At 55.7% G+C, this 115,343-nt stretch carries 96 protein-coding genes and 1 tRNA gene (2 of these 97 running past the window's edge); 40 read left to right on the top strand and 57 right to left on the bottom strand.

Going from position 1 to position 115,343, the window contains the following annotated elements; all coding sequences use genetic code 11:
• From SH573x_RS01265 to SH573x_RS01255, 3 genes are all read right to left on the bottom strand, one after another.
• Positions 1-741, bottom strand: partial view of an ABC transporter permease gene (locus tag SH573x_RS01265; protein WP_479356846.1) — the start only. 906 nt of this gene lie to the left of the window's left edge; the window shows 741 of its 1,647 coding nt (coding positions 1-741); it begins with the start codon at positions 739-741; its stop codon lies off the left edge, out of view.
• A 203-nt stretch (positions 742-944) separates the two neighbouring features.
• Complete coding sequence (locus SH573x_RS01260) at positions 945-2,750, bottom strand: sensor histidine kinase (RefSeq protein WP_479352476.1); 1,806 nt, start codon at positions 2,748-2,750, stop codon at positions 945-947.
• Positions 2,751-2,781: 31 nt separating this feature from the next.
• Positions 2,782-3,534, bottom strand: coding sequence for a response regulator transcription factor (locus tag SH573x_RS01255; protein WP_479352475.1), 753 nt, complete (start codon positions 3,532-3,534; stop codon positions 2,782-2,784).
• A gap of 217 nt (positions 3,535-3,751) precedes the next feature.
• On the opposite strand from SH573x_RS01255, the gene SH573x_RS01250 reads away from it, so the two are divergent.
• Entirely contained in the window at positions 3,752-4,483 is a 732-nt protein-coding gene (locus tag SH573x_RS01250) for a metallophosphoesterase (RefSeq protein WP_479352474.1), read from the top strand.
• Between the two features lie 6 nt (positions 4,484-4,489).
• Positions 4,490-5,110: a CDP-alcohol phosphatidyltransferase family protein gene (locus tag SH573x_RS01245; protein WP_479352473.1), complete on the top strand. Its 621-nt coding sequence runs from the start codon at positions 4,490-4,492 to the stop codon at positions 5,108-5,110.
• 3 nt (positions 5,111-5,113) lie between these two features.
• On the opposite strand, the gene SH573x_RS01240 is transcribed toward SH573x_RS01245, so the two are convergent.
• Positions 5,114-8,365, bottom strand: coding sequence for a bifunctional serine/threonine-protein kinase/formylglycine-generating enzyme family protein (locus SH573x_RS01240; RefSeq protein WP_479352472.1), 3,252 nt, complete (start codon positions 8,363-8,365; stop codon positions 5,114-5,116).
• Between the two features lie 261 nt (positions 8,366-8,626).
• Here SH573x_RS01240 and SH573x_RS01235 point away from each other — a divergent pair, with 261 nt between their 5' ends.
• The 5 genes from SH573x_RS01235 (at position 8,627) to SH573x_RS01215 (ending at position 14,175) form a co-directional block, all read left to right on the top strand.
• Complete coding sequence (locus SH573x_RS01235; protein WP_479352471.1) at positions 8,627-8,821, top strand: hypothetical protein; 195 nt, start codon at positions 8,627-8,629, stop codon at positions 8,819-8,821.
• Positions 8,822-9,675: 854 nt separating this feature from the next.
• A complete protein-coding gene (locus SH573x_RS01230) occupies positions 9,676-12,276 on the top strand; it encodes a WD40 repeat domain-containing serine/threonine protein kinase (protein ID WP_479352470.1) in 2,601 nt (866 codons plus the stop codon).
• Between the two features lie 4 nt (positions 12,277-12,280).
• The gene (locus SH573x_RS01225; RefSeq protein ID WP_479352469.1) at positions 12,281-13,072 is read left to right on the top strand and encodes an FHA domain-containing protein; all 792 of its coding nucleotides are present in this window, start codon (positions 12,281-12,283) and stop codon (positions 13,070-13,072) included.
• 27 nt (positions 13,073-13,099) lie between these two features.
• Positions 13,100-13,492, top strand: a complete 393-nt coding sequence (locus SH573x_RS01220) for a VOC family protein (RefSeq protein WP_479352468.1) — start codon at positions 13,100-13,102, stop codon at positions 13,490-13,492.
• Between the two features lie 197 nt (positions 13,493-13,689).
• Positions 13,690-14,175: a VOC family protein gene (locus SH573x_RS01215; RefSeq protein ID WP_479352467.1), complete on the top strand. Its 486-nt coding sequence runs from the start codon at positions 13,690-13,692 to the stop codon at positions 14,173-14,175.
• Between the two features lie 66 nt (positions 14,176-14,241).
• Here the strand turns inward: SH573x_RS01215 and SH573x_RS01210 are convergent, their stop codons facing one another.
• Together SH573x_RS01210 and SH573x_RS01205 are read right to left on the bottom strand one after the other, a co-directional pair.
• On the bottom strand, positions 14,242-15,609 hold the full coding sequence (locus SH573x_RS01210) for a hypothetical protein (protein ID WP_479352466.1): 1,368 nt from the start codon (positions 15,607-15,609) through the stop codon (positions 14,242-14,244).
• A 703-nt stretch (positions 15,610-16,312) separates the two neighbouring features.
• Positions 16,313-16,386: transfer RNA gene (locus SH573x_RS01205), tRNA-Ile, on the bottom strand.
• Between the two features lie 578 nt (positions 16,387-16,964).
• Between SH573x_RS01205 and SH573x_RS01200 the strand changes: the two genes are divergently transcribed.
• The 3 genes from SH573x_RS01200 (at position 16,965) to SH573x_RS01190 (ending at position 19,251) form a co-directional block, all read left to right on the top strand.
• Entirely contained in the window at positions 16,965-17,840 is an 876-nt protein-coding gene (locus SH573x_RS01200) for a transglutaminase-like domain-containing protein (protein WP_479352465.1), read from the top strand.
• Between the two features lie 153 nt (positions 17,841-17,993).
• Positions 17,994-18,365: a hypothetical protein gene (locus SH573x_RS01195; protein ID WP_479352464.1), complete on the top strand. Its 372-nt coding sequence runs from the start codon at positions 17,994-17,996 to the stop codon at positions 18,363-18,365.
• A 223-nt stretch (positions 18,366-18,588) separates the two neighbouring features.
• Positions 18,589-19,251, top strand: coding sequence for a transposase (locus tag SH573x_RS01190; protein WP_479352463.1), 663 nt, complete (start codon positions 18,589-18,591; stop codon positions 19,249-19,251).
• A 157-nt stretch (positions 19,252-19,408) separates the two neighbouring features.
• On the opposite strand, the gene SH573x_RS01185 is transcribed toward SH573x_RS01190, so the two are convergent.
• Positions 19,409-21,484 carry a S46 family peptidase gene (locus tag SH573x_RS01185; RefSeq protein WP_479352462.1) on the bottom strand — a complete coding sequence of 692 codons (2,076 nt, stop codon included), beginning with the start codon at positions 21,482-21,484 and terminating at the stop codon, positions 19,409-19,411.
• 251 nt (positions 21,485-21,735) lie between these two features.
• On the opposite strand from SH573x_RS01185, the gene SH573x_RS01180 reads away from it, so the two are divergent.
• Together SH573x_RS01180 and SH573x_RS01175 are read left to right on the top strand one after the other, a co-directional pair.
• Positions 21,736-22,653, top strand: a complete 918-nt coding sequence (locus SH573x_RS01180; protein WP_479352461.1) for a phosphatidylinositol-specific phospholipase C/glycerophosphodiester phosphodiesterase family protein — start codon at positions 21,736-21,738, stop codon at positions 22,651-22,653.
• Positions 22,654-22,658: 5 nt separating this feature from the next.
• The gene (locus tag SH573x_RS01175) at positions 22,659-25,778 is read left to right on the top strand and encodes a PVC-type heme-binding CxxCH protein (RefSeq protein WP_479352460.1); all 3,120 of its coding nucleotides are present in this window, start codon (positions 22,659-22,661) and stop codon (positions 25,776-25,778) included.
• A gap of 335 nt (positions 25,779-26,113) precedes the next feature.
• Here SH573x_RS01175 and SH573x_RS01170 read toward each other — a convergent pair whose 3' ends face one another.
• The 3 genes from SH573x_RS01170 to SH573x_RS01160 all read right to left on the bottom strand — a co-directional run bounded on the left by SH573x_RS01170 (position 26,114) and on the right by SH573x_RS01160 (position 29,961).
• A complete protein-coding gene (locus SH573x_RS01170; protein WP_479352459.1) occupies positions 26,114-26,626 on the bottom strand; it encodes an FmdB family zinc ribbon protein in 513 nt (170 codons plus the stop codon).
• Positions 26,627-26,642: 16 nt separating this feature from the next.
• Positions 26,643-28,304: an FAD-dependent oxidoreductase gene (locus tag SH573x_RS01165; RefSeq protein ID WP_479352458.1), complete on the bottom strand. Its 1,662-nt coding sequence runs from the start codon at positions 28,302-28,304 to the stop codon at positions 26,643-26,645.
• Between the two features lie 193 nt (positions 28,305-28,497).
• Entirely contained in the window at positions 28,498-29,961 is a 1,464-nt protein-coding gene (locus SH573x_RS01160) for a DUF8809 domain-containing protein (protein WP_479352457.1), read from the bottom strand.
• 401 nt (positions 29,962-30,362) lie between these two features.
• Here SH573x_RS01160 and SH573x_RS01155 point away from each other — a divergent pair, with 401 nt between their 5' ends.
• From SH573x_RS01155 to SH573x_RS01125, 7 genes are all read left to right on the top strand, one after another.
• Complete coding sequence (locus SH573x_RS01155; RefSeq protein WP_479352456.1) at positions 30,363-32,792, top strand: tetratricopeptide repeat protein; 2,430 nt, start codon at positions 30,363-30,365, stop codon at positions 32,790-32,792.
• A gap of 278 nt (positions 32,793-33,070) precedes the next feature.
• The gene (locus SH573x_RS01150) at positions 33,071-33,535 is read left to right on the top strand and encodes a hypothetical protein (RefSeq protein ID WP_479352455.1); all 465 of its coding nucleotides are present in this window, start codon (positions 33,071-33,073) and stop codon (positions 33,533-33,535) included.
• Positions 33,536-33,539: 4 nt separating this feature from the next.
• Complete coding sequence (locus SH573x_RS01145; protein ID WP_479352454.1) at positions 33,540-34,034, top strand: histidine kinase; 495 nt, start codon at positions 33,540-33,542, stop codon at positions 34,032-34,034.
• A 19-nt stretch (positions 34,035-34,053) separates the two neighbouring features.
• On the top strand, positions 34,054-34,518 hold the full coding sequence (locus SH573x_RS01140; RefSeq protein ID WP_479352453.1) for a flagellar basal body rod protein FlgB: 465 nt from the start codon (positions 34,054-34,056) through the stop codon (positions 34,516-34,518).
• A 146-nt stretch (positions 34,519-34,664) separates the two neighbouring features.
• Positions 34,665-35,087: a flagellar basal body rod protein FlgC gene (gene flgC / locus SH573x_RS01135; RefSeq protein ID WP_479352452.1), complete on the top strand. Its 423-nt coding sequence runs from the start codon at positions 34,665-34,667 to the stop codon at positions 35,085-35,087.
• Positions 35,088-35,151: 64 nt separating this feature from the next.
• The gene (gene fliE, locus SH573x_RS01130) at positions 35,152-35,487 is read left to right on the top strand and encodes a flagellar hook-basal body complex protein FliE (protein WP_479352451.1); all 336 of its coding nucleotides are present in this window, start codon (positions 35,152-35,154) and stop codon (positions 35,485-35,487) included.
• 30 nt (positions 35,488-35,517) lie between these two features.
• Positions 35,518-37,212 carry a hypothetical protein gene (locus SH573x_RS01125; protein WP_479352450.1) on the top strand — a complete coding sequence of 565 codons (1,695 nt, stop codon included), beginning with the start codon at positions 35,518-35,520 and terminating at the stop codon, positions 37,210-37,212.
• 4 nt (positions 37,213-37,216) lie between these two features.
• On the opposite strand, the gene SH573x_RS01120 is transcribed toward SH573x_RS01125, so the two are convergent.
• Entirely contained in the window at positions 37,217-37,723 is a 507-nt protein-coding gene (locus SH573x_RS01120) for an NYN domain-containing protein (protein ID WP_479352449.1), read from the bottom strand.
• Between the two features lie 297 nt (positions 37,724-38,020).
• Here SH573x_RS01120 and SH573x_RS01115 point away from each other — a divergent pair, with 297 nt between their 5' ends.
• From SH573x_RS01115 to SH573x_RS01100, 4 genes are all read left to right on the top strand, one after another.
• Positions 38,021-38,464, top strand: coding sequence for a hypothetical protein (locus SH573x_RS01115; RefSeq protein WP_479352448.1), 444 nt, complete (start codon positions 38,021-38,023; stop codon positions 38,462-38,464).
• Positions 38,465-38,470: 6 nt separating this feature from the next.
• Positions 38,471-39,985: a radical SAM protein gene (locus tag SH573x_RS01110; protein WP_479352447.1), complete on the top strand. Its 1,515-nt coding sequence runs from the start codon at positions 38,471-38,473 to the stop codon at positions 39,983-39,985.
• A gap of 239 nt (positions 39,986-40,224) precedes the next feature.
• A complete protein-coding gene (locus SH573x_RS01105) occupies positions 40,225-41,790 on the top strand; it encodes an IS110 family transposase (protein WP_479351570.1) in 1,566 nt (521 codons plus the stop codon).
• A gap of 398 nt (positions 41,791-42,188) precedes the next feature.
• Positions 42,189-43,757, top strand: a complete 1,569-nt coding sequence (locus tag SH573x_RS01100; RefSeq protein ID WP_479352446.1) for a hypothetical protein — start codon at positions 42,189-42,191, stop codon at positions 43,755-43,757.
• 1,113 nt (positions 43,758-44,870) lie between these two features.
• Here SH573x_RS01100 and SH573x_RS01095 read toward each other — a convergent pair.
• The 8 genes from SH573x_RS01095 to mnmA all read right to left on the bottom strand — a co-directional run bounded on the left by SH573x_RS01095 (position 44,871) and on the right by mnmA (position 56,003).
• Positions 44,871-47,210: a VWA domain-containing protein gene (locus SH573x_RS01095; protein ID WP_479352445.1), complete on the bottom strand. Its 2,340-nt coding sequence runs from the start codon at positions 47,208-47,210 to the stop codon at positions 44,871-44,873.
• A 28-nt stretch (positions 47,211-47,238) separates the two neighbouring features.
• Positions 47,239-49,488: a BatA domain-containing protein gene (locus SH573x_RS01090; RefSeq protein ID WP_479352444.1), complete on the bottom strand. Its 2,250-nt coding sequence runs from the start codon at positions 49,486-49,488 to the stop codon at positions 47,239-47,241.
• Complete coding sequence (locus SH573x_RS01085; RefSeq protein WP_479352443.1) at positions 49,488-50,393, bottom strand: DUF58 domain-containing protein; 906 nt, start codon at positions 50,391-50,393, stop codon at positions 49,488-49,490. The genes SH573x_RS01090 and SH573x_RS01085 overlap by 1 nt, the downstream gene beginning before the upstream one ends.
• Positions 50,362-51,417: an AAA family ATPase gene (locus SH573x_RS01080; RefSeq protein ID WP_479352442.1), complete on the bottom strand. Its 1,056-nt coding sequence runs from the start codon at positions 51,415-51,417 to the stop codon at positions 50,362-50,364. Before SH573x_RS01080 ends, SH573x_RS01085 begins: the two co-directional genes overlap by 32 nt.
• Positions 51,418-51,463: 46 nt before the next feature.
• Entirely contained in the window at positions 51,464-52,060 is a 597-nt protein-coding gene (gene hisB, locus SH573x_RS01075) for an imidazoleglycerol-phosphate dehydratase HisB (protein ID WP_479352441.1), read from the bottom strand.
• Positions 52,061-52,071: 11 nt separating this feature from the next.
• Positions 52,072-53,157 carry a histidinol-phosphate transaminase gene (gene hisC / locus SH573x_RS01070; protein ID WP_479352440.1) on the bottom strand — a complete coding sequence of 362 codons (1,086 nt, stop codon included), beginning with the start codon at positions 53,155-53,157 and terminating at the stop codon, positions 52,072-52,074.
• 131 nt (positions 53,158-53,288) lie between these two features.
• Positions 53,289-54,632: a histidinol dehydrogenase gene (gene hisD, locus SH573x_RS01065; protein WP_479352439.1), complete on the bottom strand. Its 1,344-nt coding sequence runs from the start codon at positions 54,630-54,632 to the stop codon at positions 53,289-53,291.
• Positions 54,633-54,887: 255 nt separating this feature from the next.
• Positions 54,888-56,003 carry a tRNA 2-thiouridine(34) synthase MnmA gene (gene mnmA, locus SH573x_RS01060; RefSeq protein WP_479352438.1) on the bottom strand — a complete coding sequence of 372 codons (1,116 nt, stop codon included), beginning with the start codon at positions 56,001-56,003 and terminating at the stop codon, positions 54,888-54,890.
• Between the two features lie 278 nt (positions 56,004-56,281).
• Here mnmA and SH573x_RS01055 point away from each other — a divergent pair, with 278 nt between their 5' ends.
• Complete coding sequence (locus SH573x_RS01055) at positions 56,282-58,318, top strand: YgiQ family radical SAM protein (protein ID WP_479352437.1); 2,037 nt, start codon at positions 56,282-56,284, stop codon at positions 58,316-58,318.
• A 59-nt stretch (positions 58,319-58,377) separates the two neighbouring features.
• Positions 58,378-58,908, top strand: coding sequence for a type 1 glutamine amidotransferase domain-containing protein (locus SH573x_RS01050; RefSeq protein WP_479352436.1), 531 nt, complete (start codon positions 58,378-58,380; stop codon positions 58,906-58,908).
• Between the two features lie 1,135 nt (positions 58,909-60,043).
• Here SH573x_RS01050 and SH573x_RS01045 read toward each other — a convergent pair.
• The 4 genes from SH573x_RS01045 to epmB form a co-directional block, all read right to left on the bottom strand.
• The gene (locus SH573x_RS01045; RefSeq protein WP_479352435.1) at positions 60,044-61,588 is read right to left on the bottom strand and encodes a hypothetical protein; all 1,545 of its coding nucleotides are present in this window, start codon (positions 61,586-61,588) and stop codon (positions 60,044-60,046) included.
• Positions 61,589-61,681: 93 nt separating this feature from the next.
• On the bottom strand, positions 61,682-62,173 hold the full coding sequence (gene ruvX / locus SH573x_RS01040) for a Holliday junction resolvase RuvX (RefSeq protein WP_479352434.1): 492 nt from the start codon (positions 62,171-62,173) through the stop codon (positions 61,682-61,684).
• A 47-nt stretch (positions 62,174-62,220) separates the two neighbouring features.
• Entirely contained in the window at positions 62,221-62,922 is a 702-nt protein-coding gene (locus tag SH573x_RS01035) for a hypothetical protein (protein ID WP_479352433.1), read from the bottom strand.
• Between the two features lie 656 nt (positions 62,923-63,578).
• On the bottom strand, positions 63,579-64,613 hold the full coding sequence (gene epmB, locus SH573x_RS01030) for an EF-P beta-lysylation protein EpmB (RefSeq protein ID WP_479352432.1): 1,035 nt from the start codon (positions 64,611-64,613) through the stop codon (positions 63,579-63,581).
• Between the two features lie 87 nt (positions 64,614-64,700).
• On the opposite strand from epmB, the gene efp reads away from it, so the two are divergent.
• The 8 genes from efp (at position 64,701) to SH573x_RS00990 (ending at position 74,647) form a co-directional block, all read left to right on the top strand.
• A complete protein-coding gene (efp, locus tag SH573x_RS01025) occupies positions 64,701-65,270 on the top strand; it encodes an elongation factor P (RefSeq protein WP_479352431.1) in 570 nt (189 codons plus the stop codon).
• A gap of 263 nt (positions 65,271-65,533) precedes the next feature.
• Complete coding sequence (locus tag SH573x_RS01020; protein ID WP_479352430.1) at positions 65,534-67,255, top strand: coiled-coil domain-containing protein; 1,722 nt, start codon at positions 65,534-65,536, stop codon at positions 67,253-67,255.
• Positions 67,256-67,475: 220 nt separating this feature from the next.
• Positions 67,476-68,720: a GTPase family protein gene (locus SH573x_RS01015; protein ID WP_479352429.1), complete on the top strand. Its 1,245-nt coding sequence runs from the start codon at positions 67,476-67,478 to the stop codon at positions 68,718-68,720.
• The gene (locus SH573x_RS01010) at positions 68,717-70,297 is read left to right on the top strand and encodes a dynamin family protein (protein ID WP_479352428.1); all 1,581 of its coding nucleotides are present in this window, start codon (positions 68,717-68,719) and stop codon (positions 70,295-70,297) included. Before SH573x_RS01015 ends, SH573x_RS01010 begins: the two co-directional genes overlap by 4 nt.
• A 53-nt stretch (positions 70,298-70,350) precedes the next feature.
• Entirely contained in the window at positions 70,351-71,667 is a 1,317-nt protein-coding gene (locus tag SH573x_RS01005) for a replication-associated recombination protein A (protein WP_479352427.1), read from the top strand.
• Positions 71,668-71,828: 161 nt separating this feature from the next.
• Positions 71,829-73,271, top strand: coding sequence for a hypothetical protein (locus SH573x_RS01000; RefSeq protein ID WP_479352426.1), 1,443 nt, complete (start codon positions 71,829-71,831; stop codon positions 73,269-73,271).
• 21 nt (positions 73,272-73,292) lie between these two features.
• On the top strand, positions 73,293-73,982 hold the full coding sequence (locus SH573x_RS00995) for a DUF3299 domain-containing protein (protein WP_479352425.1): 690 nt from the start codon (positions 73,293-73,295) through the stop codon (positions 73,980-73,982).
• Between the two features lie 101 nt (positions 73,983-74,083).
• Positions 74,084-74,647, top strand: coding sequence for a DUF3299 domain-containing protein (locus SH573x_RS00990; RefSeq protein ID WP_479352424.1), 564 nt, complete (start codon positions 74,084-74,086; stop codon positions 74,645-74,647).
• Positions 74,648-74,801: 154 nt separating this feature from the next.
• On the opposite strand, the gene trpA is transcribed toward SH573x_RS00990, so the two are convergent.
• The 10 genes from trpA to SH573x_RS00940 form a co-directional block, all read right to left on the bottom strand.
• A complete protein-coding gene (gene trpA / locus SH573x_RS00985; RefSeq protein WP_479352423.1) occupies positions 74,802-75,596 on the bottom strand; it encodes a tryptophan synthase subunit alpha in 795 nt (264 codons plus the stop codon).
• A gap of 159 nt (positions 75,597-75,755) precedes the next feature.
• On the bottom strand, positions 75,756-76,970 hold the full coding sequence (gene trpB, locus SH573x_RS00980) for a tryptophan synthase subunit beta (RefSeq protein WP_479352422.1): 1,215 nt from the start codon (positions 76,968-76,970) through the stop codon (positions 75,756-75,758).
• Positions 76,971-77,367: 397 nt separating this feature from the next.
• On the bottom strand, positions 77,368-78,447 hold the full coding sequence (locus SH573x_RS00975; protein ID WP_479352421.1) for a PA0069 family radical SAM protein: 1,080 nt from the start codon (positions 78,445-78,447) through the stop codon (positions 77,368-77,370).
• A 183-nt stretch (positions 78,448-78,630) separates the two neighbouring features.
• Entirely contained in the window at positions 78,631-79,311 is a 681-nt protein-coding gene (gene queC, locus SH573x_RS00970; RefSeq protein WP_479352420.1) for a 7-cyano-7-deazaguanine synthase QueC, read from the bottom strand.
• A complete protein-coding gene (locus tag SH573x_RS00965; RefSeq protein ID WP_479352419.1) occupies positions 79,308-79,745 on the bottom strand; it encodes a YraN family protein in 438 nt (145 codons plus the stop codon). Before SH573x_RS00965 ends, queC begins: the two co-directional genes overlap by 4 nt.
• Positions 79,746-79,980: 235 nt before the next feature.
• Complete coding sequence (gene rplS, locus SH573x_RS00960) at positions 79,981-80,331, bottom strand: 50S ribosomal protein L19 (RefSeq protein ID WP_479352418.1); 351 nt, start codon at positions 80,329-80,331, stop codon at positions 79,981-79,983.
• A 372-nt stretch (positions 80,332-80,703) separates the two neighbouring features.
• Positions 80,704-81,363: a tRNA (guanosine(37)-N1)-methyltransferase TrmD gene (gene trmD / locus SH573x_RS00955; RefSeq protein WP_479356843.1), complete on the bottom strand. Its 660-nt coding sequence runs from the start codon at positions 81,361-81,363 to the stop codon at positions 80,704-80,706.
• A gap of 78 nt (positions 81,364-81,441) precedes the next feature.
• Positions 81,442-81,795, bottom strand: coding sequence for a 30S ribosomal protein S16 (gene rpsP / locus SH573x_RS00950; RefSeq protein WP_479352417.1), 354 nt, complete (start codon positions 81,793-81,795; stop codon positions 81,442-81,444).
• 96 nt (positions 81,796-81,891) lie between these two features.
• Positions 81,892-83,364, bottom strand: coding sequence for a signal recognition particle protein (gene ffh, locus SH573x_RS00945; protein WP_479352416.1), 1,473 nt, complete (start codon positions 83,362-83,364; stop codon positions 81,892-81,894).
• A 118-nt stretch (positions 83,365-83,482) separates the two neighbouring features.
• Positions 83,483-83,809, bottom strand: coding sequence for a hypothetical protein (locus SH573x_RS00940; protein WP_479352415.1), 327 nt, complete (start codon positions 83,807-83,809; stop codon positions 83,483-83,485).
• 198 nt (positions 83,810-84,007) lie between these two features.
• On the opposite strand from SH573x_RS00940, the gene SH573x_RS00935 reads away from it, so the two are divergent.
• From SH573x_RS00935 to SH573x_RS00925, 3 genes are all read left to right on the top strand, one after another.
• A complete protein-coding gene (locus SH573x_RS00935) occupies positions 84,008-85,729 on the top strand; it encodes an alkaline phosphatase (RefSeq protein WP_479352414.1) in 1,722 nt (573 codons plus the stop codon).
• Positions 85,730-86,180: 451 nt separating this feature from the next.
• Positions 86,181-86,549: a hypothetical protein gene (locus SH573x_RS00930; protein ID WP_479352413.1), complete on the top strand. Its 369-nt coding sequence runs from the start codon at positions 86,181-86,183 to the stop codon at positions 86,547-86,549.
• Between the two features lie 368 nt (positions 86,550-86,917).
• Positions 86,918-87,490, top strand: coding sequence for an RNA polymerase sigma factor (locus SH573x_RS00925; RefSeq protein WP_479352412.1), 573 nt, complete (start codon positions 86,918-86,920; stop codon positions 87,488-87,490).
• A 153-nt stretch (positions 87,491-87,643) separates the two neighbouring features.
• Here the strand turns inward: SH573x_RS00925 and SH573x_RS00920 are convergent, their stop codons facing one another.
• The 3 genes from SH573x_RS00920 to SH573x_RS00910 all read right to left on the bottom strand — a co-directional run bounded on the left by SH573x_RS00920 (position 87,644) and on the right by SH573x_RS00910 (position 89,520).
• Positions 87,644-88,258 (bottom strand): hypothetical protein, encoded by a 615-nt coding sequence (locus SH573x_RS00920; RefSeq protein WP_479352411.1) that lies wholly within the window; start codon positions 88,256-88,258, stop codon positions 87,644-87,646.
• A 55-nt stretch (positions 88,259-88,313) separates the two neighbouring features.
• Positions 88,314-88,646, bottom strand: a complete 333-nt coding sequence (locus SH573x_RS00915) for an MmcQ/YjbR family DNA-binding protein (protein WP_479352410.1) — start codon at positions 88,644-88,646, stop codon at positions 88,314-88,316.
• 349 nt (positions 88,647-88,995) lie between these two features.
• Positions 88,996-89,520: an SMI1/KNR4 family protein gene (locus SH573x_RS00910; protein ID WP_479352409.1), complete on the bottom strand. Its 525-nt coding sequence runs from the start codon at positions 89,518-89,520 to the stop codon at positions 88,996-88,998.
• A gap of 305 nt (positions 89,521-89,825) precedes the next feature.
• On the opposite strand from SH573x_RS00910, the gene SH573x_RS00905 reads away from it, so the two are divergent.
• Together SH573x_RS00905 and SH573x_RS00900 are read left to right on the top strand one after the other, a co-directional pair.
• Complete coding sequence (locus tag SH573x_RS00905) at positions 89,826-90,197, top strand: hypothetical protein (protein ID WP_479352408.1); 372 nt, start codon at positions 89,826-89,828, stop codon at positions 90,195-90,197.
• 40 nt (positions 90,198-90,237) lie between these two features.
• Entirely contained in the window at positions 90,238-90,558 is a 321-nt protein-coding gene (locus tag SH573x_RS00900) for a hypothetical protein (protein WP_479352407.1), read from the top strand.
• 73 nt (positions 90,559-90,631) lie between these two features.
• On the opposite strand, the gene SH573x_RS00895 is transcribed toward SH573x_RS00900, so the two are convergent.
• The 5 genes from SH573x_RS00895 to SH573x_RS00875 are packed head-to-tail and all read right to left on the bottom strand — an operon-like array spanning position 90,632 to position 94,881.
• Positions 90,632-91,891, bottom strand: a complete 1,260-nt coding sequence (locus SH573x_RS00895; RefSeq protein ID WP_479352406.1) for a hypothetical protein — start codon at positions 91,889-91,891, stop codon at positions 90,632-90,634.
• 9 nt (positions 91,892-91,900) lie between these two features.
• Positions 91,901-92,107 (bottom strand): hypothetical protein, encoded by a 207-nt coding sequence (locus tag SH573x_RS00890; RefSeq protein WP_479352405.1) that lies wholly within the window; start codon positions 92,105-92,107, stop codon positions 91,901-91,903.
• 50 nt (positions 92,108-92,157) lie between these two features.
• Positions 92,158-94,371 (bottom strand): ferrous iron transport protein B, encoded by a 2,214-nt coding sequence (feoB, locus tag SH573x_RS00885; RefSeq protein ID WP_479352404.1) that lies wholly within the window; start codon positions 94,369-94,371, stop codon positions 92,158-92,160.
• Positions 94,368-94,619 carry a FeoA family protein gene (locus SH573x_RS00880; RefSeq protein WP_479352403.1) on the bottom strand — a complete coding sequence of 84 codons (252 nt, stop codon included), beginning with the start codon at positions 94,617-94,619 and terminating at the stop codon, positions 94,368-94,370. The genes feoB and SH573x_RS00880 overlap by 4 nt, the downstream gene beginning before the upstream one ends.
• 16 nt (positions 94,620-94,635) lie before the next feature.
• On the bottom strand, positions 94,636-94,881 hold the full coding sequence (locus SH573x_RS00875; protein WP_479352402.1) for a FeoA family protein: 246 nt from the start codon (positions 94,879-94,881) through the stop codon (positions 94,636-94,638).
• 432 nt (positions 94,882-95,313) lie between these two features.
• On the opposite strand from SH573x_RS00875, the gene SH573x_RS00870 reads away from it, so the two are divergent.
• Positions 95,314-96,354 carry a hypothetical protein gene (locus SH573x_RS00870; RefSeq protein ID WP_479352401.1) on the top strand — a complete coding sequence of 347 codons (1,041 nt, stop codon included), beginning with the start codon at positions 95,314-95,316 and terminating at the stop codon, positions 96,352-96,354.
• Positions 96,355-96,509: 155 nt separating this feature from the next.
• Here SH573x_RS00870 and SH573x_RS00865 read toward each other — a convergent pair whose 3' ends face one another.
• The 10 genes from SH573x_RS00865 to SH573x_RS00820 form a co-directional block, all read right to left on the bottom strand.
• Positions 96,510-97,760: a hypothetical protein gene (locus tag SH573x_RS00865; protein WP_479352400.1), complete on the bottom strand. Its 1,251-nt coding sequence runs from the start codon at positions 97,758-97,760 to the stop codon at positions 96,510-96,512.
• Positions 97,761-97,931: 171 nt separating this feature from the next.
• Entirely contained in the window at positions 97,932-99,488 is a 1,557-nt protein-coding gene (gene gltX / locus SH573x_RS00860) for a glutamate--tRNA ligase (RefSeq protein WP_479352399.1), read from the bottom strand.
• Between the two features lie 575 nt (positions 99,489-100,063).
• The gene (locus SH573x_RS00855) at positions 100,064-100,810 is read right to left on the bottom strand and encodes a YebC/PmpR family DNA-binding transcriptional regulator (RefSeq protein WP_479352398.1); all 747 of its coding nucleotides are present in this window, start codon (positions 100,808-100,810) and stop codon (positions 100,064-100,066) included.
• A gap of 48 nt (positions 100,811-100,858) precedes the next feature.
• Positions 100,859-101,848 carry a hypothetical protein gene (locus SH573x_RS00850; protein ID WP_479352397.1) on the bottom strand — a complete coding sequence of 330 codons (990 nt, stop codon included), beginning with the start codon at positions 101,846-101,848 and terminating at the stop codon, positions 100,859-100,861.
• A 66-nt stretch (positions 101,849-101,914) separates the two neighbouring features.
• Positions 101,915-102,352, bottom strand: a complete 438-nt coding sequence (rbfA, locus tag SH573x_RS00845) for a 30S ribosome-binding factor RbfA (RefSeq protein WP_479352396.1) — start codon at positions 102,350-102,352, stop codon at positions 101,915-101,917.
• Positions 102,353-102,402: 50 nt separating this feature from the next.
• Positions 102,403-105,366, bottom strand: a complete 2,964-nt coding sequence (gene infB / locus SH573x_RS00840; protein ID WP_479352395.1) for a translation initiation factor IF-2 — start codon at positions 105,364-105,366, stop codon at positions 102,403-102,405.
• Between the two features lie 187 nt (positions 105,367-105,553).
• Entirely contained in the window at positions 105,554-106,858 is a 1,305-nt protein-coding gene (gene nusA / locus SH573x_RS00835; protein WP_479352394.1) for a transcription termination factor NusA, read from the bottom strand.
• A gap of 107 nt (positions 106,859-106,965) precedes the next feature.
• Complete coding sequence (locus SH573x_RS00830) at positions 106,966-107,244, bottom strand: hypothetical protein (RefSeq protein WP_479352393.1); 279 nt, start codon at positions 107,242-107,244, stop codon at positions 106,966-106,968.
• Positions 107,245-107,310: 66 nt separating this feature from the next.
• Positions 107,311-108,615, bottom strand: coding sequence for a beta-ketoacyl-[acyl-carrier-protein] synthase family protein (locus SH573x_RS00825; protein ID WP_479352392.1), 1,305 nt, complete (start codon positions 108,613-108,615; stop codon positions 107,311-107,313).
• A gap of 120 nt (positions 108,616-108,735) precedes the next feature.
• Positions 108,736-109,986 (bottom strand): hypothetical protein, encoded by a 1,251-nt coding sequence (locus SH573x_RS00820; protein ID WP_479352391.1) that lies wholly within the window; start codon positions 109,984-109,986, stop codon positions 108,736-108,738.
• A 385-nt stretch (positions 109,987-110,371) separates the two neighbouring features.
• On the opposite strand from SH573x_RS00820, the gene SH573x_RS00815 reads away from it, so the two are divergent.
• On the top strand, positions 110,372-111,976 hold the full coding sequence (locus SH573x_RS00815; protein ID WP_479352390.1) for a vWA domain-containing protein: 1,605 nt from the start codon (positions 110,372-110,374) through the stop codon (positions 111,974-111,976).
• 130 nt (positions 111,977-112,106) lie between these two features.
• Here the strand turns inward: SH573x_RS00815 and SH573x_RS00810 are convergent, their stop codons facing one another.
• The 6 genes from SH573x_RS00810 to SH573x_RS00785 all read right to left on the bottom strand — a co-directional run.
• On the bottom strand, positions 112,107-112,319 hold the full coding sequence (locus tag SH573x_RS00810) for a hypothetical protein (protein WP_479352389.1): 213 nt from the start codon (positions 112,317-112,319) through the stop codon (positions 112,107-112,109).
• Positions 112,280-112,417, bottom strand: a complete 138-nt coding sequence (locus tag SH573x_RS00805; protein WP_479356841.1) for a DUF1559 family PulG-like putative transporter — start codon at positions 112,415-112,417, stop codon at positions 112,280-112,282. The genes SH573x_RS00810 and SH573x_RS00805 overlap by 40 nt, the downstream gene beginning before the upstream one ends.
• Positions 112,418-112,566: 149 nt before the next feature.
• Entirely contained in the window at positions 112,567-113,337 is a 771-nt protein-coding gene (locus tag SH573x_RS00800; protein ID WP_479352388.1) for an ExbD/TolR family protein, read from the bottom strand.
• A gap of 3 nt (positions 113,338-113,340) precedes the next feature.
• Complete coding sequence (locus tag SH573x_RS00795; RefSeq protein ID WP_479352387.1) at positions 113,341-113,832, bottom strand: ExbD/TolR family protein; 492 nt, start codon at positions 113,830-113,832, stop codon at positions 113,341-113,343.
• 64 nt (positions 113,833-113,896) lie between these two features.
• Entirely contained in the window at positions 113,897-114,556 is a 660-nt protein-coding gene (locus SH573x_RS00790) for a MotA/TolQ/ExbB proton channel family protein (RefSeq protein ID WP_479352386.1), read from the bottom strand.
• A 76-nt stretch (positions 114,557-114,632) separates the two neighbouring features.
• Positions 114,633-115,343 carry the 3' portion of a hypothetical protein gene (locus tag SH573x_RS00785; RefSeq protein WP_479352385.1) on the bottom strand. 177 nt of this gene lie beyond the right edge of the window, so the window shows 711 of its 888 coding nt (coding positions 178-888); its start codon lies off the right edge, out of view — the gene reads right to left on this strand; it ends in the stop codon at positions 114,633-114,635.

The following is a 115,343-nucleotide window of genomic DNA, read 5'->3' as shown; positions in this document are numbered from 1 at the left end:
TTGCTCCAAGTCGATCACGTCTTTACCTTCGCTGCCCACGTCGGGTGGATACAACAATCGATGCGCGGTCCAGCGACATAACAAGCCGCTTATGACTAAGAAGATCGGCGGCAAGATGAAGGCCGAAATCGTCAACCGCAAATCGCCTTGGGTGCTAAAGCCTCTCCAGAACAAAACGCCAATCATGACTAGCGGAAGAATTGCCAGGTACGAAACTACCAGCGAACTAGCTGTGCGTCTGAAGCCTCCACTACAGGCCAAGCCAATCGAACCGAACAGCACGACCGAGGCCATCAACCATAGATAGGCGGCCAACACTTCGTAGATACTGACGCCACCCAAGGGCAAAGCCAACATAACAATCGGCAGCGAGGCTACGATCAATACCGCCAGGTGAGTCAGCGAAGCCACCATCTTGCCAATGACAATGGCCCACGGATGCAAGGGGCTGGCCAACAACATCTCATAAGTCTTGCGTTCCTTCTCACCACTAATGGCTCCTGCAGCAAATGTAGGTGCCATCAGCGAAGCAATAATGTATTGCCCTAGAAAGAAGAAATCGACCAATTGCACCGCGGCCGATTGATCACTAGTCAAATCCACACGTTGGCCACTGGGATAAGCCGCCAAGAGGACTGCAGAGAGAGCCACTTGATAGATCAACATTAACCAAAATGATCGACTGGCTCGGAGGTTAGTTAGCAGCTCGCGTTGCAGGACGGGATTCTCAACGAGCAACATAGACAATGTTATTCAAGATAAAGGATAGTCTCCTTTCGCTCCGCGAAAGGCACTAGGGGCACATTCTACGAATCATGAGCTTAACAGAATCGTACGGCAAATTGTACTCGGGAGGGTACAGTCGATCGCCAGCTAGTTTGAGCCAGAGTCTCCTTTTGCTCCGCAAAAGGAACCCTTTCGCGGAGCGAAAGGAGACACTGGGGCTACGAGCTCTCCAATTTTTGCGTTTGCATAGGCAGAGTGACGATGACCGAGGTGCCGACTCCAGGCTGGCTTTCGACGGCAATAGTGCCACCGTGAGCTTCGGTGATCGCGCGACAGATACTCAATCCCAATCCGGTTCCACGGGTGGGCGTGTCGCGTCGCCGGGACTTGTCTCCACGATAAAAACGTTCGAACAAACGTTTCTGTTCATTCTCCGCTATACCCACGCCGGTGTCGCGGACGATCAAGCGTTGACCTTGACCGGTAGCCTGCAGACTGACAGTGACCGTTCCTTGTCCGGGTATAAACTTGATCGCGTTGTCGATGAGGTTATTCAGCAGTTGACGCAGATGCAAACGGCTGCCATCAACAATGATTCCTTCTGCGATATCGGTCTGAAGCTGGACGTCGCGACTCTCGGCCACTGCGCCAAACATATCGCAAGCTTCGCTGGTGATCTTGGAAAAGTCCACCGTCTCCCCGCGACTGTCATAGTGTGCCGATTCAGTTTCTGAGAGCAACAGTAGTTGGTTGACCAGCAGTTCCAAGTTGCCGCATTCCGATACGATCGACTCGAGCACTTCGCAGTATTGCTCGGGTGACCGCACCGAACTTAGCGCCAGTTCGGCCGAGGTACGCAGGGCGGCCAACGGTGTGCGCAGTTCATGCGCGGAGTTGGCCAAGAGGTCTTGGCGCTTGACGAGGTATTCCGCGATACGGTCGAGCAAGCGATTGAAAGCGCGCGACAACTGATCGATTTCGTCTTCGGTGTTACTGATCGGCAATCGTTCGTCCATCTGCTGTGGACGCAGGCGATCCGATGTACGAATCATGGCTTGCAGCGGACGCGTCGCTCGCAAGGCCAACCAATAACCGCCCATCGGTGCCACCACAATCGCAGCCAGAATATTCAGCAACATCATGCGGTCAGTAGTATCGGCCGAATGTTGGATCGATCGAATAGAGGCTCCAATCCTGACGCGCACGGGACCGCCTCGCGCGTTCTTGACTGTCCGCTCCATCACTCGAAATTGATCGACCGTCGTAGGCACACCGTCGGACAAGCGAAATCCATCAAACTCGGCAGGCACTTTTACTGACGTCCAGTCGGGCACATTAAATGTTTGCCAGATGATGCGCGGTCCTGTCTCTTTAAGTTCCGTGCTGCCGCTGGTGTCGACTTGAAGAACTGCTTCGTCCGTGGCTGGATCGCCGATGCTTTGGCTACTCATCAGCGTGACATTGATGGCCGGTCGTTGAGCGGCGGGGGCGGGACTGGGCTGGTCGTCAGCGATTGGGCTAGTCGGCGGGCTAGTCGCAGGCGTGATGGAATCGGCGGCAGGCTCAACGGCCGCTTCAACAGGTGAGTCTTCGGACGGTTGATTGGCTGGGGGCGAGTCGGTGTGGGGCGAGGCCGGCTCGGACTCTGAGGGCGGTCGATTTCTGGCTCGTCGACTGCGGCGGCTCTCATCGCGTCGTTGTTGTTCTTCGCGCCAGCGAGCCATCTCTTCGCGACGCCGCTGGTCTTGACTTGCCTTTTCGGCCTGCCGCTCTTCGGGGGTGCGCATGTCGGCTAGCTGCAAGAACCAGGAGCGTTGTTTGTGGCCGCGGGCTTTGCGATCCATACCGGCGTGAAAGAATGGGTTATCCGCTTCGAAGACATTGACCAGGGCAATTGATATCTCGCCGAAATCGTCCTGCAGATCGTCGTCAAGTTCGCTCAGCAGGGTATAGCGGACGCCCTCGCGCAGGCCCCATAAAACACCCAACGAAGCGATGAACATGATCACGGCATTCCAGACCATGAGTCGAAATCGTAGGGACCGCACAGCGCTCTTAAGTTGAGCGAAGAACATAACCGCTGCCTCGGACAGTATGGATCATCTGGGGTTCATCCCCCTTATTGATCTTACTCCGTAGCCGGTTAATGTGCACCTCGATTACGTTGGTGACGCCTTCCCAATCGGCTTCCCACAGATGTTCGCACAGCATGCGGCGGGTAACCACCTGGTCGCTGTTGCGCATTAGGTACTCGAGCAGACGGAACTCGGTGGGGGTCAATTCGATGTCCCGCCCCTCGCGTTCGACTTTGCGCGTGGTCAATTCCATGTGCAAATCAGCCACTCGCAGTGCCGTGGTCGTCCCGCGGGAAGCTCGCCGACGAATGGCGTCCAGGCGAGCTGATAATTCAGCAAACGCGAAGGGTTTGACCAGGTAATCGTCGGCTCCGGCGTTTAAACCGGTGACGCGATCATCGATAGAACCCATGGCTGTTAAAATGAGCACAGGCACATCGTTTTGTTCATTTCGCAGCTTTCGCAGCAAATCTAGCCCCGGCATGTCGGGCAGCATAAGATCAAGCACGATCGCATCAAAACGTTCCTGGGAAGCTTGTTGCAAGCCTTTCAGTCCATTGTCACTCCACTGGCAACGATCGCCCTGATCGGATAACCCTTGGGAAATCGCCCGCCCCAATACCGGATCATCCTCGATGACTAATACTCTCACTGGCTTGCCTTTCGTCCCATCATCAACTTGATATTGCCGGCTATCGACTGGCCCCCCTGAGCCAATATCAGAGTAGTACAAACCCCCATCACCTTACAAAGTACCGCTCTAACATGTTAAAAGCTGACAAATTTTACATTTGTCTCCTTTCGCTCCGCGAAAGGCAGTCTGCTCCGCGAATAACCGTCTCCGCAAATAACCGTCTCCGCGAACCGTAGCTGCCTTTTGCGGAGCAAAAGGAGACATGATACTGGTCGTCATCGCGAGCCCAACGACAAATTACAATCTTGCAATAATCATGCCCTCAGCCTGTTTTGTTTCTGATCTACATTTGCTTAGTCCGCGCAGCATGGCCTTGCGTTGCATGCCGGCTATACAAACGGCCTGCCGCGACAGCCAATTAATTGTGCTGGGTGGCGATATCTTTGATTTTCGTTGGGCTACCCTGGGCGGTCACCATGAGACAATGCAGGCGGTGGAAAACTGGTTGGTCAAGCTGGCTGATGACCATCCGCAGGCGACCATCGTTTACATCATGGGCAATCATGATTCACATCCCGACCTGGAGATGTTGCTGGAGAGGCTGAGCCAACAGCATGCTCATTTTCAGTGGCGGAGTGACTATTACCAAGTGGCCGATTGTTTCTTCTGCCACGGCGATGTACTGGATGCCGGCAGCCAAAGGCAGTTAGGCCACTATCGCAAGAAGTTTCAGCATGAGCGCCAGGCCAGCCGCACAGCTCATCGCATTTACGACGCAGCGGTTGCCATGCGACTGCATCGTACGATTCCAAAGTTGTTCCATCGACCGCGGGCTACTTGCCAACGACTGAATGAACTGATGTCGATCGATGCCTATGCGACCGCATCTACCGAGACACAGAACCAACTGGCTCGAGTGCGACGCGTTTTCTTTGGCCACACGCACGTTCCCATCTATGAACTGCCCATTGGTCACATCCATTATTTCAATCCCGGGGCTGCACTCCGCCACATGAACTTTGCGCCAATCACTTTCGACATTGAGTAGAGACTTATGCCAACACCTGACGGCAACGACTGTTACTCAGCCGGAGAGCGAGGCTGGATGGAATATGGCCAGCAAGTGCGTGGCTGGTGGTTGGCACCCAGCCTGCGGATGCTCACGCGTCTGAGTATTACGCCCGATATGCTGACGGTGTTATCAGGTTTATGCGGTGTGGCCTTTGCGCCCTTGTGGCTCATGGATCAAGCCTGGTTAGCCTTGGGAATGCTAGTCCTGCATGTGCTGCTCGATGGCTTGGATGGACCGCTGGCGCGACATCAGAATGTCGCTTCGCCACGCGGCAGTTTCACCGATACCTTTACCGATCAAATTGTAGTCACAGCTGTCACCGTTGCTTGGATGGTCAAACAAGCCACGCCTTGGGTGATTATGTTCGGCGCTAGCTATATATTCCTGTACACACTGGTAGTGGCGCTAGCGATGGTGCGCAATGCGATGGCAGTACCCTATTCGTGGTTGGTGCGCCCAAGATTCTTCGTGTTTGCGGCTTTGGTCTTTGAATGCTTGGGCTTGCCTCTGGTCATGTTGGTGACCATGCCCGTGTGCTGCGGGCTGTTGGCGGTGAAAGCCGTCACTGGCTTTGTGATTGTGCGAGCCAATTTAAAGTCTTGAGCTTTAATCAGTCAGGCTTCGCGCCAAACGCATTCCGACCATCGGCAGTCGTTCGCAAGGTGAGGCCGACTTGCTCACATCGCTCCCTAGTTCCTCAGCTGTGCAATCAAAGGACCCGCCGCGATGGATGCGCGGTACGCGATCATCGAGCGTCAACGAATCGCCCAGGCCGTCGGAGACTTCCATGGTCCATTCGCTGGCGTTGCCTAGAGTATCAAACAAACCAAGTGGATTGGGACGCGTGTATCCGACCGGTTGAGTTTGTCCTTTGGAGAGCGGATGCAAGCAAGCGTACTTGAAAATGGATAGTTCGCTGTCACCGAAAAAGTATTTCGTAGTCGAGCCAGCCCGACAGGCAAGCAGCCATTCGTCCCGAGTTGGCAAGCGATAGCCGCTGAGCTGGAGAAAATTCGGTTTAACTTGCATGCCATGTGCGAACTGGCCTTCGGCGTTCGGAATATAAACTTCGTCTAGACCTTCCTGTCGGCTAAGCCAATTGCACAAGGCGGCGCAGTCGTACCAGGTCACATCGACTACGGGTTGTGCGAGCAGTTCCGCTGCGTTGCTGAGGGCAGGATTGACCGGCGCGCCCGGCCAGTGGTATCCCGAAGCTTTAACGAACGCTTCAAACTGCTGGCAGGATACTTCGTGGCTGGCAATTGCAAAGCAATAGGGCACAGCCTCAGTGGCTTCCAGATGCACCAACATTTCGCCGACCGAATTCAATGACCAGTTTCTGTCGGCCGCTGTCGCAGGCTTTCGCACCACCAGGGGCAACGGTGTATGCGTGGTATGCAAGACGTATTCCGCTACTGCGCGTACGCCCGAGTCGACGTCGCATTGGTACAGCTGGCTGGCGCCATCTAACAATTCGTCTAGATCCTTGTGAGGCGTGTGGCTCATGTCAGACTTGGCCAATCCCATCAACAAGTAGCGTCGCTGGACTAATTCCTGGTCATACAAACGCTGGTGAAAGTCAGCGGGTTTGGCGGTAGCCGGTCGCAACCAACCTGAGTCGCTCAAATGCTGTTGCACTAGCGTACCGGTTAGCGGCCCAAAACCCAGGATGCTCAATTGAACATTCAAATGCGTGGGATCTTCGGCGTATTCCCATAACTTCCAATATTCATCCGCATAACCTAACATCATCAGTCCAATGCCGGCCAGGTGCCGCTGTTGCAACTTGCTGAGCCATTGTTCGCTTTGTTTATCGACCTGGCGTTTGATCACCGCACGCAGGTACTCCCTGGTCGTTTCATCATCCTTCAATCGTTCAACGATCGAGGTAAAGATCCAAGGCGGGCCGCTTAACATCAGGTCAAGGGATTGGATGGTGTCGTCTTTGACCAACAAATCCCAAATCGTATAGATCTTGGCGCGTTGATCGCCAGCAAAAGCGGGAGTCGCATCACCCAACCCTAGTTCCAATGCCGCTATGAGATGCGTCCGAATGTTCTGCAAGAGACGCATGCGAGTTGGCAAGCCATTCAAGTCTTCGACTACCAATGACATCACCAAGTTCAACTGGATGTCGTGGCTGGACCAGTGCGGATCGGTTGGATAGCAGTTGGCCAAGAAGCTTATGGCGTTCAGCTTGCGCACCAATTTGGCGGTTGGCCGCATCGAGATTACACCCCACAGCTTGGCTTGCAATTGGTCGGCAAACGGCTTTAGAGCATCGATCATTATCTCGGCTTGCTGAGCTTCGCTGTCGAGCATGATTTCGGTCAGCTCTGGAAGTAGTTCGGGCACTTCGCCGACCAAGGCCAGCTTGGCTCTGAGACTACGTTGCTGGGAATCCGAATACACTTCACGATCGAGCTGACTCCGCAGCTGACCAACATGCGGCATGAGTTTTTGCAAGGCTCGATCCACGTTGGGCGGCGTGGTCGTCAGCAACTCCTCGAGCAAGTTCATGCGCACATAGTGCTGATAAGTTGTGGAAGCCCATAGTCCGCTCAGAATAGCGCACAAGCCAATCACAGCCATCCAGGCCAGCGTCGGCCGACGAATCTGAATCGGCACTTTCGCAGGCGAACATGTTAACTCCGGTTGGCTCTCCGCCCCGCCGGCTGGCTCGAGCTTGGGAATCTCTAAGGTCTGCAAGTAATCGCGCAGCTCAGCGGCCATTTCCGCAGCGCTGCTGTAACGCTTGTCGACATCAATGTAAGTCGCCCGCAAGCAAATATTGCGCAGCGGTTTCGGGACGTCGACTCTTTTCAGGTCGACATCGTCATGCAGCGTCACCATGGAACTGCTGAATTCGACTTGGGTATCCCCAGAGTTGCCGGGCGCCAAACGCGCATGCACATCCGAGACATTGGATTCTGTATCGTGCAGAGGCGAACTGAAACCGGTCAGCAGCTCCCAGAGCATCTTGCCCAAACTATAGATGTCGCTGCGATGGTCGATATGCTCATTGTGCGCGCTCAACTGTTCAGGGCTCATGTAAGCCGGTGTGCCAGCCCGCGGATAGTGACGCGATCCGCCCACAGCCCGCCAGGCTAAACCAAAGTCAGTCAAATAGACCTGACCGCTAGAGTCGATCAAAATGTTCTGAGGTTTAAGGTCGCGATGAATGACACCGTGTTGATGCGCGTAGTGGAGTGCATCGGCAATATCGATGATCTGGCGAACAATCAGCGGTATGTCGCAGCTGGTAAGCTTGCGGCCTGGCTGCGCCAGGGTGCGACCTTCGATCAGCTTGCTGACCAAGAACAGCGGTTGTTGTTCGGTACTGCCAATGTCATAGATGGGGGCGATGCCTGGATGATCCAAAGCGGCCACCGTTTGGGCTTCAGCCAAGAGCAGTTCCAGTTGAGTCGCCGCTTGGATGACGCTGGAGTGAGGAATCTTGAGAGCGACGTTGCGTTTGAGCTTTTCATCGAATGCCAGGTAGACGCGTCCGAAACCGCCTTGTCCCAGCATCTGCACCAAACGATAACGGCCGATGGCCTGCGGAATATCATCGTTGGCGGCCGCAGCCGCTTTGGCTGCGCCGGGCCGTTGACGCCAAAGTTGATGAGCGACCGCAGGGCCGCTGCCCTCCCCTTCTGCGTCACCCGGCTCACGCAATTGAAGCCATTCGGGATCGGCGCCAGAATCGAAGATCTCAGCTAATAGCCGCTGACAAACTTCGCATTTGGCTAAATGCAATTCGCAGACGGTCGCTTGGCGCAGTCCCAGTTTGCCACTGGTATAGCTTTCCAGCTCTACTCGACGCCAGCAACGATTGGCCAGCTCGTCAATCGGCATTCGCACTACCCCAAGGTAACCCACGGATTCCAAGTGAGTGCGATTATAGTTGACTAGTGAATATTAGCCACCAGCCGCCAACCACCTTACATTCGCCCGGGATAACGCAAAGGGCTGACGGACTGGCGGCGTGAATCGGTATCTGAACCCTACGTCAAAAAGCCAGTGAGTTCAAATTTGAATTTCAAATTTCCAATCGCCCACTGACTCATTACAATGGCTCGCAGTGCAGAATGTTTATCCAAACTTGAGATCAATTCCATGAATGAAACAGCGCCGGCGAAACGTTCCAATCACCGTTTGATGTACTTGCTGTGTATCGGCTTGGGGATCGGCATCGGCTGGTTTGTTGCCAAAGCCCCCGAGATCATCCAGGGCAAGCCACCCGAAGTCTTACCGACCAACGATCCGGTTGATAATAAATCTGGCCTGGCCGCACCCATCAGTCCGTTCTAGTTGATAGCGATGGCCGCCAAGAGTGCGGCTCATTGCCAAAGACACCCCGGGCTGTCGTAACGACCCGCCGAATTAGTCAAGTCAAAGCAGCGCCGGCGGGACAGCCAGAGGAACGGTTTGTGGAAAACCGTGAGGAATTTTCCTTGCAAACAAGGCCCCGAAGGTAATAATTGCAAGACCTGGACATGAGGGGCCCACATGCCTAAACAGCATGTGAGCAGTCTGGGTCGGTCGCCGGCTGCTGCTTTCACGGGCGTTTCAGTAGCGCACGGCGACCATCTTCGTACTCATAAATTTTCCGAAGTTTATTGCCTCGCTTCGTTTCTGCCCCGCAAACCCTCTGCCTGCTTTGCGCAAAACGCCCAATCTCTTCTCTTGGCTGCCATCTCTCGCCTGCGATCTTTACCCGAGACGGGTAAGTAAAAAAGTGTTGCACGCCGAATCCACCGCAAGGATCGGGCGTGCAACATGAGCCTGAGGGGCTTTTCACTGTTGCGCAAGATAAGCGTTCCGCCATTTTCAATCAATGGAAATAACGCTCAAGCCCGGCACCAAAACTCCCCGTAGCCGAAGTCGCCAGAGTTTGGATGAACTACCATAATCTCTTCTGGGTGGCACCAAAATATCTTCCAATCTCCCCCGTAGCCGAAGTCGCCAGACTTTGGATGAACTACCATAATCTTTTCCAATCTCTGGCGAGATCGGCTACACCAGACACCAATAATCTCTTCCAATCTCCCCCGTAGCCGAAGTCGCCAGACTTTGGATGAACTACCATAATCTCTTCCAATCTCTGGCGAGATCGGCTACACCAGACTCCTCCAATCTCTGGCGAGGTCGGCTACGAGAAACCCATGCCACCGAAGCGAAAATCTGATTCCACCGACACGCTGATTGAGCAACTGCGTGAGTACGAAGTGCTGAAGGTGTTAGGCAAAGGTGGAATGGGTATTGTCTATCTGGTCAGGCACTCACTGACCAAACGCATCGAAGTACTCAAAGTCTTGCGCCCCTCGCTGGCCTCACGGACCAAGCTCAAAGAGCGGTTTCTAAGAGAAGTACAAGTCGCTGCTAAGTTGGATCATCCCCATGTCGTAAAAACACTTACGGCCATTCAGACGGATAAGGTCGTTGGCTTGGTAATGGAGTATGTGGACGGCCAAGACCTCGACTCATGGGTGCGCCACTCTGGACCACTGCCAGTCTGGATAGCGACCACAGTCATTCGCCAAGCGGCTCTGGGTCTGCATCACGCCCACCAGCATGGACTGATCCATCGCGACATCAAGCCGTCGAACATTCTCATTTCCCAAACGAGCGACAGTCCGATTGCCAAGCTTTCGGACTTCGGGCTCTCCAAACTCGACGACGAAGCGCCCACCAACAATCTGACTATGGACGGTCGCTTTTTGGGCACGCCCGATTTCATGGCTCCGGAACAATGTCTGGATGCAGCTAGTGCCACGGTGGCTGCGGATATTTATGGTTTGGGTTGCACCCTGTATTACGCGCTAGTTGGTCGGCCTCCTTACGCGGGCGCCAACGCGATGGCCGTCTTGAACATGCACATCAACGCACCCATTCCCCATGCAGCAGCGCTGAGACCTGACTTGCCCGAGGGACTGAGCAACATCTTGCTCACGATGTTGCAAAAAGACCCGCGCACACGTTGCGGGAGCGCTGCCGATGTGGCTCAAGCTCTCCTACCCTATACTGGTCACAGTCAACCATCACTGACCAACACTTCGAACACAACAACTAGTAGCCACACGACCGATAACCATACAACTAGCGACAGTGTGGTCGTGGCCCCAGTCTCGCTGGCATCCAATTCACAGGCGGAATCAGACACGGGCAACCAGTGGAATTCGGCGCTAGTATCAAACAGACCACTTCGCAAACGCCCAACCCAAAAGTCCAAGCCCATTTGGCCAGTGCTGCTGCAAGTGGCCATGCCCATTGGCTTTTTGTTCGCGGCGATCTACCTGATTCGCCCATGGTTGGGTTCGACCGATGGCACGCTAAGGATTCTGAATTTACCGGTGGGTCATACCGTCTTGATCGACGGCACGATTCAGATTGCCGCTGCTCCCGATCGCCCCTTCACGGAAATCCGCTTGCCTGCCGGTGAGCATAAAATACTAGTCTCCGACGGCGCTGGAATCCATTTGAATCGAACCGTAGATATCAAAGCCAATGGTTCGCTAGAGCTGAGCCTGGCGAAAAATGGCCAGTCTCAGAGCTCACCACCTACTCCACCTCCCAAACCACCTAAAATCCCACCGAACCCCAAGCGTAGCAATCAAGCAATTGACAGAGCTCCGGAAGTGGTCGAGGCTCGCCAGCCCGAGCTTCCAATGCCACTCGTCGAACCTCAACCTATTCCCAAGGACTCCAACGCTTCAGCCACTAACAGCCCGACTCGCACTCCCGTAACCATTCCCAAAACAAGCTTGGAACATCCAGCCTTCACCATTGAATTGGAGCGTCAGCTCTCGGGTCTTAGCTGGCGGCCATCGGGACTTACTCTGCTACCTCGCGGTTTGACCAGTGAAGGCAACGAAATCGTGGTGGCGACTGGCTCTCAGCCTAAAGCCTGGGATGCCAAGACTGGCTTTCCGCAAGAGTTCTCCACACCCTTTACATTGTCTGGCTTGACAATCGCCAGCAACGAAAAGTCGGTTTTGTACTTTGACGATTACAAGTGCGAAGTCTGGGTCTTTCGCAAACCTCAACCCACCAAGTGGTTTTGGACTCCCCAAAATCTCGACGTCAAACGTGTCTTTGCAATCTCATCGGATTCGAAATACCTGGCATGCGTTGATCACAACGAGTCCTTTATACGCTGGGAGCTATCGTCGAAGAAAGCCGCTGAAACCGTAACGGCCCGGCATCCACTTTCGAGTGCCAAAGTTGTTAGCGTCCAGCTGACCGGAAAACTGGACAAGGTACTAACGGTCGGTAACGATGATACCATCACTTGCTGGAATACCGCCGATGGACAAGAACTGGGCCTGGTACGCGGGGCCGAGGCTACTGCCAACCAGCGCATTGTCGATCTGCATGTTAATAGCGCTGCTCGGCGCACCTTTGTTGTCCGCGCAGAGGGATCGGTAGAAGCCAGAACGATACCCAAGTTAGAATTGGAATCTAAATTCGAAGTTGCGACCGACGAGGTTGTCTCTTCAGCCCTGGGCGGACAAACTCTGGCCGTCGTTTCCACTGCGCACGTTGTCCGTCTATTCGATGTCAACGACGAACTGGCCATCGGCCAAATCGAACCGCCCGACGATGTATCGGTTACTTGCCTGACGGTTTCGGCTGACGGCAAGAGCATTGCGATCGGATATTCCAATGGCCAGGTCCAATTTGTGCGACTGCGCCGAGTTCAGATGCAGCCTGCCAAACCCTCGAGTGCCGGGACCGATATTTCTGAAGCTTCGACCACGAAGTAATACCATGGACAACAATTTTTCTGATGTCGACCGAGTCCTCCAAGATTCGCAAGGGCGCGCGATACCGCCGGCGGATCCAGGTGCATTGAAAAAGACGCACAAGTATCGCCCCAGCCATCGGCCCTCGATGGCCATACTGCAAGTGTTTGACGACGGCAGTGACACGTGTGAAACCATTCGCCTTCGCAATGCCTCCACCACCATCGGTCGCTTCGACTGTGATGTGTGCATTCCCCACGACTGCTTGATCTCATCAAAACATCTAATCGTTGAACGCCAAGAATGCGGAAGTGGACATCAGTGGCACATCCGCGATGTGTCGATCAACGGCATGGGTTTATTTGTCCGCGTCCGACGTGCGCGACTTCGACATCGCTCGGAGTTCTTGGTCGGCGCCCAGCGCCTGCGCTTTAGCTGCGCCAGTTCCACCACCTTTGATGCACAACAAAAACTCTCGACGCGACTTGACCGCGGCAGTTTGCCGGGCGATCAGTCGCAGGCCGATGGAATTGCTTGCTCTTCAATTGAGATCCTCTCCCAGTCGAAATTGCCGACGCTGTGGCTGTTGGGAAGTGAATATTGGATTGGAAGAGCGCCCGACTGCGCGCTGTCGATTCCTGAGGACCGCTTTCTTGCCCCGCAGCATGTCAAGCTCTTAAAGCAAAGCAACGGCGACTGGCATGCGGTAACCGATCGCGTGCCCAATGGCATGTGGATACGCGTGCCCACTATCCACGTCAAAAGTAGCTGCACCTTCCAGATCGGCGAACAGCGTCTGAGACTGACCATACTTTAAATGCAACAGGAGTTCGTTAACCAGCTTATGTTTAAGCCCCAACCTGCGCCGTGCGCTGTGCTGTTTGCCAAAGACTTGTTGCTACTGGCCACGTTTTACAGAATGACCTTTGACATGCAAGAAATCCACCAAGACAACGCTCACGTTGTCTTGGAATTGTCGGGGTTCCAACTGATCATTCATGCCATTCCACCTCATGTAGCTGCGGAGATTAACATCACCGTACCACCAGAGGTGCGCGAGGATAGTCCGCTCAAACTTTGCCTGCCTGTCCAGTCGATCGAAGTGGCACGCCAGCAGGCAATGGCTGGCGGTGGAACAATTTTTCCTCCCGAGCGCCAGTGGAGCTCAGGCGATTTCTGTGCTTGCGACGGCTACGATTGCGAAGGCAACGTTCTGCAAGCTCGCCAAGCCGTATGACGTCGATGTTTCGACGAGTGGGCGCGACCTGAGCACGTGGATCGCTTTGGTATCAAAATGCTGCCTGGAATGCTTTCCCGCGGTTTGATGTTGCAAACATCGGTGGGATATTGATTAAAAGTTGCTTTGTGTTTGTCGATGCGCAGGGTTGGCATTCGACTGACTGACAAAGTAACTCATCTCAATGGAGCAGCGCAATGACCAAGCCAGCCAAGAACACTATTTGTCTGTGGTACGACCGCGACGCTGAAGAGGCGGCGCGGTTTTATGCACAGACTTTTCCCAATTCATCGATCGACGCGATTCATCACGCTCCTGGAGATTTTCCAGACGGCCAACAGGGGCAAGTGTTGACGGTCGAGTTCACAGTGCTGGGGATTCCCTGCCTGGGTCTCAACGGCGGGCCGACGTTCAAGCACAGCGAAGCGTTCTCGTTTCAGGTCGCAACCGAGGACCAGGCGGAAACCGATCGTTACTGGAACGCAATCGTCGGTAACGGTGGCCAAGAGAGTCAATGCGGTTGGTGCCGCGACAAATGGGGAGTGTCCTGGCAAATCACGCCGATTGTGCTCACCAAAGCCTATACCCATGCCGACCGCGAAGTCGCCAAACGCGCTTTCGATGCAATGATGACGATGACCAAAATCGACGTCGCCGCCATCGAAGCAGCCGTTCGCGGTTGAGCTGTAAGCGTCAGTTAGCCTCACGTTGCGGCAAGTCGAACGAAGCACGTGGATACGTCCACGTGCTTAGGAAGCGGGCAGCCGCCGGTTGACGTGTTGGATCAGGTTCCAGCCATGGTGGACCATTAGCAACATACCTGCCAGCACTCCTACGCCAGCATTTGATTTGAGGTGACTGCCAGATTGAATGGCCAGGCCGAGCAACATGCTTGATACGCCACACACCAGTACTCCCAGCCAGAAACCGCGGCGGTGGTGCTGCCATTGGGATGGGCGAGGATTTAGCACTAACTCTAGTACGGCCGTGATCAGGACAACTACTCCAGGCACAAGCAGCGGCGCAAACCACCATGGATTCTCAACATCCAAGCGCAGCCAGCCGGTAAGTAGCCAAGGAACCCCGATCAGTCCCAGCAGGCTCATGAAGATAGCTGCCATCACACTGGTTTCGCAGAATGTCCAGAGCCCCAGTCCGATGGCCATCAGATAGAACACAAATAGCACCGAGTGGCATTGGTAGAAGGTCGACAATGTTGCTAGTGCGCTTTCGTTGAGAAATGCCAGCTTCTTGTCCCATGGAAGTTCCAAGTACGCGTACTCCGCTGGCAGTCCGGGTTCTAGACGCAGCGAAATATAGCGATTGAGCGGAAAGAACCATGTGGTCGTTGACGGAATTGTCTGATTGGCCCATTGCTGAATCAGTGAAGCTTGCTCGGATGGTGGTAAGTCCTCGCGCAGAACGATGGGTTCAAATATCTTGGGCGCGGTGACGTAGCTGTAACTCAGAAACGATAGCCCCACCAGCGCGCCCACAACATAGAGCGTCGTGGCGGCTTTGACAGCCAGTCGCAGCAGACTGCCTGGCTGACTGGCGTGGGTGCTCGATTGCGCCGATGCGGGCGCTGGTAATGCGCAGGATGCTGGTGATGCTACCTTCGCTGGCGCTTGCGTCGGCAGGGTTGTCGCGTTTGTTCGTTGGAACTGGTCAATGACCTGGTGGGCCACTTCTCTGTCTGCCCCGGTCTGCCGCATGAATCCCCGAACCGCTTTATCATGAGCCAAAGCGATGGCGCGTTCATTGACTTCGTATTGAGCTGCCGGCAACTCTGGATCAGCCAGTATCGATCGCTCTATGGCTGATGGATCCAGAGTGTGATCGACTTGCTCGGCGATGCGTAACGTGGCCCTGATAGCATCACTTGGCGACATCAGGTGATAGACGCACAAGCTGGCCGCGGCGCTGGTATATTCGTGCGACTCGAGAAAGGTCAAGAACGCGACCAGAGCCTCGTTATCCGCTGATGGCAGACCAGATTGTAGAGCAGCCACCAAGTTCTTAGATTCCAGAAGCGGAGCACAAGCGACTTCGTGGTAGTAGCGAATCGCTTCAACCGGCTTCCCTGCGCTCAAGAGCTGTTGGATTCGAGCGTACACCCTCTCAAGCAATTGGCACGTTTGATTTGTCATTTTTCAGCTTGAAGCCCTATTGGCCAAAGATGTCAACGAGCGATATTTGCATCTTTCCGCCCCGCAGAATGCCTTTCTCCCAACGCGGTTGGCCCCCTTGGGCGATGAACATCGCACTGCCAACTGGTAGTCTGCGACCAGGTGAATTCTTTCATTGTCGGTGACAAAAATGTTTCACAATTTGCGTATCGTTCGCAGACTTGCCCCGCTGTCAACTACTTTACGCATCAGCTAACTTGTCGTCCGCGGGTTTCGTTGACGGCCACGAACCTATCGACCAAATTTCGCAAGATCGTATCGAGGGCAAAGCTTAGGATTTGGCCTAAGGCTTGGCAGAACCTTCGCGCGACATGCGGAACGGAATTGCTGATTGCGGGATTCACGCAGAAAGAGGTAAGTGAGTGGTTGGGTAACTCGGAAGCGGTATTGCACGAGCACTACGCCATGGCAACTCGCGAGTCATTTAAACGCGCAGCCGGAGTATCGGAGAATCTCGGGCAGTTTCTCGGGCAGAACGACCCAAATTCGGGCAGTTTGAGGCAGTCCAAGGCAGGGACCAACAAAGAAAGGCGAGGAACCCAAGCGGTCGAAACCCTTACAAAACCCAACGTTTTTCCTAATCTGTCGCCTGCTGGCATCGCCAGTCTACTGCTGACAAAATTGTGTCAAATAGGCCCGGAGGGACTCGAACCCCCGACCAAGGGATTATGAGTCCCCTGCTCTAACCGACTGAGCTACAGGCCCTTGGTTGAAGTGCCTCTAATATAGCCGCGATTGGACTTGATTAAAGGGCCGTCCGGGAGCCATTCAGGGACCGTCCTGGGGCCATTGGAGGGCTGATATCGCCGGGTTGCAGTCAAAAGGCTGGCCAGGCACGGAAACTATCGAAATTCAAAGGACTTCGGGTGGCACTGGCAATGCGCAGCATAGCCAGTGCCTGGATCGAAGTGGTGCAGTTAGCCGGGCCGCGTTACTGGTCTAGTGGAAGCGAAGTTTTGGACACTGCCTGCCAGGGTGCTGCCTGTGACGGGTTGGTTCGTTGGTCAATGAGCCATCTCAGGACGCTTTGAAACTTCGGTTTCATTGGCCCTGTCAAATGCAGCCCTAATATCAATCGCTTCGTTTTGAGCACTGGCTAGGCTGCGCATTGCCAGTGCCACCCAAAACCCATAGGCCAACCCGAATACTTTATATATAAAGTAATTTATCTGCGTGCATGCCTCAGGCCCCCTATCGAAACGCCGGCTGCCGGCTTATGGTGAACTGCTCTGCCGTGCAGTAGGTTTCGGTGCGTCAGGCTCTGAAGAGGGAATTGGCTGGGCATGATTCGGATGCAATTGGAGTTGGCGCTGAGCTACCATGTAGCTGAGCCGGGATGCGATTTCGTCTTTAATCTGCATGCCGCCAGAACTTCGCGACAACGCGTCGTAGCGGAGAAGTTTTCCATCAGCCAGGCAGCTCCCAGCGAAGTTTTCCAGCAAGCGTCAACCGGCAATAGATACGCTCGACTGCGCTCCGCCGCCGGACCGCTAACCGTGCAGTACGCGGCCACAATAGAGATGCAGCATTATATGGCTGCGCCGGAAAGCATCGGTGAAGTGCCGGTCGCCAAACTGCCAGTATCGGTGCTCCATTACTTGTATCCCAGCCGCTACTGCCAGTCCGATCGGCTATCGAAATTGGCTATCCGCGAATTCGGCAGCATGTGGCAAGGCTATGGACGGGTGCAAGCAATTCGCGACTGGGTCCAGCATCATATCACTTTCACTTCCAACACAACCAACTCGAGCACCTCGGCCGTCGATACGCTGATCGAACAAGTCGGAGTGTGTCGCGATTTTGCGCATCTGATGATCGCGCTCTGTCGCGCGCTGAGCATTCCAGCGCGATTCGTTACCGGCACCGACTACGGTTCCGACCCCGCACTCGGTCCGCCCGATTTCCATGCGTATGTCGAAGTCTTCCTGGGCGATCGCTGGTATCTGTTCGATCCATCCGGTACCGCCATTCCCATGGGACTGGTGCGATTTGGAACCGGACGCGATGCCGCCGATGTCGCCTTTGCCACCATCTTCGGCAGCGTCACTAGCTCTGCACCTCACATCATGATGCGGGCCGTCACCGATGGCTCAGCCTCGCTCGTCATGCCTCACCACTGCCAACAAGCACTATCGACCGACGATCCAGCCACGGCTTAATGCAAAAGCATGTTCGCGACCTTACATCAGTATGCGGCAGCAGCTTTAAGTGACTTGTTCCACCAACTGCGCCAGCAATCTAACTGCGATGTGGTACAACTTATGCAACTTGAAGACATTAGTGCTATTGGAACTTTAGTAAGGAGAGCTAACGTGAAGAAAAAGGCTGCGAAGAAGATCGCCACCAAGAAGACCACCGGAACCAAGAAAGCTGGTAAGAAGAAAGTAGCTGCCAAGACGGCTGTCGCCAAGAAGACGGCGACTAAGACGACAGCGACTAAGACGACGGCCACCAAGAAAAAGGGGGCCAAGAAAAAGGTTGGTACCAAGAAGAAAGCCCAGGCGCGTGAACTGATCGATACGGGTACCGATAAGCGATTCGTACGCCGCGACGAACAGGGACAATTCGATGAAGTTGTCGACGTCGGCAAATCGCTAGCGATGGATCGCAAACGAACCGCCAAGACCGTGGCCAAGCCTGGACATGGCGATAAAGGCGATCGACCTACCAAGTCGAAAAAGTAGAAGTCACGTAGCGGCGTCTCTCCGAGACGCAGATGGATTTCAGAACCAAGATTTAGGGCTATAGTAAACCGAGTCTCGGAGAGACTCGGCTACGTGAATCACGTAGCGGCGTCTCTCCGAGACGCCGATGGATTTCTAAGGCAAAGTTTAGGATCGCAGTAATCCGAGCCTCGGAGAGACTCGGCTACGTGGTGGTTTCCGCTGAAGTTGGGAGCGTCCTAACGTGGAAAGAGCCGACATCTCCTTCTTTGATCCGCAAGCCGACTGGATTGTGGTGGAGCGAGGTTTGCCACATTGGTCGCAAGCGGGTTGTGTTTGCTTTGTCACATGGCGACTCAATGATTCACTGCCGGCCGATGTACTGGAACTCATCGACCGGCAAATCGAATTGCTTCTACGGCATGAGGGTTTTGATCCCAATGGCGATTGGAAACAGCAACTCGCTCAGCAACCTTCGAAACGTCGCGGAGAGATCCAGTGGAAACTCTTTACGACTCGTGACAAGTTTCTGGATCAAGGAAGTGGTGCTTGCCATCTGTCCGACCCACGTTGTTCAACCGTGGTGTTAGATAGCCTCAAGAAATTCGATATGGAACGTTACTTCTTGACCGATGCCGTAGTGATGCCCAATCACGTCCACTTCCTTTGCGCGTTCGCCAACGAGGAGCGATTTCTGCGACAGTGTACGGACTGGAAGCGGTATACCGCTCGCCAAATCAATCAAATACTTGGACAGATGGGCGAGTTCTGGCAAGTAGATCAATTCGATCATTTGATTCGCAGCCCCGAACAGTTTGAACACTACCGGCGCTACATAGCGAAGAATCCATTAGAAGCCAAGCTGCCGCCAGGCTCGTTTCGGCATTTCCAAAAGCAACTCACGTAGCGGCGTCTCTCCGAGACGCCGATGAACTTCAGAACCAAGATTTAGGATTATGGTAATCCGAGTCTCGGAGAGACTCGGCTACGTGCACGTAGCGGCGTCTCTCCGAGACGCCGTTTGCCAGTCTCGGAGAGACTGGCCTACTTGGTCGGCTACGTGGTTACTTGCCGATTTCGTTGGCTAGGGCTTCGGCGCCGTAGATCTTGCGCAAGGCTTCCAAAACTGCGGCGATGTGGACCGAGACGCTGCGGGATTGGTCTTCAGTGTAGTTAAAGTCGGCAGTCAAGCTTTGAATGTTGCCGTCGAAGATGATCCCCACCATCTTGCCATCGCGATCAACCACAGGTGAACCTGAGTTGCCACCGATGATGTCAGCGGTCGACACAAAGTTGAAGGGGGTGGAGCCATCGATTTTATCTTTGGCTTTCTTCCAACTCTCTGGCAGGATCCAAGGATCTTTAGCTCCGTGTGCCTTCTCGTGCTCATAGGCGCCGGACATCTTCGTGTGCGCTGGAATCTTCTCGCCGTCTTCCTGATAACCTTTGACCAATCCGTAGGCCAGGCGTAGCGTGAAGGTGGCATCGGGATAGTTCGATTCACCTTCGGTGGCGAACTTCACTTCGGTGATCTTGGCGTAGGCTTGACGTTCGAGTTCGTCGAGCTCTTCTTTCTGCAGACGCAGCTTGCGATACTCAGGCTCCAGTGCCAGCGCCATCTTGATCAACGGATCATTGCTGCCCTTGATGGCTGAGGCACCGCCTTTGGCGAGCGACTTGCGAACTTCGACGTCCATCAACTTGGTACCTGCAATAATCTCGGCAGCTCGGTCGCGGGGATTCTTGCCGGCCAGCAGTTCGAGCACCAGCGGTGAATCGCCACCACGCTCTTCAGCCATGCGCCCAAGTTCATCGGCCAACTGTACGCGTTCGAGATCCTCATAGATCGGAGCCGGTGAAAACAAACCCTGCTCGAGCGAACTTCGATTGGAATCGCGAAATTCTCGCAAACGTTCTTTGCTTTCCTTGGCGTCTTCCACGCTCATCAGCACCAAAGTTTCCGCGATACCATACAACTGGCTGCGGAGACTGCCGTCCTGGCCCAGCATTTGACGGCGTTTCTCTTGCACTTCGGTGATCGTCTTCCAAGCATCCATGGCACCTTGGATCTTGCCATCGCTGCTGGAGGCGGCGGTCTTTAGCCGGGCTTCAGCGGCGCGCTTTTCTTTCATGAAGGTGGGATCTTGCAAGCCGCCCAACATGCCCATGTAAGCTTTGCGCGAGTTCTGAATGCCAAACAGATCATCTTGACCACGACGAGCTTGCTCGGGGCCACCCAGCGCGTATTGCTGAATGAGATTCTCTTTGCGGCGCAGCAGATCCAGCGTCTTAGGCAAGCGGTGATCGCGCTGATAAGCCATCGCATCTGCCGTCAGAATGCGACGGGTTGTACCTGGATTGCCAGAGACAAATACCAAGTCGCCCTCTTTGGCGCCCTCAGGATTAACAGCCAGGAAGTTATCAATCTTGGCCGGCTTGTCGTTTTCATAGACACGAAAGATGGTGACATCCAAACAGTAGCGTGGATATTCAAAGTTGTCGGCATCACCACCAAAGAAAGCTGTCCCCGATTCGGGCGCCCACACCAATCGCACATCGGTGTATTGCTTGTAACAGTACAGGTGATATCGCGCACCGCCATAAAGCGTAACGATGTCGCTACGCAGACCGGTCTTGTCCTTCGACGCTTGTTCGATTTCAGACATCGCCTTCTGGCGCTCTTTGTTCGCCTCAGCTGCCGCCAATCCCGGCTTGATGGCCGCGTTGACCTTGTCGGTCACATCTTCGATCGACACGAGTTGATTGAGCTCCAAGTCCGGCGCACGCAGTTCATCAGCTTGCGTCTTGGCATAATAGCCATCGGAGTTGATATTGCGCTCAGGCGTCGATAGCTTGTAAAGCGTATCGGAGGCAACGTGATGATTAGTCAGCACCAAACCCGTGCTGGAGATGAACGATGAAGAACCACCGGAGTTGACGCGCACGCTGGAGAGCATCAAGTGCTGGGCCCATTGATCGGTCGGCGTAAACTTGTGCTTCTCGGCCAGTTGCTTTTTGGGCAGCGCGTTGAACAACCACATGCCTTCGTCGGCTTTGGCCGAAGATGTCAGGTCACCTGTAGCCACCAAGCCAGCCAGCAGCGTTAAACCGACTCGAGCCCATTTCGCAGTACGCTTCATTTCTTTTTCCCTTATTGATTGCTGAATGAACGGTCGAGGTTCCTGGCGGTGTTAGCTCCGAATTATACTGTCGATCGCCCAAGTGCTAAAGTGTGGCATGGGCAGGCATGTGGCATAGGCTTCCACCTGTGTCCAATGTGGCATAGGCTTCCAGCCCGTGTGTGGCATAGGCTTCCAGCCTGTGTCTGTTTTTCCAAGAGGTCTAAACTTTGATGATTCCATGGAAACTAATCACGAGTAGGAAAAAACGCATGCTGCTGGCCCCCGACTCGTCTTGTAATCGACACAGGCTAGAAGCCTATGCCACATGCAGGCTGGAAGCCTATGCCACATGCAGGCTAGCGGCCGACGATACACACAGGCTGGAAGCCTATGCCACATTCAGGCTAGAAGCTTATGTCACATTTTTGTTGCTGCTGCTGGTGACACCCCTTTGGGGTCAGGAGCCCGTGCAGGTGACCCAGCGAGCTCATGCGCACAACGACTACTTGCACGCTCGACCGCTGCTGGATGCGCTGCAGCATGGGTTCAATAGCGTCGAAGCGGACATCTTTCTGGTCGATGGAAAACTGCTGGTCGCGCATACTCAATTGGAGCTGCGCAGTGAGCGCACGCTGCAGGCGCTCTACCTGGATCCACTCAAGGACCGCATCGCTGCCAATGGTGGCCGCGTCTTTCGCGATGGCCCCGCCTTCGGCCTGTTGATCGATCTGAAGACCGAAGCGGAAGCGACCTATAAGGCACTGCACGAAGCCCTTAGCCAATACGCATCAATATTGACCCGAGTCGAAGATGGACAACAGAAACCCGGGGCGGTCAATATCACGATCAGTGGTAATCGGCCGCAACCATTCATTGCTGGGCAAAAGGTCCGCTACTGCGGCATCGATGGTCGGCTGAGCGATCTCGATTCGGATTGGCCCGCGCATTTGCTGCCGATGATTAGCGATAACTGGACCAATCACTTCAAGTGGCGAGGCCGAGGCGAGCTGCCGCCTGCAGAGTTGACCAAGCTAAAAGACATCGTCGCGCGCGCCCATGCCAGAGGTCGCAGCGTTCGATTCTGGGCCACGCCCGAAGAGCAAGCACTGTGGCGCGTGCTGGTAGATGCTGATGTGGATTTGATCAATACCGATCGATTGTCGGAACTCGAATCGTTTTTGAGATAAATGCAATGACTACTAGAGTACTGACTGTGCTGCTTCTTCTGGTCGCCGCTGTAGCTCATGCCCAGCGCCCAGAGGATCAACCTGAGGGCCCTGCCCTGTCGCCCGGCGAAGCGCTCCAATCGTTTACCGTCTCCGGCGGGCTCCAGTGGCAACAACTTTTGGCAGAACCCACCCTTCGTCAGCCGCTGTTTGCCACCTTTGACCCACGCGGAAGGTTATGGGTGGTGCAGTATCTACAGTATCCCGAGCCGGCTGGTATCAAAGCGCTCAGTCGCGATAACTTCTGGCGCATCGTTTACGATCGTTTGCCCAAGCCACCCGGACAAGACGTACCCGGTGCGGATCGACTGACGATCTTCGACGATAGCGACGGCGATGGAAAATACAGCGAAGTGGGTGACTTTGTCAGCGGGCTGAATATCGCAACTAGCGTTTATCCAACAGTCGATGGAGCCTGGGTACTCAATCCACCGCATTTGCTCTTCTATCCTGATGCCAACGGCGATTTGAAAGCCGACGGTCCACCCGAAGTGCACCTCGAAGGTTTTGGCCTGGAGGATACACACTCGGTGGTGAACAGTTTATGTATGGGACCCGACGGCTGGCTGTATGCTGCGCAAGGCAGCACAGTCACTGCCGCGGTGAAGCCTTACGGATCGTCCGAGAAACCACACAAGAGTTTGGGCCAATTGATTTGGCGTTACCATCCGCAGCGTCGCCTCTACGAGATCTTCGCCGAAGGTGGTGGCAATGCGTTTGGTGTGGCCTTCGACAATGAGGGTCGAGTTTACTCGGGTCACAATGGCGGCGATACGCGCGGCTTTCATTACGTGCAGGGCGGTTACTTTCGCAAGGGCTTTAACAAGCACGGCGATCTATCGAATCCATATTCGCTCGGTTATCTCTTGCCGATGCCACACGATCCCGTGCAACGTTTTTCACATACGATGTTACTGACCGACGGCACAGCGCTGGCAGCAGCCATGCCCGGTGCCATGCTGTGTGTCGATCCGCTGCACGGGACGCTGGTCCACACGCGGTTGATTGCCACGGGCAGCACATTCAAAACGGAAGATGTTGAGCTGGGTGTCAAGTCCAGTGACAAGTGGTTTCGACCAGTCGCCATCGCCGATGGCCCAGATGGTGCGGCCTACGTCAGCGATTGGTACGACAGTCAAGTGGCCCATATCTACGCGCACGTAGGCAAGCTCGATAAAGATCACGGTCGCTTGTATCGCCTGGCCCCGCCGGGCACAGCCGGTCCTCAAGCTGCATGGGATGCGACGCTGGCGACCGCCACCGATGCAGCCTCGGTTGATACGCTGGTTGCCAAGCTGCGGCATCCGGTTCGCTGGCAACGCCAGCAAGCGCGACAACTGCTCGCGCGGCATCCTCTGCGGGCTCGCGCGCTGCCGATGTTGGTCGAGATGCTGGCTAGTAAAGCAGATGATGCCGGCGACAAAGTAGACCAACACAGGCTGGAAGCCTATGCCACAGACGGGCTGGAAGCCTATGCCACAGAAGCGTTGTGGGCGCTGCATGCGTGTGGTTGGTTGGGCGATGCGTTAACCACTGACCCCACAGTTGAAGAGCTGATTGAACCTGCCCAGCTCATGCAACATCGCTCGCCGCAAGTACGACAATGGGCAGTGCGTTTGGCAGCTGACGATTTGGATGTCAGTGCAAATACATTGTCCGCCATGGTTAAACTGGCGGGCCAAGAGCAGGACGCAGCGGTGTTAGTACAGATCGCGGCCTCTGCCAAACGTTTGCCGCCCGATAAGTGTTTACAAGTTTGCAGTCGGTTGCTCGACCGCCCGTTGCCCGAGGATGATCCCTATTTGTCGCTGATGATCTGGTGGGCCATCGAAAAGCAGTGTGACAAACACACTGAAGTGGAAGCGGCGTTGGTGAACCGCAGCGGTCTCTATCACCACCAGGTTTTTCAACAACAAATTGCGCCACGCATTGTCGAACGCGCTGGCATGATCGGTGGTGATCGAAACTTGCAAACCATCGCAGCAGTTTTTAGCGCGATCGAACAATTGCCGGCTGACGTTCGCAGCGAAGCGGCTATGGCCTGCGTGGCTGGATTCGAACGCGCGTTTGCCGGTCGCTCGTTGGCTGGCGTGCCCAATAGCGTGCTGGATGGACTGGCTCGACTAGGACAACCATCGTTGGCTTTGCAATTACGCCGAGGCGATGCTGCAGCGCAAACGCAAGCTGCCAAGCTACTGCTGGACGACAAGGCCGATGTAAACGCGCGCATTCAAGTGGCCCGCATTCTGGGTGAAGTGCCCGGACCAGCAGCCCTGCAACCACTGTTGCAACTATGCAATGACGAGCAAGCCAAGCTGCCACTGCGCATGGCAGCAGCCAGTTCGCTGGCCGCCTACAACGATCCACAAATCGCCCAGACTGCGATTACTAATTGGGCCAAGTGGCCCGGCGATCTGCGCTCCAGCGCCGGTGCTATGCTGATCGCTAAACCTGCTGGTGCCAGCCAATGGCTCGATGCCCTCGATGCCAGAACCGTGCAATCGAACGATCTGCCGCTGGAAGTGGTGCGCATGTTGCGATTGCATACGCAACCAGAATTACTCAAACGTATCGACCACTACTATCCGGCCATTGGAAAAGTGGACCTAATCACCGCTCAAAAGCGAACCGCGGAATATTCGCAGACCATCTTGGCTGGCAATGGTGATCCGTATCGCGGCAAGAAGTTGTACAAGGAGTCGTGCGGTCGCTGTCATGTGCTGTTCGATTCCGGTGGGCAAGTGGGCCCGAACTTGACCGGATATCAACGCGATCAATTGAACACGCTGCTGCTAAACGTCATCGCGCCCAATTTAGAAGTGCGCGAAGGCTATCAGGCCATGGTGGCGTTGACTAGCGATGGTCAACTGCGTACAGGATTTATCGAACGCGAGAATCCCGATCAAGTTGTACTGCGAGCCATCGATGGCCAGGCACACATTATCGACCGCGATGAAATTGAATCGCTCAAGCCGCAGGCCACCTCGCTAATGCCCGAAGGGCTGCTCGACCAATTAACCAACGAGCAACTGTGCGATTTATTTGCGTATCTACGCAGCTCGCAGCCACTAAGCGATGGAACCTAGAACACCTTTGGAGTGCGGTGCCATCTGGCACCGCTTTGATGTAAGTAAAGTCTCTAGCCGCAGCCTGAGTCGCTCTGGAAGTTTGGAGTCACTTGGTTCGTCCAGGCTGCGGTACAGTCCAGTTAGGACATCAAAGCTACGGCTACGCTGCAGCACTCCAAGGAGTCACCTTTGGAGTGCGGTGCCATCTGGCACCGCTTTGATGTAAGTAAAGTCTCTAGCCGCAGCCTGAGTCGCTCTGGAAGTTTGGAGTCACTTGGTTCGTACAGGCTGCGGTACCGTTTGGTTATCACATCAAAGCTACGGCTAGCGCCGCAGCACTCCAAAGGTGCGCATTACATGTCGTAGACTTCTGGGTCGACGTTGGGGGCTTCGGTCAAGCGGCGTTGGATTCCTTTCAGGCGGCCTTCGCTGCCGGAAGCGCCGAAGGGGTCTTCGGCGTCCAGGACGTCGCCCATTTCTTCTTCGACTTTATCGGGATCTTCGCCAGCTTCCATGCGGCGGATGGCTTCTTCCATACCTTCGCCCATGTTCATGCCGGTGGTATCCATCAGCTTGCGCATCATGCGGGCCATGGATTGCGGATCGTCTTCGTTCATGCCTTCGGCTTCGCTAGCCAACTGCATCATGGCGCGTTCCATCTTTTCGTCATCCATATCTGGCGGCATGCCAGGTTCCGGTTCGGACGATTCGCTGCGACCTTTGGAGATCGCAAAACGCGACATCTGTCGTTGCAGCTTGTGAGCTCCATGTTTGGGGCAACGCGGTACGGTCGCCGTGTCGACTCGCCGCGCAAAGAAGCTGTAAATCGTATGGCAATTGCGACAATAAAATTCATAGATTGGCATCTTGTTCCGTTCCGCATCAAACCAATTTGCGTATTGACATACCACCGTTTAAATTCTGCACTTGTTGGAAGCCTTGTCCAGAGAGCAGACAAGCGCCCACGTGGGCGCGTTTGCCGCTGTGACAGACCACAACCGTGGGTTTCTGAGCATCCAGTTCCGTCCAGCGCGTGCCCAGTTCGTCGATCGGAATATGCCTGGCACCAGGCACGGGCGGCAACTTAGCCAGTTCAGCGGCGCTGCGTACATCGACAACTTGCAGCGTCGATAGATCAGCTGCAGTGTCCAACAACTGAGGATAATGCTGAAGATCATTTTCAGCCACAAAGGCGGCCATGTGCACCGGGTCTTTCGCCGAGCCAAAGGGCGGCGCATAGGCCAGATCCAGTTGGGCCAGGTCATGCACAGTGCCACGAAATTGCATAGCTGTGGCAATCACATCGATGCGTTTATCAACGCCAGGGCCACCCACTACCTGAGCACCCAAGATGCGACCATCGTTGGGCGCGTAGATCAGTTTAATCGTTAGCTCTTTGGCACCTGGATAGTAGCCAGCGTGATCATTAGCTTGAATCGTCGCGACGCGATGCGCGATGTTCTGTGCCAGGCATGTGCGCTGATTGAGGCCCGTGGAGGCAGCCACGAGTTCGAACACGCGCACGATGGCCGTACCCAATACTTTACCGACAGGGTTTGCCCGACCAGTGGCGGCATGCGCGCCTGCGATGCGCCCGGCCCGATTGGCTGGACCAGCCAGCGGCACACGCTGAGGAGTCGGCAAGACACCATGCGGAACTTCGGTCATATCACCCACGGCGTAGATCAGTGGATCACTGGTTTGCATGAACTGGTTGACCGACACGCCACCACTGGCACCAATCGTCAACCCAGCTGCTCGAGCCAGTTCGATGCGCGGTCGCACACCTGCGCCTACAATCACCAAGTCGCAGGGCAACTCCCGACCATCGGCCAACACCACACTCGTCGCGCGACCCGCACTGGTTTCAAAGCGGGTAACGCCCACCCCCAGCGCCATTCGTACGCCATGACGTGTCAATTCTTGCTCGACCATCTTAGCCATTTCGTCATCGAGCGGTCGCAAGACGTGCGGGGCCAGCTCGATCAGCGTAACTTCGATGCCCAGTCGCACAAGTTGTTCGACGACTTCTAAACCGACAAAGCCGGCTCCCACCACCACCGCTTTCTTGGGTGAGCTTTGATGGATGCACTGCAGTACGCCATCCATATCGGGCAGCGTCCACAGCTGAAAGACATTGGCCAATGGCGCAGCCATAAAGGGTGGCTTCAACGGTTCCGAACCGGTCGCCAGAATCAATCGATCGTAGGGCAGCGTAAACGATTCTTGAGTCTGGTGATTAGTGCCTGAGACCGTTTGGCCGACGCGATCGATGGCTACAACTTCGCAGCCCGTCTGTACATCCACTTGAAAGCGCCCGCGGAACAGTTCCGGCGTCGCAACTAACAATTTCTTGCGGTCGGCGATTTCACCACCGATGTGATAGGGCAGCCCGCAGTTCGCAAACGATACGGCTGGACCTTTCTCCAGCATCGTAATCTGAGCTTGGGCATTGGTCCGCCGCGCTCGGGCGGCTGCTGTCGCACCGCCCGCCACACCGCCCACAATCACAATCCGGAGCGCCTGCTCTGATTGGCTCATCATTTGAATCCTTCACACGTACTGAGTCTGGGGTGAAGGTATAGAGAGTAGTGCGCGGGCGGAGAATTGAGTAGTGGTGGTCGTGGCGTTGACGGTAGCGGTTTTCTTACTCGTACTCAAAATGCCTACGAGTACGAGTACGAGTACGAGTCGAGTAGGAGTAGGAGTAGGAGTAGGAGTAGGAGTAGGAGAAGCTTTACTCTTCGCTGGAGGGGCGGATCGATTCGAAGTACTTGCGGACGGTTTCGCGATGGCCCAGCGGCAAGGGCTCGGAGTCTAACACTTCTTCCATTTGCTTGCGAAACTCGGTGTACTTCTGGGAGTAAGTGCGTGCGGCATCTTGTTCTCCTTCGGGCGAATTGCTGACCTCGCGTTCCGAAGGACCATCACCTTGGACGCCAGTGATGTCTTGTCGCTGACGATTGGAATCAAGTTTCGTCTTCTCTTCGCCTAGCGGTTGGTTGGATATACCCTTGCCGGCTTTGTTACTAGGTGAGTTTGACTTGGCAACTTTGTCACTGGCACATTGGCCAGCGTTCTGACAGTTACTCTTGCATTGGGAAAGGCGATTGAGTTGGCAGCTGAGGCATTGCGAGATGTTCTTCTTGAGACCCTGCTTCTTGCAGACACCAGCTGCTTTGCATTGGCCATTCTTGCACTGCGACTCGTTCTCGTTTTCGAGCCCTTCTTCCATTTGTTGGGCGGCTTCGGAGAGTTCGCCCTGCTGACCTTCGCCCAAATCCTTTTTGAACTTCTTCAAATTCTGGGCAACTGCATCGCGTTGTTTGCGATCGAGATCCTTGGGATCGATCTTCTCTAATTGTTCGGCAGCTTTGTCGTATTTGCCCGCTTTCAGCGACTCGGCGATCGACTTCATGGCTTCCGCTGGTTCGAGAGCTGCGGCAAACTCTTGCAATTGAGCATCGGTCTTTTGCAAGTCAAGTTTCTCAAGTGCAGCGGCTAAGGCTTGCTGCATTTCAGAGAGCTTGGCCAGGGCTTCGCGTTGGTCAACTTCGGGAGCCTTCATCTCTTCGACCAGTTCAGCCAGCTCTTCGGTGAGTTCTTTTAATTCAGGCTCCGGGTGCTTTTCGGTCAGCTCTAGCAAATCCTCTAACATCGTCTCTTCGAGTGCTTGAGCCTGATCGTTGACGACTTGCTGTAGTTGAGCGGCGGCGGGATCGATGATCTCCTGGGCACGCGGTACACAGGCGACACCGATTAATAAAGCCAGGGCCACGGCCATCACGCCAGCGGATTTAGGGAGGCGATAGGGCACTGCTTCATTGGGCACGACTTTCTGCAAACGCTGAAGAGCATCGGCAATCTGCAACTGTTTGAGCGCATCGGGTGATTCGTTTTGGGCGAAGGCCAGAGCCGTAGTGGTGCGGTCTTGCAGCTTGTAATGGCGATCGACTTGTCGTGCCGCAGATGCCCAGCTAACCGGTGCCAGCACACCAGCCAGTCCCGCCAGTAGCGTGGTCGCGCCGAGGACGATCCAACTGGCCAGCGGTCCATAAGGTTGACCAAACATCCGCGCCACTTCCACGATCAATCCCAGAATTGCGCCGGCGACGAGACCTGCAATCACACAGTCAATTGTCCGAGCCATGCGCTGACGAAATCGAACTTCAGAAAGAGCCTGATGCAGATCGCGCAACATACTGAAAGCTCCTGGCAAAGATCCAGCCGGTATAACCCATCGAAAGTGGTACCCGATATGGTAGCCGACTGGGGGAGGTGTGGCAAACTGTTTTTTTCAAGGTGTTATCGTCAAAAACCGCAAAGTCATTTGGGTTTCGGCGAGCACTAGGCTGCTTTTGATTAATGCTAGCGAAGGCGGACGCTAGGGTGTCCGAAGATGAAGATGGTCACCTCTCCCAGCGAAGCTGGGGGAGGTCGCAGACGAGCGCTAGCTCCGATTCGTGAGGGGGAACATTGCGCTGCGAACTCGTTCGCTGCGGCAAGCCGCCCCCTCCCGGAGCCTGGCTTAACGCCGGCTCCGACCTCCCCCAAGCAAAGCCTTGGGGAGGTGACTAGAACCCTAAAGAACTGTGGCCAACTATGAATAAAACTAAACTGATGCTGATTGGGGGCGGCGCCTTGGGTGCTTTGCTGCTCTTTGGAGCATTGTTTGCTTGGATGGCCACTGGGGATGCTTACGGGCCGGATCGGCAATTGGATCTGGCGATGAAACTATTAGAAGAAGGCCGCTGGGACCTGGCCGATCGCATCGCCCGCGACATAGAAGCAGATGGCGAACTGACCGAGGCTCGAGAACCAGTTTGGAATTATGTGCGCGGCGTGGCGGGAGTTCTTTCGACTGAAGGCAAGCTCGATTCGCCCTTGTATCGCAAGTTCTTGTGGGATGCGAGCGCCTTTCTGGAGAAGTCGCGCGAAGCGACCTTTCCGCTGGGCTATCGCGGACAAGGCGCGTATTACTTGGGCTTCTGTTATTTCAACACTTACGATTGGGATAAGGCCATCGAGTACTTGTCGCAAGCGGTCGACATCTGGCCGCAACGGCGAAGTGATGCCCTGTCGATGATTGTCGAAGCATGTTTGCGGGCTCAACCGCCCGAGCGCGAACAGGCCGATGAGTATTTGGACAAATGGAACAAGATCCCAGGTCTATCGGTCAGCGAGCGCAATCGTATTACGCTATCTCGAGCCCATCTGGCGTTTCTCGATGGCAACTGGGAAGAAGTCGAGAAGCTGCTACAGACGATCAGCCCCGAAACGATTGAATACTATTCGGCCAAAATTGGCCGTGGGCGCTGGAAGCTAGAATCGGGCCGACGCATGAAGGCCAAAGATCCGCAACGTCAACAACTGCTCGAACAAGCCTTAGCCGACTTCCGCGAAGTGTTAGTCGCTCCGCCCACGCCAGCCGATGTGCGCCGGCAAGCTTCTTACTTGACCGGTGAAGCGCTGCGCTGGCTGGAGCGCATGCAGGAAGCCGTCAGTACGCTCAGCGGCGTGCGGCAACGCAATCCTCAATCAGCTGAAGCGATTGCGGCGGGCGTCTCCGAAGCGGAGATTCAATTGGAAGCCAAGAAGACCAGCGATGCCTTAGAAACAGCGCGGCACGTGGTCAACGATATCGGAGATGTGCGGTTGTACGACGAACGCTGGCTGGCGATCCCAGAGCTGCGCAAGCGCTTGATGCAGTTGGGCCGCGACATGCGGCAAGATGGTGACTTCGAAGCCGCCAATCGCCTCGCCTCATACTTGCCGCCGGTCTTTCCAGCTTCGGATTCCGTTCGCCTCGAAGCAGAAAACTTCGAAGCCTGGGGACAACAACTGGAGAGTGAACCAGCCTCGGCCACCACAGCCAAAGCTCGCGATCAATGGCGACGCGCGGTTGAAAACAAATACATGATGGCAGGCGATAAGTATCGACAGCTGGCGCAACTGGAACTGCGGAGCACAGAGTATCCCGCCATCTTGTGGCGCGCCATCGAAAGTTATCAGAATGCCAGCCAGCTCGATAAGGCCAACGAGTTGCTCAAAGAATACTTGCAGTACGAGGATCGCGCCAAACGACCGCGCGGCCTGTTGGCTTTAGGTCAAAACTACTTGAACGCTGGTCGCTGGGACGATGTGATTCCGCCCTTGCAACGCTGCTTGATGGAATACCCAGAGCACCCCACCAACTACAACGTGCGTTTGATCATGGCCCGCGCGTTGACCGAAAAGCAGAAGCTCGAAGAAGCTACTGAGATGCTGTTGAACAACTTGTACGATGGCAATCTCAAACCCGATAGCCAACTGTGGCGAGACTCGCTGTTTGAACTCGGCAACGTGATCTATCGCCGTGGTGATCAACTGTTCCTGGAAGGCGAACTGACCTCGACCGATGACTGGACGGCCAAGCTGGCCAAGTTAGAAGCCAGCCATAAAGAACTGATCGCAGCCACGGATCGACTGAGCGAAGCGGTCGCGCGATTCGATCGCGATCGCCGGGCGCTGGATGCGCGTTACGCGATTGGTCGAGCCTATCGATCGGCGGCCCGCTTTCCCAAACAGATGCTCGATTCGGGCCGCGTGACCATCGACAGCGTTCGCCGAAAACTATTGGTCGAGCGTCGACAACTGCTTGAATCCGCATTGGCTGGCTACCGCGACTTGCGTCAATCCATCGGTGATTCGCAAGATATCAGCAACTCGACCGATGGTACGCAGGTTTTGTTGCGCAATTGTTTCTTTGGCGAAGCCGACGTCCTATTCGAAATGGGCCAATACGAAGAAGCGATCGCCGCCTATCGCAACGTCGGCAACCGCTTCATGAACGAACCCGAAGCGCTCGAAGCCTTGGTGCAGATCTCCGAGTGTTTCCGCCAGTTGGGCCAAGACGAACAAGCTCGCCGCACGTTGACTCAAGCCGAACAATTGCTGGCCCGCATCCCTCCCGAAGCCGACGCACGTTTCACAACCGTCACCCGCGCCGACCGAGCCAAATGGCAACAGTTGTTAGTCTGGCTAAAGAAGTAAGCCGTCACCTCTCCATGCGCAGCATGGGGAGGTCGAATCGAGGCTCTGCGAGTTTGGGGGGGGCGAGTCCTGAATGAATCATGTTAGTGCATGAGTCCAATGTAACGCACTGCCCCCTCCCGCCGACGACGGCTAAACGCCGCGTCGGCGACCTCCCCCAGCTGCGCCGGTGGAGGTGACCGTCACCTCTGCAGCGTTAAGGTTTTTTGCTCTTCCCAAACCAACGCTAGTTTTGCTAGAAGCCCTGGTGGTGGTCGTGGTTTGCTGGGAGAGGGTCAATGTCGATGGACGTGGCAGTTCAATATACAGATCAGTTGTGCGAGCTCATGGTAGCGAAGGTGGAAACACTTGAGCAGCTGTGCCAATTGGCTCGGCAACAATCGTCGATCACGCAAACTGGCGATGCTACAATTCTGCTAAGTTTCTTGGCCCGCAAGCAGCCGCTGATGGATCGTTTGACGGAGTTGCAGACGGAGCTATCGGTATATGGGCAGGATGACCCAGAGGCCCGCACGTGGCGTTCGCCCAGCTTGCGGCAAGCGTGTCGAGCGGCGTCGGAGCGCTGTCAGCATTTACTGGCCGAAATTGTCCTGCTGGAAAAACAATCGCTCGACGAGATGAACGATCGTCGCGATGCCCTGGCCGCTCAGCTGCAAGATGGCCGCGATGGCAGCCTGGCTGGTCAAGCTTATCAAGCCGCTGGCGCCTTGGAAGATAGTACCTTCGATTTGAGTAACGGTTGAGCCCATGCTACGAGTATATTACGACGAAGATGTCGAAGAGATCTCGCACACTGCTAACGATCTGCGCATCGTCATCCGCAAATGCATTCAGAACTGGCAAAACACGCTTGCACAAAAGAAGTGCCAACTGACGATCGACCTGGGTGTGTCGATGCCCGTGCTGTGCCAGGCAGAAGATACCTACTCGCTGGTCAATGGTCTCTTCGAATTGACTGTCGGCCGTTTGAGCGAGCAAGGCGAACTATCGATCATCAGCTGCCGTGGTACAGGTGTGGTGGAACTGGAGATTGCCGATACCGGCGCTCCGGTGGCCTGCGAAGCTCGCTTCGATCGCTTTACGTTTCCACCGCGAGCCCTCGTGCACGATCGACAACTTGTTTTGTTGCAGACTTTGGCTGCTTCTTTCGGTGGTCGCATCTGGGCGGCACCTTGCCCACAAGGTGGCATGGCCTGGACTCTGCGATTACCGGGCCGTATGGCCAATAAACGCGCTGCCTAGTAGGACGGCGAGGTTAGCCATGTCCACCGTCTGGCGACGGTGGCTACCATCGGGCCAGGACTTACACACCATGTTAGCGTCCATCCTTAACAACACGGCCTTACCCGCACTGGAGCAAACAGTTAGCTTTGCATCCAAGCGGCACCTGTTGTTGGCGAGCAACCTGGCCAATATGGACACGCCTGACTATCAGACTCGCGACATCTCGGTCGACGATTTTCAGACGACGCTCAAGGCAGCCGTCGAAGGAGCCAAGACTCCGACCTCGCGCTACGACGCTCCCTCGGCAACCAAGCAAGCCAGCTATGCCAAGGTGCGCGATATAAGTTCGCAAATCATGTATCACGACGGTAGCGACGTTAGCTTGGAACACCAGGTTACCGAGATTGCCAAGAACCAGTCGATGCATAACACAGCGGTAGCGCTGATGCGCTCGCAATTCTCTACGCTCAAAGCTGCAATCACCGAATCGGCGAATGTTTGATCTTTCGCCAGATTTATTAAAGTTGTAGTGTCTACTGAGAAATCCGCACTTGTTTCGCAGCTCTATTGAAGCCAAAGGCTTCAACCGGAGCTCGTTACGAAACAAAGTGGAAATGCTTCGTCTCTGGTTTACGAAAGGATGCGTAGATGTTCAGTGCGCTAGACGTCAGCACCAGTGCTTTGGTGGCTCAGCGAATTCGACTCAATACCATCTCGGGCAATATTGCCAACATGTCCAGCGTGCGCAATGAGAATGGTGAATTGAAACCTTTTCAAGCTCGCTACCCAGTCTTTCAAACCGACGAAAACATGATCGGTCCCGATGGCATGGCAGGTGTCAAAGTAGCCAGCGTCGAGACCGAGCAAGCCGAACCAATTTATCGCTATCAACCCGATCACCCCTTGGCGATCAAAGATGGCAAGTGGAAAGGGTATGTTGCGATGCCCAACATCAACTTGAATCAACAGTTCGTCGACGCACTGGAATCCACCCGGGCCTACGAAGCCAACTTGGGCGTTATGGAAGTCTCCAAGAACATGGGCCGCCAATCGCTGTCGATCCTGGCGTAGTGCCGCCGGTTAACGCCATCGGCCGAGACATTGCGTGATGTTTGTGAATTGAGAATTGAATAGCATGCCCGGTATTGATCGATTTACACATAACCTTTCATTGCCGCTGACCGAGCGGATGTTGGGTGGTCGTAAAGGCGAACAGTTTCTGGCTAGCCAAGCGCCAGGGCAAGCATCTCAAGTCGACTTTGCCAGCCTGATTAGCGGCAGCTTGTCCGAAGTCAACTCGCTGCAGAATGAATCGACACAGTCGGTCCAAGAGTTATTGACCGGTGGCGACGTACAGCCGGCCGAGGTATTTGCTTCGGTACAAAAAGCCGACATGGCTTTTCGCATGTTGCTGCAGGTGCGCAACAAACTGATGCAAGCCTACGAAGAAGTTAACGCGATTCGAATCTGAAACGCCATAGCCACAAACGGATAAGCGACGATGGGTGCTTTCGAAGGTTTTGTCAAACAGATTCGCGAACTGCTCAATACGATGACGCCGTCAGCTCGCATCATGGCCGGCTTGATGGCAGGCTTGATCGTGATCAGCCTGGGCTGGATCGTATCGACTCAGCAATCAAGCCGTGGTGAATACATCTTGGGTGGGCAATCCTTTAGCGATGCTGAGCTGAACAAGATGGAAAGTGCGCTCGGCGAGGCTAGCTTGCGGGCTTATGAACGCGTAGGCCATCGGTTGCGAATTCCATCCGCCGAAAAAGATGTCTACTTGAAGGCCTTGGCCGAAGGTCAAGCGCTTCCCAAGGGCGGATGGAATGACAAACTATACGAAGCGCTCAACGATGCCAATCCACTAACATCTCCCGATCTGATCAAGCAGCGGGTCAACCAGGCTAAACTGGATGCCCTAGCCTCCATTCTCGAGAATCTCCCGGGCGTTGAAAAGGCTAGCGTGTCGCATGACACGAAACGCACAGGCTTTGGCCGCCACGACGATCAAACAGCTACGGTCAGTTTAAAAGGCAGCGGCAATGAACGTATTCGACAAGAGGTGCTCCGGCAAGTCGCGCTGCATGTGACTAAACACTTTCCCGGACTCAAGGCTGAAAATGTTAGTGTAATGGATACCAACGCCGGTACGACTTACCAACCCTCAGGTAATCCCTTGGAGTCCGAACAACAACTATATTTTCAAGCACAGCAACAATGGGAACAGTACTACCGCGACAAGGTTCAACCTGAACTGCAGATCTACGGCGACGTAAAATTGGGTGTAATGGTTGAGCTGGACCCAGTCCTAAAAAAGGAAATGGAGCAACTGAAGTACGATCCAGTTGGTTCGACCACTAAGCAGACCAATCAACGCAAAGATACCAAGAGCGCCAAAGCCGCTCCTGGCGGCCGACCTGGGGCCGATCCCAACGGCGCCGGCGGCGCCAATCGCAGTCAAACGCTCAGCACCGTTGCCGATCAAACGGCTGAATCGAAAGAATCGCAGGAAGATCTGGAGAGCGTCATCGGTCATTCGGCTACGCTGACGAAAGAAGCTGGGTTGATACCTCAGCGCGTGTCATTCACCATCGGCATTCCCGAAACCTACTACGACAAAGTCCATCGTCAACGCGAACTGGCCAAAGACAGTACGCTGAAGGAGATTCCGCCGCTGGATGATGTGAATCGTACCAAGCTGAAAAAGGAAATCGAAGACAATGTGCGCGCGGCTATCGAAGGTCAATTACCGCAGGTGCGGCAAGGCGATGATCGTTTTCAACTAGTGAAGGTCTTCAGCTACATGCCCATGCCGGTGCCCGAACCCATCAAGCCCACCTTTGCCGAAACCTCGCTGGCCTGGCTGAGCCAGTCGTGGCAAACCATCGGCTTGTTCATGCTGGTTGGTATGGCGCTGCTGATGATGTTCAGCTTTGTCCGCTCGCAATCGACACCCGAAACCGATCGCGAATTTGCTCAAGGCTTTGGGTTAGAAGTCCCCGAGACGATGGGCGATTCGTTGGACTTGGGTGATTCTGGCGCTCCGGCTGCCAGCAGTGAAGAAGAGGAAGATGAAAACAAGTTCAAAGTCACCGGCGGCGAAATCAAAGAAGAACTATCCAGCTTGATCAAGCAGAATCCAGACGCGGCCGTCAATCTGTTGCGCAGTTGGATCGGAGAAGCAGCGTGAGAATTTAGATTCCGAATTCTTTCATCCACTTTTCAACTTCTTCGGCCGACAGGTGTGGATTCTCGACTTCTGACTCTGGTTCATCAGGCGGCTCGGGCGGTTGCTGAGGGCCGTCCATGATGTGCATCAGCCAGGCATCGCTGCCGACAAAGCTTGCCCGGCGTGCGCTGGCACTGCGTTGAACTCGGCTGTCGCTGGTGACGACGGTCAGCGTTCGCGGATGCGGATGTTTGCGGATGATCTCTTCCAACAGGTCATCCGCTTCGGCATAACCCACGGCGTAGGTCACGGTTATCGAACGAAAGACGGTTTCTGTCTCGCCACCTTTGCCGCTGCGACTGGCATCGAAGACGACCTGCGTTGTCAAGCGTTGCTGTTCAGTCAAGCCAGTGGCAATTTGCCCCAACATGCGTTGCCGAGCCTTCGCCAGTCCAGCCGGTCCGCGCACCTGCGCCACCGCGCCGGTTGCATGCAGCAAGTTGTAGCCATCGATTAGTAGGGATATGGCCATCGCTTTAGCGCGTCTTTGGCAGCCGAGATCGAAATTGGAACAGCTTCACTACTGCATCTTAGCTCAATAGCCTGTAAACCTGAAGGGTTACGACTGGCTATAGAGCCGCTCGAACCGCCTAACGAATGTTTTAAAACGCAGAGTACGCAGAGTCCGCAGAGAAGGTGCAGTGAAGATGCAGAGAGGGTGCCGATCCGTATATGTGGACTTCTCTGCGATTCTCTGCGTCTCAGCGTTTTTTGAGAGGAGACAAATCGTGGTCCTCGGACGACACGAAAATTGGTTACGATAGGTGTTATGGAAAATCCTTATCAACCGCCGCTGGCTGATGAATCGGCCACCTTGCCCAAGGCTAAGGTGACGAACATGCTGCCGACCAATTTTTGGCCGGTGGTGCTGGGCTTGTCTGGGCTGTTGATTTTGCTGGGCTTTCTATTCTTCTTTCCGTTTGCGCTGGCTTTTGCAGTGTTTATGGGTGGAGTGCGAACGACGCTCGTTTTTTATCGCTGCACGCGAGCCGGCGTGGTCGCACCGACGGCGTTTAACTTGCTGGCCACTTCATCGCTGTTGGTGCTCGCGTTGCAAGTCGCTTCGGTGGTGGCCTTCATGGCAATGTGCACCGTGATCTTGATAGTCGGAGGCCAAGAAGCGATACCGCTGATCCTGAGCGCCACCACGAGCCTGGTGGGATTCTTCTTCCTGTTTAGTATTTCGATTCCCATGGCGGTTCCCAAGCGATAACACATCATGAATGTTCCTCAAACGCCATCGGTGAAACATCGCGACTATACGTTCTTAGGGCTGACGCAGAGTTTGTGTCCCGAATGTCGCGAAGTCATCCCGGCAAAAATCGTGTCGCGGGCGGGCCGCGTCTACTTTCGCAAGCAATGTCCGACGCATGGCCCGCGCGAAGACTTCATTTGCAGCGATGTATCGCGCTACGATTTGACCAGCACCAGCTTGCCAGCCAAGTTGCCCAGACAAACCTTTACAACTGCGGACAAAGGTTGCCCGCTCGATTGCGGATTGTGTGAAGAGCATGAGCAGCATACCTGTATCGGTGTGATCGAGATCACCGACGGCTGCAATCTGACATGCCCCATGTGTTATGCCGCCAGCGCTCCAGGCCAGGCGCATAAGCCGGTTGAAGATGTCAAACGAGCACTCGATCGACTGGTCGCGGCCGAAGGTCGCGCGGAAGTGGCTCAACTCTCCGGTGGTGAACCCACCATTCACCCTCAACTCTTAGAGATTCTCGACTACGCTTTGTCGCTGCCCATCGATTATGTGATGATCAATACTAATGGCATTCGGCTAGCGCACGACCAGCAGCTCATTGATACGCTTGCCCAGCGGCGCGAGCGCGTGGAAATCTATTTTCAGCTGGACGATCTGGACGATGCATCGATTGCTAAATTGCGCGGTCAGCCTGGACTGCTGGACAAAAAGCTAACGGCTCTCGAACGCTTGGGACAGTCAGGCCTCAATGTAACTTTAGTGGCAACCTTGCAAGGCGGCGTCAATCCTGATGCGCCCGCACGCCTGCTGGAGTTCGCCAGGTCGCGACCTTTTATTACGGGACTTAGTTTTCAACCAGCCACGTACAGCGGTCGGCATGTCTTGCCAGCAGAGCTCGAACAGCGAGTTACTTTTCCCGATGTGATCGATGCGTTGTGCCAGGCCCCAGGCAGTGAATTCAACGCAGCTGATTTTATGCCGCTGCCCTGTGCCCATCCGAATTGCCACTGGATCTCGTTGGCCGCCCGGCACTCCGGCAAGCTCTGGCCGCTCAGCCAAGTGGTCGATGCCGAGACCAATCGTGACTTGTTAGCCAATGGCATCAGTTTTACACGCACCGGTAGTCAAGGCCTGGTAGCCCAGCTCATGTCGCGTTTGGCTTGCGGTGAATCGGGATGTTGTACGCCGATCACTAGTGACAAACTAAGCTCGGCTTGTAGCAGCAGCTACACGACGACTCGCACCGGGCTGCCTGTGCTGAGCAGCGATGCCTGCGCAAGCGAGCCGACACCTGGCGGCGTAGTGTTGGGTTTGTTAGCCGATGCGCTCGAAGGCAAAGCCAGCGCCCGCGACCTCCTGCGGATAACGATTACATCTTTTTTGGACATGTACAACTTCGACGTACGTCGGGTCATGAAGTGTTGTACACACCATGTTTTACCCAGCGGGCACATCATCCCCTTCTGCGCTTACAACGTCCTGTATCGCGACGGCAAAGTTCCGTTGCCACCACTAGCCCGCTGAGCGCTTTGGAGTGCGGTGCCCGCGGCACCGCTTTGATGTAAGCGTGGACTATTCCGCAGCCTGAACGCACGTTTGACGCGAATGGCCATTGGTTTGTCAGGCTGCGGTACGGCTTGGTTATTACATCAAAGCTACGGCTGCGCCGCAGCACTGGTATGTTGGTCAGAAATCCCAATAACATACGGGAACTGCTATCTGGACAATTGAGTAGAGGTTTTCCCTACTTAAGGAGTAGTCAGATGTCGGTTAAGAATTCTGTAGCCTCGAAGCGTCGTTCCAAGAATCGTCAATCTCTTCACAAGCCCAGCGGGGTCATCGCCCCACGCGTCAAGGCTGTCGGCGCAGAGCACTTTGCGATCGTCTGTATTGATCCGGCCAAGCTGCGGTCGGAGTTGATGATGGCCGACTATATGGGCAACATCCTGATCGATTCCACGACGGTAGAGCATCAACCCAATTCGATCGGAAATGCAATTCAACTGGTCAAGGATCAAGCGGAAAAGCATCGTATCAAGGATCTGATCGTAACAGTCGAGCGGACCGGGAACTACCATCTCATTCTGAAGCATGCCTTTGATCGTGCGGGTTTTGAAGTACGGATAATTCATCCGCTGGCAACCAAGCAATACAGAGTACCAGCCGATCCAGAGAACAAGACGGATCAGACCGATCTCGCAGCACATCATCGAGCAGCCATAGCTGGTTTCGGTTTATGCGAACTTAAGCTCCCCGATGTCTACGAGCAGTTGAGACTGCGTGTCCGTCATCGACGCGACTTGGTGGAAAAGTCGACAGCCATAGCTTGCCAGATTCGCGAGCACTTACACTTAAGCATGCCTGGTTACGCAGGTGTCTTTAGTGACTTCTTTAGTCATCCGCCAGCGATAGAAATTGCAAGGAAAGCCGATTCGGCCCAAGCGGTTTTAGCACTCGGTCTCAAAGGCCTGGGCGAGCACTTGGCCAAACAGAAAATTCGTTTTCAGCAATCAACGATCGATAAGGTCATTGGCTGGGCACAGCAAGCAGTCAAGCTGGAAGTTGAATCACCAACTCTGCATCATTCTATGTGGACAGAACTACATGACTTGTATCAGATGCTTGAAAAGCAGATTGCGCGTTTGGAAGTGGAAATTGCAGGGAATCTTGTGAAAACTCCTTACGTGCGACTGTTGGCAATTCCTGCAATCAACGTCGTTTCGGCCGCTGATTTTGCAGGAGAGATGGGCCCCATCTCTCATTACGCTAATGCCAATGCAATTACGGGCCGTAGCGGAATCTTTCCCTCACGTTACCAGAGTGACCAAACCGACAACTCTGGTTCAATCGTCAAAAACGCCAATCGTCGTCTGCGAGCGTCCCTAATGCGCATCGCTGATAATCTTGCCAAGCTCAATGGCCACTTCAGAGTGGTTGCTGCAAGCGATGCGATACAGAATATCGACAAGCGCGCAACTCGAGTCAAAATCGCTAAGCGTTTCAGCAGAATTGCATTCGCTTGCGTGGCTGGCGACGCTCCGCTAAAGCACGAGTGTTGCCGTGATCCCAATTCGATTCTTGTTAAACTCCGGATATTCCATGACGATCATGCAACTCCTCTCGATCAAACCTTGATCGACATGGAAAACGCTGTAGCGCAACTTCCACTAAAGACGCGTGGGTGTGAAGCGGAACTCGTTGCTCAATCGCTCGAGCAGGGAAGTACCCGACGCGGTCCTAAGCGAATAGGAGAATTACTGACAACGATTCTCGCACGACTAAAAGCTGAGAGTACACTTACAAACGAGGAACAGACGGCTTCAAGCTGATTCTCATTCAGGTGAGTCAAATCCACACCGCCTTCGAGCACTATGGCACTCGCTGCCTTCTTGGAGCTTGGCGCTCTGTCGGATCACCACCGCCTGATAAGGCAGTTTGAGGCCGTCCCTCTTATGATTACCAGTATGGCGATACCTGATCAAAGAACGACCGAGAACGATTTGGCTCACCAATTTTGAGAAGCAAACCGTCTCTACTCAAAAATTTTTTTCCTGCCAGCGGCGGGACCGCTAGAATTACGTACTCGCCTAAAATCCCCTCTGCGCAATCGCTCCTACATAGCAGCTCCAAAAGTGAAATTTGTATTTGGCAGTCTGTTCTGCTATTATGAAGCCGCCCCATTCTGATCGCCGCGGTTTCACACCTTGTCTTCACAGGAGAATCGACTATGCAGTCGTTTCGCGGTCCGTGGCTGGTTGGTGCTTGGCAGCTTTCTATTTGTGGCTGCTTGTGGATGTGTTCGGTAGTGGTCTTGGCCCAAGAATCGCCGCCGCAAACCTCTAAACCGTATTGGATGACTGCCGACCTGGAATGCTTGCTACGGGCCGACCAAACCGAATCGAAACTCAATCAACGCGTAACCTTCGACTTCAAAGATACGCCACTGTCCGAAGTCGTAAAGGTTTTGGCTAAGCAGGTTGAGACTGCGTTTAACATTAACGAAGTCGAATTGGATAGCTTGGGTCTGAGCGTCGACCAGCCCATTACAGCGGCCAATCGGGCAGTCACGCTGCAAGAGGCACTGAAACAGATTCTCAATCCGCTCGACTTAGATATCACAATTCACGAATCGGATATTGAAATCTCCAGTAAAGACAGCATCAATGCTGAACCGGTCACCAAGGTATATGACTTGGCGCACGTCATCCGGGACCAAATCAATGTCGATGAACTTGCGATGAAGCTTTCGCAGATTGTTGATCCTGATGAATGGCGAGATTACGGCGGTAGTGGCGACAGCGTACTCATTCCATTTGGTTCAGCCCTGGTTGTCTCGGCTCCGACAACGACGCATCGAGGATTGGTCAAGGTCTTAGCCAATGTTGCCCAGACACCTTCTTACGTCGAAGCGACCGCTGGCGCGGATGGCACTTGGAAAACGGGCAAATCCCTGACGCTCTCCGGCAGTGCCATGCTCGGCAACTCAACCAAGCAGACCCAGGGTTCAATCGCGCTGCCCGAAGGCGCGAATTATGATCTGTTGCAAATCACACAGCAACCTGCAAATCCACCGCCAGCCAACGGCGATTCCCAGTGGACTAAACCCGAAGTTCCCGCACCCGCGTGGTTGCAAGCGGATCCTTTAGATAATGACGATAGCGAAGTGCTGCGTCAGAAACTGCGCCAAGTAATTAACGCAGACTGCAATGGTGTCCCACTGACCGCTGCACTGACAACTATCTTCAAACCACTAGACGTTACCTATTGGATCGACGAAGCCGAACTCGACAGCCTGGGGATCACTTCCGATGTGCTCGTGCACTTACAATTGCAAAACAGCTCAGCCCATTCGGTGCTGAAGCGCTTGCTGCATCCATTGGATCTGACCTACAGTATCCAGGGCAACAGTGTGAAAATCACTTCCACCGATGGTGCCAACAATTCGCCGACCACACGTTTCTACGACATGTCGGCTCTGAGCAGTAAACCGTTCGATATGCGCACCGTCATGTTCACCATTGCTTCAACCGTCACGCCCGACGAGTGGCGCGATTGGGGTGGAACCGGCAATTCATCGCTGATTCCTTTTGGTTCCAAGCTCTGCGTAACCGCTCCCGAAGCCACGCTGACGGCACTGGATGGCTTGCTGTGCCAGATCGCCACCATTCATCCCGATAACTTGCCGAAGGTCGAGGCGCGACAAAACATCAAAATCGAAACCGTTATCAGCGGTATCCCCGGTGGCTCGACCATCCAAATACCAGAAAACGGCATCTATCAGCTCCGCAGAAACTGACTTGAGCATCCAAGTGCGGTGGTCAGTGCGTCATCGTTTAACCCGTAGCCGACAGGCGAGGTGCACCCTCTAACCAAGTCTGCGTTTACCTGAGCATCCAAGTGCAGTGGTCAGTGCTTCATCGTTTAACCCGTAGCCGACAGGCGAGGTGCACCTGCTAACCAAGTCTGCGTTTACCTGAGCATCCAAGTGCAGTGGTCAGTGCTTCATCGTTTAACCCGTAGCCGACAGGCGAGGTGCACCCGCTAACCAAGCGCTGCGTTTACCTGAGCATCCACTTGCTCAAGGCGGCGATTTGCCACTCGAGAATCAACCGCTGCGGTCGCCTCGCCTTCGGCTACGGGTTAAACGAGATCGCCGTCAGGCGAGGTGCACCTGCTAACCAAGTCTGCGTTTACCTGAGCATCCACTTGCTCAAGGCGGCGATTTGCCACTCGAGAATCAACCGCTGCGGTCGCCTCGCCTAACGGCTACGGGTTAAACGAGATCGCCGTCAGGCGAGGCGCACCTGCTAACCAAGTCTGCGTTTACCTGAGCATCCACTTGCTCAAGGCGGCGATTTGCCACTCGAGAATCAACCGCTGCGGTCGCCTCGCCTTCGGCTACGGGTTAAACGAGATCGCCGTCAGGTGAGGTGCACCCGCTAACCAAATGCTGCGTTTACCTGAGCATCCACTTGCTCAAGGCGGCGATTTGCCACTCGAGAATCAACCGCTGCGGTCGCCTCGCCTAACGGCTACGGGTTAAACGAGATCGCCGTCAGGCGAGGTGCACCCGCTAACCAAGCGCTGCGTTTACCTGAGCATCCACTTGCTCAAGGCGGCGATTTGCCACTCGAGAATCAACCGCTGCGGTCGCCTCGCCTTCGGCTACGGGTTAAACGAGATCGCCGTCAGGCGAGGTGCACCTGCTAACCAAGCGCTGCGTTTACCTGAGCATCCACTTGCTCAAGGCGGCGATTTGCCACTCGAGAATCAACCGCTTCGGTCGCCTCGCCTTCGGCTACGGGTTAAACGAGATCGCGCCAAGGCGAGGTGCACCTGCTAACCAAGCGCTGCGTTTGCCTCGCCTAACGGCTACGGGTTAAACGATTGAGGTCAGCTAATACATGTTTTACAGCATGTTGGCGGTTCGGCGTAGGATCCATTCCAGGGTGATAACGATGACGAAGGCCAGCGCTACCCACGAGGTGTTCCAAATGGGAATCGGAGGTAGCGCGCCGCGGCGGACGGGGTTGCCTTTGGGTAGTTGACGCAGCAGCGCATCAGCCTGGCTGGCTGGTGCAAAGCCGCCGCGAGTTTGTTCGGCCAAGGACTGCATCGAGCGCCAGTCGCTGCGCAGATTCGCTTGTTCACCCGGTGGAGCAGAAACGGTAAAAGTAACACTGCCCAAGGTACTGTCCGCTGGACGCGACAAGGTTGCGCGATAACTACCGGCCGGCAATTGACTCTCAGTAGTTTTGAACTCCGAGGCAGCACCACCGGTGCGGGCTAAGGTCAGTGTGCGAGCTTGACCACCGATGCGCTGCAGGGTGACTTCGCAATCCCCGGATTCCAGCCCGGCTGCCATCTCGGGACTTAACCGCACCAGGAACTGAAGCGACTGCCCCAGTTGTGCCCGTCGCGGCTCGACAACCAACTCTGTTTGGTTCTGCCGATTCAACTTACCGCGGGCTAACCAGCGCAGCATTTGAATCCAGTAGCGTTCGTAAATCAATTCGCTGCCACGGAAACCTTGCCAGCGATAGGTCTCGTCATTGGTCTGCAAAACAACTCGGCCCGCACCAACGAACTGACTAATCAGTAGCGGTGACTGACCAGGCGCAGTATTGGCACCCACGGCTTCTGCGCTGGCCAAGATCTGCGCGCCGGGCTTGAGGGCGAGCGGGCGATAGTACCACTCTGGACCCGGCAACGAGTTCCATAATACTTCGCGCCCGCCACTATCCGCCAACTGCAGCGGCAAAGCCGATTGACCAAGCGTGGTCGGTCGCCAACGTCGAGGCACTCCATCATATTGCCATGTGCGTGGCGTGCTGCGGGCTACATTGTTCTGCTCGACTGGCAACAGCTTGTGCAGTGGCCAGCCAACCAACTGTGCAGCCTCAAAGTCCGGATGACAAATAAAGATCACGCCGCTACCGGCATTGGTAACCTGGTCAACGATCATCTGCTGCGTGCTGCTGGCTACCAGCGTCGGATCGATTTGCCCGATGACGATCACGTCATAGGCGGCGATGGTCTCGGCATCGCCAGGCACCAAGCGCAGCGCGTTGGCATCTTGTGAAACGTGCGCTGCATCGGCATCCTGCAATATCGCGTCAACTTCAAAAGCTCGCTTGTCAGGATCCGCCAAGTTCGATGTGCGTTCCAGCAAGGTCTTCAGAAATCGATACTCAAAACTAGGCGTGCGTTGAATGAGGAGCACTTTCAAAGTCTGATCGCGCACTTCGATCACGCGTTCCAGATCGTTGTTCTCCAAGTTCTTCTCGCCCGGCGCCGGCTGCACCTCTAGCTTGATCACTGAATTGCCAGGCGCTTTCGGTACGTAGCTCAACTGAGCGCTGGCCGAACTGCGTTTAGCATCAAAATCGACGGACACTGAATCGACCACCTGGCCGGATTGCATGTCACGCAAATTGATAGTGGCCTGATGTTTATCTACATCCGAAGCCGATACGGTTACTTGCACGTTCACGCGATCACCCAAATAGACCACGTCATCGGCCAGTAAATCCAACAGCGCCAAATCGGGCTGCGGCAGTTGCTCGCCGGTGGCGATGCAATAGATCGGAATGTTGGCCAGGCGAGCCTGCGCAATCGCTTCGCTCAGCGGCGCACCATCGGTAACGATACCATCACTCAGCAAGACCACCGCGGCAGTTGGCCTGCCCGACTGTCGCTGTAGTACCTGGCCAAGTCCGTCACCCAAGCGACTATGCTGGCCCTCAGGCGTTCGTTCCGAAATGGCTTGCAAAAGCTGATCGAGAGTCGAACCCACTTCAGTCTTGAGGGCCAGCCCCTCAGCCCGGTCCGATACGCTGAAGAGTTTGACACGGTAGCGATCCAGCGTCTGACTGCCACTGCCCGACCATGCGCTGCGCAATAGTTTGTTGACGCTCTCCCATCGCGAACCGCGCGCGTCGGCACCTGTCGATGCGCCACTCAGACCATCGCTAGTTTGCATGCTGGCTGAGTTATCGACCAGCAGGACCAGGTCGGGCAAGTCGGTTTGATAACGTTCGATACTCCAACCGGCCAACATCCAACCCACCAAGAAAATGGCCGCGACGCGCAAGGCGGTCAGCACTGCGCGCCGCCAGCGCGTGGCGCTACCACGCTCGCTGAAGTACAGCAGCGTCACCCCGGTCAGCACCAGCAGGACGACGACAATCGTCAACCAGGCGGACCAAGGCCAGGCGCGGTTCCATACTTCTTCTACGTTGCCATTCACGCAGGCATTATCCTGTTCTGCAGTTCGCTCATGCCAGACGCCTTCCCAAATGCCAGGCCAGCAGTGACTCCATTGCCAGTACGCACAGCAGCAACCACAAACTCGCCTTGGTCAAGAACTCGCTGGGACGAACATCGGAAGTGCTGCTGCGAGCGGTTGATGATGGCTGCGAACCAACGGGCTTGCCAACTGGCAAACTCTCGACATTCACTGCCTGCATTGCGCTCTGATTGGGTTCGATGTTGACGGCAAAGAGTTGTTGATCGGATTGCGCACCGGGCTCACTTGGGTTGGCTGCAGTTGTAACATCATAGACCCCTGCCCTATCGACTTGAGTATATACCCAAGCAGGTCGACTATTGCCGTCGGCTGCTGGCACCGTTAATCGGCTCTGCGATTTGTCAGGCCTATGAATGATCAACTCGGTCGATTGCGAACTATGCGCGAGCCAACCGCGCAAGGGTTGGCCAACTAGCAGGTTGTTCTGCGCATCACCGCCACCAATCAACGTTTCGATTAGCTTCTGCATGATGGGCACAAAGCTGGGCCAGGTAGCTATTGCATTCCAACTTGGTTCCGACCGATCCAAGGCGCCACCTGATTCTGGTGCGCTGAGCATCACGGCCATCCAACCGGCACCTATTGCGCGCCGCACGATCCATGGATCACCGCTACTGAGCGCCAGATCGACCACCACTCGTCCACCAGTCGTGCCAGAATTCGTGTCTGGTTTGGCGGGATCACTGGATGGTTCCGGCGACTTGATTTTCCAATATCGAAAAATAGGTGTGGTCAGCAGTCCCGCATCCAAATAATTGGCAAAGGGTTTGGCCAGCGGGCTTTCATAACCCAGCGGGTCCACTTGCCAATCGCCCGGTGCCGATGGTGAATCCAACTGGATACCCAACAATTGTCCCAACGAATCGGTCGCACGATTCCAAGCCACTGCGTCAGCGCGTGGTCCGACCAGGGCTAAAACAGATCCACCACCTGCGACATATTCACGCAACTTAATCAAGCTGGCCGGATCCAACTGCGGCACATCGACCAGGATGACCGCATCCACCTGGTTCAAATTGCGAGTAGATAGCTGAGAGGTGCTCCAGGTTTCCACGGTCGCCGCACGACGTTTGAGGTTACTGGCTAACTCTGCGCTACTGGCCGGTGCCAGGCTCAAGTTGACCATGCGCGCCGCGCCGGCCGTCGGTTCGATCGTAACCACGCGCACTTGTGGGCGCACCGAGATAATCAAATCACGTCGATTGTCCGGCAGCAAAGCATCATCGGGCAGCAGCGCACTGATGTGCCAGGTGCGATCACTCGGTGGCTGCATTTGTGTTGATACCGTGCGTGCCTGGCCCGCGGGACAATCCACAAACTCGGTTTGAATCGTAGAACCTTCGGATAAGAATTGCACTGGCATGCGCAGCACAGGTTCGGAACCAAAGTTACGAATCGTCGCGGAACATTGCAGCGATCGACCTTCGAGAATCAACGGTGCATCCGCTTCGAAGGCCGTGATGGCTACGTTGACAGGTTGCTCGACGGCCAGCGATTGATAACGCACCGCATAACGACTCGACAATTGTTGAAGCGTCGAGCGCGCATCGCCTTCGATGGCCGCTTGCCAGGTATCGCGTCCCATATCGCTGAAGAAGACGATTTCCACTGTTGATTCGTCAGCCAGCGACTGCTGCGCATCTTCAAGCGTTTGTTGCACCAGTTCGAGCGAACTGCTCAAGCGTGCGCCTGCATCGGTGCATTTCAAGCGGCTGATTTCACTGATCACTCGAGCGGCATCAAAGACAGGCTGGCCAATAACGGCTTGTGGTGGATCACTCATTTGTATGAGCACAAAAGCATCGCGCGGGGAAGCTTGACGCACTAGATCCGTCGCCTGGCTTTGCGCCCGCTGCCACAATGTCTGGCGACCCGCCGAGTAATTCATGGAATACGAAGCATCCAAGACAATGGCCCACAAACGCGGCGGCTCCGTTAGCGTGGCATCGACATTCGTGTTGCCACTTAACAGTGGTCGCGCCAGGGCAATTGCCAACAGGATAAGGGCCAGCGTGCGAAGTAACAGTAGCAACCAACCTTCGATGCGCACGGTGCGCGAGTTCTGCTGGATGGCTTGCATCAGCAGTTCCATGGCCGCCCAGGGGATCTCTTGTTGTCGGCGGCGGTGCAGTAAATGCAGAGCCAGAGGGATCCCAGCGGCAGCCAGCCAGCCCAACATCCAGATGCTGCCCAGTTCGATTGCAGCTAATGGAAACATTACACTGTTATCCTTCGCCGCTCAGCCAAAACTTGCGACAGCGCCAGCGCCAGCGATTGATCCGTAATGAGCAAGCGATAGTCCATCGCCAGTTGTTCGCAACCGATTCGCAAGGAATCAATGAAGCCCTGCATGGCTTGGCGATAAGCCGCTCCGATAAAACGCGGATCAGCTGCGATGCTAGGCAAACCTTCCAAACCAACAAATCGCGTGGCACGATCGAACTTGAAATCCACTTCGCTGCGATCGAGCGTATGCAGCACCAACACATCGTGACGCTGGAACTTCAAGAGTTTTAACGCCGCATTGATTTGCCCTGCATCACCTAACAGATCGCTTATGATCACCACCAGGCCGCGACGTTTCATACGCGCAGCCAGTAGTGAAACTGCTTGCGGAATATTGGAGCGCACCGGCGAGACTACATCGCCCTCCAACGCGTGCAGGATGTCTTCCCAGCGCGTGGGACTGGCGCTGGGTACGAGCCAGGCATGCAGGTCATCGGTAAAGGTAGCCAGGCCCACAGCGTCCTGCTGAGCTAAGACCAGGTAAGCCATCGAGGCCGTGATCAACTGGGCATATTCGAGTTTCGAGAGCGAGCTGCTTGGGCCTTTGAACTGCATGCTCTCACTGATGTCCAACAGCACCGTGCATTGCAAGTTGGTTTCATCTTCGAACTGTTTGAGATAGATCTTGTCGGTGCGAGCGTACACCTTCCAGTCGACTTGGCGTGTATCGTCGCCGGGTGTGTATTCGCGATGCTGGGCGAATTCGATCGAGCGTCCTTTGAGCGGACTGCGATGCATGCCTGCGATCAAGCCTTCGACCAGGCAACGAGCGCGCAGACCCAGCGGCTGGATGCGAGCCAGCGTTTCAGGATCGAAGTACTTTGCTGATGCGTTCACGCGAGGCGCTCAACTCGGAAGATTGGTCGACGCTCTTAAGCACTTCTTTGATGATATCGTCCGCAGCCACACCTTGGGCTTCGGCTTGAAAATTCAAACGCAGCCGATGGCGTAAAACCGCCGGTGCGATCGCTTCGATGTCTTCGCGGCGCACATTGGGGCTGCCACACAGCGCGGCCCGCGCTTTGGCTCCGAGCACCAGGTACTGACTGGCCCGCGGACCGGCTCCCCAGCGCACACATTTACGCACCAGTTCGCTGGCATGCTCGTCCGTTGGTCGCGTAGCCCGGGCGATTTGCGTGGCCAACAACGCCAGGTGGGGCGTAATCACAATCCTACGCACGAGATGTGTCAGCGTCAGCAACTCGGCCCCGCTGAGCTGCGTCACGAGCTCGACTTGCTCGTCGCTGGTCGTACGCAGCACGATCTCCAGTTCGTCTTCTTGACTGGGATAGTCAACTAGCACGTTGAGCATGAAGCGATCCAACTGCGCTTCCGGTAATGGGTAAGTACCTTCTTGCTCGATGGGGTTCTGCGTGGCCAGGACAAAGAACGGGTTGGGCAGCGCATGACGCTGGCCACCGACGGTGACTTGGTGCTCTTGCATGGCCTCCAGCAGCGCGGCCTGCGTCTTGGGCGGTGTGCGGTTGATTTCATCGGCCAAAATGATGTTGGCAAAAATTGGACCGCGCAGAAAACGGAACTCGCGAATACCTTGCTCGCGATTCTCTTGAATCACTTCCGTACCGGTGATGTCGGCGGGCATCAGATCGGGAGTGAATTGAATGCGATTGAAATCTAAATGCAATGACTTGGCCAGGCTGGAAATCATCAGGGTCTTGGCCAGGCCGGGCACACCAATCAGCAAGCAATGACCACCGGCTAACATGGCGACCAGCAGTTGCTCGATCACGCGATCTTGCCCGACGATGACGCGGGCTAATTCACGACGAATCGACGCACACGCAGCGCTCAATCGCTGGAGCGCTTCAACATCGCCAAGCTCTGATGGTTCGGTAGACATGCCGATATTATAGCCGATCTATAATCTCAAATTTGAGATGGGATATTTACAAAGTGCCTTTTGTGCTGGGCACTCCGGTTTGCCTGGGATCGATGGTGACTGCCTGCCGCAGCGCGCGAGCGGCCGCTTTGAAGATAGCCTCAGCGATATGGTGACTATTTCGACCGTAATGCAATTGTACGTGGAAGTTGCATAAGGCATGGCTGGCAAATGCGTACCAAAAATCTTCGACCAGTTCGCTATCAAACTCGCCGATCTTGGGCGATGGCATCGGGGCATTGAAGACCACATAAATCCGCCCGCTCAAATCGACCGCCAGCGTTACCAGCGTCTCTTCCATAGGCAACACGATATGTCCATAACGACCGATTCCCTGCTTGTTGCCCAGCGCCTGCTTGAAGGCCAGGCCCAGGCAGATACCGATGTCTTCGGTGGTGTGATGCGCGTCGACTTGGACATCGCCTTGGCAAGCGACCGACAGATCGAACAGCCCATGTTTGGCAAACAAGGTCAACATGTGGTCGAGAAAGCCGACGCCGGTTTGAATCTGACTGGAACCTGTGCCATCGAGATTCAACTTGAGCGAGATTTTGGTTTCAGCGGTTTGACGATCGATCGTCGCAGTGCGATTGGCAGTGCTCATAGCGGGCTCTCTCACAGCAGGCTTTCCAGGAGGCTTAAGGCAGCGCGAGCGCCTTCGTCGGTACCCACGCTAATGCGCAGGCCGTCGCCCCAGCCTTGATAGTTCATATATCGCACGAGTACTTTCTGAGCCTTGAGCCCTTCGTACAGTCGCTGCGCGGAATGTTCTTTCGAGGTGGCCCAAACGAAATTGGCATGTGAATCCGTAACGGTAAATCCGAGCGCGCGTAGCCGCTCGGTCATCCACGTGCGGGTGGCGATGATGCGTGCACGATTCTCGGCTAACCACTTTTGACTAGAGATGGCGGCCGTGGCCCCGGCCAGGCTGATGGCGTCGCAGTTGTAACTGTCCTTCACTTTGCGGAACATGCGAATCATGGCAGGCTGGGCCACCAGGAAACCGAACCGCAAACCGGCCAGCGCATAGGATTTACTCAGCGTCCGCGAGACCATGATACGCGGATTGCGTTTGACCAGTTCGATACAGTTGGTATCGGCGAAATCGACATAGGCTTCGTCGATCAATAGCGGACAAGTCAAGCGATCCGCCAGGCTGGCAAGTTCCTCTGGCGAGATCAATGTTCCGCTGGGACTGTTGGGATTGGGCAAGAAGACCAGCTTCAGCCGTGGATGGTTGGCAGCAAAGGCATCGTCCAGTTGGAAGTTGGAGGTGAAGTGGACTTCCTCCCAAGCCGCGCCTTGTAGCTGCGCTAACGTGCGATAGAGGATGTAACTGGGATACGGCAAGCGCAGCGTATCCCCTTCGCCCACCAGGGCTCGAGTAACGATGGTCAGAATGTCATCGCTGCCATTGCCGCATAGAATCCAATCGGGCTCGACACCCAGCACTTCAGCCGCTTGCATGCGAAACGCGGTCCCCAGTGGATCTGGGTAACGCTCCAAGCGTCCCTGGGCGGCTTCGGTAATGGCCGTAATCACCGCCGCTGGTGGCGAGTAGGGATTTTCGTTGGTATTGAGCTTCAGGAACTTGCCCGCTTGAGGTTGCTCACCGGGCACGTAGGCTTGCATGGCCTGCACGGCGGGTCGAAAGAAGCCGGCGACTTCTTCGTCAGTCGATGTGTTCGAAAGGGAATTCACTTTTTCGCAGCTTGATTGGAAGGTTTGTGTGCCGGGCCGAAGCCCGAATCGATATTTGATTTATGCGTAAATTATTTTACTTTATATATAAAGTATTTTACCAACCCGTATGCTACGCGAGCAACTCGCGTTTACTGCCGGATGGTCATACTACGTTTGTGCGCCGTCAGCCCCTCGCAGTCGGCGATATGGCAAGCGTGGGGGGCAATGTCGTTTAGGGCTGCCGATGAAAACTCGATCAGGCTGCCGCTACGCAAGAACGAGTTGGCCGACAGGCCGGCTGCCCAGCGCGCCGTACCACCGGTGGGCAAGACGTGCGATGGTCCAGCGGCGTAATCGCCCACGGCCACGGGACTGAAATCGCCCAAGAATGTCGCGCCTGCATGTTTGATCTGTATGGCAACTTCACGCGGCTGTTGACAGGCGATATGCAAATGTTCGGGCGCGATCAAGTCGGTCACTTCACAGGCTTGTTGCTGGTCTCGCACCAAGATAAAACCACCAAAGGACTGCAGACTTTGACGCGTCAGTTCACAACGTTCCAACTCCGCGATTTGTCTTTCCAGCTCCGCTTCGACTTTGGGCAGCAGGCTGGCATCCCAAGTGACCAGCAGACTGGCTCCCGGCGAATGTTCTGCTTGGGCTAACATATCGGCCGCCACAAAGTCGGCCCGCGTGATTTGATCGGCGATGACAACCACTTCACTAGGACCGGCGATCGAATCGATGTCGACGTGACCATAGACCGTCTTCTTGGCCAAAGCAACAAACAGATTTCCCGGGCCGACAATCTTGTCGACTCTAGGCAAACCCTCGATACCAAAAGCCATGGCCGCCACGGCTTGCGCGCCGCCGATGGGATAAACTTCACGAATGCCTAATTCGTAGCAAGTGGCGAGCACATCGGGGTTGTAGGCGCCATAAGCCGTGGGTGGCGCGACCACTGCGATCTCTTTGACTCCGGCGACTTGGGCAGGCACCACGGTCATCATCACCGTCGACGGATACGCAGCGGCGCCGCCGGGTACACACACGCCCACTCGATCCAAGGGCACATAACGTTGATCCAATCGCACGCCCGCGCGCGGTTCGAAACGCACATCATGATGCAGAATGGCTTGTTGAAACGCGCGGATGTTTTGGGTGATCGCGCGCACGGCGGCCAGCAATTGCGGTGACGCTTGCGCGTGAGCAGATTTAAGTGTGTCTTCAGGCACGCACAGCTGGCCTGTGGGTATTTCAATGTTATCGAGGGCTTGTACATAACGAGCCACTGCGGCTCGGCCTTGCGCTTGAACATCCTGGCAGATGCGCTCGACAACTTGAGCCGGCGTCAAGTCGGCGCCGAAGACGCGCTGAGTTAAAGCCCGGCCACGCTCGCTGACCACGTTGCCCGATGGGCTCAGTTGCTGTCGCAAGGCATCTAGCTGCGATTGGTAGCCCGGTTGGCGGGCATCGATAATAGGTAATTTCATTGTCGGTTATGTAGCCGATCTCGCCAGAGATTGGAGGTGTTATGTAGCCGATCTCGCCAGAGATTGGAGGTGTTATGGTAGCTCATCCAAAGTCTGGCGACTTCGGCTACGTAGACGGTTATGGTTATTCATCCAAAGTCTGGCGACTTCGGCTATGGGGTCACCTCTCCAAACTTTAGTTTGGGGAGGTCGAATCGAGCGTAGCAAGATTCGGGAGGGGCGCGTCCAAAGTCTGGCGACTTCGGCTACGGCAGATTACATGATCCAACCGCCTCCCAGAACGCGTGGACCGTCGTAGAGGACGCAGAGTTGTCCAGGAGCAACACCTAAGGCGGGCTGCTGGAATTCAACTTCGACGGTTGTACCATCGGACGATGGAGTAGCGGTGCAGGCGATGCCGCGACTGTTGTAGCGGATCTGTGCAGCAATCTGCAGCGGTTGAGTAGGTGGTTCGATTAACCAATTGAAGCGCTGCGCCGTTAACGTGGGACGCGCTAAAGCTTCTTTGGGACCGATGATGACGTTGTTGGTCTGGCTATCGATGCGGACCACAAAGTGCGGCTGGCCCAAGGCGATGCCGAGTCCTTTGCGTTGGCCGATCGTAAAGCCTTCGATGCCTGGATGCTCGCCGACGGTGCGACCATCGGTAGTAAGGATATGACCTGCCGTCGATACCTTCGAACGCTCGCGGACGAATTGGTCATGCTGGCCACTGGCAACAAAGCAGATCTCTTGGCTGTCCTTCTTTTCCGCGACGCGTAAACCGACTTGGGCCGCCATCTGCCGAATCTCTGGCTTTTCATAACCACCCACCGGCAACAACATGCGATGCAAGTAGCGTCGATCGATACCGGCCAAGGCATACGATTGATCTTTGTGATCATCCACGCCACGAATCAAGGCCGGTTGGCCATCGATCGCTTCCATGCGGGCATAGTGCCCGGTGGCTACGAAGTGGGCATCGACGCTGTCGGCGTAGTCGAACAGGCGGCCAAACTTGATCCAGTTATTGCACTGCACGCACGGGTTGGGCGTGCGACCTTTTGAGTATTCATCGACAAAGTAATGCACGATGCGGCTGAAATCGGCCTTGAGGTCGAGAGCATAAAACGGAATCTGCAGTCGGTCGGCCACGCGGCGGGCGTCCAGAGCATCCGAAGCGCTGCAACATCCTTGCTTGTGATCCGAGCGGCCCTGCAGAATGGGCAAGAGCGGATTGTGACCAGTGCTTTCCACTTTACAGCTGGCCGCAGATTCTTCTCCGTGCCGCATAAAGACCCCAATCACTTCGTAACCGGCGCGCAGCAACAAATGGGCAGCTACCGAGCTGTCCACTCCGCCACTCATCGCCAGTACTACGCGCTTGTCCAACTATTTTCTCCGATTGCCGGTGGTTGTTGATTGGCGGTTGTTGGAACCGGGGCTAACGCCCTCGGCTTAGTTGTGGGAACCTTTGGCTAACGCCCGACGGTTTACTTGTTAATGATAGCCTCAAAACGCGTTTTTTTAAGGCCAAACTAGGCTTCGACAATTTTCAGACACTTATCTACAATGGGAGGCTCGCTGGAAAGCGAATAATTAACCAGAGGGTTTCGGCCAAGCGCTGTGGGCGTCCAATCGAAGCTTTCACAACAATAAATGACGAACAAATGCAGCTACCTGTGCTTAACGAGGCCCGCACGGCCGATCGTTTCTTAACCAGTCTGCCCGCCACTCCCTCTGCTGCCGGCGGCCGAAAACCGACTGGACCACTGGCTTCTACGCCCCTGCCCATGACGGCCGCCGAAGCTCGCGCCCGGGGATGGGATGAAATCGATATCGTGTTCGTCACCGGCGATGCGTATATCGACCACCCCAGTTTTGCGATGGCCATTCTGGGCCGAGTGCTGGAGGCGGCTGGGTTTCGCGTCGGGATCGTCTCGCAACCCGATTGGCATTCCTGCACCGATTGGCAACGCTTTGGCCGACCGCGTCTGTGTTTTGCGATCAGCGCCGGCAATATGGACTCGATGATCAACCATTACACGGCCAATAAAAAAGTCCGCAACGATGATGCCTATTCGCCCGGCGGCAAGATTGGCCTGCGACCGGATCGAGCCACGTTGAGCTACTGCCAGCGGGCGCGCGAAGCCTATAAAGGCGTGCCGGTGATCGCTGGTGGTGTGGAAGCTTCGCTGCGGCGCTTGGCGCACTATGACTATTGGTCCGACAAAGTTCGACGCAGTATTCTGCTGGACAGCAAAGCGGACCTGGTGGTCTTCGGTATGGGCGAAAACGCAGTGGTCGAGATCGCGCAGCGTTTGGCGGCCGGTCAAACGGTGAAGGACCTGCGCGATATGCGCGGTCTCGCGTACGCGCTAGGTGCCTCGGAGACTCCGCCCGAGGATGCGCTGACTCTGCCTAGTTACAATCATGTGATGGCTGACAAGCTGCAATTTGCGGAAGCCACGCGCATCATTCACTCGGAAACCAATCCCTACAACGCGCGGCGTTTGGTTCAGTGGCATGGCACTCAGGCCGTCGTAGTCAATCCGCCTCAGTTTCCCATTTCGGAAACGGCCATGGACCGCATCTATGGTCTGCCCTACACGCGTCGACCGCATTCGAGCTACACCGAACCGATTCCGGCCTACGAGATGATCAAAGATTCGGTCACGATCATGCGCGGCTGCTTTGGCGGTTGCACCTTCTGTTCCATCACCGCCCATCAAGGCCGAGCCATTCAATCGCGCAGCCAAGAAAGCGTGCTGGGCGAAATTCAGAAATTGGCTCAGAGTAAAACCTTCAAAGGCACGGTCAGCGATATTGGTGGACCAACGGCGAACATGTATCACATGAAGTGCACCAAGCCCGAGGTCGAAGCGATCTGTCGCCGCCAGTCATGTGTGCATCCCAAGATCTGCAAATTACTGGGCGTCGATCATCAACCCGTGATCGACCTCATGCGCGCGGCCCGCAAAGTTCCCGGGGTCAAGAAAGTGCTAGTCGCTAGCGGCGTGCGCATGGATTTGGCGCGCCAGTCGCCCGAGTACATTCGCGAACTGACCGAACATCATGTGGGCGGGCACTTGAAGGTCGCGCCTGAACATGTCGATCCCGATGTGCTGTTCAAGATGCGCAAGCCCTCCAACGATGACTTCGAAAACTTTACGGATGTCTTCAACGAACATTCCAAAGCCGTCGGCAAGAAGCAGTACCTGGTACCGTACTTCATCGCCAGCCATCCTGGTAGCGACCTCGATGCCATGATCAACCTGGCCGTGTTCTTGAAACGCAATGGCTACAAACCCGATCAAGTGCAGGACTTTATTCCGGCACCATTGGATGTAGCCACCACGATGTACTACACCGGCATCGATCCATTCACCAAGAAACCAGTGCATATCGCCAAAGGGCTGCGAGATCGCAAGATGCAACGCGCGCTGATGCAGTTCTTCAAACCCGAGAACTACTTCGAAGTCCGCGAAGCCTTGCGCCAAGCGGGCCGTACCGACTTGATTGGCAACGACTGCGATGCGCTGATCCCCTCGCAACCACCCCTGGAAGCGCTAAATCGTCGTCGCGAAGATGCCAACACGCGCTTCCGCGGCGAATACGTTCACAAAATCCCGGGCCAAGGCAGCAAGAAAGAACGTCGCACCCGCAATACCAAAGGCTACCGCCCAGGACGCAAAGGAGCCAATTGAAGTTGGAAGTGTGAAAAACGAATCAAACACAATCTCAAATCGCAAATCGCAAATCTCAAATGACTCAACTTTCTGGCAAACGAATCCTGGCGTTTATTGGCGACATCTATGAAGATCTCGAACTGTGTTATCCGCGGCTGCGCATGATCGAAGCTGGGGCGGAGTTCGTGATGGTCGGACAGGAAGCTGGTGGCACGCGATACTTGGGCAAACATGGTTATCCGTTAACCTCGGATCGATCGATCGCCGACGTTACCGCTCAGGACTTTGATGGCTTGATCGTGCCAGGTGGATTTATGCCTGACAAATTGCGGCGTGATCCGCAAGTGCTGCAACTGGTGCGCGACTTTGATGCCGCGGGTAAATGCGTGGCTGCGATTTGCCACGGAGGTTGGATTCCGATCTCCGCTGGAGTTTACCGCGGCGTGCGCGTGACCGGTTCGCCCGGTATCAAAGACGACTTGATTAACGCCGGTGCCATTTGGGAAGACGCCGAAGTGGTCGTCGATCGACACTTTATCAGCAGCCGCAAACCCGATGACCTGCCCGCGTTCTGTCGCGAAGTGATAACGTGCTTGAGCCTCGTTTAACTTAACCCGTAGCCGTTAGGCGAGGCGAACGAAGCGGTTGATTCTCAGGGCCAAGTCACTCACCTTGAGCAAGTAGATGCTCAGGTAAACGCAGCGATTGGTTAGCAGGTGCGCCTCGCCTGGCGGCGATCTCGTTTAACCCGTAGCCGAAGGCGAGGCAAACGAAGCGGTTGATTCTCAGGGCCAAGTCACTCACCTTGAGCAAGTTGATGCTCAGGTAAACGCAGCGTTTGGTTAGCAGGTGCGCCTCGCCTGGCGGCGATCTCGTTTAACCCGTAGCCGAAGGCGAGGCAAACGAAGCGGTTGATTCTCAGGGCCAAGTCACTCACCTTGAGCAAGTTGATGCTCAGGTAAACGCAGCGTTTGGTTAGCAGGTGCGCCTCGCCTGGCGGCGATCTCGTTTAACCCGTAGCCGAAGGCGAGGCAAACGAAGCGGTTGATTCTCAGGGCCAAGTCACTCACCTTGAGCAAGTTGATGCTCAGGTAAACGCAGCGTTTGGTTAGCAGGTGCGCCTCGCCTGGCGGCTACGGGTTAAACGATGACGCACTCACCAAGGCATATGGATGCTCAGGTAAACGCAGCGTTTGGTTAGCAGGTGCGCCTCGCCTGGCGGCGATCTCGTTTAACCCGTAGCCGAAGGCGAGGCGAACGAAGCGGTTGATTCTCAGGGCCAAGTCACTCACCTTGAGCAAGTTGATGCTCAGGTAAACGCAACGTTTGGTTAGCGGGTGCACCTCGCCTGGCGGCGATCTCGTTTAACCCGTAGCCGAAGGCGAGGCAAACGAAGCGGTTGATTCTCAGGGCCAAGTCACTCACCTTGAGCAAGTTGATGCTCAGGTAATCGCAACGTTTGGTTAGCGGGTGCGCCTCGCCTGGCGGCGATCTCGTTTAACCCGTAGCCGAAGGCGAGGCAAACGAAGCGGTTGATTCTCAGGGCCAAGTCACTCACCTTGAGCAAGTTGATGCTCAGGTAAACGCAACGTTTGGTTAGCAGGTGCACCTCGCCTGGCGGCTACGGGTTAAACGATGACGCACTCACCAAGGCATATGGATGCTTAGGTAAACGCAACGTTTGGTTAGCAGGTGCGCCTCGCCTAGCGGCTACGGGTTAAACGATGACGCCTCGCCTGGCGGCTACGGGTTAAACGAGTCATACAGGGGCATGTGTCGGTAGTAGACTTCCAAGCAGTAGAGCGCCATGCAAGTGGCGTACAGGCGACCGGCGCTGTGGTCGATGCCGCTGGTGGCCAGTGGCCAACTACCTACTTCCGGACCTTCTTGCACTTGAAGCGCGGGCAATTGTTCGCGCATCATGCTATTCCATTTCTTCCAATGGTCGTGACCAGCGTGATGCATGACTTGAGTGGCGTAGTACCAATAGTAGTAACGCAGTTCTTCACCATTGAACGGTGCGTTTTCATCTAGCCAAGCGGCGCACTTCTCGATCGCCGGATGTGTGCGGGACCAGCCCAAATACATGCGGCAGAGCATGCCTTCTGCGGTCATCGACGCCGTAGGTCGACTGTCTTTGCGATAGCCGTATTGAGAGTGCTCTTCAGCGTCGACAGAGTTCAAGTAGGAATGAATACTTCGCAGCTGGTTCTCGGGTACCGTAATGCCAGCCGACTTGGCGCTGACCAGCGCCATCATGCACCAACCTGTTACTGATGTATCAGAGTCTCCGCGGAACGAGTAGCGCCAGCCACCGGCGGTTCCTTGGGCGCGAAGCGTATATTTAACGGCTTTCTCGACGTATTGTTTCAGCCAGGTATCGCCGGTCATAGCGTACGCTTCGCTCAGCGCCAGCGTACAGATGCCTTGTGTATAGATCGCGTGATGCAGCGGTGTGTCGTGAATGAAACTTCCATTGGGCTGTTGTTCTTTCACCAACCACTCGAGTGCTTTGTGGAGCTGCTCGCGATATTCACCCGATTGATGTGTGTGGCCCGCTCCGAGAAAGGCAATCAGGGCCATGCCCGTGGCCGCCTTGCTGTTTTCACCGAACTGGGCACCTTGTGCATAGGGACCGAGAAAGCTCCACCAGCCATCGCTTTGTTGTTGACGTATCAACCATTCCAATCCAAGCTTCACAGCCGCTTCGGTCTGGGCAGTACCGCCATACTTGGAGAGCAAGGAGAGCTTCGCCGTGCCGGAACGGCCAACCACCATCGATTTTTCAGGCAGGGCTGCTAAAGCTTGATCGGCGATCGCGGAGTTGATGGAAGACGGGCCTTCGAACTCTAGTTGTGTTTCAGGCAAGGTGGCTGACAGGGAACTGGACTGATCCAGCTGTGCAATGACCGAGTCGAAACTAAGCGCATCGATTTCTAAATCGCTAGCGACGCTGGAAAGTTGCGAGGCCAGTTCAGGACCCTCGGACTCTGATTGGGCGACCAGCAATACGCTCGTGGGCAACGCTTGGCTACTAATTCCGATGAATGCCAAGGTGATCAGCAAAGCAGCGTGCACAATGAAACTGATCAACCAGTCCGTCCGCGGCATAAGTTTCTGGAACTGGATCGCGTGCCACCACCGCCTTCGACGCTGGCTGGGAGCGGCCGCCATCGCAGTCCAAGCTGATGTCGAAGGCACAGTCGACGGCACAGTCGACGGCAGCACGTTATCAAAGTCGAACGCCGGATCGGAGAAATCAAGTTCCGTGAATTGATCTGCGGACATAATAGTCCACTGTACTAAAAAAAAGGGGTCAGGTCTATTTTCGGCTGCTTCTCACTACCAGGTGGCCGTCTGAAAATAGACCTGACCCCTTTTTCAATCTTCGATTGGGGCGAGATGGGTTGCACGATGTCGGCGGGATTCGAGAAAATGCTCCAAGATCAGATGGGCGGCCAGGCGATCCACTCGTTTCTTGCGTTGGAGATGATTTAATCCAGCTTCGCGCAACAAGCGGCGAGCTTCGGCAGTTGTGAACCGTTCATCTTGAAAAATGCAAGGCACATCGGTGAACCGCGCCATCCACATTTGAAAGTCACGCACTTCTCGCGACTTTTGACTCTCGGTGCCATCACTATGAATAGGTAGTCCGAGAACGATGCCTTGAATCTGTTGCTTGGCCAGCAGTTCGCCGAGAAACTTTTCGTCCAAACGTTCATTGCGCCGCAGATACGTATCCAGCGGTGTCACCCAGCGTTGGCTTTCATCGCACATCGCCAGCCCCATCCGGACTGTGCCGTAGTCGATGCCCAGCAAACGACCCGCCTCGGGCAACTGGTCAGAGATCGGCGAAGGCTGTGGATTGATCATAGACCAATCATTTTAGCAACAAAGCCAGCGGCGCTCGACGGATTATCTTACGAATCCTTACGGGCGGGCAGATCAGTTGTGCTGGGCGGAGCTTGACCGAGCAGTGGAGCAAATCCCGTTTGCGGTTCAGCGGATTTCTTTTCTATGCGCGGATAACGAGCCACCACTTGTCGTTCATAAGTTCGATTGGAAGAACTTTGGCTGTACTTCAAATTCGCTTGAGGCACCGCTGTTTCCAGCACCGCCAGTTCGGCCATCGATAGCGACATATTGCCCAGCGTGAGCTGCCGCAAGTTCGGGAGTTTTCTAAGTTCCAGCAGACCTTCAAAACTGAATTGTTTACCTACCAGAGTCAAACTGCGCAGCTGTCGAAGCTGAGCGATATTTTCAATGGTCTTGTCGGTAGCTGCGTTGCTTTCCACACTCAACTTAAGCACTGCTCGCAAGCCGGGTAATTTGCCCAGCGAACTATCTTCGAGATTACCCTTCAAGTGGACTGTATGCAAGTCCGATACCGAGGCTGGTCCGAGCGTGGCGGCAATATCACCCTGCATGCCTTGCCACATGGGTCGAAAAACATGCGGTACTTGATAATGCCATTCATATTCAGCACGACAATCATCCAACCACTTCTGGTTAGCGTACACGCGTTGATAACGATAACCCATCACGGCAGCCGTTGTGACTAGGCCCAACAACAGAACGATAACTGCGATCTGGGCTGTCCATAAGCACGAATGTAGAGACACCGAGCGGCCGCCAGAGCGGGACACTTGGTTGGATTGGCGAGGGGTACGTCCCTGATAAAACAAGCTATACACAATGATCTTTCTTTGGCAAAGACGAGCCATCAACTGAACAAGGTTCAGCCGCCCTGGAACCTGACTCGTCCTTGAGTCAAGTACTTGTTATTCGTTACCTGGACGCAAACTTTGTTGCCGCGTGAGAGTTTTTTGGTTGAAAAAGTGGGCTGTACTGAGTCGCTAGAGTGACAATCACGTCCGCAGACAGTTCGTTCACTCTCTAATACACCTTGGGCCGCCTCATTTCTTGCACGTCACAGAGAAATATTTCATGCAAGCAATGTGATAGACCGCTAAGCACGTGTACACATCCAATTCGGGTACCATCGAAATTCAAAGGACTTCGGGTGGCACTGGCAATGCGCAGCATAGCCAGTGCATGGGACGAAGTGGTGCAGTTGGCCGGGCCCTGTGTCTGGTCCAATGGCAGCGAAGTTTTGGATACAGCCTGCCAGGATGCTGCCTGGGACGGGTTGGTTCGTTGGCCAATGAACCCTCTCAGGGACCAGTGCCACCCAAAAACCCTAAACACAATACAACTGCTCGACCTAAAGGCTGGGCACTATTTGTGCCCTAATCCCGAATTGGACGTGTCCACATGCTTACAAGGGCACTTTATTGGGGTATCCAGGTTGTTCAGACACATATTGAGGCACGCCATAGCCAGAGAATTGGGCGCGCAGATCGGCGACTATTTTTTGGCCCTCAGCCACTGGCACTTCAAAATGCGCTGCTCCTTGCACCCGATCGAGTTGATGCAAGTAATAAGGCAGTACACCGGCGGCAATCAACCGCCCGCTGAGCTCTCGCTGAACTGCTACGTTATCATTGATACCTCGCAATAAGACGGATTGATTTAGTAGCAATGCGCCAGAAGTTCGCAAATTGGCTAGTGCCCGCGACAAGCACTGATCGATCTCGCGCGGATGGTTGATGTGCGTCACCAATACCACTTGCATGCGCGAGCGACCGAGCCACTGCAGCATTTCTGCGCATACGCGTTGGGGAATCACCACCGGCAGACGCGTATGAATGCGCAGCCGCTGGATGTGCGGAATGTCGTTCAAGCGTTCGACCAACCAACCGAGGCTATGATCGCTCAGCATGAGCGGGTCGCCGCCTGAGAGAATCACTTCTTCCAGGCTGTCATCGCCAGCGATATAGTCGATGGCCACCTGCCAAGTTGCAGGACTTTTGGGGACTTCGGCATACGGGTATTCGCGCCGAAAACAGTAGCGGCAGTGTACGGCGCAGGCACCTGTGGTTACCAGCAGCGCTCGCGAAATATATTTTTGGAGCAGTCCGGGCAGTAAGGTGGCGGCGCGGTCATCGACTGGATCGGCGACAAATCCCGGCTCGGCCGCACCCTCCTGGTTGCTGATCAGAACTTGGAGCAGGAGCGGGTCGTGTGGGTCTCCAGGCTGCATGCGAGCCACAAATTCCCAGGGTACCAGCAGCGGAAATTGTTCACCAGCCGCGTGCGACCGCTCCAACGCACCGGCGGTCTCCGGTGGTAAACTCAAGGCCGATAGCAGCATTCGAGGGTCGCGGATCGCCCGGCGAACGGCCTCCTGCCAGCTGACCGAGGCGGAAGTGGCTTCGACAAGTTGGGGGTTGGTAGCTAAAATCGTCGCCATTTGGGGATCAGAGCCTGGTAAACATTGGTCCGGTTTTGGGCAGGGCGATCAGGATAATGATCAGTCAGTATAAGGTGAAGGGACAAAGTGGGTACCTACAAGACGAGTGATTTCCGCAAAGGGCTGAAGGTTCAAATCGACGGTGAACCCTATTTGATGGTCGAGATGAACTTCGTCAAACCGGGTAAAGGCAATGCCCTCTACAAGTGCAAGATGAAGAACCTCGTACGCGGTACGGTTCTGGACCGCACCTACAAAGGTGGCGATGAACTGGAATCGGCCGATGTCGAAGAAATCGAAACTCAGTTCCTGTACCGCCAGGCCGAAGCCTACTTCTTTATGGACAACCAGTCCTTCGAGCAGTACGAACTGACCGGCGATCAAGTCGATGACGCTTGGAAGTATCTCAAAGACGGCATGACCTGCACCATGATGCTGTTCAATGGCGTGCCCATCACCATGTCTCCGCCCAACCATGTCGAGTTGAAGGTGACCGAATGCGAACCGGGTGCCAAGGGCGACACCGCCACCAACGTAACTAAGCCCGCTAAGGTGGAGACCGGGGCCGAGTTCATCGTGCCTGGATTTATCAAAGAAGGCAACGTGATCAAAATCGATACACGAACCGGCGAATACATCGAACGCGTCAACAACTGAACTCGCGGCCACTGTTTATGTGGCGCAATCGTCACGTTCGGCATGGCAGCGCACATTGCTGGGGCAGGGTTCACCAGGTTCTACCTGACCCGAGCCCCAGAAAAATCTATGGTTGAGTGCCGCCCCCGGTTTGGACTCTACGCTATCCAAACTATTGCACGGCTGGCACTTTTCAACCACACGCACTGGATCTCGGGTCGGTTCCCGTGACCGTACTTGCGAATCGCCCATGGGGTGGTGAGACGCAATCGAAGAGCCGGACAATGAGCAATCGTCAGCTCGAGCAGCTTCGTGAAACGCTCGACTCGATCGTAGAAGACCTTTGCAACCGTGAGCAGGCGGTTGACAAAGAGCAAGCTCATTTGCTACAGCGGCTCAATGAACTCGATCAGCGACAATCGGACCTCAAGTCGCTCGATGGTATCGTCTCGGCACATCAAGCCACGGAATTGGAACTGGCCGAGCAACTGCAAACGCTGGTCGGCACGCTGGAACAGCGGGCAACATCCCAGCCCAGTTGGATCACCACGGCGCTCGAGCAACTCGAAGAGCGCATGATCAATCGCCTACTGGCTCAGTGGCCCAAGTCAGACGCACCTACGCTAGAAGAAACCGTTGAGGCCTTAGACAAGGCGCACTCACGTTCGATCAATGGACTAGTCGAACAGTTGACCAGCAGTTTACAAACGGCCATCGCAGTGCAACTAGCGCCGCTGAGCGATGACCTGCCTGAGCGTTTGCAGTCTGCCTTGTCGGCTGCGGTTCCCACCGCCGCGACATCGCTACCGATCGCCATGCCGGAACTGGCTAAAGAGATTGAGAAGTTTGAATCGCGATCCATGGCCAGCATGGCTGCGCGCATGACCGCCGGTTTGCAGACGGCTCTTGGTCAACAATGGACCACGCTGACAGCCGAATTGCCGGGCCTGATTGAACAGTCTCTTAAGAAAATCGAATTGCCCCAGGTTGCAGCCGCATCCATCGCGACAACCACTGCAGCTAGTGAAAGCAATGAAGCCGGTGACGACCGCTATGAAAAGCAAATTGCCGAACTGACTAAACAGCTCGAGCAAGCTCGACGATCGTTAGGCGAAACCGAAGCCTTGTTGTCGGAGGCGTTGGAACATGATCACTCGAGCTCCACGGCTGCCGAAGCGATCAAGCAAAGCGATGACGAGTTGGTGGCTGCGCTGCGTGCCGAAGTAGCCGACCTGCGCAGTTTGCTGAGCGTCAAAGAACGCGACTCGGGAATCGTCGACGAACTGCGCGATGAGATCGGTCGCTTGCGCGGCGGCTCGACCGCTGAGGCTGACGCGGTGATCGCCGATGCCGAACTGCGTCAACGACTGGAACTGGCGACTTGCCAAATCATCGACTTGCGCAGTCAGAATGAAGAATTGAACGAGCGAGTTGCCAAGTTACAGATCAACTTCGCGCCGCATGGTCACATGCCACACTTGGGTCAAGAAGGGCTCAGCTGGGAAGAGCGCAAGAAGTTGCTACTTGAGCAACTGAACGCTGAGACCGATGACGAACAAGCCGGTACCGACGAGCAAGGCAAACGTTTGAAGATCACCGAAGTCATCAAGGCGACGGATGCCGAACTGGCGCGTCGCGATCGCGAGATCGCCGAGTTGCGATCGCTACTGGAGCAACAGGCCGATGCTCGTGAGGGTATGGCAGTGGGTGCAGCCGCGGTGGCGCAGCTAATCGAATCGGACGAACTGGTGCAGGAAGAACGCGAGAAACTGCGCGGCATGCAAAAGTCCTGGGATGAAAAGTTGCGTCAGGCTGAAATCGATCTCTCGATGGAGCGGGCCAAGATAGCTCGCGAACGCCTGCAGCTGGAGGAACAAAAGCAGGAACTTCAGGCTGCTCTGCAAGCCATGCAAGCCAGCCAGGCAGGCGGCGACTCCAAAGACAAAGCCGCCGTCGAAAAAGGCCGCAAATGGCTCAGCCGCTTGGGATTGAAGGAAGAGAAGTGATCGTAGAGCAGCTGTCCTCAGCTGCTCAGAACCCTCTAACCACGGTTTCTTCCGACCAGCGTTCAGGCAAGCGACTTGCCGGGTGCTGAGCGGCTGGGGACAGCCGCTCTACAATGCCGATTAGGATCGAAACTTGCAACATGGTTTCGAAATCTGCGCGCAGATCGTGTGCCGACGCAGCCACACCGCGGCCGTATGTGAGATACTGAGGAACTCGTTTATGTCTGCTCAAGTCCTTGGGTTTCCTGGCACAATGACAAAGTTCTGGCAACGATGGACCAAGCCGACATCCAGTGAAGGTGACTACACAGCCGAGGTCGCCCAGCTGCGTAGTCGAGCTCCCATTCCCACGCTGTGGCTGTTCGGTAAGACGGGCAGCGGCAAAAGTTCGATCGTGCGCTATCTGACTGGTGCCGAAGCAGCCACCATCGGCGAAGGCTTTCGACCCGAGACCAAAACGTCGCGGCGTTTCGATTTTCCCGATGCCACCGAACCACTGCTCACCTTCCTCGACACGCGCGGCCTGGGTGAAGCAGCTTACAATCCCGACGACGATATCGCGCAGTTCAGCGCTGCGACTCAATTATTGATCGTTACGGTGCGAGTTACCGATCATGCGCTGGACAACGTCATCGGCCCGATGCGCAAGATTCGCAAAGCCAACCCTGAACGGCCAGTCTTGCTCGTACTGACTTGTCTGCATCAAGCCCCCGAGTCGCTGGATATCGCTAGTGGCCCCGATCCCTTCGAGGTCCAGACTCAGCACACGCAAGCCAGCCACAAAGATATTCAGGCAGGCAGTACTGGCGAGCCAGGCACTACCAGCATACCGGCACCTCTGCAGAGTTTGATCGATGCCAAGACCAAGCAGTTCGAGGGTTTGTTTGAAAAGGTGATCGCGGTCGATTTAACTCAGCCGGCCGATGGTTTCGCCAATCCAAACTTCGGCGGCCAACGCTTGAAAACTGCGATCCTCGACTACTTGCCTCATGCTTATCGACAAGCCTTGCTGGTGCTGAACACGCATGATCAAGGTCTCTCATCGCGACAGAAGAAGGCACACTGGCAAGTGCTCGCATCCAGCGCGCTGGCTGGTACAGCCGGCGCGGTGCCCTTGCCCTGGCTAGATATTCCAGTGGTGCTCGCCGTGCAAACACATTTGGCCATGCGCATTGCGGATATCTACCAGCAAGAGATCAAACCTGCCGATTGGGCCATGCTCAGCAGCGCCACCGGTTCGCGCATTGCCCTGCGCATGGCTCTGACCGAAGCACTGAAGTTTATTCCCTATTGGGGCATGGCCGCCGGGGCAGCCAGCTCGTTTGCCTTCACCTATGCGCTAGGCATGTCGTGGGATTGGTACTTTGCCAGCCTGCGCGGTGGCAGAGTTCCTAGTCCTGAAGAATTGAAATCGATCTTCCAACAACAACTGCAGCGCGGTCGTCAACTCTGGAGAGCTGAATGAAGCCCTGGGGAATTGTTTCGCTGCGCACCTGGGTACTCATCGCCCTGTGGGTATTGCCTCTGATCGTCTATCTCTGCGTGGGCATCGCTGCCCTCTATCAAACGGGCTGGCTAATCTTCATCGCCTGGTCATTGCCGATCGTATGGCTAGTCGCATGGGTAGTGGGACGAACATGGCGGCCGCCCGCCCTGCCCCATAGCGGCTTGATTCAACCCATCACGCCCCGCGAATTCTGGACGCCACAAGACACCGCTGCCTTAACGGTGGTCAACCAGTTTCGCACCAGCTTGCCAGATATCGATCGGCATTCGATCGCCGATCCCAACCGCTATACGGCTGACGCCCAAGCTCTCAGTCTCAAGTTGGCCGAACATTATTACCCACAACATGGCGGGCAAGCCTATCGACCACTCACGGTGATCGAGATTTTGTCGGTCATCCACTTATCTATCGAAGACCTGGAAAAGTGGATGCTGGAAAACGTTCCAGGCAGCGATCTGATCACGGTCGGTCAAATGGAACGTGTACCCGGAATCGTCAATGCGATCGACGTCGGTCAGAAGATATTCTTTCTAGCTACTTCGCTGACCAACCCAGTCAAATTGCTCGGTTATCCTCTGTGGCGCAGCGCCGGCCGCGTGAGCGTGGAGTTGCAGAACGAAGCGATTCGCGCGTTCTATCAACACTACTTGCAACAAGTCAGTTTCTACTTGATCGAAATGTATAGCGGGCGACTGCGCGGTGGATCTCAGAAGTATCGCTCACGGTTTGCGCATCTGAGCAACGCAGCCCATACGGCAGGCGGCGACTTAGAACAATTCGCAAATTCCGAATCGATCGATACTGCCATCGCCGTCATGGGTCAGGTCAAAGCAGGCAAGAGCAGCCTTATCAACGCGCTCGTTGGCGATGCCGTGGCTGCCATCAGTGTGTTACCCGAAACCCGGGCTGTGCAACGTTATGAACTGAAACTAGCCGGTAAGTCTGGAGCCTCTGGCGACGCGCCAGCTCACCAGTTAACCTTGCTCGACACGCCCGGCTACAGCGAAGCGGATATCACAGCCGCTCAACGCCGCGAGATCAAACACGCAGTCGAACTGGCCGATATCGTACTGCTGGTCATCTCGGCCACCTCGCCTGCCAAACAATCGGATGTGGCGATGGTGCGCGAACTGGCGGCGCATTATCGCCAGCAGCGGCATCTCAAGCCGCCACCCATCATCGCGGTGATCACGCACATCGATCAGCTCAAACCCGTGCGCCAATGGTCACCACCGTACGATTGGCGCAGCCCACAATCGCCCAAAGAACTATCGATCGCGGCGGCTGTGGCCTATGCGCGCGAACTGTTCGGCGAGCATATCGTAGGCTACACGTGCGTCTACACTGGCACCGAGCATTCCGATAGCCAGTGCGTCGCCGACGAAATTGTGCCGCTGCTGATGAGCCACCTATCCAGCGGACATGCCGCTGCAGTCTTGAAAGCGTTTTATCGCGGACTCAGTCGACAACGCTTCCAACAGCTAACGCAACAACTAGCCGGGCTGGTACGATCTGTGTTAGATTTGAAATTCTGATTCTGTATTTCAAACTTCAAACTTCAAACTTCAAACTTCAATCTTCAATCTTCATGGATCTGTTTGCTGAATCGGAAAGCGAAAACTTTGACCGCGCCAAACCGCTGGCGGCGCGCCTGCGTCCGCGGCGACTGAGCGAGTTCGTAGGTCAGCAGCATATCCTGGGTGAGGGCAAACTGCTGCGGCGATTGATCGACGCGCGACGTTTGGGTTCGGTGCTGTTGTACGGACCACCGGGCACGGGCAAAACGACGCTGGCCCATTTGCTGGCCGTGGAAACCGGCGGCAAGTTGCAGCAACTGAGCGCGGTAACCAGTGGCGTCAAAGAATTGCGCGAGGTGCTGGCTTGGGCGCGCGATGAAGTCGCCACCGGTCAGCCTCGTCCTCTGCTGTTCATCGACGAGATCCATCGCTTCAATCGTTCGCAACAAGATGCACTGCTGCCCGATGTCGAAGGGGGCATCGTCTCCTTGATCGGTGCCACCACTAGCAATCCATACTTTGCCATCAACGGCGCTCTGCTCAGTCGCAGTACGGTCTTTCAGCTGCAACCGCTGACCGATGATGACTTGCTGACGTTGCTCAAGCGGGCGCTCAGCGATCGCCAGGCGGGCATCGGGAACATCAAAACGGAAGTCTTGCCCGGCGCTCTGGAAACTCTGGCCCGACTAAGCGAAGGTGATGCGCGGCGGGCGCTCGGTGCGCTGGAAGTCGCCGTGCTCTCCAGTCCCCAGCGACCTGTAAAACTAACGGCCGAGCTGATCACGGAGTCGATGCAACAAAAGACCATTCAATACGATCCCACCGGTGATGAGCACTACGATGTCTCCAGTGCACTGATCAAGAGCATTCGTGGCAGCGATCCCGATGCGGCCTTGTATTGGCTGGCCCGCATGCTCGAAGCCGGTGAAGACATCCGATTTATCTGTAGGCGACTGGTTATTCTGGCGAGCGAAGATATCGGTAACGCGGATCCCCAAGCCTTGCCGCTGGCTGTGGCTGCGTTTCAAGCTTGTGAACTGGTAGGCTTGCCAGAGTGTCAGCTGACGCTGTCTCAGACGGTCATTTATCTGGCCTGCGCTCTCAAGAGCAACTCAGCCACCGCCGCCATCGGGGCGGCTCGCCATGATGTGCAAAGTGGACAGTTAATTCCAGTTCCCATTCATCTGCGCGACAAACATTACGCGGGTGCTGAGAAACTTGGACATGGAGCCGGCTACATCTACGCGCACGACGCGGAGGATGCCGTTGCGGATCAAGATTACTTGGGAGTCGATCGAACCTACTACCAACCCACTCCCCGCGGTTGGGAAGCCGCCATGACCGAGCGTCTGGAGGAGATCCGTCGACGACGTGGCACTGTCCAATGAACGCCGTCGCTGACCAGCCGATTAAAACACCAAATAACCCTCAAAAGGGGGCCGAGTTGGCAGAAAAATCTTGATTTGACGTGGTCGACCTCACCCATATTCACCTAAACTATGTAGTGCAGAACTTGAGGGGTTTCGTTCCGATTCCGGAGGTGAGGATAATGCAAAGCAAACTGTGGAAGGTGGTCGGCCTGAGCCTGGTTGCGACCTTCTGGGCCCTGGGAACTGGCGGGGCTGTCGCTTCTTGCCCGTTTTGCTCTGCGGTCTCGCAGACGCTGCGCCAAGAGATGAAGTCGATGGATGCAGTTGTCCTAGCCGAAGTTGTCGGTGGCGGAGATACCGAGACCGACGCTCAGTTCAAGGTGCTCGAGGTGCTCAAGGGCGAGCAGCACATCAAAGCGGATGACACCATCCAAGCCGCCTACTTCGGTACCGCTCCCAAAGGTTCCAAGTTCTTGATCATGGCGGTTGATCCACCCGAACTGCTCTGGTCTTCCCCTCTGCCCGTTTCAGCCAAGGCCATCGATTACGTTAAAGCCATCGGCAAATTACCCGAGAACCAAGTTCAGCAACTCGAGTTCTTCCTCGAATACCTGGAGAATACCGAGTCGCTGTTGTCCCGCGATGCTTACGATGAGTTCGCTCAAGCTCCCTACGCAGACGTAGTGGCGCTGAAGGCCAAGCTGGACCGCGAAAAACTGCTAACCTGGATCCAAGATCCCAACATGCCTGCCGATCACAAGCGTCTGTACCTGGTGATGCTGGGCATCTGCGGCCAGGCCAAAGACGCTGACCTGATTGAAAAACTGCTACGTAGCGAAGACCCTAACCAGCGTGCGGGCCTGGACGCGATGATCGCTTGTTACGTGACCCTGCGCGGTGGTGAGGGCCTAGCGTTGATCGACGAACTGTTCCTATCTAACAAGAAGAGCCCGTATGCCGATACTTACTCAGCGATCATGGCCCTGCGCTTCCACGGTACCGATGGCAACGTCGTTGAGAAGTCCCGCGTGCTGAAATCGATGCATTTGATTCTCGGTCGACCTGAACTGGCCGACCTGGTGATTCCCGATTTGGCGCGCTGGGAAGACTGGTCGCAAATTGATACGCTGGTCAATCTCTTCAAGACGGCCGATGACAAGTCCAGTTGGGTACGCGTACCGGTAATCAACTACTTGCGAGCTTGTCCGTTGCCGGTGGCCGCCGAGCGTTTGGCTGAACTGGAAAAGATCGATCCGGCCGCTTTCAAGCGGGCCACCTCGTTTTTCCCAGTACCCCAGCCGGCAGCCCCCAGTACCAAACAGTCGAGCTCTTGGGTGCCCGAGTGGACTCCCTCGCCCGCCGCTTCGCCACTGCCGCGAGCTTCAGCTAACCGAACTTTTGCTAGCTTGACCAGCGACGTGCCCTTGGCCAGTTCCAGCCTATCGCTGGGGCGCAGTTCGCTGGCCACCAGTACGCCGAGTTTGGGCACGCCGAACCTGGGCTCGACGCTCAGCGTATTGGCTATGGCAGCCACTACGGTAACCTTGGCAATGTGGCTAGCTATTTCAGGAACCGGGCAGCCTTCTGTTTTGGGCTACGCGTGGCAGCGGTTCCACAGCTAACGTCCATCGGGATCGAAATCCATGAGTGTTGCAACCACCGGCAATGACAGCGCCTACCAGGCACCCATCAGCAGCAGCGACGAAATCATCTACCGCTCGGTTAGTCGAGCTGCGGTAGGCTCGCTGATTTTGGCCGGCTTGGGTACGCTAGCTTTCCTGTCGGTTGGCTTGATCGTGCTAACGGTGATCGGATTGCTGTTGGGGGTGATGGCCCTCGCGTCGATTCGCCGGTATCCCGACGAGTTGCTGGGCAAGAACCTGGCTCTAACGGGATTGGGGCTCAGCGTACTCACGCTGGCGACCGCGCCGGCCTACCACGCTTATGTCTATGCGACCGAAGTTCCACCGGGCTACGAGCGCGTCAATTTCGCGATCTTGACCAGTCCCAAAGATGCGCCGGACCTACCGCCGATGGCAGCGATGGAATTGGATGGCAAGAAGATCTTCGTCAAAGGTTACATTCACCCTTCGTCGATGGATTCGGCTCGCGCCAAGAAGTTCGTGCTGGTCCCGGACTTGGGCACCTGCTGCTTCGGTGGCCAACCGCCACTGACACACATGATCGAAGTTACCTTGAGTGGTGATGACATAGCCAAGAAAGGCTATCGCAAACAGAAGCTCTCGGGCACCTTGCACGTCAATACGCAACTCAAGCCCATCGAAGGCTTGCAGGGCGTATACTACACGCTGAAGGCCGACTACATAAACTAGCCCCGTAGGTCTGGCATGGTTTACAGCCTGTGTCGGATTGTGACATAGGCTGGCAGCCTGTGGCGTGGCTACCACCACAGGCACACATACAGGAAACTCTGATGCACAAGCTTCTTTTGCTGCTGGCTCTCGGTTGGGTGGCTACATTTTCATCCCCAGTTTCTGCCCAAGAGAAATCTGACGACAAAGCGGCGGAGAAACCAGTCGAGAAAGATGCCGCAGCTGATCGCACGCCCGCGGCCAACAAGCCGATTGTCGAAGCCCGCCCGGTTCGCAAAGCCGCCCGCAGCAAAGGCGATATCACCTTCGATGATCTCAAGTTCGAAATCGAGAAAGGTGGCTCGTTTCAGCAGGACATGCTGACCAAAGAGATCACATCCCTGAACAAGCAGAACATTAAACTGCGCGGCTACATTTTACCGAACAGCGTTTACAAGAGCTCGGGCATCGAGAACTTCGTGTTAGTGCGCGACAACATGGAATGCTGCTTCGGACCTGGTGCAGCCATCTATGACTGCGTGATGGTCTACATGGAAAAAGGTAAGACCACCGACTTCACCACTAAACCGGTAGCCGTCAAAGGCAAATTCGAAATCGAGGAATTCAAGTTCCCTGATGGCACATTGGCTGCGATCTACAAGATCACGGCTACAGAAGCCAAATAGTCGGGGCTCTCCACTGCCTCCTGACCTTGCGTCAGTGGAAGCGGCGACTTGTTAGCTAGTGTGATGCTTGGCGACATCCATCGGTACGAGACGTGGGGCGCGAACCGCCTAGCCAGTCAATCGTGCTGCCACCGAGACGAGCTTGGTGGCGAGCCTACTCCATCGCTGCGATAAGCTCTTTGGCCAGCGCATCGACTTGCTGCAGGGCCGCGTCTTGGTCAGTTGCTTCGGCGTAGCGGCGTACGATGGCTGAGCCGACGATTAGGCCATCGGCAACCGGTGCCAGCAGTTTAACGTGCTCGGGGCGACTGATGCCGAAGCCGATACATATCGGGACGGTGGTTCGCTCGCGCAGCCACGAGACTTGATCCAGCAAGCCTGGTGGCAGTTCGGTGCGCTCACCCGTGATGCCCGTAACTGAAACGAAGTAGATAAACCCACTGGAACTTTCCGCGATGCGTAGCATGCGCTCGCGCGTGGTTGTCGGAGTAACCAATTGAATAAGATTGAAGTCACGAGCCTGGCAGGCCTGCCGGACAGTTTCGGCCTCTTCGACTAACAAGTCGGGCACAATCGCTCCATCGAAGCCCGCGGCCTGGGCATCGTCGATAAATTTCTCCAAACCGCGCCGATAGATGATCGCGTAACTAACCATGGTTACCAGCGGCATCGATAACTTGGGTTTCACCTGCCGGACACAGTCGAAGATACTGTCGAGCTTGATGCCGGCTCGCAGCGCCCGGGTATACGACGCTTGAATCACCGGGCCATCGGCAATCGGATCGCTGTAGGGAATACCAACTTCGCCAATCGCCGAGCCTGCGGCATCGAGATGCTCGAGCAAGCGCCGCGTCATGTCGATCGTCGGATCGCCTGCCGTAATAAAGGGAATGAAAGCTTTGCGACCCGATTGCTTCAGTTGGGCGAAACGCTGATCGATGGATGACATGTAGGCAGTTAGGTGTTAGGTGTTAGGTGTTAGGTGTTAGGTGTTAGGTGTTAGGGTTTTCTCGTACTCGTACTCGTACTCGCAGCATTTCGAGTAGGAGTAGGAGTAGGAGTAGGAGTAGGAGTACGAGTAGGAGTACGAGGAACAAGTGGCGGTAGCTTACATGTCGACGCCTTTGAGGCGAGCGATTTCGGCGGCGTCTTTGTCGCCGCGGCCGCTGAGGCAGACCAGCAGATGTTGATCGGGGCGCATGCTGGCGGCGATCTCGAGGGCTTTGGAAACTGCATGGCACGATTCGAGCGCGGGCAAAATGCCTTCGTTGCGGGCTACCTTGTCGAAGGTAACCAGGGCATCATCATCGCGGCAGTAGGTGTATTCAACGCGACCAGAGTCTTTCCAGTAGCTGTGCTCGGGACCCACACCCGGGTAATCCAAACCCGCTGAGATCGAATGCACATCGGATGTTTGACCATCGCCATCTTGCATCACATAGCTGTAGCTGCCATGCAGCACACCTGGTGAACCATAAGAGAGCGGCGAAGCGTGATCGCCAGCGGCGCTGCCGCGACCGCCAGCTTCTACGCCAATCAACTTCACTTCCGTATCTTCCACAAAGGGATAGAACATTCCAGCTGCATTGGAGCCGCCACCGACGCAAGCAACCACCGCATCGGGCAAACGTTTGAGGGTCTCTAAACATTGCACGCGAGCTTCGCGGCCAATGACCGATTGAAAATCGCGAACCATCATCGGAAACGGATGCGGACCAATGACCGAGCCGATGATGTAGTGTGTGTCTTCGACCGACGCCATCCAGTCGCGCATGGCTTCATTGACCGCATCGCGCAGCGTCTGGGAGCCGCTAGTGACCGGCCGCACTTCGGCACCCATCAAACGCATGCTAAACACATTGGGTCGCTGACGCCGCACGTCTTCTGCACCCATATAGACAACGCACGGCAAACCAAAGTGCGCACATGCGGTCGCACTGGCTACGCCGTGCTGCCCTGCCCCGGTTTCCGCAATCACGCGTGTCTTGCCCATGCGCAAGGTCAACAGCGCCTGCCCCAGCGTGTTATTGATCTTGTGGGCTCCAGTGTGATTGAGATCTTCGCGCTTCAGCCAAATTTGAGCTCCACCGGCCAACTTGCTCAGTCGCTGAGCGTGATAGAGCGGCGAAGGTCGGCCGACGAACCGCGCCAATAGTTCTGCCAACTCCGCTTGAAACTGCTTGTCTTGCTTGGCTGCGTTGTACTCGGCATCCAGTTCGGTCAGGGCACGAGTCAACGTCTCAGGCACAAAGCGGCCCCCAAACTTTCCAAAGCGACCGCTTTGGTCGGGAACTTGAGGCACGGCTGGCGAAGGCATCGTCATATGGGTCACTGATAGGTTGGTAGTTAAGGAGGTTAGTTCTGATTGTCGATGCAGTGGGCACATTGGTCAACTGCCACCTCCCCCGAGGCTTTGCCTTGGGGAGGTGTGAAAGGTGGTGAGTACCGCATGTGTCTTACCTGGTGCTGTGCCCCCTCCCGCAGACGAAGGCTGAACGCCTCGTCTGCGACCTCCCCCGCTCCGCGGGAGAGGTGACAGTCACCTCCCCAAGGCTTTGCCTTGGGGAGGTCGAATCGAGCCGTAGCGAGATTCGGGAGGGGTCTGGGCGGTGAAGGTGGTTAATACCGCATAAGTCTTGCCTAACGCATGGCCCCCTCCCGCAGACGAAGGCTGATCGCCTCGTCTGCGACCTCCCCCGCTCCGCGGGAGAGGTGACAGATCAAAAGAGGCGCATTTGGCCGCCAGGTTCTCTCGGTGGTCGGAATTGGGTGCGATCAAGCTCCGGAAGCGTTTTGTCTAAACCATGTTTGGCTCGCAGGATTTTGAATAGATTGCTCAACTGATCGGCCATATCGCCACTGCCGCGCATGCGCGAGCCAAACTGGGAATTGTTCAACTGGCCATCGCGGACTTTGCGAATTGCATTTTCGACTCGTTGTTTCTTGGTCGGAGCAAATCGCTCGAGCCAGTCGATGAAAATCGGTTTAACGGCCAGCGGCAAACGCAGCATCGTATAACTGATTGCCCGGGCTCCGTGTTCGGCCGACGCCGACATGACCGCAGCCATTTCGTCATCGTTTAAGCCTGGAATCAACGGGGAGAAATTGACCATCACTGGCACGCCGGCTTGCGATAGCTCTTTTACCGCTCGCAGCCGCGCTACCGGTGCGCTCGTGCGCGGCTCCAACGTGCGCGTCAGCGATTGATCGAGCGACGTGATGCTGATGGCCACGCTGATCAAATTCTGCCGAGCCATCGCAGTCAACAGATCCAAGTCGCGCGTAATGAGCGCGTTCTTGGTGGTGATCATCATCGGCTGGCAGGCCTCTTGAGCAACTTCCAACACTTGTCGCGTCAAGCGAAAGTGACGTTCCGCCGGCTGATAGCAGTCGGTAACACCCGAGAGCATGATGGGCTCGGCATTCCAACTGGATTGCGATAAGAACTGGCGAAACAGCTCGGGAGCGCGCGGCTTGACGAAGATCTGAGTTTCGAAATCCAGGCCCGCAGACAGCCCCAGATATTCGTGCGTCGGCCGGGCGTAACAATACGCACAGCCATGTGCACATCCCCGATAGGCATTGAGGCTATATCGAAATGGGACATCGGGGCTATCGTTGGAAGAGACGATCGACTGTGAATCGTCTTCGAAATACTCCGTGCGCGGTCGAGATTGTTGGTCGTGAAATTCGTCGTCGTGCTCCAGTTGCTCGATGTCAGCTTCGATATGCAGACGCTGAAAGCGATTGGCTGGGCTAAGCTGAGCACCTCGACCGACGATCGGAAGTTGGTTTGTCATAAGTTTGGTCGCTCGGTGCTCTTGAGCTGCGTAGCGGAATGCGTCAAGCATTTCGTCATTGGTAGCGGAATGCGTCAAGCATTTCGAGACTCGCCCTTTTCCTTCCCGCGAGAACGAAAGCCTTGACGGCTTCCGTTACGGAACTTCTCGAGAGCCTTGACGGCTTCAGCTACGGAGTTTCCGCTACAGGGCTGGGTCTGGCAGACCGTTTTGCTCGAAACCGCGCAGGCGCAACAGGCAAGCATCACAATGACCGCAAGCCTGGCCGCTGGGTAACGGATCGTAACAACTGCTGGTCACGCTGTAGTCTACTCCTAACCGCAATCCCCACTGAATAATCTGAGCTTTGGTCAGTTCGATCAGAGGCGCATGGATGCGAATCGGCTGGCCAGTTACGCCCGCTTTGGTGCCTAGATTGGCCAAGGCCTCGAAGGCTTGAATGTACTCGGGACGGCAGTCAGGGTAACCGCTGTAGTCAAGTGCATTGACGCCGATAAAGATGTCGCGTGCACCCTGACTTTCCGCAAATGCCAAGGCTAATGACAGAAACACCGTGTTGCGCGCAGGCACATAAGTGATAGGTATCTCGCTGCCGATCTGTTCGACGCTGTCATGTTTGGGTACGGCCAGGTCCGCAGTCAGAGCCGAACCACCGAACTGGGACAAGTCGATATCGACGATGACATGTTTGTCGACACCCACGGTCTGGGCTATGCGGCTGGCGCAGGCCAGTTCAATTTGGTGACGTTGACCGTAGCGAAAGCTGATCGCCAGCACGCCATAACCTTGCGATTTGGCGATGGCCGCTACCGTGGTGCTATCCAGACCACCGCTCAAGAGAACAACTGCAGGTGCACCGGTCATCGATACATTTGTCCTTTGCCTACCGCTTCGAAAGCATTGATGAAGTGACGAATCTCAGGCTCGACATCCGCACTGGGCCAGACGATCGAGACCACATCAAAACGAGCCGGATGCTCCAACAATCGACGTCGCTTCAGATAAGTCAAAGCGGCCCGCGTTAGTCGATCTTGTTTGCGAGCATCGACCGCTTGCGATGGGTCGCCATCGAAAGCGCTCCGCCATGTTTTGACTTCGACAAAGACCAGGGTTTGCGCATCCAATGCGACCAGGTCGAGCTCACCCAAACGCTGGCGATGGCCCCGAGCCAGAATGCGATAACCCTTCTTTTGCAGATAGCGGGCCGCGCGCTGTTCACCGTCGGGCCCAAGATCCAATGGCCTGGCAGTGCCCAGTCCAGATCGAGCTCGCAGCCACAACCAGAGGCGAACGAGCATGAGTGAATAGCTCCTGTGAAAGACGTAGCCGCTACAGTAGCTGGCTTGGTCTGTTCAGCCCCGGTCAAACTACATCGGTCAAACTACATTGCGGGCAGTTTGGCCCAAGGTTATGCCGGCAGGAATGCCGGCAACAGTGGTGGTGCAGTGCAGGTTGGTGCAGTGCAGGTTGGTGCAGTGCAGGTTGGTGCAGTGCAGGTTGGTGCAGTGCCTTTCGCGGAGCGAAAGGAGACGATTACACGCGACGTTCGGTCAGACGCACAGCCTTACCGCTGCGATCGCGGAGGAAGTAGAGCTTGGCGCGGCGGACAACGCTCCGGCGTTTGACATCGACCTTTTCGATGCGTGGCGAGTGGAGCGGAAACTTGCGCTCTACACCCTCGCCGGCCACAATGCGTCGGACGACAAACATTTCGCGTGTTCCAGCACCGCTGCGAGCAATGACCACGCCGGAGAAGACCTGGATGCGCTCTTTGTTGCCTTCCAAAATCTTGGTGTGCACGTCGACGGTATCACCGATTTCAAAGTTACCCACTTCTGGGCGAAGGCAGCTTTGCTCGACCAGTTGCATTAGTTTTTGGGACATGGTTAAAAAACTCCGGCAGTATGAACTTATTGTGCTCTATTTTCACTATCAGCGTGATTGTCAGCGACCACTCGTCGGGTGCTCAGCTGATTATCGTCCTTCGATGTGCTGGAACCCCATAGTTTGCCGGACTTTGAGCAAGTTGGCTAGAGCAAAATCGAGGTCGGCTCAGCATTTTTAATGCCCTTTCGAACCAACTCGGCCAGCCGTCGTTTAACCCGTAGCCGCCAGGCTAGGCAATCGAAGCGGTGCACGTCCACTACCGAGTGAGTGCCTTAAGCCAACAGATACTCAGGGAACGCAGAGTTGGGTTAGCGGGTGCTCCTCGCCTGGCGGCTACGGGTTAAACGATTGCCGCACGAGGCTAACGTGCTAGGGCTGGCTGCGGCGGCGGCTTTGGTCGGCGCGCCAGACTGAGATTTCTTTGTGATTACCGTTGAGCAAGACGTCCGGTACGACCAAACCGCGGAATTCGCGCGGGCGCGTGTACTGGGGAAACTCCAGCCATCCCTCGCTGGAGTGCGAATCTTCCTGGCTGGAACGCTCGTCACCCAACACGCCTGGAATCAAGCGAATCGTGGCGTCAACGATGGCCATGGCTGCTACCTCGCCACCGTTGAGAACGAAATCTCCCAAGCTGACTTCGCGGGGCTGCAGCAGATCGATCACCCGCTGGTCAAAGCCCTCGTAGCGACCGCACAACAGGATCAACCGCGTGATCGTCGCCAACTGGCCAACCATGGGCTGATTGAGCCGTTGGCCTGTGGGACTCATCAAAAGCAACTGGCCGGGATCATCACAGAGCGCTCGCACCGCTTCCACGCATTCGACCACTGGTTCGACTTGAATCAGCATGCCGGGACCACCGCCGTAAGGCCGATCGTCGATCTTGTGGTGCTTGTTTTTGGACCAGTTGCGCAGGTCGTGCAGATGGACCTGGACCAGGCCTGCGGCAATCGCTTTGCTCAACAGGCTCTCTGCCAGGTAACCCGAAAAGATATCGGGAAACAATGTGATAATGTCGAATCGCATGCAGGCACTCAGTTCGCCCAAACGCTCTTGGCGGTTCGTGCTCTGCATCAAACGATGCAGAATACTACTGAATGGCGACTATTCCGCGGCTGGAGCGGGCGTGGGTTGTGCCGCAGCCAGAGGCTGATTGCGACGCTTGCTCTTGATCTTTTCCAGAGCTACCTTTTGCTTGTCCAAGTGCGTGCCGTTGGTGCCGTACTTTTTGATCAGCGTGGCGGCCGCCTCGCTGGGTTGGGCACCTACGCTTAACCAATAGTCGATGCGATCGGCTTTCAGAATTGCGCGAGCATCGGTGTCGGCGACCATAGGGTCGTAATGTCCGAGCTCTTCAATGACCTTGCCGTCGCGCGGAGCTCGCACGTCGGTTGCACACACGCGGTAAAAAGGTCGAGCCTTGCGGCCCATTTTTTTGAGACGAATTCTGACGGCCACGCCGTTTCTCCTCGCGATTCAATGCAGACACGAACTGGGTATGAGGGGCACCAGTTTAGCAGCCCTGGGCAGTTTTGGGGAGTCGATTTTGCAAGGTTATTTCCCCTTTCTTTTGGCTTTTCTGAGCAGCTTGTCACGCTCGCGCTGCATGCGTTCGCGCTCTTTAGGGGTCAATCGCTTGCCGGTCGAGCCCTTGGTTTTGATCCCCCCCATCGACGGATCTTGCATCATGGCTTGCTGCATTTGTTGCATCATGGCCATGCGATCACCGCCTTTGGCGCCCGAAACCATCTGCATCATCGGAGCCATAATTCCGAACTGTTTGATTAGCTGAGTAATCAGCGAAGGCTGGACACCGGCCCCTTGGGAGATGCGGTTGCGTCGCGAGGTATCGATGATCTTCGGATTGCGACGTTCGGCAGGCGTCATCGAATTGATGAGGCCCACCATCTTTTGAACTTCGCCATCGGTATTGGTGCCTTCGAGCATCTTGCGAAAGTCGCCCATGCCTGGCATCAGGGAGAGCATCTTCTGCATCAAACCAGGCTTGGCCATCTTTTCGAGCATGTCCTTGAAATCTTCGAGCGTAAACTGGCCGGCCGCCATGCGGGCTTCCAGCTTTTCACGCTCTTGATCTCCAAAGACGCGATGGGCTTCGCGGGCCGCAGCCAGAATATCGCCCATCTCCAGAATGCGGCTGGCCATGCCTTCGGGCCGGAAGGGCTCGAGGGCATCCAGATGTTCGCCGGTACCAATAAACTTGATGGGCACCTGCGTAACATGTTTGACGCTCAACAGCGCACCGCCCCGAGCGTCGCCGTCCAGCTTGGTCATGATCACGCCGTCCAGGTCGAGCGCCTCATTAAAGGCGGCCGCCGAATTAACGGCGTCCTGGCCAGTCATGCCGTCGACCACCAGGTAGACCTGGTCGGGGTTCAGCCGTCGATCGATTTCCTTGAGCTGATTCATCAGCTCTTGGTCAATAGCCAACCGACCAGCCGTATCGAGCACAACCACATTGGCGCCGGCCGCTTTGGCCTGGGCTACACCTTCACGGCAGACTTGGACCGGATCGGTCGCGCCGGTCTGACTGTAAACCGGTACGCCCAGTTGCCGGCCAATGACATGCAATTGCTCGATAGCCGCGGGGCGTTGCAAGTCGGCTGCCACCAGAAACGGCCTGGCCTTTTCCTCTTTGAGCAGCTGGGCCAGCTTGCCGCACGTGGTCGTCTTGCCGGCCCCTTGCAGCCCGCACAACATCAGCACGGTCACGTCGTCGGTCTTCATCGGAATCGCAACGTCGACTGGCCCCAGAATGGTTACCAGCTCTTCGTAAACAATTCGAATCAGTTCCTCTTGCGGCTTGAGCGAGAGCAGGACCTTCTGGCCAAGGGCTTTTTCGGTGACGCGGTCCATGAAAGACCGGATAACGGTGTAGCTAACATCCGCCTCCAGCATGGCCTGCTCGACCAACTGCAAGCCGTCGCGCATGTTCGCTTCGGTCAGCTTGCCTTTGCCACGCAAGGTTTTAAAGGCCGATTGCAGTCCTTCTTGAAGCGATTCAAACATAATAATGGCAGCTCTGTTGTCGCAGGGGTCGGTGTTTTATGGTGGCTCAGGTGGCAGTTCTTAGCGTGGATTACCGATGACATTCTAAATGCCACTGTCGGTGGCTGACAATCGGCAATTACTGTCGATTAACCACCTGGGCCATAATCTCGTACAACCGCAATGTCTTTTTGAGCAGCCATTTGTCAGCCCCAGCTCCTCGGACGATACGAGCCGATCGCGACGCATCGATCAAACGATGATTGCAACGTTCCGGGAGCGTCATCGAATTGATCAAAGCGACCATGCCTTGCATCTCGGATTGGAGTTTGAGAGCCCCGCTTGTTCGTCCCGCATCCAAAGTAGCGTCTTTTGAGGCGAGCTCAGGGTCTCGGGACGAGACAGTGATCAGGAATGCCTTGAAGTCATCCAAGTCGAAACCGTGGTTGGGCGAGATGGCAATCATGGTCGGGCTTGTGTCTCTGAATACAGTTTCAAATTTCACACGAATCGAAAATTTGGCGGGTTCAGAGCGGAGAATCTTCCAGCTAAAATACCCGGGGCCCTCAGTCCCTGCGATGAACTGAATCAAAACGACTCCGAACTGCGCCCGATCTAGCGTACGAATACTTGTTACTTTAGCAACAAACCGAGCCATTAACTGATGCATTGCTTTGGACCTCGCTTGCGCCCTATCGCCTTCACCAGCCTATTATCCTCCACACTATTCTTTACGGCCCTTGTCACACCCAGCGTTCTTTACGGTCAAGACCAAACGCCAGCGCCCGAAGGCCAGCCGGCCGAAACCCCGGCTACCCCACCCAGGCAACTCACCGGCATCGCAGCCCTGCAGCAACAAGCAGTTGAGACCAACGCGGCCGCTTGGGCACACTGGGGACCGGAACCCGACAAGTATTCCACATGGAAGTCGCACTCCAATCGTTTGATACCTATATATGCGTTTGGTGATTCGCTCGATCGGGTGCGCGGGGCCAATAGCGTTTATCGCGATGCGGCTAAGCTAGAAAAGTTGTACGGGGTGGTGCCCAACAACACGCTCAATCCCGCGGCCGAGTACTTTGACCAAACCGACGTATATCTTCTGCAGAAGAGTGCGGCCGAGGCTGGCAAGAAACGCATCATTCTGTTTGTGTTCGATGGCACCGACTGGCAAACGACTTGGGCAGCGGCGATCGCTAAAAGCAAGCGCGTTGGCTACACCGCTGGGCGTGGAACGGGACTCAACTTTCAGGACTATCGCGGCACAAGCACCGACTTTGGCTACTTTGTCACCTCGCCTCACAATGAAGGCACCACCATCAATGTCGACGATCAAAAGGTAACCGGCATCGGGGGCAAGATCCCGGGCGGTTTTGACCCCAGGCGCGCCGGCGAGTTTCCCTGGAGCACTATCCCCGATGCTCAATACCCGATCGGCGCCGGCAATGAACCCCTTCACGCCTACACCGATTCGGCTTCGTCGGCGACGTCGATGACCTGTGGTATCAAGACTTACAACGACGCCATCAACGTCGACTTTGCGGGTCGGGAATCGCTATCCCTTGGACGCAACCTGCAGGAGCAAGGTTACGCCGTGGGCGTGGTCACCAGCGTTCCCATATCGCACGCAACTCCCGCGGCAGCCTACGCTAGCAACATTCATCGCGATGACTATCAGGATCTGACGCGTGACCTGATCGGAGTGCCCTCGATTTATCATCCGGGTGGACTTGCGGGTGTCGATGTGTTGATCGGCGGAGGTTGGGGTGAGGAGAAAGCCGAAGATGGCGCGCAAGGCAAAAACTTTGTGCCGGGCAATCGCTATCTGACCGCCGAAGATCTCGTCAAAATTGACGCAGCCAATGGCGGCAAGTACGTCGTCGCCCAACGCACGGCCGGCCAGTCGGGACCTGCCGTGCTGCGTTATGGAGTCGAAACCGCCGTCGGGCGCAAACAGCGCCTCTTCGGTTACTTCGGCGTGAAGGGCGGCCACTTGCCCTTTCAAACGGCCGACGGCAAATACGACCCGGTCTCCGGCATGGGCAGCGGTGGTAAACCCGATGAAGCCGAAGTCTACACAGAAGCTGACGTGCAAGAAAACCCAACGTTGGCCGACATGACGATCGCAGCGGTCGATGTGCTGCAATCGCGTTCGGACCGCTGGTGGCTGATGGTCGAAGCCGGGGATGTCGACTGGGCCAACCACGCCAACAACATCGACTCTTCGATCGGCGCCTTGCACAGTGGTGACGACGCGTTTGCGGCGATAGCCAAGTGGATAGAAACCCACGGCGGCTGGCAAGATACGGTGCTGTACCTCACGGCCGACCACGGCCATTACCTGGTCCTGGACAACCCAGAAGCCCTGGCCCAAGCAGCACAGTAATCTTTGGAGTGCAGTGCCCGCGGCATCGCTTTGATCCTACTCCTACTCCTACTCCTACTCGTACTCGAAAAACCTACGAGTAGGAGTAGGAGTAGGAGTAGGAGTAGGAGTAAACCATTGGCTAGCGCTAAGTACTTCAAGAACCGGGGCTAACGCCCGCGGCTTAGAAAATTTTCTGAATTTACAGCGAACCTCGCGGTTTGTACCGTGTCTAAGCGTCATACCCGGTCGGCGGAAAAGGACAAACAATTTGTCTCTGGATGGTCGATACGGTATGATTAGGTGCTGGTCCGGGATCGTGTTCCGGATCAGCGACAATGTCGATCTGGTTAGAGCTAAGCGATTAACACGGCAGCCCTCCAAGCTGCTCATGCTTTGCTAGCATCAGATCAAAACGATCTTTCCATATCTCTCTCAGTTCACGCCCCGGAAAGGTGTGAGGGAGGAAAACATGCGTAAGTTTGGCATTTCCAGCTCGGTCTCCACCATCGTCGCAGTAGCGAACGATTGTTTGGTAGCTGCTGGCGTGGCCTCGCGCACACTCCTCCATCACATGAACATGCGTGAACATCTAGGCAATTGGCAGAAGCCAGATGCTGGGCTCCCACGTGAGCGTCGTTACCAGCCGAGTCGCTATCAAGCGATTCGTATTAGTAGCACGCGTAGCCTCGGGAGAACTGCTCACACGACAGACAACTCGACCAATGTTGTCTCCACGTTGTGGCAGATTGCGTTATCCAAACGCCCCATGCAGCAAGCTTTAGCCCTTTGTCCCGCTTACGCGGCGATAGCCAGGATTAGCTCAGCCCCCAGAGGCTAAGCAGCCGGCAATTTAACACGAGTCAGACCGGAACATCCCCTTACCACGGATGTCGGTCGCTTCGCCAAAGACGAGGCGAAGAGAACCGCGAACCCTCGATAGAGATCCTGTGTAGCCAACTGTCTTGGCCCCTAGGCCAAGATGCACGGCTGCAACTGTCCTGCTCAACGTGCAGTTATCGCTGCCCGCAGGCAAGTTGCTTAACCAGCGAATCCTCTTTCGGCGTTACTCGCAGATCTCTCTCGCTGAACGTAAGTAAGCCCAACACAGAAGCCAGTGATTCGGTTGGTCCAACCTCTCAGGCCCTATACGCCTGAACAAAGTGGACCAGCCCACCACCGCTTCGCTAGTCGAGAGAGACGTAGAGAATGGTTGCCAACGAACTATTGCTGGATATCACTAACTGCACCGTTGTCGAACTGGTTCGCGAAGCACAAGCTGGCAACCCAGAAGCGCAGGGTGCGCTGTACGAACGTTACCAGGATTCGTGTATCGCTCTGGCTTGCCGCTTGCTCGGTAACCGGGACGAAGCCGAAGAGTTGGTTCAGGATGTATTCATCCATGCCTTCGCGCGGCTGGAGCAACTGCGCGTCGCCGAAGCGTTCGGTGGCTGGTTGCGACAGATCGTGCGTCGTATGGCCTACAACCGGTCCACTCGTCGGCATGCGACTTACGCGGCTGAGAACGAAGTCTTGGAAATGGTCCACACGACTGAAGTCACGCCGCTAGACGAAGTCCTGGGTCAAGAGACTCGCCAACAGGTTCAAGCCGGTTTGCAAAAGCTCGGCCGCCTGGACCGCGAAACGCTGGAAGCGTTCTACATCGGAGGTCAAACGTTGATCGAGATGGCCGCCGACTTCGACGCCCCAATCGGCACGATCAAGCGGCGTCTGCACGTCGCCCGCAAGCGACTGGCTCGCGAACTAGAAACCGCGATCTAAAGTAAACGACTACCGGCACCACCGAGCTTGTCTCGGTGGTGCTGATGACTGAGCAGCTAGACCGCGACTAGCGCTAGCTAGCCAGTCATGCTCCTGCTGACACGATGTCACTGGAGTTGTTTAACCCGTAGCCGCAGAGGCGAGGCGAACCCGCTATTTGCCTTCGATCGGAGGTCCAAACACGCGATCAACAGGCTGGCCCTTGCGGACGAATTCCTCGCGAAACTTCCTGACTTTTGTCAGTCCCTTTTCCCATTGTTCAGCGGTAACTTTTTCAAGTTTTGGGTGCTTTAGCAATCTGTCCATTGCATCAACCTGCATTTCATACAATGACATTTTGGAGACGTCCTGGTACCAGTCTTTGTTGATGGGCAGCTCTACCCAAACGCCGATGTCGCGAGAATCAATAAAGCTGAGACCAGTAAGCAACACCTTCCCTTGGATTATCTCATGACAGGCATCGCCAACGGTTTGATTATAGAACACTCCGCTAGTGGGATGCTCCCGGGGGTATGAGAAACGTTTGTCGTTCAGGTGCTCTACAAGGATTGGCAGACTCTCCAGAAAGTTACTAGTCAGTTGTCGAAACGCTTCCTTGACCGGTTCTAGAGACTTTCGTTCTTCTTTTGAGAGTCGATCCCCTGGGCTCTCATATTGACGAGGAGCTCTTGCATTGGCGAGTTGATCGATCCATGCACGAATCTGCGAATCCGACGGTGGCTTTCTCTCTTGAGCAACCGTTGTCCCGGCAAGTACCATAATGGACACGATTATCGCAACTACTCGACTCAATTCGAATCTCCCAGCGCATTGGCTCACGAGTTTACTTTCGCTTCCGTCGCGCCGGCGCCGCCTTGTGGTCGTACGCTTTACGGACCAAGTCAACAACCGTCGACTTGCGGGCAAGCGGGAGCTTGGCACGAACTCCCACCACCTTGCCACCCCATAGCACGGGCTCCAGAAACTCAGGATCCAAGATCAGGGCCTGCTCTCGCTCATGCTCAGGCAGGAAGATGTGCAAGAGTTCGTCTCCAGGAGGAATGGTGACGAAGATCTTGCCTTGAACGCGAAACGAACTGAAGTGGTGGTGTGGCTCCTCGGTGGTCTCCGGTAGCGCCAGGACTAGTTTGCGGATGTCTTCGAGCTTCACTGCCATGGATTGGAGACCTCTAACCGCCGGCCAGGCCAACCGTTGCCCAAAGCAGGAGGGTGATACGTGTGGCGCAGACGAGCGTTATGTGGGATGCGCTCAGCAGAAATCCGAAGAGCCCAGGCATCATCACAGTATCCTACCAAAACCAAAACCAGTTCTCTTTCAGCCATTCAATAAATCCTGCACCCAATGTTCATCGTTCTTGGATAGGTGAGTCGCAGAGAACATCTTCGATGGAGAGGCAGTATTGCGCGCAGCCGGCGATTACCACCGCTACCCGGGCGGTGGCAAAAGCGTTTTCCATTCGGAAGTCCCGCGACTCGGCATCTTCAGTAGAGGTCAGCGTGCGTCTTCACGATCTTTGCCCCCAGTCGTCCATAAATATCTCTCCTTTAACTACCTGGTATTTACCAGCACGGAGATTGTCCTTCAGCCCGATTAGATAATCCGAGAACGAACGGGCCAGTGGCAAGGCGTAGTTGTTTTGAGCGTATACAAAGGGCGTTCCGGAATTGCAGTCGATCGTAAGCGTCCAGCCAAAGTGACTATCTCCAATCAAAAGTTTCTGGTTATCCCAGCCACCCTCCGCGAATGTTCTGCGGGATTCTTTGGACTCTTCGCGAACCTCTCTAGTTTTCGACGCAATCTCGTCGACGGTAAAGAGCGAGAACGCGATGAGTAATTTGCTATCATGGCACCCATTGTGAATTTTTAAAAACTCGCGATAGTCACTCGGTAACGCGACCTCGAGTGCATCCTCGAGATGGCAAAGGGCCTTCTCGGTCGCAGGAGGTTTTAGCAACTGTTGATAATGCGGCGCGATTGATGTCAGCGCTGCAATCAGTTCGGCCCACACCTCGTAAATCATGCAGCTCATGTTGACTCCAGGTAGCCGAGTCTCACCGAAACTCGAATCTCGAAGCGACTGATTCGTCCGACCATTACTAACCTTAAGCTGAAGCCGGTGCTGTTTGTAGGAACAGTGGCTAACGCCGCTAACTAACGCCCCCGGCTTAGTCGGCGGTCTCTACCGAGCCTCCACGTGAAACTGATTTTCAGCCCTAGTTCCTTCATTTGCAACAGACGTGCTTAGAGGCAAAAAACATAAAATTGGCGGATGTCCCGACTCAAACCTACTACTATCTATGTGGCCCAATCTAAATCTGCATAGGAGTACGAACGATGTTTGCAATGGCCCGAATTTGTCCCGCGCTTGCGATGATTTGTCTGGCCTGTCTATCATCGCCATCGGCCCAAGCGAACGAGATCCTGGAAGAAGGACCGAACTACTTTGTCGTACAACATGACACCGGCTCATTCATCGGTAGCGTCGCAATGCGAATGGACATATCCACCGACTCACTCGGAAAAATACATGTGACTTCGCGGATCATTTCGATCGCAGGCAAACCGGGCTGGACGTGGGTGATAAGCAAGTCCGGGGGTATTGATAAAGCCGTTGAAATTAAATTTTCAAAGGGAGCTCAACGACTAACTTTTAAAGCACTTTATGCCCCAGGCAAGACTGTGATCGACTCCGGCGTTGTCAAGTAAGCCCCCGATTTTTGAAAGACGGGATCGGAGCCTCCAGCATGTGCATTCCCAAGCTAAGTCTGGGCTGGCTATCGCTTCCCGTCACGTTCTTCGGTTTCGGCCGCCGATTGATCGCGCACAACCCATCGTTGTCCGCAGCGGTCCGCGGCAAAATCACATTGTCGCATTCAGTACACTTGATGCGTTGAGTCATGGCCGAAATTTAGCAAGCAGAACGGTACGCGTCACCCTGACAACTCTATTGCTCGGCGTTATCGTCGTGCAATTCCAAATTCTCTATTTACGGTGGTTGCTGTTTGAAGATCATCTCGAAGTGATGTTTTCGACAGAAGACGCCCAGCTTCACACGGTGAAGGGCTAGGTCGTCAGGCCCTAGCCCACCAGTCGTGCTTCCACCGACGCGAGGTCGGTGGAGAGCAACTCACAGTGTCCAACTAGAGCGGTGGGCCATCCAAGCGCTGTACAAAGGTATCGCGGAGTGCCAGATAGGCTGCTTCGGCTAGCTTTTGGGCGGCTTGGGTGGCAGCTCCGAAGCGGATAGCTTTCTTGACCTCTGCCTCGGCTCCTGCACCTAACGACGATAGAAGCGACAAGGCCGATTGAACCTGCGGGTCCTCGGAGATTTGCTTTTCTGCGTCGGCGCTGACCTGATCGGCTCTTACGGTCTGTTTGCTCGACCACACGATTTGCCAGCCACGTGTGGGTAGCTTGGCGACAAGAGCTGTTTCGACCGTGGCTGCCTGGCCGGCGGGGTCTTGGTCCAGGCGCGTGATGCGAAACTCCGTGCGACCATCGGATTCAACTTGAGATACAACCGACTGATACCATTGGTCGTTGTTCTGTTTGGCTTGCGCTTTGGCAGCGGGATCTAGGTCTTGCAACAGAGCTTCCAAATTTCCGCTCATCATCTTTTGCATCAAACCGGCCATATCGGCCGCTTGCATTTGACTGCCGCTGCGCAGGTAAATGCCGTTGCTGCCTTGAAAGTCCAGCCCCTTATCAAAGGTGTGTCGGACGAGGGCCAAGCGAAAGGCCCACTCTTCATCGCTCTGCTTTCGCGGTGACAATTGTTTGGAAAGATCGGGGAGCTTCAGGGCAACCTTCACACCCGCATCACTCAGCTCTCGCTCCAACTCAGTTCGCTCGCGACGCGTCACATCGACTAGTTTTTCGCTCCAAGCCCAGACGGCCACGCGCTGCGCATCAGGGGGTGCGCGGCGGACGTTACTGGCTTCTTTGCCGCGAAACTCCAACCACATAAAGCGGCCAGTCAGCGGCTGAGCCGGCGCAGTCGACTCGAGCTCTGCGGCGGCGCGCGCTAGTTCGCGCTCATAGAGTGCGCGCAACGGTTGAGACAGCTTGTCCGTGCTAAGCTCTTTCTCCAAGCGTTCCTTGAGTTGCAACCAGGCAGCTTGCGCCGTGTCCGCTTCGCTCTGAGCGGCCTTGGCAAAGAGAGTCGGATTGTCGCGCTGCAGCTCTTCTCGCTCGACAATCATTAACACGCTATCGGGTGCAGTGGCTTGCCGCAGCGGGACGATCAGGCCCCGCGCCGGCCGGCCCTGACGAAAGCTAACCACATCGACGCAGAGTTGCGGATCTTTGGGAGTTGAGCGACCAGGCGGTTTGCGACCCTGAGCACTGACCGGCAGCGTCATGCACAGCACTAGCAAGCAGCCGGTCAGATGAGTCCGCATGGTAACAACTCACTTTTGCGTGGATGTGCCGATGAGCGATTTTATCGAAGTGATTTCCACCAGCGGCTGGTCTTGCCGGGCTGGACAAGTCTGACACCCTGCACCGCAACCGGACTGGCGACTACCCAGCCACCAACCGCGCACGCGCATCACCATAGCCCACGCGCACGCGGCCACGCACATTAGAGCGACAATGGTTTGCCAGTCGAGATTCATAGTTAGCTAAATGGTAGTCCAACGCTGCGTGACGGAGAGCTGGCGATCTGCTACAACCGCGAGCCGATTTGATAAACCAGCAGCGCGGCCACGTAGGCCAGGCCAGTCATGTAACCAAAGGTAAATATAGGCCACCACCACGAATTTGTCTCGCGGCGAATGATCATCAGCGTGGCAGCGCACTGGGCACACAGGGCAAAAAACACCATGATCGACAAAGCGACCGGCAGGGTATAAACCTTGCGACCATCGGGCCAGGTTGCATTCTGCAATGCCTCGCGCAGCCCGCTATCTTCGGCTTCAACGTCGCCGCCCAGCGAATAGATTGTGCCCAGGGTCGATACGATCACTTCGCGGGCTGGGAACGATGCCAAAACTCCCACTCCGATCTTCCAGTCCCAACCCAACGGTCTGACCACCGGTTCGATCGCGTGACCGGCTCGCCCTAAAAAACTATTCTCGACCAACTCGGCACTCATCTGCTTCTGTTGGGCTTGCAGGGCTTCGACTTGCTCGGGCGTAGCATCTTCGGGCAAACGTTCCAGTTGCGCAGCAACCTGATTCAGTGCCGTATGGTCACCAGGAAAATACCCGGCAGCCCAGATAAGTATCGATAACAAGAAGATCAAACTGCCAGCTCGCGTCACAAACGCCTGGCCGCGCTCCCACACGCGAAACGCCACCACGCGAATCGATGGCCACTTGTAACTGGGCAACTCCATCACAAAGGCTGGCGTGGGTCCGCGGAAAAATGTCTTCTTCAAAAACCAGGCTACCGGTACAGCCACTACCAAACCCACGACATGCATGCCCAGCAGCACGAGTGCCTGCAAACTAACCAGCCCACTTGCCCAGCTGATGTCAGGTACAAAGGCGCGCGTGAGCAAAATATAAACGGGCAGTCGCGCCGAACAACTCATCAGCGGCGCAACCAGAATCGTGACCATGCGATCGCGCCAGTTCTCGATCACACGCGTGGCCATAATTCCGGGAACAGCGCACGCAAAGGAACTCATCAGCGGTACGAAAGATTTACCGCTGAGTCCCAACCGCGACATCAGTTTGTCCATGACAAACGCGGCCCGCGACATGTAACCGCAATCTTCCAAAATGCCAATGAATAAAAACAAAATCAGGATCTGCGGTAAAAACACAACTACCGAACCGACCCCGCCGATGATGCCGTCGGTCATCAGGCTGCGCATCGCGCCAGGCGGCATGGCGCTAGCAACGCTGTCAACCAGCCCCTGCTGCGCCCATTCGATCCCCGTCATGAACCACACAGCGAACGAGTAGATGCTCTGAAAGACGATGAACATGATCAGTGCAAAGCTGAGCAAGCCCCACCAGCGATGCGTGAGCACACCATCGATGCGGTCGCTGGTGGTCGTCTCGGTTTGCTCCTGACGCACGACGCAATCTGCCAGTTGCCCGCGAATCCAGCCGTAACGAGCTTTGGTTTCGACAGCCGGCACGCGATGACCGGCTGCTGAAAGTCGCTCGCGAGCTTGCTTGAGTTCGTCGGCCAGACCAGCCAGTTCGCTATGCGCGGCATATTCACTTTCGGCTTGGCCTCCAACATCCAGTAGCATGCGTTCGATGATGAAGTCCGGAATCGATCGGGCAGCCCGCGTAGCCAGCCATTCTCGCAGCCGATCGCGTTCGGATATAAATTCGGCGGGCAATATATCGATCAACTGGGGACGGCCGGCGACCAGAGCATCTCGCACAGCCTGCTTAACTTCGACCACACCCTCATGACGACTGGCCGAAGTCGTCACGATCCGGACGCCCAGATTGCGAGCAAGCGCTGGAACATCGATCTCGACCGCACCAGCCACGCGATCCCACATATTGAGCACTAACACCGTGGGCAATCCGAGTTGTCGTACTTGAGTGAACAAGTACAGATTGCGTTCCAGGTTGGTAGCGTCAGCAATGACGATGACCGCATCCAATTTGGGAGCCGAACGCCGACCGAGCAGAATGTCGACCGACACGAATTCGTCAGGCGTGCGCGCCGACAAGCTATAGGTCCCGGGCAGATCGATGATGACAACTTCGCCCGCATCATCTTTATAGCGCCCAAATTTTTCTTCGACCGTGACACCTGGGTAATTGCCAATGCGCGTCGGCACTCCGCAGAGGGCACTAAAGAGCGTGCTCTTACCGGTATTGGGATTGCCAACCAAGGCGACGTGCACGATATCTGGAATCGAAGTCTTCGACGAAACCGAATTGATAGCTGCGGTTGAGTTACTCATGGGCGGCGGGCGTCCGTGATGCTTTCGGCCGACACCAAGACTCGTTGGGCTTCTTCTTTTCGCAGGGTCAAGCGATAGCCACGAACCGAGAATTCAATGGGATCACCCATGGGCGCGAAACCAACCAAGCGGATTTGTTCACCCTCGGTTAGCCCCATTTCCATCAGCCGCTGCGCAATCGCATCATTGCCCAACACATCCAAGATCGCAGCCGATTGACCTTCTGTGAGGTCCGCCAAAGTGGTCATGGATTGATGGACTATCTTATCCCACCGGGACCGCGACCAAGATATCGAGCAAGCCACCCAGTCGCAGCGACAGGCGTTTGTCATCCAGAGCCACCAAACACGGTGCACCTGGTTTGAGCATACGAATGGTAGCTCCAGCGCGGAGTCCCATTTCTTGCAGACGGTGAACTTGTCCCGATTCACCGAGCATTTCAACAATGCTAGCCGATTCGCCGGCTTTCAAAAGATCCAAAGGCAGGAGTGTGGAGGTGGGAGCGACCATGGTTACCATCTGGCGGTGCCGTGGAAGTGCGGGTCAAGCCAACATCGGGCTAAACAGTAATGTACACCCAAGTCGAATCGAGACTCAGTTGAATTGAGACTCAGTTTCAATATCGACACTCTTTTTATACACGCTTGACGTTGGGTTGGGAAGACAGAAGCGATTTTAATTTCGCAATTGCGTTGGCCGGAATGTTTTTCTACAGTCTGACGCGACTGGGGGGCACGCAGTGTGCGCCGTCGCGTGCCAAATGTCGCGGCTAGGCAAATTTTGCGGAATGGCTGGACTGTTTCGAAAAAGACAACCGATAACCATCGATGTCGGGTCACGGATAGAGCCGCAAGGGGGCCGAGGTTGCTCTGCAAACGGCTCGGCCGCAGCTAAACAATCAGAGCCGTTTCAACCCAACGATAAAAATTGAGGGATCGAGCCATGAGGATGGGCTTTGTAAATCGCAAATCAATTGCACCGCTGCTGATCGCTGTCAGCCTGGCTGCAGCTCCCGGTTGCAAGAGTGGTTGGAAGATGCCCAGCCCCAGCAATATGTGGCCTTGGAATCGTCAACCGTCGGCCGAAACGCTGGCCGGTACGCCCACCAAGCCAACGGTCGAGTCACCGTCAACCAAATACACGCCTGGCTCGATCGCCAGCGTCGCAGCAGGTACGACCAAATCAGCTACCACCACGCCATCGGCAACCGGCTCTGGTTACCCAACTGCTTCCTTCGCTTCGACGACTAGCAAGTCAACTTATGGCGGTGCGGCTAATGCCAACGGCTACCAAATCGGGCCCTATGGCATGAGTGGCCAAGCTGCAGCGCAGACACCACCGGCCAGCAGCACGGGCTATCCAGGTGGGGCTCAAGTTCCAACCAACGCTTATGCTGGAACGGCGGGCTTGCCCTCCAGCACGATGCCGCCCGCAGGCACTCCCAATACCAATAACCCCTATGCACCTCCAGTTACCCCCGCAGCTCCGCAGCTGGGTAACGTAGTAGGCACTCAGCCGAGCAATCCGTACTCGATGCCGAATGCTTCGCCGCAAGGTGGCTCGAGCATGCCACAATATCAACCCAATCTGCCTCCGGTTCCCGGACAAATGACTAACACAACTGTCGGTTTTCCGGCCAATCCTTACGGGGCAACTTCGGTTAGTTTGCCTCCATCGTCTTATAGTGCTCCCAACGCACCTAGTGCGGCAGCGCCTAACATGCCGCAACTGCCGCCAATGCCCGGCGGAAATGCGTACGGACCTACCAGTCCAGTGCCGCCCACGACCGGGGACGCCTATCGTCCAGGTTCCACCGGCCGCACCAACAACAACTACAACTTCAGCACCGGCAGTGCCACCGTTCCAGTTAACTCAGGTTCGTACACGCCGAGCCAACCAGCTCCTGCGAGCACTCCCAGTTACGGCAGCTTCCAACTGCCTCCCAATACAGCCAACGCTGGTGGACAACCGGTTGTACGCTAAGAACAACCGGGTCGGTCAGAAGCACGCATACCGCCATCCCTTTTAAGCCCCACAGCCTCTAAGGGAAAAACACCACACAACGCTAGTGACCATCCCACTAGCGTTGTTGGCGTTTATAGTCGATTCATCCACCGTCTGGCGACGGACGCTATGATTCACCTGCGCTGAATCGCGATATTCTGACCTTCGACCATCAGCTGTTCGGCTTGCACGATGCTGTGCGAGCCAGCGCGAACTGGCACACCACGAACGGTAATCTTGGTTTGTGGTTCAATCTTGACCTTCAAATTGTCTGCAGGCCCCAAGTCGACTAACTGTCGTTTCGAATCGGACTCGATCACCGCAATCGTATGTTCGGCACCTTTGACCGTCGTCTTGGTCACGTCCACAACTTGACCTTCGATCTTGGGGGCGCCTCGTGCGATTTGGATTTCTTTTTTGTCCGCCAGGCTGACACTCTCGGCAATCAAAATCTCTTTCTCGCCTACACGTTCTACTGGACCGGACGCCGTCAGTTGATCGCCCGACTTGTAACTGCGATTCTTCCACACTTCAAGCGGACCAAGATCGATGATGGTCACGCCTTGCTTGGCTTGCGTATCACTTAGACGCACGATCAGATTTTCAACGCCGTTGACTTTGGCAGCTTTGCTGGCAAAGATCTTGCCAGTGACCGTGTGACGGTTGGCATCCTCTGGAGAATCTGTTAACTCTTCTGCGGCTTGAGCTGTGCGTCGGTCATCAGCCGGAGTGAAATCGTAGCGATCGTAAACGTCGTAGCTGGCATTGTTGTCGGTATCGCGAAAGATGTTCAAACTATCGTAGAGACCATCATCATTGAGGTCGTAGTATCGAGTGGCTGAGCCGTAAACAGCATTGTCAGCTGCAGGCGCGCTATAGTACGTTGGACGGTAGGAGTAGTAGTCGTAGAACCAACCGGTCTCACCTGGGCCGTTGGGATTGATGTACCCATATCGCGTTACCGGCTGCGCATCGGTGCCCAGCGCATCTGCGGCATTGGTAGCCGTATTCAGCGCCCGCTCGGTCGCATTAACGGCAGCCCCGGCTGCGCGCGACAGACGTTCCCATGGAGTAACATTGTTGCGCTCGATCCAGGGATCGAGTTCATTTAATGCTTGCTGGTCATAGTATGGAGAACGATTATCTAGTCGTTGTTGCAGACGTTGTTGACGTTCTTGGCGTCGAGCCTGTCGATCTTCACGATTCTCTTGGCGGGCCTCTTGTCGGCCTTCCTGACGCTCGTCGCGAGTCTGCTCGTCGCGCTGTTGGCCGCGCTGTTGGCGAGCTTCTTCACGGGTTTCTTGACGGGTTTCCTGTGCTTGTGACCAGGGCCCTTGCTCTGCCATAGTGGCCAGAGCCAGCGCTAGCAAAATTCGCTTCTTCATGTTCAGTTCTCTCTGCGGGAGTACGCGATTGGCTGTAGCTCCACCCGTCAGCCTGATTGTCCAGACGACATGAATGAGCGGCGTTACAGCTGAAATGGAACTCTTTCGCAGAAAGCAAGCGACGTGCCCGGCCGGGCCACCAAGCACGCATTTAAATTTCAGATACAGGCTTCAGATACGGGCCAGGGCTCGAGCAATACGGGCCAATACTCGCTCGCGACCCAAAATCGCCAACGTGTCAAACATGCCAAAGCCGACTGCTTTGCCAGTTACTGCTACGCGCAGAGCGTGAATGATCTGGCCGATCTTGGCCCCGTTAGCTTCGAGGTAATTCTTGAGAGTTGTCTCGAGAGTGGCGGCGTCGAAGGCAGTAGCCATCTCTAGTTGCCCGACAAAGCCGCGGAGCAACTCGACCGCTTTAGGATCTTTGGTAAGGCGTTTTTCAAAGGCGGCCTGATCGTAAGGCAACTGGTCATCGCCCACGAAGAAGTCATCGAAATCCAGCACGTCACCCGCGACCTTAATGCGATCGGCGGCCGCGGTCAGTACCGCAGTCAGATATTCAGAGGTCGAACACGGAGGCGGGTCGCTGACCAAGCCGGCCTTTTGCAAGTACGGCAAACACATGGCGACCTTCTTTTTCATATCGAGCCGCTGCATCCAGCGTGCCTGAAAGGCGAGTAACTTCTGCGGATCGAAACTGGCCGGTGATTTAGTGACCCGCTCGAGCGTAAAGGCGGCGATCATTTGCTCGACCGTAAAGTCCTCGGTGCTGTCGTCCAAAGACCAGCCCACCAACAGCAAATAATTCAGAATGGCTTCGGGCAAGAAACCAATCTCGCGATAGAAATCGACGATCACAGGATTAAAAGTCTCGGCACTCACCGCCTGGCCGGTGCGTTGCATGATTCGGCACCCCAAAGTATTGAGCGCCGCAAAGTCCGGGTTTTTCAAATACTGGGCCAGTTTACGTTTGCTCAGTTTGGCAGTGCCACCAGGTTCCGCCACATAGGGCAAGTGCGCATAGACCGGCAGTTGATATCCAAGCGACTGCGCGATGAAGATCTGACGCGGAGTATTGGGCAAATGCTCTACGGCTCGCACCACGTGAGTGATCTTGAACGCTTCGTCGTCGACGACGCTGGCCAAATGGTATAGGCAAGTGCCATCGGGGCGCTGGACGACGTGATCCGCTTCGCCCGACCATTCGAATTCAACCTGTCCGCGAACCACGTCGTTAAAGATGCACTGGCCTTCGCGCGGCATCTTCAACCGCACGACGGCGGTACGCCCTTCGGCTTCGTAGCTTTGCGCCTGCTGGTCGGTCGTAGCCATCCAGCGTCGATCATAGAGAAAAGGTTGCCCTGTCTTCTCGGCTGCTGTGCGCAGTTCAGCCATTTCTTCGGTGCGCGCGTAGTCGCGATAGGCATGGCCTGAAGCCAGCAGTTGCTGAACCGCCGCCTGATAACTGGCCGTGCGCTGGGATTGAAAATAGGGTGCATGCGGCCCACCGACGACCGGACCTTCGTCCCAATCCAGTCCTAACCAACGAAAGCCTTCGAGAATCGGTTGCAGGGCTTCTTCGACGTTTCGCTGAGCATCCGTGTCGTCGATCCGCAACAGGAATTGACCTTGGCATTGCCGTGAGAGCAACCAGTTGAACAACGCCGTGCGCACACCGCCTATGTGCAGATAACCGGTTGGACTGGGCGCGAAACGCGTTCTCATCGTTATAGCCTTCAACAATCTTGGAGCAGATTTCTGCTCAGGGCCTTCTGATCAAAGTTTCTTCCGTAGAGCAGCTGTTCTCAGCTGCTCGGAACCCTCTAACCAATGCTTCTTCCGACCGACCAACGTTACAGGCAAGCGACTTGCCGAGTGCAACAGCGTAGAGCAGCTGTCCCCAGCTGCTCGGAACCCTCTAACCAACGTCTCTTCCGACTACTGGACCAACGTTACAGGCAAGCGACTTGCCGGGTGCTACAGCGTAGAGCAGCTGTCCCCAGCTGCTCGGAACCCTCTAACCAACGTCTCTTCCGACTACTGGACCAGCGTTACAGGCAAGCGACTTGCCGGGTGCTACAGCGTAGAGCAGCTGTCCCCAGCTGCTCGGAACCCTCTAACCAACGTCTCTTCCGACTACTGGACCAGCGTTACAGGCAAGCGACTTGCCGGGTGCTACAGCGTAGAGCAGCTGTCCCCAGCTGCTCGGAACCCTCTAACCAACGTCTCTTCCGACTACTGGACAAGCGTTACAGGCAAGCGACTTGCCGGGTGCTGAGCGGCTGGGGACAGCCGCTCTACTAGCCGCCCAGGAGAGGTTGGAGAGCGGCGTTGTCGAAGTTGAGGTTGGTCGACACCGTTTGCACGTCGTCGTGATCTTCGAGCGTTTCTAGCAGCTTCAAGACGGTCTTGGCCGTTTCGATATCGACGTCAACAGTGTTGAGGGCCACGCGAGTGATCTGTTTGACTTCCAGTTTCATGCCGGCCGCTTCGAGGGCATCGACGACTTCGGTAAAGTTCTCTGGAGGTGTGGTGACTTCAACTTGCTGGCCATTGGGCTGTACGTCCAAGGCGCCGTGTTCGAGGGCGACTTCCATGACTTGTTCTTCGCTGGCACCAGAGACGGTGATCAATCCGCGTCGTTCAAACATATAAGAGACACAACCGCTGCCGCCGAGGTTACCGCCGTGGACATCGAAGATCTTGCGAACTTCGGGGGCGGTGCGATTGCGATTGTCGGTCATGATCTCACACATGATGGCGACGCCGGCCGGGCCGTAGCCTTCGTAGAGAATCTCTTCGACGTTGCCGCCTTCGAGTTCACCGGTACCTTTTTTGATGGCCCGCTCGATGTTGTCACGTGGCATGCTGACGGCTTTGGCATCGTTGATCGCGGCCCGCAGGCGAAAGTTGGTATCGGGATCACCGCCACCAATTTTGGCGGCCACGATAATGTACTTGGATAGCTTGCTCCAAAGTTTGCTGCGTTTGCTATCGACTCGCGCTTTCTTGTTGGCGATGTTCGCCCAGTGAGAATGTCCGGCCATGATCGATTCGTCGTTTACCTGATTGCTTGATAACTAAGTATTTTCTGGTTACCTGGGCTTGCGTTTGGTGATCTTCTTGACCACTGGTTTCTTAGCAGCGGGTGCGGGGGCTTTGGTCTTGGTTGGCTTCTTGGGGGGCAGCGATTTCTTGGTCACCGTGGGCTTCTTGGTATCGCCTGACGGCTTGCTGCTCTTGGCATCTTTGGTCGGCTTGGCGGCCGGTTTGACGGCTTTGACTTCCTTGCTCTCCTTTGATTCCTTGGAAACCTTGGTGTCTTTGGTTTCTTTGGCCACTGGCTTGGGAGGCTCAGGTTTTTTGGGCTTAGCGGCAATAGCCGGCTTGGCCGGTGGCGGCGCGGGTTTGGGTTCCACTGGTTTGATTTCCACGCCGCCAGCTTCTTTCAGGATGGCTTTGATATTCTTGCCTTGTGGATTGACTTTATATTCGGCTGCCATTTGATGAATACAGGACGAGAACTCGTGCCCTTTGGATTTGGGGATAGCGCGTTCCAAACCAGGTGTTTGATGTTTGTCAGCTTCCGCTTGGGTGACAATGCCGGTCATCAACAGGATTTGCATGATCGAGGCGGAAACGGGAATGGTGTGTCCGCCAAAGGCATGTTGAGTAACGTAGCCAACCATGAAGTATGAAATGCCGCTAAACTTTTCCAGTTCGGCAATGGCCTTGCCCTGGTTCATTTTGCGCATCTCTTCCAGATCGAAGCTGTAACGAGTCTCAAAGAGCGCTTGCAGAACGCGTTTGAGTCGCACAGCGGCTGCCGTGGGATCGGGCAAGTTCCGCAGCGAATCAGCCAGTTCGGTCACGGTCGTCACGCGCACTTCATTGTGATCGACATACAGTTCGGGTAGACGCTGAAAGATTTCCTCAGCCGCTTCGTAAGATGCGTCTTCCACCAGCGCTGCAAACAGCAAGTGTTCAAGCACCGTGCGGTTTTCGCTGGCCGGCACCGGTTTGTAATGTTTCTTCAAAACCTTTTGCAGCAACTGGATGCGATCACCGCGGTTGGTACTACTCATGATTTATCTTTGGTGCTGAAGGTGGACGTGTGCGGTTTTGGAGCTTCGGATACCTGGGCTATTCAACTACGGATTCTCTGTGGTCTCGGGGCGATCTGGCTCTGAGTTATCTGGCTGATCGCGCTCTGCCTGATCGCGCACTTGCTGTTCGCGCTCTAGGCGTTCTTTGGCTAGTTCAGCCAGAATACGATCGACTTCCATGCTCTTCTTGACGCCGGTATCGAGGCTGAAGGTGAGCTTGGGGGTGTAGCGCGTATCGATGCGTTCGGCGATTCGGGATTGCAGAAAGCCCGAGCTGCTTTGAAGACCGCGCAGGCACAATTTCTGTCGGGTCTCATCGCCCATGACGCTCACGGAGACGGTGGCAGACTTCATATCGGGCGCCACTTCGACGCCCGTAACGGTAACGTTTTGCACGCGTGGATCACGCAGTTCGGTCAAGATCGCCATACTGACGACCTCGCGAATTGCTTCACCTGCTTTGAGCAATCGACGGCTGGACATTAGGTACACCTTTCTTTGATAACCCTTGGCGAGACAATGGTCATCAGTAATCAGGGACCGAGCGTCCGCGCGACTTCTTCAATGCGGTAAGCTTCCAACACATCGTTCTGCTTGAGATCGTTGAAGTTGGTTAGCCGAATACCGCATTCCATTCCGCGTGGTACTTCCTTGACGTCATCCTTGATGCGCTTGAGCGAATCGAGCGCGTAGTCACCGATGGTGCGACCATCGCGACTGACGCGAATGCGACAACCACGTTCGATCGTACCTTGAGCGACATAGCAGCCGGCGACCGCACCCACTCGCGAGATGTTGAAGACTTCTTTGACCAGCGCGCGGCCCAGTTCGACCACACGTTGCTCTGGACGCAGCCGACCTTCCAGGATGGCTTTGATGTCTTCGGCTAGCTTGTAGATGATGTCGTACCGTCGAATTTCGACGTTGCGATCATCGGCCAGGGCGCGAGCTGCTTCATCAGGAATGACGTTGAAGCCCACGATCACGGCTTGCGAAGCGCTGGCCAAGGTGACGTCAGCCACGCTGATTCCACCCACGCTCTTCTGCAGGATGCGAATATCGACTTCGGGATGATCCAGTTTGCTCAGTTCCTTTTCGATCGCTTCTAGCGAACCGCGAGCATCGGCGCGAATGATCAAGTTCAGCACCACGCGCTCTTCGGCTTTGCCCAGCTTGCCGGTCTGCAGCAGTTCTTGGAACGCTTCGAATGAAACCTTCGGTGAAGTTCCCGAGAGCGATTGAGCGCGGCTGTAGTTGGCGCGACCTTCGGCCAATTCACGCGCCTTGGCGATATCATCGATAACGTAGAACCGTTCACCAGCCGCTGGAGATTCATCCAAACCGGTGACGTTCAGCGGCATCGAAGGCCCGGCCGAAGCCAGTTGCTTGGCGGGATTGAGCGTATCGTACAAAGCTTTGATACGGCCGTAGCTGGTACCGCACAGCACGATATCGCCGGGTTTGAGCGTACCGTTCTGAACAACGATCTTCGCAATCACACCCTTGTCGGCAACCTGGCCCGATTCCAAACACACACCGGTAGCCGGTCGATTGGGATTGGCCTTGTATTCATTCAATTCAGCAATGGTGAGCAACGTTTCCAAGAGCTCATCCATACCTTGACCGGTGATGGCGCTGGTGCGGACGACTTCGACATCGCCACCCCATTCGCTGGGCGTCAGTCCATGTTCGGTCATTTGCGTCAGCACGCGATTGGGATCGGCGCCAGGCAAATCGATTTTGTTCATCGCGACGACGATGGGCACACCCGCAGCTTTCGCGTGGCTGATGGCTTCTTCGGTTTGCGGCATGATGCCGTCTTCCGCAGCGATGACGAGAACCGCAATGTCGGTCACGTTGGCACCACGAGCGCGCATTTCCGTGAACGCTTCGTGACCTGGCGTATCGACAAACGATATCACCTTGCCATCTTTACTGACTTGGTAAGCGCGAATGCTCTGCGTGATACCGCCCGCTTCGCCGGCAACGATGCGCGTACCGATCAAGTAATCCAACAGCGAAGTCTTGCCGTGGTCGACGTGACCGAGGAAGGTCACGATTGGCGGCCGTGAAATCAGTTGATCTTCTTCGTCAGTCTGCGCATCGATTTCCTTGATCACGTTTTCTTCCAGCGACTCTGGTTCGCGGAAGTCGAGATCGACACCCAGTTCGGCTGCGACCAATTGCGCGGTTTCGGAGCTGAGGCTGGTGTTGATGTTGGCATCAATGCCCATGCCTCTGAGTCTCAGGCTAACCTGCACGGCGGATACGCCGGCGGCTTCGGAGAAACTGCGAACGGTGCACGGCAACTGCAACACGACTTTATCCTTCCGTGGGGCGGCTGTATTGGTGCCACGACGATGCAACGTCTTGCCACCCGGTCCGCGACGACGATCGCCTTCTTCGCCGTCTTCAACCGTCTTGATGGCTGGGCGGCGGCGTTTGCGTTCATCGCGAGCGGCGGCGATGCCAGCTACACCCTTGCGAGATGTTTCTTCATCCTCATCGACAGTTCGGCCCTTCTTGCCTTTGGCCTTATCATCTGCGGCCTTCTTGAATTCGGTCAAACCGCCGGCGGCAGCAGCTGCTGGGGCCGGTCCGCGAGCGCCAGGGCGATCGCCCGGTCCACTGCCGGGCTGGCCCGGCTTGGGGCGACCACGATTGGTGTCACTGGACTGCTGTTTGTCGGGCAGAAGATTTTCCAGTGGAGCATCAGAACCCTTGCCTCGACCGGTAAGGATTTCGCGAGTCAGCTTGAACTCGGGCTTCTGAGGAGTCGGCTCGTTGGACTTGGGAGCCGCGACCGGGCCAGAGTTGCCTTTGGGAATCGAGGCCACGCGAATAACCGGGGCGCGCGGTTGCGAGGGTTTTTTACGCTCTTCGGTGGCTGCGCCTTTGCCGGTGGCGGGCGCTGGAGGCCGGCGCGACGACAAATTGCGAACCGGTCCACCCGAGGGCGGCGCGATATAATCTTCGCGCGTTATGCCATGCCGCTGAGGCCGATTATCGTTAACACGCGCCGCCGGCCGCACGGGCTCAGCAGGTAACTCGACAGCTTCTTCAGCTTCGATTTCAGCTTCGATTTCAACTTCTGCCTCAACCACCGGCGGCGGCACTTCGGGCTCAGCAGGCTTGGGTGCAGCAGTACGCGAGGGTGGAGCGGGAGGTGCAGCAGGGGTAGGCACAGCAGGAGGAGACTTGGCAGCCGGAGTGGCTGGCTCTTCTTTTTTAGGAGGTGGAGAAATTGGAGGTAGAGCGACGGGTTCACGAATGGGTGCACCAATACCAGCAGGGCTAGCGCCGCGTGCTCCGCCGCTTGAACCCGCTTCGGGAGATGCGCTACCGGCAAGGTGCTTGCGAATGCGTGCGACCTCATCGTCCTCAAGGCTGGCTAGCGCCGAACCCTTGTTGGCGATGCCTATCTTAGTGCATAGGTCGACTAAATCTTTGCTATCTAGCTTCAGCTCTTTGGCGAGCGCATAAATACGGACTGGCACGTGGAGGTGTTCCTCGCAATTTCAATCAAGCGGTCCAAAAACGCGGACAGGCATCTCACAGTTGCTATGCTTGTCCATGCTCGACAGGGACCACCTGGTTGAAGTGGTTTGTCATTCTACATAAGACGTCTCCAGGTCTAGGGAAGAACGTCGCACAGGAATCAGGCTGGCGCCAGCGACCGAAGTATTAATTCTGATCGCTAACATTGTTGTCCGTCGATTCCTCTTGAGTGGTTGACTTGGTAGCGGGCGGTGCAACTTGCGCAGTCGCCCCTCGCGTCGCGCCAGCGGCTGCTGCCTGACGCTCGGCATCTTTCTTCAATCGCTTCTGCTCTTCGGCCAACTGCTCGGCCTCGTCGGCCTTCGATTCAGCTTGCTCGACAATCGCATCGACTTGCTCAGCGGTCATCTCACCCATTTCCATCAGGGCATCGGGCTCGATTACCGACAAATCGTCGTACGACAAATATCCTTGCTCGACCAAACGCTGCGCCAACTCTTCGGTCATGCCGTCCAGTTGCATATAAGCGCTGACTGCCCGATCGATTTGCTCTTCCAGCTCGGAGCTGGTCATGATTTCAATATCCCAGCCGACCAGCTTGCTGGCCAAGCGGACGTTCTGCCCATACTTGCCAATAGCCTGCGAGAGATGCTCTTCGCGCACCAGCACGATCGCGCGGCCGATCATATCGCACAGCAACACTTGCTCAACTTCAGCCGGTTGCAACGCGCTCGGAATCAGCACTAGTGGATCATCACTCCAGCGCACGATATCAATACGCTCGCCAGCCAGTTCGCTAGTAATGTTCTTGATACGATTGCCCCGCACACCGACGCACGCACCCACGCAATCGACGCGTTGATCGGACGAGCTGACAGCCACTTTGCTGCGATGGCCCGGCTCGCGACTAATCGCGCTGATCTTGATCACACCTTCGGCAATCTCAGGAATCTCTTGCTCGAACAGCCGCTGCACCAACTGCGGCCGAGTTCGACTGAGAATCACCTTCACGCGATTACCTGCCGGCTTGACTTCAAACACGACCGCGCGGATGCGATCACCGTTGTGATAAGTTTCACCCGGGATCTGCTCGCCGCGAGGCAGGATGGCTTCCACATTGCCCAACTGGACCGTGGTGACCCCACGATCGCTGCGCTGGACGGTACCGGAAACCAACTGCCCGACTTGATCATGGAATTCATCCATGAGCGAATCGCGTTCGGCTTCTTTCACTTTTTGAATAATGACTTGCTTGGCTGTCTGGGCGCCGATTCGGCCAATTTCTTCTTCGTTCAGCTCGCGACCATTGCAAGATGCTTGCAATTGGCCAGTTTGCCGACTGATGGCTACCGATATTTCGGCATCTTCACCGAAGTGTTTTTTGACCGCGGTGACGTACGCAGCCTCGATCGCCGAGAAGACCACCTCGCTATCAATATTCTTTTCGCGATGGAGCGAGTCGACGATTCTGAGTAGTTCAGATGAATTCATGCGAAGGGGATATTTTGTTGGGCTGTTCCCGGCTTAATTGCCTGCCTTCCGACAGACAGGCCTGTCGGAACACTTTGGCAACTCGTGGTTGGCGGCTAATTGGACGGTTATTCGGTCACCCGATAGTCAGCCGCACATGGTTTGATCACCACTGGGCTGGAGAAGCCTTTAACGAAAGCTGCTTCTCGGACTTGCCAAAAAAGCCTTGCTAAAAAAGCCTTGAAAATCTCGGCAAAAAACTCGATCCGCCGAAGATCTACAACCAGCCAGTGGAAAACGCAGTCAGCCAACGAAAATATCGGTGGTACATCCAATGGAACTGCAATGGGGCGCACGCAGTCCATCAGTAATCCGACAATCGTACTTTTGTCAGCGTCAAGTGTCAACGCGACGTTGGCTAAGGTAGAGAAGATTTAGGCATCGATAGCGTAAAAACAGCTCCGGCCAAGCCGCTAGTTTCCAATCACCAGGCAAGCGGCTTGCCCTTGGCCCGTATAAGAGATGTGAGCAAAAGCATCACCGGCCGAATCACCGGCTCCCGCCGGTCGCCACTTGGCTTCCGGCCGCAGGCACTCCAAATTGCGGATCGGAAATAAGTGGCCATGCTCCAATGCTAGCATGCTGAGCACCAATTCGACCGCTGCACTACCAGCCCCCAGGTTACCGAAGTAACTTTTGGCACTGACCACGGGACTGGCCGCCTGGCGGTCAGCCAATTGTTGGCCGATGGCACTGGATTCCGAGGCATCGCCGGCCGGATCGGACAATCCATGCGCATGGACGTGCCAACTAGCCGGCAGGTTACTGCCGGCCTGGTCGAGGGCTTTGCTCAGCGCTGCCGATACAGCCATTTGCAGGAAATCCCGGTCGCCACGAGGTCCCACCATCGCGCTACCAGCCCCCAACAGCGTGCCCCAACTCTTGGCTCCGCGCGCCGCCGCATGGCTGGCCGACTCCAGCACGATCGCGCCGGCGCCTTCTCCTAGCACCATACCGTCGCTACTGGCATCGAAGGGGCGCGACATGGTGGCTGGGTCGGAGCGATTAGCGGCCAGCCGGTCATTGAGAACGGCATGCATGGTGCGCAGTGGATGGATGCGCGTGCCCGTAGCGCCCACGACCATCACATCCGCCCAGCCCCGTTTGATAATGTCCGCCGCTTCGGCTACCGCCAACGACATGCTGGCTTCGCGCACGGTCAGCGAATTGTTGGGCCCGCGAAAATCGTTGTAGATGGCCACATGGCTGTTGGGCATGTTAGGCAAATATTTTAACAGCCACAATGGATTGACCTTGGGTAAGCCATCGACCGGCCAACGCTCGATGTGAAATCGATGGTCGGCGTCATGACAATTGATCACGCCGTCGGAGTACTCTTCCGGCCGCGTCAGAATGTAATCGCAACCGAACAGCACGCCGGTGCGCTGTGGATCACCGCCGGCCACTCCCGCATGCTGGATCGCTTTTTGCGAGGCCGCGACACCCATTTCAATTTCGCGGCACATGACCTTCATGTTCTTCTTGATGGCCCGCTTGAGCAGGTTATCCAAGTCGCCATAGTCTTCGATGGCGCCGGTAAACTGACCGACTTCGGCACCATACTGAACCGGCAAAGCAGCTCCAGGTAGAGCCGTCAGGGGACCAATCCCGCTTTTGCCAGAGACTACGTTCTGCCACAGGCTGCCCGGATCACACCCCAAAGGGCTGACAACTCCAAAGCCGGTGATAACAACTCGATCGACTGTACTATTACTCATGGAACCGGAATCGTGGCAGCAGAATCGGAACGGCTTAACCAAGCGAATCTACAGTCTACTTGCACCACGCAAAACCAGATAGTCGCCATCGTCGTTTAGTCCAAGCACGTGGACGCGTGCTTAGTAACGCCCACGGCTGATCGGATTGGTCGGGACCTGACTGGTAGCTGTCGGACTGGTGGCGGTGGGGGCACCCGGGCGGTTGGCGTCACCCAAATGTTCAATCACCAGCAGAGCATCCGCGCGATCGCCCAGTTTAGGAATGATGCGATCGAGTCCTACCAAGCTGGTCCCCTGCCCTAGCAACGTGTTGTTGGCCGGCGACTGCGGCGAGGCGACCACGCCACAACTCAGAATCAGCACTTCGTTCTCAGGCCAGCGAAATCGCTCGTGCAATCGCCAAGAAGCAATTTGAGGCACCTGGATCTGACCGGAATGCGATTGTCCAGTCGGCAGAGGCAAGTCCAGCGTCACATTGCTGAATCGCTCGACCTGGTCGATGTGACACTTGACGACGATATCAATGGTCTTGTCGACGTTCAGCAGCGGACTGACCTGCAAGCGATAGCCTTCTTGGATCTCGCCGGAGACCGGCAGATAAGGCGGCCAACCTTGCGCGGGCTGGAACTCGCGAACAAAGTTCCGTGTGCGCAATTGTTCGAGCACTTGCGGCTGGCCGTTGTGGGTCGTCAACGTGACATTAGCTAGCTCTTTGTAGTCGCTGCGTCCCCGCAGCATGGCCATGAAGAGCGCACTATTCTCTTTGCTAGCAAGATAGGCTTGCACCCCAGGCGATTGCGCCGGCACGCTGCGCAGCAGGGTGTGTCCCCGCGTGCGCCAATTGGGGCTGCCCACAGCTACCAAGCGCATGCCGAATAGCTGGGGGACAGTCGTACCGTTTACAAAACGTTCGTAAGCTTGACGTACCAGTTTGTGCATCTGCTCGTTGTGATAGACCCGCAAGGTATTGCGATCGGCGTTGATGAATCCAAACGGCTCGGTAAACCAGGCGTCTGTCCCCGTATCACGCAGGATCCAGTCAATGACAGCTTGATGCGGTCGATCGACCGTGGTCAGTTCCTTGGTATAAGGCCGCAAATCATACGTTTCCCAGTACTGCCCCGCTTCGGTCGGCAAAGCAGGCGCCCCGCCAGTGCGCCGAGGCGTTGATGAATTGCTAGCACCAGTGCCCGACTCGAGACTGGGGACAGACACACCCGGGACAGATGCGCCGGGGACAGACCCCGCCTCAGGCGGCACACCCCCAGGGGCTTGCCCTTGAACTGGCCACGCCAGCCAAAACAGACTGCCTATTACGACGACTACAGCCGCCATCGAACGACCAAGTTTTGCTAGCAATCGAATGACCATCCTTGGTCTCTCCCCGTTTTGCGCAAGCTCTCACTCGTAGCCGAAGTCGCCAGACTTTGGACGTATCTTGTAGCCGAAGTCGCCAGACTTTGGACGTGTCCCAGTTAACGCATCCAATCTCTGGCGAGATCGGCTACAGCCGCCCTCTGGCGAGATCGGCGACAGTCCCTTGACGGGTTCCTTATAGTATTTGCAGTCAGGCGAAGCCAAGAGGAATAGGCGTTACCCGCTGGGCATCGGCCGGCTTTTTAACCAAGAAGTTAACTTTGATAGCTTTATGCAACTCGCTAAGGCTTGACAGCTACTTGACCCGTCAGAAGGGGTTTGCTCAGATTTCGAAAATCGACTGCGACAGGAACAATGAGGCTTCTAAGGAATCACAGCCATGGAACTCCCGGTCCAGCTGGAAGAAGATCCTGCGTTAACGCAAACTGATTCGGCCACGCGGTTGCTTGCACGTGGTCGAAACATTCTCAACGTCTTGGAACATCAAGCCCAAGCCGCCAAGCTGGCCGCTCAAGTTCTGCAGTTGCGGGCAGCGATCGAGCAAGCTGAACAAGGCGATGCCAGTCGACTGGATGAGTGGCTGCAGCAACTGGAACAAGCCACAACGCTGCCAGGGGAAACGACCAGGCCACAGGTCACAGTCGCTTCAACGACAGCAGCTTGGGTGAGCGAACCTGCGCACGAAACGCTGCGCGGCCCACACAGGGCTCGCGACGAACCGCTGCCATCGGCCGGTTGGTCCACTTACTTGCCTCATGCGCAACAGCGCTTGGCTGCGCATGCCGACGAGACCTGGCCTTGGGACGACCGAGGACAAGATCAAGATCCAATCTCTAACGAGATCGGCCACCAGCTTCCACCGAACGAGTTGCCGGACAGATCGATCGTTGAAGATTGCGATGAGGTTAGCAATGAACAGGTAGAACAGGCGGAGCAGCCAGCAGCGCCCGAGTCGATTGACTTCGATCCGGCGTTGGCCCAGGCCCTGGAACTGAGCGCGGTCACGGGCCAGGAACCGGCGACCAAACATCCAAAGCGATTTTGGGGCAGCCTGAGCTTCAGCTTGATCGGACATGCAATTCTGTTCTTGGCTTTAGGCACGATCACCTATCACCAGCAAGACGCAGCGGCCAGCTTGGGAGCGCAGGTGCTGCAAGCCGTCGAAGTCAGCGAGGAAGTGCCCGAGCTGGGTAGTGAACTGGAGATGGCCGAGTTGGAAGCACCAGCGGCCGCCGAAGAATTTGTATCCACCGATGCGCCGGCCAGCACCAGTGCCATCAGCGAGCTGACTCCATCGATCAGCGCGGCATCACTGAGCGACGCGGTAAGTGCCCCGTCGGCGGCCAGCAGCATCGCCTCGGCTGTCGGCAAAGGCGGTGCCTCGTCGGGTTCTGGTGGCGCACGTGGTGGCGGGCTCGGCCGAGGCGGCGGCGGGCAGATGGGCGGTAAGTTCTTCGGTGCCGGTACCGGTGGCAACTACTTTTGCTACGTGGTCGATAGCTCTGGCAGTATGCGCGGCCAGGCCTGGGAATCGGCCAAGCAAGAACTGCTGCGATCCCTGATGACGCTCAAGCCAACGCAGCAGTTCTACATCGTGTTCTTCGACTTCGAGATGCATGCCATCCCCGAACCCGGCACGCGCCAACCGGCCACTCACGGTCTGTTGGCTACCAAAGAAAATATCGATCACGCGCGGCGCTGGATGGAAACGGTCAAACTGGCTAGAGGTGGCCCACCTACTCAAGCCCTGGCTTGGGCAATCCAGCGCCAACCGGATGCCATCTACTTGCTGACCGATGGCGTGACCAAAGTGGATGTCTGCGGATACGTGCGCGAAATCAACCTGATCGATGATTTGATCAGCGGACCACAAGTCCGCGTTCCCATCCATCCGATCGCCTATCATTCGCTCGATGGACAACAGCTGATGCGGCAACTGGCCGACGAAAACAAAGGGCAGTTTCACTACGTGCCCAAGCCATAACCTATGTCTCCTTTTGCTCCGCAAAAGGAAATTGCGTTCACGGAGGTCAGGGAGTTGCAAGGCGAGCGATGTTGCAGGGCCGGTGGGCTTTGCGAGAGAAGTGCCTTGCCTTTCGCGGAGCGAAAGGAGACTAAAAGTGAACGAGGTGACCGTCGTCGCACATCATCATGTATCTCAAGTCCTGATCGGTTAGTTGGCCAACTTTGACCATGCTGCCATCCATCATTAGCAGCAAGATCTCGGACGGATTCTGGCTGGCCCGAATGTATTTGATGGCATCGTCGATGCTCAGCCCCTCGGTTTCTAGCCACGGTTCAGAATGTTCCGGCAGCTCGACCGCCACGACTCGTTCATCTTAAAGCGTTCGTAAAGCTCGATGTTTTCCAGATAGGGAAGTATCGACACACGCCAACTACATGTGGGTTGATTCTCGCGATTGATACCACACTGAGCCGGAAAACGCTTGTAGGCCGATTCGTAGTTCAGCAGGGCCAGCCACGACGGCTAATACAATGACGAGTGTATTAGAACTGCCGTCGGCTGAGGGCGGGCGGGTGGGCGGGTGGGCGATTGGTTCATTATCTCGGGCTTTATTCGAACTGATCTACTACGTTAACTTGAAATCGCTCGAACTTGGTGTCAGTCCCAGCATCCAGCGCGGTAACAACCGCTTTGTGCACACAATCGCGATGCGCTTCGACGACTAACTTATCGGGTGGCTCACCACTGGTGGCTGAGTCGCGGGCTTCTTGCAACGCTAACATTAGGTCGGGTCGGCTGGCCGCTTCGCGATCCGTACCATCGGGCATCAGAATCATGTACGCATTATTTTCATCGACTTGCACGGTGACCGAATCCTGAGTCTGGTCGGTAGCCACCTGCACTGCGCGAGTACTGGCTTTTTGATCTTTCTGCACGGGCACTTGCAAAGCCTTTTGCAAGGTAAAGTTGGCGGTGCTCATAAAAAAGATCAACAGCAGAAAAGTGATGTCCACCATCGGCGTCATGTCGATGTGATCGTGCGGCATCGTGCGGCGCTGAAACAGCGGTTCAAACTCTTCATCGTCGTCATCAGCGGGTCGTGGCCGCCGGGGCTTGAGCGTCAGCTGGGCGGTTGGTGTCGCGGTGACTTGCTGCAGTCGAGCTTCCGGTGGATCGTAGATACCGGTGGCGGCAATCTGTTTGGCCGCTTCCATAAAGCGTTTTTCGGCTTCGCGTTCAGCCTTGGCCGCATCGATCTCTTCTTGCGACGGGATAAGTACGGGTGCTTCGCATTCCGGGCAACGAATCTCTCTACCCATCATCCTAGAATGCAGGTTGCGAACCGCTTGGCAACTGGGACACTTGAATCGAACTGACATCGTTTATTTCACGGCAATATGAACCGTTTGACCTTCTTCTAAGACGTTGGCGATGGCTTGCCGAACCCGTTCGACCTCTCCGTAGCGCACATCTCCGGCAGCTTTGACCAGGACCTGGCTGCGTTCACTGGAAAGTTCGCGTTCGACGTACTCAGCGATTTCCGCTTCTTGCTGTTCAACATCGCTCGAGAAAGCCGTGCCATCCATGCGGACCACTTCGGGACTGGCTTCGGTGCCTTTCTTCAAAGCCACGATTACGAATTCCTTTTCAATTACGTTCTTGCCGTTGTAGGACTTGGGCAAATCGACTTGAGGCGAGCGAGTGATCTTGGTGCTGACCATAAAAAAGATCAGCAGCAGAAACACAATGTCCACCATCGGCGTAAAGTCGATTTCGTCATCCACGGGCTGCGTTTCGCGCACGGCAATTTCGTCTTCGTCATGCGCGGCCGCTTTGCGTTTCGGAATCGCTGAACCCCCGCCACCACCTGCCATTGCCAGAATCTCGCTAGTTTGAGTTTATTCCCAGTGGCCACGGCCTGGCGGCCGAGGCTACGACTTACACGGCGTTGCGTGAACGCATCGACGATTTAGTATCGATGCCTTCTTTGAGCGCATTCATGACGCGGGTCAAACCGGATGCCACCAACTGTTCCATTTCGCGAATTCGATTGGTCACGCTGGCCAAGACGATGATCAGCGGAATAGCCACCAGCAGGCCCATGGCCGTGTGCTCCAGGGCCATGCGAATGTCACCGGCCAGAGCTTGTGGATCTTGATTGCTGGCCGCTTCCAAGTTACCGAACGCGCCCAGCATCCCGAGCACCGTACCGAACAGACCGAGCATAGGCGCGGTCTTGATGCAAGTGGCGATCCAGGCCACGCGGTTATCCATATCAGCCAGCACGTCCCGCTGGAAACGTTCGCTGACGAACTGACGAACTTTGGCATAACCCAGATCGCGATTGAGGATCGCTAGCTGCACCATGGTGGGCAGAGCTTTTTCATTGCCTTCGCAGTACTCCTGAACGGCTTTGAAGTTACCAGCCGACAAATCCGGTTCGATGGCTTCGAGAAACTGTTCTTGCTCTTCTTCGGTTTTGAACCGCTTGCTGCCCACGCGCTGGACGACCATGATCGCGCAGTACAATCCCCACATGGCCACCGCCGTGATGAAGACGTAGTCCAGTTTGCCAACGATATCGTAGAAGTCCTTCATACTGCCAATTCTTTCTAGGGTTTACTAGCCGACAAGTGTTTTGGTGACAAGTGTATTGGTGTGGTGAACTAGTTTTCTATTTCGGAGCCACGCGCAATCGCTGTTCGATCACCACCCATTCAAAGCCGCCGCTGGTGGGACGGCATTCGAAGATGGTGCGGGCAAACTCTTTGGCCTTCACGTCGCGTTTGTTCTGCGTAACTGCGTATTGTTTTTCGATACTGGCCAGTTGCGTTTCCAGGTCGGGGTTGAGGAACTTGATGATCTCGCGTCCGCGCGTATCCACACCCGCTGCCCGCATTAGTTGAGTGTCATAATCCTTCAGCGGACCATCCTGACGCCATAAAAAGTAGAGCCGCTTTTCTGCATCGCCAGGTCCGCTGCGCCGCTGGGGGTTGCCGGAGAGATTGGAGATGTAATCCACTTGCGCCGAACCACCCACAGCGCCCAGTTCGATGTTGAAAAAGTCCAACTGCGCTGCATAACCTTTGAGATTGCGAGCGGTGAACTTCAGTTGCCAACGTTCGGCGCGGGAGATGATATTGGCACCTTCGCCCAAGGGCCCCGGCGGGCGCGAGTCACCCAGACCGCTACCCACCGCGCTTTGGTCAGAAGCCGATTCAATGGTATCCAGCGAGGCAGCGATATTTGTCACCGCGTCTGTGACTGCTTCGAGCGTTTGTTCCAAGGTGGGCTCGGTCAACTGGTCGACCTCTTCTTGCCCAGGCGGCGCAAAATCGCGCGCAAAACCAGCCGCATGATCACCGCGACCGGCCGCGGATTCGTC

It is taken from the genome of Rania fehmarnensis, from assembly GCF_056494185.1.
The sequence above is the reverse complement of the archived record's forward strand: the minus strand, read 5'-3'. Positions and strand labels throughout refer to the sequence as shown.

Bases quoted from the DNA above. Each gene is read 5' to 3' on its own strand.
- SH573x_RS01160 (WP_479352457.1), bottom strand. From the start codon at position 29,961: ATGTTGCGCGATCTGCATCAGGCTCTTTCTGAAGTTCGATTTCGTCAG.
- ruvX (WP_479352434.1), bottom strand. From the start codon at position 62,173: ATGATCAATCCACAGCCTTCGCCGATCTCTGACCAGTTGCCCGAGGCG.
- SH573x_RS01010 (WP_479352428.1), top strand. From the start codon at position 68,717: ATGAAGCCCTGGGGAATTGTTTCGCTGCGCACCTGGGTACTCATCGCC.
- SH573x_RS01230 (WP_479352470.1), top strand. From the start codon at position 9,676: ATGCCACCGAAGCGAAAATCTGATTCCACCGACACGCTGATTGAGCAA.
- ffh (WP_479352416.1), bottom strand. From the start codon at position 83,364: ATGTTTGAATCGCTTCAAGAAGGACTGCAATCGGCCTTTAAAACCTTG.
- SH573x_RS00880 (WP_479352403.1), bottom strand. From the start codon at position 94,619: ATGACCACTTTGGCGGACCTCACAGAAGGTCAATCGGCTGCGATCTTG.
- SH573x_RS01240 (WP_479352472.1), bottom strand. From the start codon at position 8,365: ATGCCGATTGACGAGCTGGCCAATCGTTGCTGGCGTCGAGTAGAGCTG.
- SH573x_RS00825 (WP_479352392.1), bottom strand. From the start codon at position 108,615: ATGAGTAATAGTACAGTCGATCGAGTTGTTATCACCGGCTTTGGAGTT.
- SH573x_RS01200 (WP_479352465.1), top strand. From the start codon at position 16,965: ATGATTCGGATGCAATTGGAGTTGGCGCTGAGCTACCATGTAGCTGAG.
- SH573x_RS00855 (WP_479352398.1), bottom strand. From the start codon at position 100,810: ATGGCCGGACATTCTCACTGGGCGAACATCGCCAACAAGAAAGCGCGA.
- SH573x_RS00995 (WP_479352425.1), top strand. From the start codon at position 73,293: ATGAGTGTTGCAACCACCGGCAATGACAGCGCCTACCAGGCACCCATC.
- SH573x_RS01080 (WP_479352442.1), bottom strand. From the start codon at position 51,417: ATGTCTACCGAACCATCAGAGCTTGGCGATGTTGAAGCGCTCCAGCGA.
- SH573x_RS01175 (WP_479352460.1), top strand. From the start codon at position 22,659: ATGACTACTAGAGTACTGACTGTGCTGCTTCTTCTGGTCGCCGCTGTA.
- SH573x_RS00790 (WP_479352386.1), bottom strand. From the start codon at position 114,556: ATGAAGGACTTCTACGATATCGTTGGCAAACTGGACTACGTCTTCATC.
- SH573x_RS01170 (WP_479352459.1), bottom strand. From the start codon at position 26,626: ATGCCAATCTATGAATTTTATTGTCGCAATTGCCATACGATTTACAGC.
- SH573x_RS00930 (WP_479352413.1), top strand. From the start codon at position 86,181: ATGCGTAAGTTTGGCATTTCCAGCTCGGTCTCCACCATCGTCGCAGTA.
- epmB (WP_479352432.1), bottom strand. From the start codon at position 64,613: ATGGCGACGATTTTAGCTACCAACCCCCAACTTGTCGAAGCCACTTCC.
- SH573x_RS01145 (WP_479352454.1), top strand. From the start codon at position 33,540: ATGCTACGAGTATATTACGACGAAGATGTCGAAGAGATCTCGCACACT.
- SH573x_RS01120 (WP_479352449.1), bottom strand. From the start codon at position 37,723: ATGGCCATATCCCTACTAATCGATGGCTACAACTTGCTGCATGCAACC.
- trpB (WP_479352422.1), bottom strand. From the start codon at position 76,970: ATGACGATGCCTTCGCCAGCCGTGCCTCAAGTTCCCGACCAAAGCGGT.
- SH573x_RS00965 (WP_479352419.1), bottom strand. From the start codon at position 79,745: ATGCTCGTTCGCCTCTGGTTGTGGCTGCGAGCTCGATCTGGACTGGGC.
- SH573x_RS01225 (WP_479352469.1), top strand. From the start codon at position 12,281: ATGGACAACAATTTTTCTGATGTCGACCGAGTCCTCCAAGATTCGCAA.
- SH573x_RS00990 (WP_479352424.1), top strand. From the start codon at position 74,084: ATGCACAAGCTTCTTTTGCTGCTGGCTCTCGGTTGGGTGGCTACATTT.
- SH573x_RS01050 (WP_479352436.1), top strand. From the start codon at position 58,378: ATGACTCAACTTTCTGGCAAACGAATCCTGGCGTTTATTGGCGACATC.
- SH573x_RS00870 (WP_479352401.1), top strand. From the start codon at position 95,314: ATGAGGATGGGCTTTGTAAATCGCAAATCAATTGCACCGCTGCTGATC.
- SH573x_RS00905 (WP_479352408.1), top strand. From the start codon at position 89,826: ATGTTTGCAATGGCCCGAATTTGTCCCGCGCTTGCGATGATTTGTCTG.
- SH573x_RS00850 (WP_479352397.1), bottom strand. From the start codon at position 101,848: ATGAGTAGTACCAACCGCGGTGATCGCATCCAGTTGCTGCAAAAGGTT.
- SH573x_RS00890 (WP_479352405.1), bottom strand. From the start codon at position 92,107: ATGAATCTCGACTGGCAAACCATTGTCGCTCTAATGTGCGTGGCCGCG.
- SH573x_RS01235 (WP_479352471.1), top strand. From the start codon at position 8,627: ATGAATGAAACAGCGCCGGCGAAACGTTCCAATCACCGTTTGATGTAC.
- SH573x_RS01155 (WP_479352456.1), top strand. From the start codon at position 30,363: ATGAATAAAACTAAACTGATGCTGATTGGGGGCGGCGCCTTGGGTGCT.
- SH573x_RS01185 (WP_479352462.1), bottom strand. From the start codon at position 21,484: ATGAAGCGTACTGCGAAATGGGCTCGAGTCGGTTTAACGCTGCTGGCT.
- SH573x_RS01180 (WP_479352461.1), top strand. From the start codon at position 21,736: ATGCTGCTGGCCCCCGACTCGTCTTGTAATCGACACAGGCTAGAAGCC.
- SH573x_RS01005 (WP_479352427.1), top strand. From the start codon at position 70,351: ATGGATCTGTTTGCTGAATCGGAAAGCGAAAACTTTGACCGCGCCAAA.
- SH573x_RS00895 (WP_479352406.1), bottom strand. From the start codon at position 91,891: ATGCGGACTCATCTGACCGGCTGCTTGCTAGTGCTGTGCATGACGCTG.
- SH573x_RS00815 (WP_479352390.1), top strand. From the start codon at position 110,372: ATGGAACTCCCGGTCCAGCTGGAAGAAGATCCTGCGTTAACGCAAACT.
- SH573x_RS01090 (WP_479352444.1), bottom strand. From the start codon at position 49,488: ATGTTTCCATTAGCTGCAATCGAACTGGGCAGCATCTGGATGTTGGGC.
- SH573x_RS01150 (WP_479352455.1), top strand. From the start codon at position 33,071: ATGTCGATGGACGTGGCAGTTCAATATACAGATCAGTTGTGCGAGCTC.
- nusA (WP_479352394.1), bottom strand. From the start codon at position 106,858: ATGAATTCATCTGAACTACTCAGAATCGTCGACTCGCTCCATCGCGAA.
- SH573x_RS01115 (WP_479352448.1), top strand. From the start codon at position 38,021: ATGGAAAATCCTTATCAACCGCCGCTGGCTGATGAATCGGCCACCTTG.
- SH573x_RS00925 (WP_479352412.1), top strand. From the start codon at position 86,918: ATGGTTGCCAACGAACTATTGCTGGATATCACTAACTGCACCGTTGTC.
- hisB (WP_479352441.1), bottom strand. From the start codon at position 52,060: ATGAGCACTGCCAATCGCACTGCGACGATCGATCGTCAAACCGCTGAA.
- SH573x_RS01165 (WP_479352458.1), bottom strand. From the start codon at position 28,304: ATGATGAGCCAATCAGAGCAGGCGCTCCGGATTGTGATTGTGGGCGGT.
- trmD (WP_479356843.1), bottom strand. From the start codon at position 81,363: ATGCGATTCGACATTATCACATTGTTTCCCGATATCTTTTCGGGTTAC.
- SH573x_RS01260 (WP_479352476.1), bottom strand. From the start codon at position 2,750: ATGGTCTGGAATGCCGTGATCATGTTCATCGCTTCGTTGGGTGTTTTA.
- SH573x_RS00865 (WP_479352400.1), bottom strand. From the start codon at position 97,760: ATGAAGAAGCGAATTTTGCTAGCGCTGGCTCTGGCCACTATGGCAGAG.
- rplS (WP_479352418.1), bottom strand. From the start codon at position 80,331: ATGTCCCAAAAACTAATGCAACTGGTCGAGCAAAGCTGCCTTCGCCCA.
- SH573x_RS00820 (WP_479352391.1), bottom strand. From the start codon at position 109,986: ATGGTCATTCGATTGCTAGCAAAACTTGGTCGTTCGATGGCGGCTGTA.
- SH573x_RS00940 (WP_479352415.1), bottom strand. From the start codon at position 83,809: ATGATTGCCATCTCGCCCAACCACGGTTTCGACTTGGATGACTTCAAG.
- SH573x_RS00910 (WP_479352409.1), bottom strand. From the start codon at position 89,520: ATGAGCTGCATGATTTACGAGGTGTGGGCCGAACTGATTGCAGCGCTG.
- SH573x_RS00875 (WP_479352402.1), bottom strand. From the start codon at position 94,881: ATGGTCGCTCCCACCTCCACACTCCTGCCTTTGGATCTTTTGAAAGCC.
- SH573x_RS00975 (WP_479352421.1), bottom strand. From the start codon at position 78,447: ATGACAAACCAACTTCCGATCGTCGGTCGAGGTGCTCAGCTTAGCCCA.
- fliE (WP_479352451.1), top strand. From the start codon at position 35,152: ATGCCCGGTATTGATCGATTTACACATAACCTTTCATTGCCGCTGACC.
- trpA (WP_479352423.1), bottom strand. From the start codon at position 75,596: ATGTCATCCATCGATCAGCGTTTCGCCCAACTGAAGCAATCGGGTCGC.
- SH573x_RS00795 (WP_479352387.1), bottom strand. From the start codon at position 113,832: ATGGCAGGTGGTGGCGGGGGTTCAGCGATTCCGAAACGCAAAGCGGCC.
- SH573x_RS01045 (WP_479352435.1), bottom strand. From the start codon at position 61,588: ATGTCCGCAGATCAATTCACGGAACTTGATTTCTCCGATCCGGCGTTC.
- flgC (WP_479352452.1), top strand. From the start codon at position 34,665: ATGTTCAGTGCGCTAGACGTCAGCACCAGTGCTTTGGTGGCTCAGCGA.
- SH573x_RS00935 (WP_479352414.1), top strand. From the start codon at position 84,008: ATGCATTGCTTTGGACCTCGCTTGCGCCCTATCGCCTTCACCAGCCTA.
- SH573x_RS01220 (WP_479352468.1), top strand. From the start codon at position 13,100: ATGTTTAAGCCCCAACCTGCGCCGTGCGCTGTGCTGTTTGCCAAAGAC.
- SH573x_RS01100 (WP_479352446.1), top strand. From the start codon at position 42,189: ATGCAGTCGTTTCGCGGTCCGTGGCTGGTTGGTGCTTGGCAGCTTTCT.
- queC (WP_479352420.1), bottom strand. From the start codon at position 79,311: ATGACCGGTGCACCTGCAGTTGTTCTCTTGAGCGGTGGTCTGGATAGC.
- SH573x_RS01105 (WP_479351570.1), top strand. From the start codon at position 40,225: ATGTCGGTTAAGAATTCTGTAGCCTCGAAGCGTCGTTCCAAGAATCGT.
- SH573x_RS00915 (WP_479352410.1), bottom strand. From the start codon at position 88,646: ATGGCAGTGAAGCTCGAAGACATCCGCAAACTAGTCCTGGCGCTACCG.
- SH573x_RS01215 (WP_479352467.1), top strand. From the start codon at position 13,690: ATGACCAAGCCAGCCAAGAACACTATTTGTCTGTGGTACGACCGCGAC.
- SH573x_RS01125 (WP_479352450.1), top strand. From the start codon at position 35,518: ATGGGTGCTTTCGAAGGTTTTGTCAAACAGATTCGCGAACTGCTCAAT.
- rbfA (WP_479352396.1), bottom strand. From the start codon at position 102,352: ATGTCCAGCCGTCGATTGCTCAAAGCAGGTGAAGCAATTCGCGAGGTC.
- SH573x_RS01110 (WP_479352447.1), top strand. From the start codon at position 38,471: ATGAATGTTCCTCAAACGCCATCGGTGAAACATCGCGACTATACGTTC.
- SH573x_RS00800 (WP_479352388.1), bottom strand. From the start codon at position 113,337: ATGTCAGTTCGATTCAAGTGTCCCAGTTGCCAAGCGGTTCGCAACCTG.
- SH573x_RS01015 (WP_479352429.1), top strand. From the start codon at position 67,476: ATGTCTGCTCAAGTCCTTGGGTTTCCTGGCACAATGACAAAGTTCTGG.
- SH573x_RS01020 (WP_479352430.1), top strand. From the start codon at position 65,534: ATGAGCAATCGTCAGCTCGAGCAGCTTCGTGAAACGCTCGACTCGATC.
- SH573x_RS01000 (WP_479352426.1), top strand. From the start codon at position 71,829: ATGCAAAGCAAACTGTGGAAGGTGGTCGGCCTGAGCCTGGTTGCGACC.
- SH573x_RS01245 (WP_479352473.1), top strand. From the start codon at position 4,490: ATGCCAACACCTGACGGCAACGACTGTTACTCAGCCGGAGAGCGAGGC.
- feoB (WP_479352404.1), bottom strand. From the start codon at position 94,371: ATGAGTAACTCAACCGCAGCTATCAATTCGGTTTCGTCGAAGACTTCG.
- gltX (WP_479352399.1), bottom strand. From the start codon at position 99,488: ATGAGAACGCGTTTCGCGCCCAGTCCAACCGGTTATCTGCACATAGGC.
- SH573x_RS01250 (WP_479352474.1), top strand. From the start codon at position 3,752: ATGCCCTCAGCCTGTTTTGTTTCTGATCTACATTTGCTTAGTCCGCGC.
- SH573x_RS01140 (WP_479352453.1), top strand. From the start codon at position 34,054: ATGTCCACCGTCTGGCGACGGTGGCTACCATCGGGCCAGGACTTACAC.
- SH573x_RS01055 (WP_479352437.1), top strand. From the start codon at position 56,282: ATGCAGCTACCTGTGCTTAACGAGGCCCGCACGGCCGATCGTTTCTTA.
- hisD (WP_479352439.1), bottom strand. From the start codon at position 54,632: ATGAAATTACCTATTATCGATGCCCGCCAACCGGGCTACCAATCGCAG.